Raw genomic sequence first — 114,878 nt, 5'->3', positions numbered from 1 at the left:
TGAGTTCATCGATGGCCATGCGGGCGCCGTATTCGTTGTCTTTACCCAGGTGTGCGATGGCGCCGGAGATCGGGCCGACGTGGCCGATCTTGACGACCTGTTCCTGTGCCGAAGCTGCGCCTGCGAAAGCAAAGGCGATTGCACCGGCCAATGGAATCATTTTTGTAGTGAACTGCATAAAATATCCTCCTAAGGATTGATAAAACACAGGGTAACTGCAACACTCACCTCTTGGCTTGCCGTGTGGCCACGTGGATCGCAAGGCCCCGGCACTCGTCCCCTTTGCCGGTTGGCGGCCATGTTTTCGTTGCCTGGCAGTAGCCTATTTCCATTCAGAAAACTGAACAGGCAGACGGTACAACAGAAAAAAGGGTTCGCAAAGAGTTTTTCTGCGGTTTTTTGCAAAATTCAACGATTTTTATATGCCTAAATTTCACGCGCTCGACAAGGTGGACCGCAAGCTTCTGAACCTCCTGCAGAAAGATAATCAGATGCCGACGCGGACCCTGGCAGAAAAGGTGCACATTTCCCAGCCAACTTGCCTTCGCCGCATCCGCGAACTGCGGGAAGCCGGAGTGATCAGCGCCGATGTCGCGCTGGTCGATCCGTTCGCACTCGGTTACGGCATGCTTGCCTTTCTGGAGGTGTCGCTCAACAATCAGTCGGACGAGCACATGCAGAATTTCGAAGCCCGGATGGCAAAGGAAACCGAGGTGATGCAGTGCTACTTCGTTTCGGGTGACTATGATTACTTTCTGGTCGTTCACGTGGTCGATATGGACGCGTACTACCAGTTTGTACGGCGGGTGATATCCGGCTCGGGAAACGTCAGGCATTTCCAGTCGCGCTTTCCGATGAAGCGGGCCAAGTTTGCGACGCGCATCGCGTTTGACGAGAAGCAGGCGGAAGTGCAGGTGCGGGTGGGGAAGTGATGATGGCCGGTTCATGCTGACCGAACAGTCTGGATGAACCGACTATCTTGAAGGCGTTCTCCTGATCGCATGCGCCGGCGATCGGAAGCTTCAGATTCAGTGCTCTGGATGGATGCATGATGAAGCAGCCGCAGCTGCTTCATCACCGGTTTCAATCAGGCGCGTGCAGGGTTGACGGAAGGGAAGCGGCTGGCCGGAGATTGCGGCATGCCGGTGAATGCGAAATCGACATCAGGCTGGCGCCCGGAGACGATGTCCGCTATCGCGCGGCCCGAACCGCAGCCCATGGTCCATCCGAGCGTACCATGTCCGGTGTTGAGAAACAGGTTGCTGATCTTCGACTTGCCGATGTAGGGAATATTGGACGGCGTCAGCGGACGCAGACCGGTCCAGTACACCGGATTCTCATAATCGCATGCGCCCGGAAACAGTTCCCGCGTACGGCGTGTGATTGCCTCGCAGCGGGCTGTATTGAGCTCACGCGTGTATCCGTTCAGCTCGCAGGTGCCGGCAACCCGCAGGCGGTCGCCGAATCGGGACACAACCAGCTTGTAGCCGTCATCGGTCAAAGACACCGTCGGTGCAGCCCCGGGGTCGGTAACCTGGTAGGTTGCCGAATAGCCCTTGCCCGGATAGATCATCAAATCGACACCAAGCGGCTTCAGCAGGGGAACGGAGAAGCTGCCCATCGCCATCACGAAGGCATCGGCGCGCAGCACCTGATGGCGTCCGTCGGGATTGATCACTTCCACAGCCGTCACCTTGGCCGAAGCTCCCGCGCCTTCGGCCAGCAGGCGCGTGATGGTGGTGTTGTAGCGGAAGTTCACGCCGGCTTGCTCGGCGCGACGGGCAAGCCCGGTGGTGAACTTGTAGACATCGCCCGATTCATCGGTGGCGGTGAAGTCGCCGCCGACGATCTTGTCGCGGATGCTGGCCAGCGCCGGCTCGATGCGGATGACTTCATCGGCGCCGATGGAATCGCGCGGGCAGCCGAGGTCGCGCATCAGCCTGGCGGCCGGCAGCGAATCTTCGAATTCCTTCCGGTCCGTATAAAAGTGGAGGATGCCCTTCGTCAGGTGGTCATAGTCAAGGCCGGTCTCGGCGCGCACGGCTTGAAGAGTCTGGCGGCTGTACTCGGAAATGGCGACGATCTGACGGATGTTCCGCGCAGTGCGGGCGGGGGTGCATTCACGGAGAAAATGCAGTCCCCAGTTCCATTGCAGCCATTCCGGGCGGAAGCGGTAGAGAAGGGGCGCATCCTCCTTGCCGAGCCACTTCAGGATCTTGAGCGGCGCCGAGGGATTGGCCCAGGGTTCGGCATGGGAAACCGAGATCTGGCCGCCATTCGCGAAGCTGGTTTCCTGCGCGGCGCCGGGCTGGCGCTCGATGACGGTAACTTCATGGCCGGCTTTGTTGAGAAACCAGGCGGAAGCGGTGCCGATGATGCCCGAGCCAAGTACGATAACTTTCATGACGCAGATTCTCCGTTGTCCATTGACATCCAATGACGACATTGTAAAAAGTTATCGTCTTCGTGAGTAATCAAGAGGGGCAGCCAAATTTCTGGTTTTGGAAGGAAAATTGAGTGCGATGTTCGAAAAACAAAGTAAGACAGGAAAAGATTTTATTTTTTCGAAACCTGCAGACTGGCAATTTCCTGCGTCACGGCGCGCGTTACCGCATCCTTGATGGAGTGATGCAAGCCTTCCCTGATTTCATTGGCAAGGCGTTCGACCGCGACTTGCAATACATCTGCAAGACTGTCCCGTACACGCTGTTCGAGCATCACATCGACTCGATCGAGAATCTGGCCAAGCACGCGTTCCTGCACCTGGCGTTCCAGTCTTTCCCACTCAGCCTCATTCCAGTTTGCCGTTGACAGCTGCAAGGGAGCGGGGAGGTTTGCCGCAAGCGGGACGATCTGGCCGGCCTCAGCGGATGGTGCGGCTACGCCTGCGGCGACAGCCGTGTCCGCGGGTGCATCGCCGTCACCGGTGTCGTCGGCATCGCCGATAGCCGGCGCCGGAATGATTTCCGTCAGGACCGGGATGCCGGCATCGAGAGTGTTGTTGCTCATGCCGGCTCCGCAACGAAATGGGTTAGGGGATATCCGCGCTGCTGGTAAAAACGGTAGCGTTCACGTCCCGCCGTTTTGTCCGCGTCATCGCCGGCGACGATTTCAAACATGCGTTCGAAACGGGCGAAATGCGTCGGCGTGGAGGAAGAAAGATTGATCAGGACATGATGATGCGGCAGCTCCGCATCATCGTTGTCGGTCAGGATGATCGGCGTGGCCGCGGCAAGCGGATCGCCGGCCGACACATGCGGCAGGAAATCGAGTCCGGAAAAAGTCCACAGGGCTTCATCCAGCAAGCTCAGGCTGTGGCTGTCTTCCACGCGCAGCACGATGCGGCATTGCGCAGCACGCGCCTTTCTGACGAGTCGGCATGCATAGAGCAGTTTATCCGGCACGTTGCTGTGAAAATCGATGCGTGTCATGGTGTCAGAAGCGGAAGCCGGGCGGCGCATTGCCGATGGCCGGAGGAAGTTCCGTCGCCGCCGACGGCTTGGCTGCCGGCTGCTCCTGGGTGCGGTTCTTTTCAGCGGCAACAGCCTGCGGCGCCGGCGCCGCAGCCACCGCCGCGGGATTGCGGTAGTTCCTGGGAAGCCTGCTGGTTTCAGGATAGCCCGCCGAGGTCAGCGCGCCGTTCCACGCGCCGGCTTCGAACCCGTTTTCCTTTTCGCGCCCGATGGTCAGCATGGGCAGGTTGCCGTCGCCTCCCGCCTGCTTGAACCGGGCAATGTCTTCGTTGCTGGTGACGGTCTTTTCCTGGAACGGGATGCCGCGCTCCGACAGCAGCTTCCGGCCGTCATCGCAGGCCGCGCAGTTGCGCGTGGTGTACAGCGTCACCGGATGGCTGCGCGTGACTTCGGCCAGTTCGTAAGGCAGATCGCCAAAAACCGATCCTCCGGCTGACAGCGCCCTGGTTTCCACCTTGGCGGCTGTCTTTGGAGGCGGGACATCGCTGTAAGTGACTTTGCCGTCGGGCCCCACCCATTTGTACAACTGTGCATGTGCTGTCGCAGCGCACAGCAGCATGAGCACTGAACAGGATTGCAGCAAGCGTTTCATTTCACTCCCTTGATACTTTTTATGCCGTCATGCCGTTGTGTCTTAACAACGCATCAATGCTCGGTTCCCTTCCGCGGAAGGCCTTGAAGGATTCCAGCGCGGAGCGCGCTCCGCCCATCGACAGGATTTCCTCCAGAAACTTGCGGCCGGTATCGGCCGAAAGGATGTTCCCGCCAACGGCACCGGCTTCCTCGAAGGCGCTGTAGGCATCCGCCGACAGCACTTCCGCCCACTTGTAGCTATAGTAGCCTGCCGCATAGCCGCCGGCAAAGATGTGGCTGAAGGAATTCTGGAAACGGTTGAAGGGCGGCGGGATCATCACCGCGAACCTGCCCCGCACATCATTGAGCACGTCCTGCGCGGTCCGGCTTCCATCAGGATCGTGATCGAAGTGCAGATGCATGTCGAACAGCGCGAATTCCACCTGGCGCAGCGTCTGCAATCCCGACTGGAAGTTCTTGGCGGCGATCATCTTGTCGAACAGGACGCGCGGCAGGTGCTCGCCGGTTTCCACGTGCGCGGTCATGTGCTGCAGCACATCCCACTCCCAGCAGAAGTTCTCCATGAACTGCGAGGGCAGTTCGACCGCATCCCATTCGACCCCGGAAATGCCGGATACGCCCAGTTCATCGACCTGGGTCAGCATGTGATGCAGGCCATGACCGAATTCATGGAACAGGGTGATGACTTCGTCATGCGTGAACAGCGCCGGACGCGGCTTGCCGTCGACGATGCCGGGTTCGGTGAAGTTGCAGGTCAGGTAAGCGACCGGCGTCTGCACCGAAGAACGCACCAGGCGGCGGCCGCGCGCATCATCCATCCATGCGCCGCCGCGCTTGCCCTGGCGCGCATACAGGTCTACATAGAACTGGCCGATCAGCTGGCCGTCCTTCTCGATGCGGAAGAACTTCACGTCCTTGTGCCAGGTGGCCGCCGTATCGGGCTTGACCTCGACGGAGAACAGGCTCTGGATCACCCGGAACAGGCCCTCGATCACCTTGGGCTCCTGGAAGTACTGCTTCACCTCCTGCTCCGAAAATGCATAGCGCTGCTCGCGCAGCTTTTCGGATGCATAGGTCACGTCCCAGGCCTGCAGCTCATCAATGCCCAGTTCCTGCTTTGCGAAGGCGCGCAGCTCGGCAAGATCGTTTTCCGCGAAGGGACGGGCGCGCTTGGCCAGGTCTTCCAGGAAACCGATGACCTGCTGCGGCGTTTCCGCCATCTTCGGCACCAGTGACACTTCGGCGAAGTTATTGAAGCCCAGCAGCTTGGCTTCCTCATCCCGCAGCCTGAGAATTTCCGCGATGTTGCTAGTGTTGTCCCATTCCGCCTTGGCACCTAGTTCGGAAGCCTTGGTCACGTTCGCGCGATAGATGGTTTCACGCAATTCACGCTTGTCGGCGTATTGCAGGATCGGAAAGTAGGAAGGGAAATGCAGCGTGAACTTGTAGCCGCTCTTGCCGTCGCGCTCGGCCGCGGCACGCGCGGCCTGCTTCGCATCGTCGGGCAGGCCGGCGAGGTCGGTCTCGTTGTCGACGAAGAGCGCGTAATCATTGGTCGCATCGAGTACGTTCTCGGAGAACTTGGTCGACAGCGCCGCCTGCTTCTCCTGGATTTCCGCGAAGCGCGCTTTCTTGTCGTCGGGCAGTTCGGCGCCGCCCAGGCGGAAGTCGCGCAAGGCGTTTTCGATGATCTTCTTGCGTGCCGGCGTCAGGGCGGCATAGTCTGCGCTCTCCTTGAGCGCCTTGTATTTCTTGAACAAGGCGAGATTCTGGCCGAGGCCGGTCCAGAACTCGGTGATCTTCGGCAGGTTCTCGTTATAGGCGGCGCGCAGCTCCGGCGTGTCCATCACCGAGTTCAGATGGCCGACGATGCCCCAAGCCCTTCCAAGTCTTTCCGTCACGTTTTCCAGCGGTTCGACGAAGCTTTCCCAGCTCGCGCTGTCCGCGGGTGCTTCCAGCTTCGCCACGACGGCGCGGCCTTCATCGAGCAGCGCGGTGATGGCAGGCGTGACATGTTCGGGCCTGACGGCGTCAAAACGCGGCAGATCGGAGAAGTCGAGGAGAGGATTGGTTGCGCTATTCATAGGGGTTCAGGTTCTTTCTGCGGCTTCAATGGTGTTAACGAGCAGCATCGTAATCGTCATCGGGCCGACGCCGCCCGGGACCGGGGTGATGTAGCCGGCGACTTCCTTGGCGTTGCCGAAATCGACATCGCCGCACAGCTTTCCGGCGTCGTCGCGGTTCATGCCGACGTCGATCACGACCGCGCCCGGCTTGATCATGTCGGCCGTGACGATATTACGCTTGCCTGTGGCGACCACGAGAATATCGGCGGCACGGGTGTGCAGGCCGAGATCCCGGGTCTTGGAATTGCAGATGGTGACAGTCGCGCCAGCCTGCAAGAGCAGCATGGCTTGCGGTTTGCCAACGATGTTCGAGGCACCGACCACGACGGCATGGGCGCCACGCACGGGGTAATCGATGGATTCCAGCATCTTCATCACGCCGTATGGGGTGCAGGGACGGAACAGCGGCTGTCCGGTCATCAGCAGGCCTGCATTGCTGATATGGAAACCGTCGACATCCTTCTCCGGCGCGATTGCCTCGATCACCTTATGGGCATTGATGTGCTGCGGCAAGGGAAGTTGCACCAGGATGCCGTTAATTTTGGGATCCTTATTGAGTGCGTCGATGCGCGCCAGCAGCGCTTCTTCGCTCATGTCGGCATCGTATTTTTCCATGACGGAATAAATGCCGTTGTCTTCGCAGGCCTTCACCTTGTTGCGCACGTAGACCTGCGATGCGGGATTGTCGCCGACCAAGACGACCGCCAGGCCGGGTTGCTTGCCCTTGGCGGTCAGCGCGGCGGCGCGCCTGGCGACATCGGTGCGAAGTTGTTGGGAGAGCAGGGTGCCATTGATGAGCTGTGCGGTCATGATGAAAGTGGAAAGTAGGGAAAGAAGCGATTAAAACGGAATTATAAGTCGGGGCGGCTCAACCCCAGCGTTCGTCGGCGCTCCAACGGAGGCAGGGATCGACAGCGGCGAGCCGTGATTGCTGCGATGCCGCATAGAATTTCGCATTATGAAAAGTGATATCGCAATTTGAAAAGTTGAAAAACTGCTGTTAGAATCTTTTCACCGCGCACCATTCAGGCATTTTCTTGTCAAAAAATCCCGACCGCATCCCGGTTGGATAGCCCCACAACCCAGGAGACACCACATGTCCGCCCAGCTCGATCAAGTACTGGCGCAAGCCGCCAACGACCCCGATGTAATGGAAACGCAGGAGTGGCTTGATGCACTCGAAGCCGTCATCGAAACCGAAGGCCCGGAGCGCGCGCATTACCTGATGGAGCGCATGGTCGACCTGGCCCGCCGCCGCGGCGCCCATATCCCGTTCTCCAGCAATACCGCCTATGTCAACACCATCCCCGCCCATCTCGGCGAACACTGTCCCGGAAACCTCGAATATGAAGAGCGCCTGCGCTCCTGGATGCGCTGGAACGCGATGGCGATGGTGGTCAAGACCAACCGCGCCGACGGCGATCTCGGCGGCCACATCTCCAGCTTCGCGTCGCTGGCCAACATGCTCGGCATCGGCTTCAACCATTTCTGGCATGCACCGACCGAGGACCACGGCGGCGACCTGCTGTATATCCAGGGCCATTCCTCTCCCGGCATTTACGCGCGTTCCTTCCTCGAAGGACGCCTGACCGAGGACCAGTTGCTCAACTTCCGCCGCGAAGTCGACGGCAAGGGCCTTTCCTCCTATCCGCATCCGAAGCTGATGCCCGACTACTGGCAGTTCCCGACCGTGTCGATGGGCCTCGGCCCGCTGATGGCGATCTACCAGGCGCGCTTCCTCAAGTACCTGCATGCGCGCGACATCGCCAAGACCGACAACCGCAAGGTCTGGGCCTTCTGCGGCGACGGCGAAATGGACGAGCCGGAATCGATGGGTGCGATCGGCGTGGCCGGACGGGAGCACCTCGACAACCTGGTGATCGTCGTCAACTGCAACCTGCAGCGTCTCGACGGTCCGGTGCGCGGCAACGGCAAGATCATCCAGGAACTGGAAGCCGACTTCCGCGGCGCCGGCTGGAACGTCATCAAGGTCATCTGGGGCGGCTACTGGGATGAACTCCTGTCGCGCGACAAGGATGGCATCCTGCAGCGCGTGATGATGGAAACCGTCGACGGCGAATACCAGAATTACAAGGCCAAGGACGGCGCTTATGTGCGCAAGCACTTCTTCGGCAAGCATCCCAAGCTGCTGGAAATGGTCAGCAAGATGTCCGACGACGACATCTGGCGCCTCAACCGCGGCGGCCACGACCCGCACAAGATCTACGCCGCGTTCAAGCAGGCGCAGGAGCACAAGGGCCAGCCGACCGTGCTGCTGGTCAAGACCATCAAGGGCTTCGGCATGGGCAAGTCGGGCGAAGCGCGCAACACCGCGCACCAGACCAAGAAGCTCGATGACCAGGCCGTGCGCGAAATGCGCGACCGCTTCAACATTCCGATTCCTGACGACAAGCTGGCCGAAGTGCCGTTCTTCAAGCCGTCCGACGATGCGCCGGAAATGAAATACCTGCATGAGCGCCGCAAGGCACTCGGCGGTTATCTGCCGCAGCGCCGCAAGCAGGCCGACGAGACCTTGCCTGTGCCCGATCTGTCGGCATTCCAGGCAGTGCTGGAACCGACTGCCGAAGGCCGCGAGATTTCGACGACCCAGGCTTACGTCCGCATCATCACCACGCTGCTGCGCGACGCCAACCTCGGCAAGCGCGTCGTGCCGATCCTGGTTGACGAGGCCCGTACCTTCGGCATGGAAGGCCTGTTCCGCCAGATCGGCATCTTCAACCAGCAAGGTCAGCTGTACGAGCCGGTCGACAAGGACCAGGTGATGTACTACCGCGAGGACAAGGCCGGCCAGATCCTGCAGGAAGGCATCAATGAAGCCGGTGCGATGAGTTCCTGGATCGCCGCCGCGACTTCGTACTCGACCAACAACCGGGTGATGATTCCGTTCTACATCTTCTACTCGATGTTCGGCCTGCAGCGCGTCGGCGACCTGGCCTGGGCGGCCGGCGACATGCGCGCCCGCGGCTTCCTGCTCGGCGGCACCGCGGGACGCACGACGCTCAACGGCGAAGGCTTGCAGCACGAGGACGGCCACAGCCACATCCTGGCATCGACCATCCCGAACTGCATTCCCTACGATCCGACCTTCGCCCATGAAGTGGCGGTCATCATCCATGACGGCTTGAAGCGCATGGTGGAAAACCAGGAAGACGTGTTCTATTACATCACCTTGATGAACGAGAACTATAGCCATCCCGGCCTCAAGCCTGGCACGGAACAGGACCTGCTCAAGGGCATGTACCTGCTGCAGCAGGGCGGCACCGGCGGCAAGCAGCGCGTGCAGCTGATGGGCTCCGGCACCATCCTGCGCGAAGTCATCGCCGCGGCCGACCTGCTGAAGAACGACTGGGGCATCGACTCCGATATCTGGTCCGCGCCGTCGTTCACATTGCTGGCCCGTGATGGCCAGGATGTCGAGCGCTGGAATCTGCTGCACCCGACAGAAGCGCCGCGCCAGTCGCATGTGGCGAAGCTGCTGCAGGGCAGCACCGGCCCGATCGTCGCATCGACCGACTACATGCGCGCTTTCGCCGAGCAGATCCGTCCGCACATGCCGAAGGGCCGCAATTACAAGGTGCTGGGCACGGACGGCTTCGGCCGCTCCGACAGCCGCGCGAAACTGCGCGAGTTCTTTGAAGTCAACCGTTACTATGTCACCGTGGCTGCATTGAAGGCGCTGGCAGAAGACGGCGCGATCACGCCGGCAGTGGTGGCGGAAGCGATCGCGAAATACGGCATCGATCCGAACAAGCCGAATCCTGTCACGCTGTAACTCTCAATTAACAAGACTAACAACTCCCTCCCTTGCAAGGGAGGGTTGGGGCGAGATGAGAGTCGGCAATGGATGCTGAACTTCGTCCGCCTCGGCCCTGCTTGCTGAAGCAGAGGGTGAGAACGGAGCTAACACAATGAGTACAACGGTCAAAGTCCCGGATATCGGCGATTTCAAGGAAGTCGAAGTCATCGAACTGCTGGTCAAGGTCGGCGACACCGTGAAGGTGGAGCAGTCGCTGATCACGGTGGAATCCGACAAGGCGAGCATGGAGATTCCCTCCAGCCATGCCGGCGTCATCAAGGAAATCAGCGTCAAGGTGGGCGACAAGGTATCCGAAGGCAGCGTGCTGCTGGTCCTGGAGGAGGGCGCAGCGTCCGCCGCGCCTGCACCTGCGGCCGCAGCGCCGGCCCCGGCAGCTTCCGCAGCGGCGGCACCAGCGGCCGCTGCTGCCGCTACTCCGGCTCCGGCTTCCGCTTCCGGCGGCTCGTCGACGGTCAACGTGGAAGTGCCGGACATCGGCGACTTCAAGGACGTTGAAGTCATCGAACTGATGGTCAAGCCGGGCGATACGGTGAAGGTTGATCAGTCGCTGCTGACGGTCGAATCGGACAAGGCCAGCATGGAGATTCCGTCCAGCCACGCGGGCGTGGTCAAGGAAATGAAGGTCAAGGTCGGCGACAAGGTGTCCAAGGGTTCCCTGATCCTGACGCTGGCTGCCGAAGGCGGCGCAGCGGCGGCAGCCCCTGCACAAGCGGCCCAGGCAAGCGCGCCCGCACCGGCTGCGGCTACAGCTGCGGCTTCCACGCCTGCTCCCGCTCCGGAAGCCAGGACACTGCCCACCGCTGCTCTCGATCCGGCACCTGCCAACGGCGCCAAGGCGCACGCGTCGCCGTCGGTACGCAAGTTCGCCCGCGAACTCGGCGTGGACCTCGGCCGCGTGGCGGGCAGCGGACCCAAGGGCCGCATCCTGCACGAAGATATCCAGAATTTCGTCAAGTCGGTCATGTCGGGCGCCGCCGCCGCACCGTCTGCGTCTGCCGCCAAGGCTGGCAGCGGCGTGGGACTGGATTTGCTACCATGGCCGTCCCTGGACTTCTCCAAGTTCGGCGCCACCGAACTGCTACCGCTTTCCCGCATCAAGAAGATCAGCGGCCCGAACCTGCACCGCAACTGGGTCATGATTCCGCATGTCACCCAGTTCGACGAAGCCGATGTGACCGACCTCGAGGAATTCCGCAAGGATTCCAATGCGGCGATGGCCAAGTCCGGCGTCAAGCTCACGATGCTGGCTTTCGTGATCAAGGCCAGCGTATCGGCGCTGAGGAAATTCCCCGCGTTCAATTCCTCGCTCGACGAGAAGGGCGAAAACCTGATCCTGAAGAAGTTCTACAACATCGGATTCGCCGCCGACACGCCGAATGGCCTGGTGGTCCCGGTGATCAAGAATGCCGACACCAAGAGCATCTCCCAGATTGCGCAGGAAATGGGCGACCTGTCGGCGCAGGCGCGCGACGGCAAGCTCAAGCCGGCCGACATGCAGGGTGCGACCTTCACCATCTCGTCGCTTGGCGGTATTGGCGGCACGGCATTCACACCGATCATCAATGCGCCGGAAGTCGCGATCCTCGGCCTGTCCAAGTCGGCGATCAAGCCGGTATGGGACGGCAAGCAGTTCGCGCCGCGCCTGATGCTGCCGCTGTCGCTGTCATACGACCACCGCGTCATCGATGGTGCCATGGGCGCGCGCTTTGCCGCCTATCTGGCGGAAGTTCTCGGGGACATGCGCAAGACCTTGCTGTAATCCAATAGTGAAGGGTGAGCGCCTACTGCAGCGGAAAGTGAGAGAATCCTTCTCTTTCCCTGAAGACCTGGCGCTTCATTCCTTGCTTACGGAGTTTCACAATGACCACTTGCGTCGTCGTCAAGAAGAACAACCAGATTGCCATCGCATCGGATTCGCTCGTTACCTTCGGTGATACGCGGCTGTCGCATGCGTATGAAGTCAACGAAAAGATTTTCCCGGTCGGCGATTCCTATGTCACGCTGGCCGGTACCGCTGCCCATTTCCCGGTCATGCGCAAGCTGCTGACCGGCATGGAAGACGAGTGCAAGCTTGGCAGCCGCGAGGAAGTGTTCGAGACGTTTTCCCGCGTCCATGAAATCTTGAAGGAGAAGTACTTCCTGAATACCAAGGAGGATGAGGACGATCCCTACGAGTCTTCGCAGATCACCGCGCTGATCGCGAATCCCCACGGGATCTTCGGCGTGTACTCCTACCGGGAAGTGTTCAGCTTCGATCGTTTCTGGGGCATAGGCAGTGGCCGCAACTTCGCGCTCGGCGCGATGTATGCGGTGTATGACAAGGCAACCAGCGCGCGGGAAATCGCCGAGATCGGCGTGCACGCGGGAGCAGAGTTCGACAAGAGCACATCGGGGCCGTTCCGGATTTACAGCGTCCCGATGAGAGACTAAAAAATGATGCCCTTCCGGGTGCCGTCCGGCCGGGAAGCGTGACAACGGAGCTAAAGCTATGAGCATGATCGAAGTAAAGGTCCCCGATATCGGCGACTTCAAGGAAGTGGAAGTCATCGAACTGCTGGTCAAGGCCGGCGACACCATCAAGGTAGACCAGTCGTTGATCACGGTCGAGTCCGACAAGGCCAGCATGGAGATTCCATCCAGCCATGCCGGCGTGATCAAGGAACTCAAGGTCAAGGTGGGCGACAAGGTGTCGGAAGGATCGCTGCTTCTCATGCTTGAGGCGGAAGCCGGTGCTGCGTCTGCCCAGGCATCGAGCCAAGCTGCTGCGTCGGCCCCGGCCTCGGGCCAGGCCGCGGCGCATGCATCGGCCGGTTATGGCACATCCACGCCGGCGGCTTCGGCAGCCTCCGCCTCTTCCGCCTCCGGCACTGCAGCGGCATCCTCGCCCGCACCGGTCGCTGCGGCATTCACCGGTGCCGCCGACATCCAGTGCGACATGCTGGTGCTCGGTGCCGGTCCGGGCGGCTATTCAGCTGCTTTCCGCGCTGCCGATCTTGGCATGAACACCGTGCTGGTCGAGCGATTCGCCACGCTTGGCGGCGTCTGCCTCAATGTAGGCTGCATACCATCAAAGGCATTGCTGCATGTGGCCGCCGTCATTGATGAAACCGCCGCGATGGCGGCGCACGGCGTCACCTTCGCCAAGCCCGAGATTGACATCGACAAGCTGCGTGAATACAAGGACAAGGTCATCAAGAAGATGACAGGCGGCCTGGCCGGCATGGCCAAGGCACGCAAGGTCAATGTGGTGCAGGGCGTGGGCCAGTTTGTCGGCGCCAACCATCTCGAAGTGGCCGCGGCTGACGGCAGCAAGAAGACGGTGCAGTTCAAGCAGGCCATCATCGCCGCCGGCTCGTCCGTTGTGAATCTGCCTTTCGTGCCGCAGGACCCGCGCATCGTCGATTCCACCGGCGCGCTGGAACTGCGCCAGGTGCCGAAGCGCATGCTGGTGATCGGCGGCGGCATCATCGGCCTGGAAATGGCGACCGTCTATTCAACACTCGGAGCACGTATCGACGTGGTCGAGATGATGGACGGCTTGATGCAGGGCGCGGACCGCGACATGGTCAAAGTCTGGCAGAAGTTCAACGAGAAGCGCTTCGACCGCATCATGACCAAGACCAAGACGGTCGGCGTGGAAGCGCTCGCCGAAGGCATCAAGGTCACTTTCGAAAGCGCAGACCCTGCGGTCGCCGCACCGGAGCCGCAGATGTACGACATGGTGCTGATGGCGGTGGGCCGCAGCCCGAACGGCAAGAAGATCGCCGCAGACAAGGCCGGCGTGGCAGTCACCGATCGCGGCTTCATCAATGTGGATTCGCAGATGCGCACCAACGTGCCGCATATCTTCGCCATCGGCGACATCGTCGGCCAGCCCATGCTGGCGCACAAGGCCGTGCATGAAGCCCATGTGGCGGCAGAAGCGGCCGCCGGCCAGAAGTCGCATTTCGATGCAAGGGTGATTCCGTCCGTGGCTTACACCGATCCGGAAGTGGCCTGGGTCGGCATTACTGAAGATGAAGCCAAGGCCAAGGGCATCAAGCTGGAGAAGGGCTTGTTCCCATGGGCCGCAAGCGGCCGCGCGGTGGCCAATGGGCGCGAGGAGGGCTTCACCAAGCTGCTGTTCGATGCGGAAACGCATCGCATCGTCGGCGGCGGCATCGTCGGCACGCATGCGGGCGACATGATCGGCGAGATCGCGCTGGCGATTGAAATGGGCGCTGACGCGGTTGATATCGGCAAGACCATCCATCCGCATCCGACCCTTGGAGAGTCGATCGGCATGGCGGCGGAAGTGTTCGAAGGCGTCTGTACCGACCTGCCGCCGATGCGGAAGAAATAACGCTGTCAGGCCGCCATGGCAATAGCATAGCCGCTCAGGCTATTCAGGCTATTCGGTCTCACCAGGCTGGCCGGGCGCAGAAAAAGGCAAAGGAAGAAGGCAAAAGGCAGTTGCGGAAGCAACTGCCTTTTTCTTTTACTGCCGCCTCTCAATGTAAGGCGATGCATGCCGCCGCATCATTTAGAGAGGCGGCATGAGCGGCACTATCCTTTGCCTGTCACCGATACGTCGGGTCTACGTCAATGATCAATGACCGAGCTTGGTCAGAATATCGGACAGCATGGAAATCATCTGATCGATTTCTTCCTTGCTGACATTCAGGGATGGCATGAAGCGCAGCAGGTCGGGGCGCGGCGAGTTCAGCAGCAGGCCAACCGGTTCCATGTCGCGTGCGGTTTCCACGATTTTCGGCCCGATGTCCTTGCCCAGTTTCAGCGCGCGCAGCAGACCTTCGCCACGCTCACCCTCCAGGCCATGCTTCTCGCACAGCTTGAGCAATTCGGCGCGCATGTAAGCGCCCTTGTCCTTGACCGATTGCAGGAAACCGGGCTTGAGCAATTCATTCAGCACGGCGATGCCCACCGCAGTCATGACCGGATTGCCGTTGTAGGTGCCGCCTTGCTCGCCGGGTTCAAATACGGCGACATCCTCGCGCGCAAGCAGGGCAGCCAGCGGAACGCCTCCGCCGATGCCTTTGCCCAAGGTCATGATGTCCGGCTCGATGTTTGACAACTGGTATGCAAACAATTCACCCGTGCGGCCCATGCCCGCCTGTACCTCATCGACGATCAGCAGCAGATTGCGCTGCTTGGTCAGTGCGCGCAATGCCTGCATGAATTCACGCGTCGCGGGAATCACGCCGCTTTCGCCTTGCACCGGCTCAAGCATCACGGCAACCGTCTTGTCGGTGATCAGCTGCTCGACACTGGCGATGTCGTTCAGCTCGGCTTTCGGAAAGCCCGGCACCTGCGGCGCGAACATGGTGTCCCAGCCCGTCTTGCCGCTGGCCGACATGGTGGCCAGGGTGCGGCCGTGAAAGCCATGGTTGAAGGTGATGATTTCGTAGCGGTTCTCACCGGCGGCATTCTTGTTGACCTTGCCCCACTTGCGCGCCAGCTTGATCGCGCCTTCATTGGCTTCGGCGCCGCTGTTGGCGAAGAAGACGCGGTCGAAGGCGGAATGTTTTGTCAGCAGCGAGGCCAGCACGATGGAGGGTTCGTTGTAGAAGGCGGGTGAGGGATTGAGCAGCTTGCCGGCCTGGGCGTTGATCGCTTCGACGATGCATTGCGGCGAGTGACCGAGGCAGTTGACGGCCCAACCCTGCAGATAGTCGAGATAGCGCTTGCCGTTATTGTCCGTCAGCCACATGCCGCGGCCTTCTGTAAAAACAATGGATGGCCGATTGGTGATCTGCATGAGTGCGTTGACGTCGTACTGGCTGAATTCCATCTCGATAGCTCCTGAGGAAAAATGGCTGTAATGCAATAAAAGAGAAAGGCGAACAAGAAACGGCTACGGGCTCAAAAAAAAAGCCACAGGGTGGACCTGTGGCTTAGTGAGCAGCAAACACTTACGCGCACGGTTTCCCTGGCTGGGGAAGCAGGGGACGGCGTCGCAAGAAATTGGCAGTCATATTCATAAAGTCAATGTTAAGGCGTTTTGCCGGGTGCGTCAAAAACTATTTCGGGGTCAAAACCGCATCCGCGCCATCGGCTTCCGATGTGAACGCATCTGCGTAGAATTCTTCTTCCGGCAGCTTGCATTGCGCCACGAAATCCCGCTTGGCCGAATCCACCATGACCGGGGCGCCGCAGGCATAGATCTGGTAACCGGACAGGTCGGGCAGATCCTGCATGACAGCCTGGTGGACGAAGCCGGTACGACCGGTCCAGTTGTCTTCCGGCTCTGCATTGGAAATAACCGGCACATACTTGAAGTTGGGCAAGGTCCTCGCCCATTCCTCGCAAAGCGACTGCATGTAAAGATCCCCCGGACGGCGTCCGCCCCAATACAGGATCATCGGGCGCTTGGTCCTGTTATGAATGGCCTGTTCGACGATGGCCTTGATCGGCGCGAAACCGGTACCCGACGCCAGCAGCACCATCGGCTTTTCGGAATCCTCGCGCAGGAAGAATGTGCCGAGCGGCCCTTCGAAGCGCAGGATGTCGCGCTCCTTCATGGTGTTGAACACATGATCGGTGAAGACGCCGCCGCGCATGTGGCGGATATGCAGTGTCAGGTGCTCGTCGAGATGCGGCGCGTTCGCCATGCTGTAGCTGCGCCGCTTGCCATCCTTCAACATGAATTCGATGTACTGGCCGGCCTTGTATTGCAGGCGTTCGTTCGCCGGCAACTGCAGGGAAATGATGGCGACATCATCGGTCACCTTGTCGATCTTGGCGACGCGGGTAGGCAGCTTCTTGATGGGAATCTCGCCGATGCCGGCGACTTCGCGCGCTTCGATCACAATGTCGGAATGCGGAGTCGCACAGCAGAAGAGGGCAAAACCCTTTTCCTCCTCGGCGACCGACAGTGCCTTCTCCTGGTGGGCGCGATGCGTGACGGAGCCGCCGAGCAGCTTGCCCTTGCAACTGCCGCAAGCGCCGTTCTTGCAGCCGTACGGCAGACCAATGCCAGCCCGGATCGCTGCCGTGAGGACGGTTTCGCCTTCCTCGCAAGTGAACTGCCGACCGCTCGGCTGTACTGTTACATCGAAAGTCATACAATCCTGATGATGAAAAACAATGAAATAAAATCCGCACGCAAACTGCGCCGCCCGCGTTTGCTGATTCTTGGCTGCGGCGACGTCGGCATGCGTCTGCTGCCCCTGGTACGCCGTCAATTCCGCGTGTTCGCGGTGACCAGCCAGTCTTCGCGCTGCGCGGAATTGCGCGATGCCGGCGCCGTTCCCATTGTGGCGAATCTTGATCAGCCTGCCGCCATCGCACGCCTTGCAGGGCTGGCGCCGTACGTGGTGCACCTGGCGCCGCCGCCATCGGAAGGGCCGAGGGACCGGCGCACCCGCAATCTGACCGCCATTTTACCCCACGGCGGCACGCTCGTTTATATCAGCACAACCGGTGTGTACGGCGATTGCGGCGGCGCCTGGGTCGATGAGACGCGGCCGGTCAATCCTCGCAATGCGAGAGCTGCGCGGCGTGTCGATGCGGAGCAGGTATTGCGCCGCTGGGCGCGACGGTCGGGATCCCGTCTTTCGATTCTGCGTGTGCCGGGAATCTATGCGCGGGACCGTCTGCCGGTCGAACGCCTGAACAAGGGGACGCCGGCATTGCGGGACGAGGATGATGTCTACACCAATCACATTCATGCGGACGACCTCGCACGCATTGCAGCCCTGGCCCTGTTTCGCGCCAAGGCCTGCCGCATCTATCATGCGGTCGATGATTCGGAGCTCAAGATGGGGCAGTACTTCGATGCCGTGGCGGATGCATTCGGCCTGTCGCGTGCGCCGCGCCTGCCGCGCGATGAGCTCGCCCAGGCAGTTTCTCCGATGCTGCTGTCATTCATGTCCGAGTCGCGCCGGTTGAGAAACAACCGCATCAAGGAAGAATTGGGCGTGCGGCTGCGCTATCTGCATGTCAATCAAGCCTTGGCGCGAATGACGCAGCCGACCGAGGCCTCATGAGGTGCTTGTCCTGAGCACCGGATAGCCGGCTTCCTCTACGGCGGACTTGATTCTTTGAAGGTCCGCGCCCGACGCAATGGAAACTTTCTGTTCGGCGAGCACGATTTCGACCTTGGCGCCGGCGTCAACTTCCTGCACTGCCTTGGTAACAGCATTGATGCAATGATTGCAGCTCATTCCTTCGACTTGCAATTCGTACATGATGATGACTCCTTTGGTTAACTGGAGTCCTCACTATAGGACTTCCCATGATGGTAAGGTCAAGCGCATTGGCGAAAGTTCAGATGCCTACAACGGATCGCGGGTGAGTGTATGAACGAATCGGTTGGCCGCGGGTACGCAGGGCAGAAGGAGTGCCGGGTGGCGGGCCGCACAATCGATGAGCAGCCCCCTCCGAGCGTCCAAGGCAGCCCGAGGCGACCGTCATTCACCTGCAATTCGTTCTATGTTGTATAGGGTTCACTCAGGAGAGGGCTGGCTGAACGAGGAAAAGAGCAGAAGAGGAGACCCGAGAAGCCTGAGTGCAAAAGCGGCAATGCCGCATGGCGTCGCTCATTTTGGAAAGTGGCATTGAAAACAGAAAAGGGTCTAAGTTTTCACTTAGACCCTTCGTATTCTGGTAGGCCGTGCGGGACTCGAACCTGCGACCAACGGATTAAAAGTCCGCTGCTCTACCAACTGAGCTAACGACCCGAAAGACCAAGATTATAAGGAATTGTTATGCAGGCTGTCAATGAATCGCATTCACATTTCTTCATTGACATGCCTGCCCTCATCACCATCATCTTGCCAACGCGTATCGCGGTCCATGCAGACTGCGATACATTGACTTGAATCACTTGAGCGCAGCAAGCCTTTCGCGGGCAGTTTGCGCCGAGGGTGAATCAGGATACTGGGCAACCAGTGTTTCCAGGCTCTTCTTTGCCGCGGCACGATCCTTGAGCTCGAGGTGGCAGCTTGCGATATTTAGCAAGGCATCTGCGGCCTTGGGACTGTCTGGATAATTCTTGACCACGACCTGCTGCGCGGTAATCGCATTGCGATAGTCGCGCTGCGCGTAATAGGTGTTGCCGAGCCAGTACTGCGCCGAGGGGGCGAGTGCGGATTGCGGGTAGCGCCGCGTGAATTCGAAGAACGATGCGCCCGCATTCCGGTAGTCGCCCGATTTGAAGAAGGCAAGGGCAGCATCGTATGCGCGCTGCTCCCCCTGTTCAACCGTGACTTCCTTCCCATCGACCGTCACCTGCTGCGGTTCAAGCTTGCGGATGCGGTTGTCGAGATCGACGTAGAAGTCCTTCTGCCGTTTTTGGGCATTGGCCAGTTCATTGGTCAATATCTCGATCTGTCCGCGCAAGCGCGATATCTCCTGCTTGAGCTGCTCGTTCTGATTGTTCAGATCGAGATTGTTGGTCTTGTCAGCCTTGGCATTGATTTCACTCTGCATGTTCGCCAGGCGGCTGCGGATGTCGAGAATGGCCCGGCGGGCTTCTTCATCCTCGAACAGCGCGGCAGTGGCCTGCATGGGCGTCAGCGTGAAGGCGGCCATCGCGGCCGCAGCGAGTGTGGATCGAATGAAGTTGTTCATGGATTATTGATAGACGAGATCGGCGCGGCGGTTCTCAGCCCATGCGGCTTCGTCGCTGCCTGTTGCCTTCGGTTTTTCCTTGCCGAGAGAAACGGCTTCCATCTGCGCGTCTGCAACTCCGAGCAGGCCCAGGGCACGGCGCACCGCTTCAGCGCGCTTCTGACCCAGCGCCAGATTGTACTCGCGTCCGCCGCGGTCATCGGTATTGCCCTGGATGATGATCTTGCGGCCCTTGTTGGCAGCCAGATACTTTGCATGTGCTTCGACGACCGGCTTGAACTCGTCCTTGACGGTGTAGCTGTCATAGTCGAAATACACGCTGCGCTTGGCGAGGATGCCCTTCGGGTCGTTCAGCGGATCGGTCGAGCCGGTGGTCAGCGGAGCGATGGTGCGTGCATCGGCAGTCGAGGGTGCGGTTGTGCCGGTACGTTCTTCAACTTTGGCCTTGTCATCCAGCTTGACGTTGGAGCCGCATGCCGTAAGAGCCAGCGCGCTCGTGAGGATAAGGGCTAAAGTGGTGGTATTGCGCATTCAAATTTCTCCTGAGTGAGTGTTGCCTTAAACCTATATTATTTCATGAACGGACCCCAGGTAGGCTCCCTGATGTCGCCTGCCTGGGTGACCAGCCGATGCCGGACGCGGCCGTCCACCGACACGACCGCCAGCGATCCGCGGCCTGTCGCATACATGATGTACTTGCCATTGGGCGAGAAGCTGGGCGATTCATCGCTAGTGGTATCCGAAAGTCGCAATTCCTGGCCGCTTGCGAGGTCGAGCGCATACAGCTGGAAACGGCCTTCGCGGCGCGAGATGTAGGCAAGCGTCTTGCCGTCCGGCGCAACCCGCGGGCTGATGTTGTAGCTGCCGTTGAAGGTCACGCGCTGCGCTTCGCCGCCGTTCGCGCTCATGCGGTAGATCTGCGGACCTCCGCTGCGATCGCTGGTGAAATAAATGGTCTTTCCGTCGGCCGAGAATTGCGGTTCGGTCTCGATGCCGTTCGAGTTGGTCAGCTGGCGCAGATTGCTGCCATCGGAATTGACCACATAGATTTGGGTATAGCCGCTGCGGGAGAGGGCGAGCGCCAGCTTCGAGCCGTCAGGCGACCAGGACGGAGCGGAGTTGCTGCCGCGGTGGTTCGCAATTACCGTACGCTGCCGCGTCGTCAGGTCCTGGACATAAACCACGGGCTTCTTCGCTTCGAAGGAAACGTAAGCGACCTTGGTGCCGTCTGGCGACCAGGCGGGCGAGATGATCGGTTCATTGGAGCGCAATGCCGCTTGCGTGCCTTCTCCGTCAGCATCGGCGACTTCCAGGCGATATTCATTGCCGACTTTGGTCACATAGGCAATGCGGGTCGAGAAGGCGCCTTTCACGCCGATCAGCTTTTCGTAAATGTCGTCCGCGATCTTGTGGCCCGCGACGCGCAGGCGATCGGGGCCCGCAACCTGACCGAAGCCGGACAGGCTGGATGACTTGACGGTATCGAGCAAGCGATAGCGGATATCGTAGCGGCCGTCGGCCAGCCGCTGAACGCTGCCGACCACGAGCGCATCTGCGCCCTTGGCTTTCCATTCGCCGTAATTGACGGGCACGGTTTCCGACATCGTATTGCCGGTGTCGATGATCTTGAAGTAGCCGCTGCGCGCCAGATCCGCCTTGATGATGGCGGTGATCTGCTGAGGCGCGATGGTTTCATCGGCAAAGCCTGCAATGGCAACGGGAATCTGCGTCGCACCCACGCCCGAGGTTTCAACACGCAGCTGCGCCTGTGCCAGCGTTGCGGCGAAGCCGAGGGTGAATATGACGAAAGTGCGCGAAAAGAGATTTTTTATCATGGTCGCTTACTGATCTTTCGGTTTATGAATGCCAAGGAAGCTTGACGGTACGCTGCCCGAGCTGTCTTTCGGATAGGGTTGCGATCGCTCGATGGCACGCGCCACGGCTTCATCGAATCCGGGTACGCCGGAGGAACGCAGCTTGCGCAGGCCTGCGATCGAGCCGTCAGGCAACAGTCGAACTTCGTATTCTACCGGGGGGTTGCCCGACAAGCCTTCCGGAACGATAAATGCAATGTTGGAACGGATTTTTGCTGCTATGCGTTGACTATATGCGCCGTCAGCGCGTCCGCCCTGGGCCTTCGGCGCATCGCCGCTGCCACCGGCACCGGTGATGCGCCGCATGTCTTCATCGCGCATCTTGGCCGCCAGCTTGGCGTCGGCTTCTTCTTCCTGCTTGCGCTTCTTCTCGGCGGCTTCCTTCTTCGCCTTGTCGGCTTTTTCCTTCTCGAGCTTCTTCGCGTCTTCTTGCTGTTTCAACTTGGCAAGTTTCTCCTCTTCCTGGCGTTTCTTTTCCTTCACCAGTTTCTCTTCAGCTTCGCGGCGTTCCTTTTCCTTGGCGAGCTTTTCCTTCTCTTCCTCCTCGCGGCGCTTCTTTTCTTTCGCGAGTTTTTCTTTCTCTTCCTGCTCCTGGCGCCGCTTCTCTTCCGCCTTGCGCTTCTTCTCCTGCTCGAGCGCGATATCGGGCTTGGCGACCGGCGGTTCCTCGACCTTCGGTTTCGGCGCTTCCCTGACTACCGGCGGCGGTTCAGGTTTGGGTTCCGGTTTCGGTTCGGGCTTTGCTTCTTCCGTTCTTACCGGCTCCGGCTGAGGCGCGGCTTCACGCGGTTGCGGACTCCATACCTCGGCTTCGATGGTCGTCGGCACTTCGTTCTGCCAGCGGATGCCGATCCAGAAAAATGCCAGCAGCGCAAGGTGCACCAGTGCCGCGAACGTCAGGGCGCGCCAGCGCCCCGGTTCCTTCGGAACGGTGTAGGGAGTCGAGTCATTCATGGCACTCATTGCTTTGTCGCCAACCCCACGCGGTTGATGCCGAGCTTCTTGGCTTCGGAAATGACCTGGATGACTTCGTCGTACTTGATTTCCTTGTCGGCCGAAATCATGACTGGCAGTTCCGGATCCGCTTCATGCAGTGCGCGCAGTTTCTGCATCAAGGCGCTGCGGCCTCCCACTTTTTGCGCCTCGCCGCTGCCGTCCTTCTTGCCGCTGACGCCGATGGTGGCGCTGGTATCGGGCTTGAGCGAAATCTGGATGTACTCGGTCGGCGGCAGCGCCGATTTGGCCGCCGTCGGCAGGTTGATCACGCCGGGGTTCGTCAATGGCGCCGCCACCATGAAGATGATCAGCAGGACCAGCATCACGTCGATATAAGGAACGACGTTGATCTCGGACTTGAACTTGCGGCTGCGGCCGCCGCGCATAGAACTGTTGCCTGCCATTAGCGGACCTGACGTTGCAAGATATTGGAGAACTCTTCGATGAAGCTTTCGAAGCGGATCGCGAGACGATCGATGTCATGCGAGTAGCGATTGTACGCAACCACCGCCGGGATGGCGGCGAAAAGACCGATGGCGGTGGCTACCAGCGCTTCGGCAATGCCCGGCGCGACCGATGCCAGGGTCGCCTGCTGCACATTGGCCAGTCCGCGGAAGGCATTCATGATGCCCCAGACAGTACCGAACAGGCCGACATAAGGTGACACGGAACCGACCGAGGCAAGAAAGGCGAGATGGGATTCCAGCGCATCCATTTCACGCTGATAGGCTGCGCGCATGGCGCGGCGCGCGCCGTCGATCATCGCGCTTTGATCCACTTGTCCCTTGCCTGCGAAGATGGCCTTGCCCTTGATGAATTCACCCATTCCGGACTCGAAAATGCGTTCGAGCGCGCCGGTGTGATTGCCGCTCCGGCGACGGTTGGAGGTTGCTTCCTCGTAGAGCGCATTCAGGTTGCCTCCGGACCAGAACGCGCGCTCGAATTCCTCGGTCTGCGTCTGCGCGCTGCGGATGGCGAACATCTTGCGGAAAATATAAGTCCAGCTCATGATCGAAACCAGCAGAAGCAAGGCCATGACCAGTTGCACAAGCAGCGAGGCATTGCTGATCAGCGAGATAAACGAAAGATCTTGTGTGACGCTCATGTTTTATTAATGTAGTTGCAAGTGATGGCCGCATACCGCCAACGCACCCGACTGCATGGGTAACATGGCGCTTTGCAGGAAATTCAAGCTATGCCGCTCTGATGCGGTCTAATACGTTGTCCGGTATCGGACTCGGGCGGAAGGTTTCAGTATGGACGCAGCCGACGCGGATTCTTCCGCTGGTCAGCAATGTTTTTTCTGCTCCCTGTTCGCGCCAGGCTTCCTGAACGAACTCCACCGAAGCGCGACCGAGCTTTTGGACAACGACGGTAAGTTTCAGTTCATCATCTAATTTCGCGGGAGCATGATAATCCACGGACGTACTTTTGACGACGAACATGACGCGATGCGATTCCGCCAACAACTGCTGCCCGATGCCATGTGCCCGCAGCCATTCCGTGCGGGCACGCTCGAAGAACTTCAGGTAATTGGCATAAAAGACCACGCCGCCGGTATCGGTGTCTTCATAATAAACACGCACGTTCCAGCTGAACTCGTTATTCATGGCGCGGGCGCGGGTCGAACTGTCTTGATATTGGCAAGCATGAAAAAGCCGTTTCTTCCTAGACGTTGCGCTTGATGTTGAAAGGCGAGAAACCCTGGCAGGTCGGCATCATCTCGATATAGTTGATATTCACGTGCGGTGGCAGGGTGGCGATCCAGTAGGCGGACTCCGCGATGTCGCGCGCAGTCAGGGGTACGGTGCCTTCATAGACCTTGGCCGCGGCGGCATCATCCTTGAGCCGCACGTTGGAAAATTCGGTGCCGCCGCACAGGCCGGGCGCAATATTGGTTGCGCGTACGCCGGTGCCGACCAGATCGGCGCGAAGGTTCAGTGTGAACTGGTCGACAAAGGCCTTGGTGGCGCCGTACACATTGCCCCCGGGGTAGGGATAGGCACCCGCGGTCGAGCCGATATTGATGATCGTCCCGCGACCCCTTGCCACCATGCCGGGCAGGATGGCATGGGTCATGGTCACCAGTCCCTTGCAATTGGTGTCGATCATGGTTTCCCACTCGTCCAGCGAGGATCTCTGCGCGGGCTCGATGCCCAATGCCAGGCCGGCGTTGTTGATCAGTACATCAATCTCGCTCCACTCGGCCGGCAGGCCTGCGAGCGCAGCCGCGATCGATTGCTTGTCGCGGACATCCATTTCCACCGGAAGAAGCGATGTGCTCAATTCGGCAGCCAGCTTGTCCAGCCTGTCCTTGCGCCGGCCGGTCGCAATAACCTTGTGCCCATTCTGAGCAAACGTGCGCGCCATTTCCTCGCCAAAACCGGAACTTGCACCTGTAATCAGGACGATCATTGCGATTTCCTTTCGTACATGAATTTGAATTGGGCAAAATTGTAGCCGAAAGGCGTTATGTTGATCCGAAATGCGGCCTGATCCGGTTTGTTCAGCCTGGGCCGGACGTCAAAGGGCTTCTAGCTCTTCTTGCTCAATTGTTTGTCCTACCTTACAATCTAGGTCCATTTCGTCCCACGTAACTGGCGAATGCCGGATTCCTGTCCGGCGACAAGGTGGACATCCACCGGGGAACGTGGGATACGAGAGCCGCCATGCGCTCTCACGCCGTTCGCCTGGGCAGCCCAAATGGAATGCACGACTGAGGCTGCCTGTCCGTTTCCATCGGCCCTCATTCGATTTCGGCAAACCCACTTTGCATCCCTAATCGATTGGAGTTTTCATGTTCACAAAAGACCATACCATCGCTAATGTCGATCCCGAGCTTTGGAGCGCCATCCAGCAGGAGAATACCCGTCAGCAGGACCACATCGAGCTGATCGCATCCGAGAACTATACGTCGCCGGCCGTCATGGAAGCGCAAGGCTCCCAGCTGACCAACAAATATGCGGAGGGCTATCCGGGCAAGCGTTACTACGGCGGATGCGAATTCGTGGATATCGCCGAGACGCTGGCAATCAACCGCCTGAAGGAACTGTTCGGCGCGGAAGCGGCCAACGTGCAGCCCAATTCCGGCTCGCAGGCCAACCAGGGTGTTTTCTTCGCCATGCTCAAGCCGGGCGATACCATCATGGGCATGTCGCTCGCGGAAGGCGGTCACCTCACGCATGGCATGGCACTGAACATGTCGGGCAAATGGTTCAACGTCATCTCCTACGGCCTCGATGAAAAAGAGGAAATCGACTATGAAGCAATGGAGCGTCTTGCACGCGAAAAGCGTCCGAAGATGATCATCGCCGGCGCCTCGGCGTATGCGCTGCGCATCGACTTCGAGCGCTTTGCGAAGATTGCCAAGGAGGTCGGCGCCTACTTCATGGTCGATATGGCGCACTATGCCGGATTGATCGCCGCCGGCGTGTATCCCAATCCCGTGCCGCATGCGGACTTCGTCACCTCCACCACGCACAAGTCGTTGCGCGGTCCTCGCGGCGGCGTGATCCTGATGAAGGCCGAGCATGAGAAGGCGATCAACTCCGCCATCTTCCCGGGTATCCAGGGCGGCCCCCTGATGCATGTCATCGCCGGCAAGGCAGTCGCATTCAAGGAAGCCCTGTCGCCCGAATTCAAGGCCTATCAGCAGCAGGTCGTCAAGAACGCGGACGCGCTGGCCAAGGCGCTGATCGAACGCGGCCTGCGCATCGTTTCCGGTCGTACCGAATCGCATGTCATGCTGGTTGATCTGCGCGCGAAGAAAATTACCGGCAAGGAAGCGGAGGCCATTCTCGGATCCGCCCATATGACCTGCAACAAGAACGCCATTCCGAACGATCCGGAAAAGCCGTTCGTCACATCCGGTATTCGCCTCGGCAGCCCGGCAATGACCACACGCGGTTTCAAGGAAGCGGAAGCCACCAAAGTCGGCCATCTGATTGCGGATGTTCTCGACAATCCCCATGACGCGGCAACCATCGAGCGCGTCAAGGCGGAAGTCAAGAAATTGACGGAAGCCTTCCCGGTCTACGGCTGATTCGTCGCGACGGCAGACAAGCCTGTGCGCGTCTCTCTCGAGTACACATGCGCAGCCGGTTCGGGTTCATCCTGCCGGCTGTGCATTGTGTCGGGGCAAAGGGCTTGTCGAGCGTGACCGATTTTCTTTTTCGGATTGTTCTATGCGATACTGGCAACCATGCCAATGATCGTCCGCCGTTGCCGGACTTGTAGCCTTTAATGCTATGAAATGCCCTTTCTGCCACCACGAAGATACCCAGGTTATCGACACGCGTGCGTCGGATGAGGGCGATGCAATCCGCCGCCGCCGCCGCTGCGCGCATTGCGACAAGCGTTTTACCACCTATGAGCGTATCGAACTGCTCATGCCGGTCATCGTCAAGAAAAATGGCAGCCGCACCGATTTCGATCCCGCAAAGCTGCGCGCCAGCCTGATGCTTGCCTTGCGCAAGCGCCCCGTTTCCGCGGAAGCGGTGGACGCAGCCATTCATCGCATTGAAGAGAAACTGCTCTCCAGCGGGTCCCGCGAGGTCCTCAGCGGCCACATCGGCGAACTCGTCATGCGAGAGCTAAAGCGTCTGGACAAGATCGCTTACATCCGCTTTGCGTCCGTGTACAAGAGTTTCGAAGACGTCGCCGAATTCCAGGATGCCATCGCCGAAGTCGGCCCCGAGCGCAAGAATCCCTAGAGTGGATCGCAGGTAAATGGTCAATCGCCTCGACTAGTCCCGGGCACATGGCGGCGTCGCTCGTCGCTTGTGTGGCCCGCCGCACAGCACTCCTCCCGCCTTGCCCTGCATCCTAGGGCAAACCGATTCTTCCATGCACCCACCTGCATTTCGCCCTAAGTAGTTTCAGCTTGCACAAGTTTCGACCGGCATACTTGCTTCGGTCGCGGACGCCATGCCGCATTCTGTGATGCGGTTTCCGTACAACATTTACAGCCCTTAAAGTTGCAATAGTAATAATTATAAAATATATAATGTTGCCTATCTGATAAATTCGCTGATAGGAGTTGTGCATGCCTGATACCGCAGCCAAGGGGTTTTCCTTGATCGAGGTATTGGTCGCCATTTTCGTTCTCGCACTTGGTGTCATTGGTGCGGCCGGCATGCAGCTCGCCGCATTGCGCTCGACCACCCAGTCCGCTTTTCAGTCCGTGGCGGTACAGCTTGCCGGTGAACTTGCAGACAAGATGCGCGCAAATGCTGCAAGCGCGAAACTCAAGACTGCCGACAACCTTTATCTCGGCATTGATTTTCAAAACGTCTCGGAGTCTGATTCTTCCCTCTCGAAATTCTGCTACGCGGATACATGCAACAGCCAGGAGTTGGCCCAGTTCGACATTCACCTCTGGCAACGCAAGCTTGCCGCGGTGCTGCCTGGTGCGAGGGCGCTCGTCTGCCGGGATGCCGAGCCATGGAGTGCGTCCGCGCAGGCATTCACATGGGACTGTGACAGCAGGGGCGGTACGTCTTCGCTGGTCATCAAGATCGGCTGGCAGGGGAAGAATATGGACGGCACTCTGATCCGGGATGATGCAAAACGATCTCCCCCTGGTGTGGCCCTTGTCGTGGAACCGACCGCGCCATGAACCCCGATTCAGCGTTGTGTACTTTGCGCCCCTTGTGCCTGCGGGCGTCATCCAAATACCGGCTTGCCGTCAGCCAGCGGGGAGTCACCCTGATCGAGCTGATGATCTCGCTCGCGCTTGGCTTGCTCATCGTTCTCGCCTCCACCTCGCTGTTCCTGTCGACAAAGAATGCCTATACGGCAGCTGATGATGCCACCCACGTTGATGACACGGGCCGCTTTGCCCTGGAAATTGTTTCCCGGTCGGTAAGGCAGGCTGCCTATGTGAACTGGGATCGCAACGATGCGCCGGCAGTCGTCATGCCAGGAATGAGTCCCAGCATTGAAGGTCTCGATGCGCATAGCCTGAAAGCAAGCACCGGCGGCATGACATCGCCCCAGGCGCAGGCGGTCAATGGCAGCGACGTGCTGTCCGTCCAGTTTTTCGGTGCGGCGGATGGAACCATGTTGAACTGCGCCGGCTTTCCAATCGCTCAGGGACAGCGTGGCGCAAGCGTTTTCTATGTCGGCACCGATGCGACCGGCGAGCCTCAGCTTTACTGCAAATATCCTGGAGAGACAAGTTGGGGAGCAGATGCGGTGGCGCGCGGTGTCGAGGCGTTTCAGATCCTGTATGGCCTTGATACTGATAATGACGGCATGCCGGACCGCTTGCTCAATGCGTCGGCGATCAAGACGCTTGATGACGCAAGCATCGGAACCGCCGAGTCCTCCGCACGCAACGCCAAAACCCATTGGAAGAAGGTCGTCGCGCTGAATATTGCGTTTCTCGTCCGTGGATCCGCCAACGCCGGCACGGGCGACGTTGCGGCCGCCGATGCGTATGACTTGTTCGGCAAGGAGTATTCGGAGCAGCACGGCGCGGATGATCAGGGGGTGCGTTTGCGCAAGGAAGACTTGCCGGCTTCGGCCAGGAACCGTTACCGAAAGGTCTTCTCGACCACGATTCAATTGCGTAATACCGTAGACGGAGCTGACTGATGCACGTCTGCAAGTGGCATAGGGCTTGTTCGGCAAGCGCCGCCAGCGGTTCGGCGTTGAGCGCAAAGGCGCGTGCATGCGGCGGGACGAGGAGCGACGTGGCTGCAGATTCCGGGTATCCGGACTGCCCAGGTTACCTGGACTGCGAAGCGGCGTGTCGAACACATTGCGGTGTCTTTCCGTTCTCCTTGGACCGATGTCCGGCGACGAAAGCCGGAAGCACCAGGCGCCGCCTACACGGGCAGAGACAAGCGGGCATGTCGCTTGTCGTCTCCCTGCTTATGCTCATTGTCATTCTTCTGCTTGGCACATCGGCCGCGCAAATTGCCTTGCAGGCGGAGAAAAGCTCCAGGAATGATCGTGACCGCCAGGTCGCGTTTCAAGCAGCGGAAGCCGCATTGATGGATGCGGAGATGGATATCGAACACTCTCCGGATCCCGCCCGGTCGCGCAGCGACATCTTCAGTTCCGAAGACATGCAGAGCTTTCCGGAGTCGGGCTGCAACGCCGGTATATCCAGCGTCAAGCTGGGTCTGTGCGCTCCCTCCCGTCCGGATGCAAAGCCGGCCTGGGCCGAGGTTGACTTCCTGGATAAATCCGCAAACGCGAGCACGGTCCCCTACGGCCAATTTACGGGCGCCTCCTTTCAAACCGGAGCCGGCCCGCTCCCAGACAGGTCGCCGAGATACATCATCGAACCCATGATGTTCAACTACAAGGGACATAGCGCCGAGAAGCCATCCGTGTTCTACCGGATTACTGCCATTGGCTTCGGCATGCGCGAAGAAACACAGGTGGTGCTGCAGACGTATTATCGAAAAGGAGCGAAATAACATGCGGTCCAAACGACATTCGGCGATGACTCCGGTGCTCGCCATGCTCCTTGCAAGCAGTCATGTGCATGGCATTGCTGCAAGTCCTCCGGTCAACATTGCCGATGTCCCGCTGTTCGACGGGCGCATGAACGTGCATTCCAATCTGCTGCTAAGTCTTTCGGTGGAATTTCCGACGGTCGGCGTCGCGTACCGTGGCGATGGCGGAACCTATAACCGGACAGTCGAATATGTCGGCTACTTCAACTCCGCAAAATGCTATCGATACAATGGTAGCGAGCGCAATCCGGGCAACGATCCGGATGCATTCCATGCGGGTCTTTATTTTCAAATCGAAAAGGACGCCGACGCGCTGCGCGAATGTGACGGCACCACCTTCAGCGGCAACTTCATGAACTGGGCGGCGTCCTCCGCCATCGACATGCTTCGCCTGTCACTTACCGGCGGTGATCGCATACTGGACAAGCCGGGCGAAACAATTCTCCAGCGCGCGGTATTGTCGGATACCCCGGATGCCAACTTCTACGCCCATGCGACCTACTTTCCGCGGCGGGAAGTGCGGGAGGGCGGCAATGTCAGCGCACCCAATCGCGTCACGCCATTCAATGTCAAGAAGCTGTATGTCGTGTCATGCAGGAACAGGATTCTGTTCAGCGACGTGAGCAGCGGTTCGATAAGCGGCAGCGAGGCAAGTCAGTATTGCACCTCCCAATGGAATGGCAGCGGCAAGATGCCGGTGCATGCCACCGATAAAAAACTTGGCGACTATCTTGTTCGGGTCGCCGTCTGCGATGCGAACGAAGGACCGGTTCGCAAGGAACTTTGCCTGAAATACGGCAACGGCTACAAACCGGTCGGGCAGATTCAGCGCAACGCCGACCGGCTCAGAATCGGCGCAATGGGATACCTGCTTGACGACGCCGCGCAGCGTTACGGGGGCGTACTGCGCGCGCCCATCAGATATGTCGGAGCAAGGCAGCGCAAGCCGCCGTCATTTGCGGAGGCGGCCAACGAGCGTCCGGAATGGGATGAGGCGACTGGCGTCTTCCATCACAACCCGGAAAATTCAGTCACGACAGGCGGGGCTCCCAACAGTGGGGTTGTGAATTACCTGAACAAGTTCGGAAGGAAGGGACGATACAAACAATACGATCCTGTCGGCGAACTGTTTTACGAAGGCATTCGCTATTTTCAGGGCAAGGCACCGACCGAGGCGGCGATCAGCGGTGCGACGGAAAGTATGAAAGACGGATTTCCCTTGTTCGGGAAATGGGAAGATCCTGTCGTCGCATCATGCCAGCGCAATTACATTCTGAGCATTGCCGATGTCAACACCCATTGGGACCGCCATGTGCCGGGAAATACCCGAACCAAATTCGGACCGGCCGGAAATCAGGCCGATGCGTATGACGCCGCTCGTCCGGCTGATACGGAGGTCGCCGGCAAGACGCCTGCATTCGACGTCACCACCTGGACGAGATTGATTGGCGACATGGAGACGGACGTATCGGGAAGCTTCGGCAACCCGGCGAAGAACGGCAATCTTGCCGGACTGGATACACGTGATTCCGGCGCTTCCGGGCATGGCACATACTACATGGCAGGCTTGGCATACTGGGCCAATACCAGCGACATCCGCCTGGACAAGCCGGTCAGGGTGAAAACCTTTGCCATTGACGTTGATGAGGGCGGCAATGGTCTGATCGATGGAAGCAACCGCATCCTGAAGCCGAGGGACAGCCAGCTCTATCTGGCCGCCAAATACGGCGGCTTCGATGCAAGGACTTCACAGAACAATCCTTTCATCAGCTTGTCCCCAACGGGCACGCCGGTAGCTGGCAGCTATGCCGAATGGAGTGATGGAACAGGGCCATCCGCCATTCCGCGCAATTACTTTCTTGCCGGCCAGCCGGCAGAGATGATGAAATCCATCGGCAAGGTCTTCGCATCGATTGCGGATGGCAGCGGGACGATTGCAGGCGTCTCCGCGTCCACCACAAAGATTTCCAGCGACGGGGCCTTTGTGTACCAGCCGGGTTTCGAATCCGACAGCTGGGGCGGCAGCCTGAAGAAACTGAAGATCACGCTCGACGCCGAGGAAAACGTCAATATCGCGAAATCACCGGAATGGGATGCCGGCCAGATACTGACCGGCACGGATCAACATGGACCGAAGCCCGCACATGCCGACCGGCGCATATTTACCAGTCAGTTCGGCCCCAATGGCGCCATGTCAACAGTCGAATTCAAATGGGACCTGCTGAATGCGACGCAGCAGGCGCTGCTCGATGTATCGCCGGTCGATGGAAAACAGGATGGCAAGGGAGCCGCAAGGGTCAACTACCTGCGAGGGGACCGGACACGGGAATCCGATCGGCCGGATGGCTTCTTCCGCACCCGCAGAAGAGTGCTTGGAGACATCCTGAACAGCAATCCGGTCTTCGTCGGAGCGCCATCGCCATCACATTACGGAAATGGCTACGAGGCGTTTGCAAAGAATCATCAGCAACGTGCGAAGGCTGTCTATGTCGGCGCAAACGACGGCATGCTGCATGCCTTCGCAGCAAGCGACGGCACGGAATTATTTGCCTTCGTGCCGAATGCCATCCTGATGCATCTGAACCGCCTTGCATCTCCCGATTACAAGCATCGGCCCTATGTCGACGGCGGCATCACGGTAGCCGAGGCGCAACTAGGCGGTTCCTGGAAGACCGTGCTGGCGAGCGGCATGGGCGGAGGTGCGCAGGGCATCTTTGCGCTCGATGTAACCGACCCTGCCAATTTCGCAGCCGGCGGCAAAGCCTTGCTGGAATTTTCCGATGCGGACGATCCGGACATGGGCAACATTCTGGGAGCGCCGGTGATCGCGAAGTTCAACACGGGAATGCAGTCCGGTTCGCCGCAGTTCAAGTATTTCGTCGTGGTTTCCAGCGGCGTCAACAATTACCGGGAGGACGGCGCCAACCGCTTCAATACCGATGGCGCGAATGCCTTGTTTCTGCTTTCGCTTGATAAACCGGCGTCGGCCAAGTGGCAATCCGGCATCAATTATTTCAAGTTCCGCATGCCAAGCAAGGCACCGTCACTGCAGAACGGCCTTTCCACCCCGGCTCTCGTGACGGGTACCGACGGCTCCGTACGTTATGCCTATGCCGGCGACTTGCAGGGCAACCTGTGGCGCTTCAACTTCACCGGCGCTGCGCCGTGGGGCGATGCGCTTTCCGGCGGAGAGCCGATATTCAGTGCGACGGATGAGGCGGGAGTGCCGCAGCCGATCACAGTTCAGCCCCGCGTCGTCTTCGCGCCAGGCGGCGGTTTCATTGTCCTGTTCGGCACGGGAAAATTCATGGAACAGGACGATGCCGTCAGCGGAACATATTCCGTCCAGTCATTCTATGGCGTGCTGGATCCCGGCTCCCCGCAGTCATCGACATTCCGCCGCAACGATCTTTCGGTGCGCACACTGAGCAAGGCGAGTCATGGAGGGTTCAAGATCGCGGGGCCGGAAATCAACTACGGCACCGGAACCGATCAGAAAAAAGGCTGGTATTTCGATTTCGCGGATTCCGACACATCCGGCGAACGCAACATTACCAATCCGCTTGTCATCAACGGCTTTGTTTTCTTCAATACGCTCATTCCCGGCACCGATCCCTGTCAGACCGGCGGTGGCCGCAGTTATGTGCTGGACACGCTTTCAGGGACGGCCGCAGGTGGTGAGACAGGGCGGCTTTCTGCAATAGGCATGCTCAGTCCGCCCGTGCCTTTTGAAACCGGTGTCGAAGTCGGCGATCGCAACCCGGTTGGACGGCGAACCGTGAAGAAGCGATACGGTGTGGTCAATTTCGGCACGGGTGGAACGAGTCCGGGCAGTGGCGGCATGTTCAAGGGTGGTGATGCCGCTGTCGGCGACAAGGTCGATACCTTGCTTCCCGCCGGCCGCTTCAGCTGGAGGGAAATCATCAATTGGGAAGAGGTTCGCAATGCCATGTTCAAGAAATAGACGGAGGTGGCGAGGCATGCGCCCCTGTGGGCGTAGCAGCGGCGGGTTCACATTGATAGAACTACTTGTGGCGGTTGCCATCGTCGGTATCCTGGCGTCGATTGCCTATCCTTCCTATGTCGAATCGGTGCGGCGAGGGAAGCGGGCGGAGGGAACGGCCGCACTGCTGCAGGTCCTGCTGTCGCAGGAGCAGCATTACTCCCGCCAGAACAGCTATATGGCCTATTCGCTTTCCGCACCCAAGGGATTCAAGACGCATTCCGGCGACAGCACCGCCGCCAGCTCCTACGATTTGTCGGCGGATGCATGTGCCGGCGAACTCATCCGGGATTGTGTGACAGTGACTGCCAAACCCAGGTTTGATGATCCGGTGTGCGGTACTCTTGCGCAATCGAGCAATGGGCTGCGCTCTCCTGCAGACCCTGTCTGCTGGAGATAGCACGGTGCCTGCGAAGCATCATGTTCATGACCGGCGCCGCGCCGGCTTTTCCCTGATTGAGCTAATGACTGTGGTATTGATTGCGGCCGTGCTGGCAGGTATGGCGGTTCCGGCATTCGGTCGGCTGATAGACAGCCAGCGTTTGACGAGTACAGTCAATGATTTTCTTGCCTCTATCCAGCTCGCACGTGCCGAAGCGATCAAGCGCGGCCATCGGGTCGATCTCGTGCCGGCAGGGGCAGGCTGGACCGACGGCTGGATGGTTCTGGTCGACGAAAACGGCAATCAGGCGCCTGATGCCGGCGATACGATCATTCATCGACGTCCGCCGGTTACCAAAGGAATATCAGTCACATCCAAGCTTACCGATAACTCTCAGCCCTACCTGGCCTATAACGGTACCGGACGAACACGGACAAATGTCGCAGGCGGCCAGCAGCCGCAATTCGGTTCTATCCTGTTTGAACTGGGCGACGAGAAGCGGAAAATCATTCTGAATTCGCTAGGGCGCCCGCGTGTTTGCAAGCCCAAGGATGGGGAAACCAGCTGCTGATGCTGTTTGGCGGGCCGTGTCAGGATGATGCCGAAGAGCATCCAGGTGGCAGCCAGGTCAATGCGTACACAAGATAAAATGCCGGAAACGCGGATGCGGGTCAGCTTACCTTTTGTCCGCCTGGCAGCTAATCTCAATAGCAAATACCTTTGGAAAAGATTTTCGTGGAAATAGTCAACGACACGCAAGGCATGGCGCTGGCACTGGAATGGGCGGCAAAGTCGATGTTCATCACGACGCCCAACCCGCGTGTCGGCTGTGTCATTGTCAAGAACGGGCAAGTCATCGGGGCGGGCGCCACCCAGCCTCCCGGCCAGGCCCATGCGGAAGTGCAGGCGCTGCAGGATGCCGCCCGTCGCGGCGCCGATGTGCGCGGCGCCACTGTCTACGTCACGCTGGAGCCTTGCAGTCATTACGGCCGAACGCCGCCTTGCGCGGACGCGCTCATCAAGGCAGGAGTCGGACGCGTCGTCGCGGCATTGGGAGATCCGAATCCTCTGGTGGGGGGACAAGGCGTCGCCAAGCTTCGCGCCGCCGGCATTGACGTCGTGACGGATGTCGGTGCGGAAGCGGCGCGCGAAATGAATATCGGCTTCCTTTCCCGCATGCAGCGCGGACGCCCATGGGTGCGCATGAAGGCGGCCGCCAGCCTGGATGGCAGGACAGCCCTGCACAACGGCCAAAGCCAGTGGATTACCTCTTCCGCGGCGAGAGACGACGGGCACTGGTGGCGCGCCCGTGCCTGCGCCATCCTCACCGGGATTGGCACGGTGCAGGAAGATGATCCCCAACTCAATGTCCGCGCAGTAGAAACTCCGCGGCAACCACAGCGTATCGTCATTGACAGTCGCCTGCAGATCGATCCGTCGGCACGGGTGCTGACCGGTGGCGGAACATGGATTGCTGCGGCCATGCCCAATCCCGGGAAGGAAGCGCAACTACGCGCAGCGGGGGCGGAGATCATCATGCTGCCGAATGCGCATGGCAAAGTCGACTTGCCGGCGCTGATGCAGGAACTCGGCCGGCGCCAGATCAATGAACTTCATGTCGAAGCCGGCTCAAAGCTCAACGGCTCGCTGATCCGGGAGGGGTGTGTCGACGAACTCCTGCTATATCTCGCCCCGTCCATCCTCGGCGATGCGCAAGGCCTGTTCGAACTGCGTGCACTGGATAACCTCGATCAGAAAACGCAGCTTTCCTTCCATGAAATCAAGCAGATCGGAGCCGATTTGCGTATCCTTGCTCGTTTCACTTGAATTCATCTGAACGGATTTCGATCATGTTTACCGGAATTGTCGCTGCTGTCGGAAAGATTTCCTCGATTACTCCGCTGGGCAACCAGCCTGACGCCGGTGTGCGTCTCACCGTTGATGCGGGTGGACTGCCCATGGCCGATGTTGCACTCGGCGACTCCATCGCTTTGAACGGGGCATGCATGACAGTGGTGAGCAAGACCGACAACGGGTTTGCTGTCGACGTTTCCCGTGAAAGCCTCAATCGGACCGCAGGCCTGGACGCAATCGGTGAGGTCAATCTGGAGAAGGCGCTGACGCTGGCCGACCGGCTCGGCGGACACCTTGTATCCGGTCATGTCGATGGCCTCGGAACCGTGTTGCGGTTTCAGCCGGTCGGCGAATCGATGGAACTGGTGGTCGACGCGCCGAAAGACATGGCGAAGTACCTGGCGTACAAGGGCTCCGTTGTCGTCAATGGCGTATCGCTGACAGTCAACCAAGTAAGGGATACGGAAAAGGGATGCGAGTTTTCCATCAACCTGATCCCGCATACCGTGCAAGTCACTACGCTTAAGCATCTGCAGCCCGGAACGCGCGTCAACCTTGAAATTGATCTGATTGCGCGTTATGTCGAACGTATGCTCAGCCTGAAAGAGTAGGAATCGGATTCGGTAAGGGGATGCGCGGAAGAGCCGGCGGCATGGCCGCACTTTGTTTCGAACTTGAAAGTTCAGCCCCATCCAAATCCTTTAAAATAGCGGGCTACATAGGATTTCAGTCATGGCTATTTCAACAACTCAAGAAATCGTTGCCGAGCTGCGCGCCGGCCGCATGGTCATCCTCGTCGACGAGGAAGATCGGGAAAATGAAGGTGATCTCGTACTGGCGGCCGAATTCGTGACGCCGGAGGCAATCAATTTCATGGCGAAATACGGGCGCGGCCTGATCTGCCTGACCCTGACCGAAGAGCGCTGCAACTTGTTGAACCTGCCGATGATGACGACCCGCAACGGTACGTCCTACGGCACCAATTTCACGGTTTCCATTGAAGCTGCGGAAGGCGTGACGACGGGTATATCGGCGGCAGACCGCGCCCGGACGATACAGGTTGCCGTTGCAAAAAATGCCAAGGCGGCCGACATTGTGCAGCCCGGCCATATCTTTCCGCTGAAGGCCCAGAAGGGCGGCGTACTGATGCGTGCCGGCCATACCGAAGCCGGCTGCGACTTTGCGGAACTGGCGGGGCTGACTCCGGCCGCGGTGATTTGCGAAATCATGAAGGATGACGGGACGATGGCACGCTTGCCCGATCTCATCGAGTTCGCAAAGGAACACAATCTGAAGATCGGCACGATTGCCGATCTGATTCATTACCGTAACGAGAACGAAAGCATCATCGAGCGCGTGGCCGAACGCATCATGCACACCGCCCACGGTCCGTTCCGCACCATTGCCTACCGCGACAAGCCGAGCGGCGGCGCGCACCTGGCGCTGGTCCATGGCGATATCTCGCCGGAGCAGGAAACCATGGTGCGGGTACACCAGCCTGTCTCCATCATCGACCTGCTCGAAACCGAGGTAACGACGCACTCCTGGAATGCGGCATCCGCGATGGCTGCGATCAAGGCCGGCGAACGCGGCGCGATGATTTTGCTCAATTGCGAAGAGTCTGCGGAACAGATGTTCGCCCAATTCGAAGCGCTCAACAATCCCGGGTCTGTCCCTCAGCCGCGCGGCTCGCGCCTTGACCTGCGCACCTATGGCATTGGTGCGCAGATATTGAAGGATATCGGCGTCGGCAAGATGAAACTGCTCGCCAGCCCGCGCAAGATGCCCTCGATGACAGGCTTCGGCCTGGAAGTCGTCGGCTATCAGGCCAAGCCCGAAACTGAACATCACTGAGCTGAACAAAACTGAACGGCGGCCCTGGAGCCGCCGGCATCCGACAATCAACAACAACCACGCACCATGCCGCAACGTGCCTTACCAGCTTCAACAGCGACAGTGCATGCGGCATGGTGTCAGTTTCATTAAGCGCAGCTGCGCATGAAGGATTTACCATGACTGTAGGAACATATGCAACGAATCTGAACGGTGAGGGTGTCCGCGTCGGCATTGTGCAGGCCCGTTTCAACGAAGACGTTTGCCATGGCCTGCTGTCTGCCTGCCTGGCAGAACTCAAGCATCTCGGCGTTGCCGATGAGGATGTTTTGCATGTCACCGTACCGGGCGCGCTGGAAATCCCGCTCGCATTGCAAAAGATGGCGGAAACGCAGCAGTTCGATGCGCTGATCGCCATCGGTGCCGTCATCCGCGGTGAAACCTACCACTTCGAACTGGTATCCAACGAATCCGGCGCGGGCATTACCCGTGTCGGTCTGGATTTCGGCATTCCCATCGCCAATGCCGTGCTGACAACGGATACGGACGAACAGGCAGAAGCCCGTATGGCGGAAAAGGGTACCGATGCAGCCCGTGTGGCCATCGAAATGGCCAATTTGTCGATTGCTCTGGATGAACTCGCCGAAGCTACTGAAGAAGAGTAAGCCATGAATCAAAAGAACGTTCACGCCAACCCGAACAAGAATCGGACGCCGCGCCACCGGGCGCGCGAATTCGCATTGCAAGGCCTCTATCAATGGCTGCTCGCAGGTGAAGACGCCGGTGCCATCGATGCGCATATTCGTGAAGCGCATGGTTTTGACAAGGCCGACGCCGAGCACTTCAATACGCTGCTGCATGGCACCATCAAGCGGGCTTCCTCGCTGCGCGCGAACCTGGCGCCGCTGATCGATCGTCCCATCGACCAGTTGTCCCCGGTAGAGCATGCCGCGCTGCTGATCGGCGCCTATGAACTTGAAAACCATATCGAGATTCCGTACAAGGTCGTCATCAATGAAGCTGTCGAACTGACGAAATCCTTCGGCGGCATCGACGGGCACAAGTATGTGAATGGCGTACTCGACAAGTTTGCCGCCAAGGCACGCAATGTCGAGGTCGATGATGCCAAGAAGCGCTGAGCGGCCAAACAGCCTTTCCGATTTATCTCCCGTCCAATAGTCCGCGGCCGGACCTGCTTCAAGCTCCGGCCGAACATCTTGACTTCATGAATCCGACACTTGCGTCCCGCCTCGTCAATATTGCGCCGTTCCATGTCATGGAGCTGGCAAAAATGGCGACAGAACTTGAACGTGCCGGGCGTTCGATTATCCATATGGGAATCGGAGAACCCGATTTCACAGCGCCGCCCCCGGTCATTGAAGCGGCAACCCGCGCCATGGCGGACGGACGCATGCAATATACGGCCGCCGTCGGCATTCCGGCATTGCGCGAGGCAATCTCTGCGCATTATCGGCAAGTGTATGGTCTCGAGGTCGCGCCGTCGCGCATCATCGTGACGGCCGGAGCCTCGGCGGCGCTGTTGCTGGCCTGCGCAGCGCTTGTGGAAAAGGATGCCGAAGTGCTGATGCCGGATCCTTCGTATCCCTGCAACCGGCATTTTGTCGCGGCATTCGAGGGCAGGGCGAAAATGATCCCGAGCGGTCCCGAGCAGCGTTTCCAGTTATCCGACGACATGGTCAGGCAACATTGGAATGCCAGTACGCGGGGCGTATTGCTGGCATCGCCGTCGAACCCGACCGGGACATCGATACCGCATGAGGAACTTGGAAAAATCGTATCAACCGTACGCGAGAAGGGCGGTTTTACGATTGTGGATGAAATCTACCAGGGCCTGACCTATGACGAGGCGCCATATTCCGCGCTGTCCCTGGGCGAAGATGTCATTGTCATCAACAGTTTCTCCAAGTATTTCAACATGACCGGCTGGCGGCTCGGATGGCTAGTCGTGCCGCCTTCGATGGTGGCCCAGATTGAGAAGCTTGCCCAGAACCTGTTCATTTGCGCATCCAGCATTGCTCAGCATGCCGGAGTCGCCTGCTTCGCGCCCGAGTCGATCGCCATCTATGAGCAGCGCAAGGCGGAGTTCAAGCGCCGCCGCGACTATATCGTTCCGGCACTGCGCGAACTCGGTTTCGAGGTGCCGGTGACGCCGGATGGCGCATTCTATGTCTATGCCGATTGTTCCGGGCTGTCCGATGATGCGGACCGCCTGACGATCGACATGCTGCACCAGGCAGGGGTCGTGCTGGTGCCGGGGCTGGATTTCGGCCCCGCTACGGCGCGCCGGTATATCCGGCTTTCCTATGCCACTTCGATGGACAATCTGAGGGAAGCGGTGAGTCGTCTCGGACGGTTTTTCGCGGAGTATCACCACCGCAGCTGAGCTTCCGAAGCGTAATCCCGTTCAATAAAAAAGGAGCCCAAGGCTCCTTTTTTATTACAGGTAATCGCACGGAGGTTCAGTGCCGGCGTTACAGGGCAGGTGCATGCTGATCGTCGTTTTGCGCCAGCGGGCGGGTTTCCTTCATCGCAGCCGAGGCATCCTCTGGAACTGGCTGGGTCTTTGCCCCGGCGGGCGCAGCCTTGGGTGCGGAAGAATTGACTGAAGAAGAGCTTGCGGTTGCAATCGGGGTGATCACGGGGACTTTCTTGCCCATGGCCACTTCCTTGAGACGTCGATATTCGGCCAGCACCTTGGCGCCATAACCGAAGTCGGTTTCAAGCGCTCCGGCACCGACATACATCTTCAGGCCGGCTTCCACCGAGCCGCCACGCTCCACATAATCCTTGAGGATCTGGGATCCGACGCGGATGTTGGCGACGGGATTCAATGCCGCCTTGACGCCGCCGAGCTCGGCAAACTTGTCGTGATGGACCTTGGACATGACCTGCATCAGGCCTTGCGCACCTACCGGGCTTTCGGCAAAAGGATTGAAGCCGGATTCGATCGCCATGACCGACAGAATGAGCAAGGGATCAAGCTTGATTTCCTTTGCCGTCAGATAAGCGGCGGACACGAGCATATTGGTCGCATCGGCAGCCACGCGGTAGCGTTTCGAGAGCCACTCGGTGACCCATTGCTGCTGCTTGGAATTGCCGGCCTGGGCGGCATCCGCCGGTGCCGCCACCATCACTGCCTGGCTACGTGCCGAGGCGGAAAGCTGGACTGCGGATGCAGCGGGAGATTGCGTGGGCGCGGGTTCAGCCACCACATTCTTTTCTTCGGCGGCAATACTATTTGCTGCGGCAAACGGCGACAATGCTTTCAAACGGTCCGCGGTTTCCGGTTTCACGAACATGGTGCCCAGCAAAACCATGGCAACAAGTCCGGACAAGGTTAGCGCATGGCGGGCGGTAGTCATGAAACCGCTGATCGTGTCGCGGGCAAAAACGGCCCATGCGGCCGACTGCGTGGCCTGATGACGGGTAAAGTCGTACGCCGCCCTTGTATATCGATTTATCATTGAACCTCCTGAATCCTCACGGCAAACGAAGAGCCACAACAAGCTGCTGTAGGCATCTGGTTTCAACGTGAATCAGTCACTGTCTGCAGCTGCGCGCGGCGCAAAACGGCAGACATCGCGATTGCTTGCCACGGAGTGTCGGCGCACGGCCGGCAGGGCAAGCAACTTTTTCGGGGGGAAGGCGGACGCCTTTTGAAAACACTCCTTAAAATGTCATGTGGGACCCCGATCCCGTGGATACTGAGCGGAATGCCATGCCGATCCCTGGATATGGGGAAAGGACCGCTCATCAAGCTGGCCGAATTTTAGGTGCGTGTTTATATCGAGTCAATACTAACAAATCTATATTTTATTACTTTGAGATATAAGAAATCGCTGCAATGCAATAAAAGATAAATAAAATCAACTACTTGGGCTTGCATTCTACAAACACAAACAAGTCTCAAACTTTGTGAAAAATCATGAAATATTCGGATTTGCGGGATTTTATTGCCCAATTGCAAGAAATTGGTGAACTTAAGCAGGTATCGACCCCTGTCTCAACCCATCTGGAGATGACGGAAATCTGCGATCGGGTATTGCGCAGCGGCGGTCCTGCCTTGCTCTTCCAGCGCCCGGAAGGGCATCGCATTCCTGTGTTGGGCAACCTGTTCGGCACGCCGCGCCGGGTCGCTTTGGGCATGGGGGCGGAGGATGTGGGCGAATTGCGCAAGATCGGGCATCTGCTCTCCACGCTGAAGGAACCGGAACCGCCCAAAGGCCTGAAGGATGTTCTCGGCCTTGGCAGCATGGTGAAGGCACTTTGGGATATGGCGCCCAAGGAGCATCGTTCGGCCCCTTGCCAGGAGGTGGTTTGGGAAGGGCAGGATGTCGACCTCGCAAAGCTGCCGATCCAGCATTGCTGGCCCGGCGATGTGGCACCGCTCATCACCTGGGGGCTGGTCATCACCAAGGGGCCGCACAAGAAGCGCCAAAACCTCGGCATCTACCGCCAGCAGGTGATCGGTCATAACAAGGTCATCATGCGCTGGCTGGCGCACCGCGGCGGCGCCCTGGATTTTCGCGAGCATGGCATCGTCCATCGCGGCAAGCCCTATCCGGTCGCGGTGGCGCTGGGCGCCGATCCGGCAACGATACTCGGCGCGGTCACGCCGGTGCCGGACAGCCTGTCGGAGTATCAGTTCGCCGGCCTGCTGCGCGGAAGCCGCACAGAACTGGTCAAGGCGATCGGCAGTGAATTGCGGGTGCCGGCCTCCGCGGAAATCGTGCTGGAAGGCCATATCTATCCTGACGAATCCCACCCGAGCGGCTATGAGCATGCACTGGAGGGGCCGTACGGCGACCACACAGGCTATTACAACGAGCAGGACTGGTTCCCGGTGTTCACCATCGACAGGATCACCATGCGGCGCGATCCCATTTACCACTCGACCTATACCGGAAAGCCACCGGACGAACCGGCGGTGCTCGGCGTGGCGCTCAATGAAGTCTTCGTTCCGCTGCTGCAGAAGCAGTTTTCCGAAATCACCGATTTCTATCTGCCGCCGGAAGGCTGCAGCTACAGGATGGCGGTGGTGCAGATCAGGAAGGCTTATCCGGGACATGCGAAGCGGGTGATGTTCGGTGTCTGGAGTTTCCTGCGGCAATTCATGTACACCAAGTTCATCGTGGTGGTGGACGAAGACGTGAACATCCGAGACTGGAAGGAAGTCATCTGGGCCATCACCACCCGCGTCGACCCCTCGCGGGATACGACCCTGGTCGACAATACGCCGATCGATTACCTGGATTTCGCTTCGCCGGTCAGCGGGCTGGGAAGCAAGATGGGAATCGATGCCACCAACAAGTGGTCGGGGGAGACGAACCGCGAATGGGGGACGACCATTGCGATGACGCAGGAGGTCAAGGAAAAAATCGACCGGATCTGGGGCGAACTCGGCATCTGAAACCATCGTCCCGAACCTTCCGGCTTCGCCTTGCGCTGGTTGCCGGAAATAGGGAGGCGCTTCCGCCGCTTTGCTGTTAAAATGCAGGTCGGCGGGCCCCTGCGCATTGTGGCATGGCCAACCTGGTCAGGTCGGGAACGAAGCAGCCACAGCCATTTCCTGCAAGTGCCGTAGACAAGGCTCGCCCCTCTTTTCAAGCTTTTCTCATATTCCCTTTATTCTCTTTGGGCATCGTCATTCCGGCCAGGCCCGATCCAGGATGTTTTCCTGCAGTGCCGACGCCGACAGCGTGCCGTACACGCGTCCCGCTTCCGCATCGATCCGGCTGGCAATGAAGGCGTCGGCGATCGGTGCCGGCGAAGCTTGAAGCATCAGGGATGCCTGGGCGGCCAGCACCAGCTTTTGCGCGAAGCGGCGGGCCAGCAGTTCGCGCTGTTCGGGCGGCGTGGCAAGATCCCTGCGCAAACCGCTGATCAGACCCTGCAATACGTCATGGCCGTTCGCTGCATCGTCCAACTGGCCGAGCAGCATGAGGAAGCCTTCGATTTCCCGTTCCACGGCGCGCAGGACGTCCAGGCACATCACATTGCCTGAACCTTCCCAGATGGAATTCACCGGCGCCTCGCGATAGAGGCGCGCCATCGGTCCTGTCTCGACGTAGCCGTTGCCGCCCCAGACTTCCATGCATTCGCCGCTGAACTCCAGCGCGCGCTTGCAGATCCAGAATTTGGCGGCGGGCGTGACGATGCGCCGCCACGCCCGCTCCAGCGGGTCTTGGGGCGACTCGGACGCCTGCGCCAGCCGCAGCATCAGCAAGGTTGCCGCTTCGCTTTCCAGCGCCAGGTCCGACAGCACATTGCGCATGAGCGGCTGGTCGGCCAGATGGCGGCCGAAGGCGGTACGATGCCGCGCATGGTGGGCCGCCTGCACGAACGCCTGGCGCATCAGTCCGGCGCTGCCGATCACGCAATCGAGGCGGGTATGGTTGGCCATCTCAATAATGGTGGGAATGCCGCGGCCTTCCTCGCCCACCATGATGCCGAAGGCGTCCTGGAATTCGACTTCGCTGCTGGAATTGGAGCGGTTGCCCAGCTTGTCCTTGAGCCGCTGGACCAGGACCGCGTTCTTGCCGCCGTCCGGCCGCCAGCGCGGCACGAAAAAGCAGGAGAGGCCGCCGTCGGTGCGGGCCAGCACCAGGTGCGCATCGCACATCGGCGCCGAAAAGAACCACTTGTGTCCGGTCAGTGCGTAGGCGGCACCGCGTCCCTCCCCGTTGAGAGGGCGCGCGGTCGTGGTATTGGTGCGCACGTCGGAGCCGCCCTGTTTTTCGGTCATGCCCATGCCGATCAGGATCGAGGTCTTCTGTTCCAGCGGCAGGTCGCGCGGGTCATGCTCCGTCGAGAACAGCTTTGGTCCAAGGTCGGCGAACAGCCCCGGTTCGTTCCGCAGTACCGGTATCGAGGCGAAGGTCATGGTGGTCGGGCATAGCGAGCCGGCTTCGACCTGCGAATGCAGGTAATAGCCCGCGGCGCGCGCGACATGGGAGCCGGCGCGCGCGTCCATCCAGGGCAGGGCATGCAGCGCCTCGCTGCGCAGGGACGCCAGCAGCGCATGCCAGGCGGGATGGAATTCCACCGCATCAATGCGCCGGCCGAAGCGGTCATGGGTTTCCAGCTCGGGCGGATGCCGGTTGGCGAGGTCGCCAAGATACAACACTTCTTTCGTGCCCAGCCTGGCGCCGAGTCCCTGCAGTTTTTCCCCGTGCCAGCCGGCCCCGGAGCGGCGGATGCCGTCCACCAGCGCGATGTCGGTGGAAAAAAGATTGTAATCTGCCAGTTCCGGCACCTGGTTGGTCACTTCGTGCGTCGGCCATTGCATGTCGGTATCCTTTTTTCAACAACTGAATCCGCAATCTATAACTTGCATCAGGTCAGGTAAAATGCGTGCTACAACCAACAGCCAGCGCAACCATGTCTTATCAAGTTCTCGCCCGTAAGTATCGCCCAAAGAGCTTTGAAACGCTCGTCGGGCAGGAGCACGTCGTGCGGGCGCTCACGCATGCGCTGGATCAGCAGCGGCTGCACCATGCCTACCTGTTTACCGGGACTCGCGGCGTGGGCAAGACCACGCTGTCGCGCATTCTCGCGAAATCGCTGAATTGCCAGGGGCCGGACGGCAACGGCGGCATCACCGCGAAACCCTGCGGCGTCTGTGAAGCCTGCACCGCCATCGATGCGGGCCGCTTCGTTGATTACATCGAAATGGATGCCGCCTCCAATCGCGGCGTCGATGAAATGGCGCAACTGCTGGAACAGGCGGTCTATGCGCCGTCGAATGCGCGCTTCAAGGTCTACATGATCGACGAAGTGCACATGCTGACCAATCATGCGTTCAATTCCATGCTGAAGACGCTGGAAGAACCGCCCGAACATGTGAAATTCATCCTCGCGACGACCGATCCGCAGAAGATTCCGGTGACGGTGCTGTCGCGCTGCCTGCAGTTCAATCTCAAGCAGATGCCGCCGGGACATATCGTTGGCCATCTGGAAAACATCCTCGGCCAGGAAGAGATCGCATTCGAGCCGCAGGCGCTGCGCCTGCTGGCGCAGGGTGCGCACGGTTCCATGCGGGATGCGCTGTCCCTGACCGATCAGGCGATTGCCTATGCCGCCGGCAAGGTGACGCTCGAAGCGGTGCAGGGCATGCTGGGAGCCCTCGACCAGTCTTACCTGATACGGGTCCTGGATGCGCTGGCAGCCAAGGACGGCCCGGGGTTGCTTGCCGTCGCCGATGAAATGGCGACGCGCAGCCTTTCCTATAATGCCGCCCTGCAGGATCTGGGCACCGTGCTGCACAGAATCGCGCTGGCGCAGACAGTGCCCGCCGCGGTTCCTGGCGATGTGCCGGAAAGGGAAGACATCCTGCGCCTCGCGGGTCTGTTCGACGCGGAGGAAATCCAGCTGTTCTACCAGATCGCCGTGCACGGGCGCAATGACCTGAGCCTGGCTCCCGACGAGTACGCCGGCTTTACCATGACGCTGCTGCGCATGCTGGCATTCCGCCCCGGAATGGGCGGTGCCGAGGGTGTGGCCAAGGTCCAGCCGCCGGCGGCTTCCATGCCTCACATGCCACGCCCGAATGCGCCTGCGGCGAAGCCGATGGCCGCGCCGGCAGTGTCGCCGGCGGCATCTTCCGCGCCGTCTGCCTCGGTGTCTTCCGCTGCTCCGGCCGGGGCACGTCCCGCCGGCATGAGTCCTGCCCGCGCCGCGCTGGAAGCGGCGCGCAACGGCGGCAAGCTGCCCGCTGCTGCTGCATCTGCTGCGGCCTCCACCGCCGCTGCCCCTGTCCGGACTGCGCCGCCCGTTCCTCTTGGGGCCGCCCCATGGGACGATGCGCCTGCGCACATGCATGAACCGATCCCTTTCGATTCGACGCCTGTCGCCGCTCAAAAAAAAACTGAATCGCGTATCGCCGAACTGGTGCTAGCCGACACGGCGGTCCTGGAAGCGCCAGGCATGCGCGTGCCGGCATCCGTGCCCGTGCCGGAACCGGAGCCGCAGGTGTCCATCGTCAAGCCGGAAGCCTTGCCTGCGCTGCCTCCGACACCGATACCTTCGCTTGGCTGGGACGGCAACTGGCCGGTACTCGCCGCGGCACTTCCCCTGCGCGGCGTGGTCCAGCAGCTGGCGCAGCAGAGCGAGCTGCTTCAGTGCGAAGCCAATGGCGACGGCGTGCTGATGCACCTGCGCATTCCGCTGGAGACACTGAGGTCGGCAGGCGCGGTGGACAAGCTGATGACGGCGCTGAGCGAGCATTTCGGCAAGACGGTGCGCGTCACCACCGAAATCGGCGCAGTTCGCCAGACCGCCAATGCCGTCGCGGTGGCCGAGCGTGAAGCCCGCCAGCGCCAGGCGGAAGAAAGCATGCAACGCGATCCCTTCGTGCAGACGATGATGCGCGAGTTCGGCGCGACCATCGTGCCGGGATCGATCAAACCCCTCTAACCAACATTCGGGAGTACGACCATGATGAAGGGCCAACTCGCAGGACTGATGAAGCAGGCGCAGCAAATGCAGGACAACATGAAGAAGATGCAGGAACAGCTTGCATTGATCGAGGTCGAGGGCCAGTCCGGCGCCGGCCTGGTGAAGGTGGTCATGACCTGCAAGAACGACGTCAAGCGCGTTTCCATCGATCCTTCGCTGCTTGCCGACGACAAGGACATGCTAGAGGACCTGGTCGCCGCGGCCTTCAACGATGCGGTGCGCAAGGCAGAAGCCACCTCGCAGGAAAAGATGTCCGGCATGACAGCGGGCCTGCCGCTGCCGCCCGGCTTCAAGCTGCCGTTCTAACTTGCGATTTCCGACGGCGGATGCAGGTCCGTGCGGCGTGGGGCTCGCAGACGCGGGACGGACCTTCCAACACTCTGGCGATAGAGAACCGAATTGAAATCTCCTTCCAGTCTCGATTTTCTTACCGAAGCCTTGCGCAGGCTGCCGGGCATCGGCCCCAAGTCGGCGCAGCGCATGGCCTATCACCTGATGCAGCACGACCGCGACGGCGCCGGCCTGCTCGGCCGCGCGCTGCTGCAGGCGGTGGAGCGCATCCATCACTGCGCCAGCTGCAATACCTTCACCGAAAACGAGCTGTGCGAAATGTGCATGGATCCCGAGCGGGATGCCACGCTGCTGTGCGTGGTGGAAACGCCGGCCGACCAGCTGATGATAGAGCAGACCCTGACTTACAAGGGCCTGTACTTCGTGCTGATGGGAAGGCTGTCACCGCTCGACGGCATCGGCCCGAAGGATATCCATCTCGAGAAACTGATCGGGCGCGCCACCGACGGCATAGTCAAGGAAGTGGTGCTTGCCACCAATTTCACCAATGAAGGCGAAGCGACCGCGCACTACATCAGCGAGACGCTGAAGGCGCGCGGCATCAAGGTCAGCCGGCTGGCGCGCGGCGTTCCTGTCGGCGGCGAGCTGGAATACGTGGACGCGGGCACCATCGCCCGCGCGATGCTGGACCGCCGCACTACCTGAGCCTGTTGATCGGCCATGTCGCGCCTTGCGGAATCATCGGATGATCTGGTAGCGGGCGCACAGGAGCTTTCCTGGCTGGCGATGCGCTGGCAGACATTCTGCGCCTTGCTGACCTGCCCGCAGCAGGCCGCCGCCGACGTGTGGCAGCTTCTCGAGCGGCATTACTGCGAGCCCCACCGGCATTATCACAACTTCGCGCATGTCGCCGCCTTGCTGCGGCATGCGGACGCCCATCGCGCATGCGGCGAAGCCCTGGCCCAACCCCATGCGGTGGAGCTGGCAATCTGGTTTCACGACATCATCCATGACACGCGTTCCGGCGGCAATGAAGTGGCCAGCGCCGCTCTCGCAAAGGCCGCCATGCAGGCGTTGCTGATCGATGCCGGCACCGCCTCCCAAGTCGAGCGCTGCATTCTCGCTACCATCAGCCATACCATCCCCGATGCAAGCGTACCGGATCTCGCAGTGTTCCTGGACTTCGATCTGGCGATACTCGGCGCGCCCCGCGACATGTATCGGCGCTACCGCGCAGCGATCCGCCGGGAATATGAATGGGTGAGCGAAGAGGACTATCGGGCCGGACGGGCAAGGGTGCTGCGGCGCTTCCTCGAACGCCCGGCGCTGTACTTCACGCCATCGATGGCGTCGCGCTTCGAATCGTCCGCCAGGGACAACATCCAATCCGAACTGCTCCTTCTGGAGCCGGAATCCATTTCAGGGAATCACTAGCACATGCAGGCAACTCCATCCTCAGGCCCGCTCGCCGGGATCAAGGTACTTGAACTCGGCACACTGATCGCCGGCCCGTTCTGTTCGCGCATGCTGGCCGAATTCGGCGCCGACGTCATCAAGATCGAATCGCCCGACGGCGGCGATCCGATCCGGCAATGGCGCGTGCTCAAGGACGGCACATCGCTCTGGTGGACGGTGCAGTCGCGCAACAAGAAGAGCGTCACGCTCAACATGAAGGATGCGCGCGGCCAGGACATCGCCCGGCGCCTGGCGCTGGAGGCCGACATCATCATCGAGAACTACCGTCCCGGCGTGCTGGAGAAATGGGGCATCGGCTACGAAGCGCTGAAGGCGATCAACCCGGCCACCATCATGGTGCGACTGTCGGGCTATGGCCAGACCGGGCCGATGAAGGACTTGCCCGGCTTCGGCGCCATCGGTGAATCGATGGGCGGCCTGCGCTATGTCTCCGGCCATCCGGACCGGCCGCCGGTACGCGTCGGCATTTCCATTGGAGATTCGGTCGCGGCGCTGCATGGAGTCATCGGCGCAATGATGGCCTTGCGCCACCGCGATGCCACCGGCGGCCGCTGGAACGGCAGGCAAGGCGGAGACTGCGTGGCGGGGCAGGGCCAGATGGTGGATGTGGCGCTGTATGAATCCGTCTTCAACATGATGGAGTCGCTGGTGCCGGAATACGACCATGCCGGCGTGGTGCGCGAGCGCACCGGCGGCGCGCTGCCGGGCATCGTGCCGTCGAACACCTATACCACCGGCGACGGCGAAAACATCGTCATTGCCGGCAATGGCGATGCGATCTTCAAGCGCCTGATGCTGGCCATCGGCCGCGACGACATGGCCAACGATCTGGAACTGGCCCGCAATGACGGCCGGGTGCCGCGCACGGCGGAAATCGACGAGGCGATACAGTCCTGGTGCGCTGCCAGGACCATCGACGAAGCACTGGCCGTGCTGAAGGCGGCCGACGTGCCGGTCGGGAAAATCTATTCGGTGCGCGACATGATGAGCGATCCGCAATTCCTCGCCCGCCGCATGTTCGAGCAGCACAGCTTCGCCGACGGTACGCCGATCAAGCTGCCGGCGATCACGCCCAAGCTGTCGGAGACGCCCGGCGAGACGAAATGGCTTGGCCCGCAACTCGGCGAGCACAATGCTGAAGTCTTGCGGACACTGGGTTATGATGATGAGCACATCACACAACTCAAGCGAGATGGCGTGATCTAGTCAGACGAGAATGAGACGTCATCCGTACTGACGGCATTTAAAAAAACAAGTTTGGAGACAGAGCATGAACAAAAACTTCTGGAAGCAGTTCGCCATCGCACTGGCGCTTTTCCTGGCCGGCTACCTGACCTTCAACAGCAACCTGTTTGCACAGACGCTGGAAAAACCGAAGGTGTCGATCGCCGTCGGCGGCAAGAACCTGTTTTACTATCTGCCGCTGACGGTCGCCGAACAGCTCGGCTATTTCAAGGACGAAGGCCTGCAGGTTGAAATCAGCGATTTCGCCGGCGGCGCAAAGGCCCTGCAGGCGCTGGTCGGCGGCAGCGCCGACGTGGTTTCCGGCGCCTACGAGCACACCATCAACATGCAGGCCAAGGGGCAGCCGATCACCGCCTTCGTGCTGCAGGGCAGGGCGCCGCAGATCGTGCTGGCCGTGTCCAACAAGACCATGCCCAACTACAAGTCGGTCGCCGACCTCAAGGGCAAGAAGATCGGCGTGACCGCTCCCGGTTCCTCGACCAACATGATGGCCAATTTCGTGCTCGCCAAGGCCGGCCTGAAGCCGACCGACGTCTCCTTCATCGGTGTCGGCACCTCCGCCGGCGCGATCTCGGCGCTGCGTTCCGGGCAGATCGACGCGATCGCCAATCTCGATCCGGTGGTCACCATGCTGCAGCAGAAAAATGAAGTGAAGGTGATTGCCGATACCCGTACCCTGAAGGACACCAACGAGGTGTTCGGCGGCCCGATGCCGGCTGCCACCCTCTACACCACCGAAGCCTTCCTCAAGAAAAATCCGAACACCGCGCAGGCCATGACCAATGCCATGGTGCGTGCCCTGAAGTGGCTGCAGAAGGCCGGCCCTTCCGACATCATCAAGGTGGTGCCGGAAAATTACCTGCTGGGAGACAGGGCGCTGTACATCGAAGCCTTCATGAAGGTGCGCGAAGCGATTTCTCCCGACGGCATGTTTCCCGAAGCCGGTCCGCAGACCGCGCTCAAGACCCTGCAGGCATTCGAACCCGAACTCGCCAGCAAGACCATCGACCTCTCAAAGACCTTCACCAACGAAATGGTGCAGAAGGCGAACGCAAAGTACAAGTAAGCCTGCGGCCGGCACGGCGAATGCGGGCGGCAAGAACTTCCCGCCTGCATTCGCGTTTGTTTTCCCGATGTTTTTCCTTCCGGTGGCATGACGCGCCAGGTCTTCGGACAAGGCGATGGACTGCCGATGAACATCCGCTGCGGCGGCGCGACACAGACGACAGATGACACCTGCGCTTGCACTCGACAACATCACCTGCACCTTCATTTCCAAGGACGACCGCTCGCAGCGCTACACCGCGGTCGCCGAATCGACTCTCCATATCGCTCCCGGCGAATTCGTTTCCGTGGTCGGCCCGACCGGCTGCGGCAAGTCGACCCTGCTCAATGTCGGCGCCGGCCTGCTGGAACCTTCGGCGGGCGAAGTCCGCGTCTTCGGCGAGCCGTTGAACGGCGTCAACCGGCGCGCCGGCTACATGTTCCAGGCGGATGCGCTGATGCCCTGGCGCAGCGCCCTGCAGAACGTGATCGCCGGACTGCAGTTCCGGGGAGTCGGCGAGGCCGCGGCCCGCGCGCAGGGCGAGGAGTGGCTGGCCCGCGTCGGCCTGCAGGGCTTCGGCGACCGCTATCCCCACCAGCTGTCCGGTGGCATGCGCAAGCGCGTTGCGCTGGCGCAGACGCTGATTCTCGATCCCGACATCATCCTGATGGATGAGCCGTTTTCCGCGCTCGACATCCAGACGCGCCAGCTGATGGAAAACGAAGTACTCGACCTGTGGAGCGCCAAGAAGAAAGCCGTGCTCTTCATCACCCATGATCTGGATGAAGCGATCGCCATGTCGGATCGCGTGGTGGTGCTCTCGGCGGGACCGGCGACAAGGCCGATCGGCGAATTCCGGATCGACCTGCCGCGTCCGCGCGATGTGGCCGAGATCCGCATGCATCCGCGCTTCGTCGAGCTGCATGCGCAGATCTGGAATGTCTTGCGCGAAGAAGTCTTGAAGGGTTATCAGCAGCAAAAGATAAAGGCCTGAAGTCGACCATGTGGAATTTCATCAAACCCCAACCACGCACACTGCGTTTCTGGCAGATCCTGGTCCTGGTCGTGGTGTTCCTGACCTGGCATCTCGCCACGCGCGACCCGAAGGTGGCGTTTTTCTTCGGCGAGCCGCTGAAGGTGATGGTCCGTATCTGGCAGTGGTTTACCGTCGGCAGCGGCTCGCTGGAGGTCGGCATGTTCGACACCACCTGGTTCACCCTCGATTTTCCGGCGGAGATCTATCCCCACCTGCTGGTGACGCTGACCGAAACGCTGCTGGCCTTCGCCATCGGCACGCTGCTCGGACTGGTGCTCGGCTTGTGGCTGGCGCTGTCGCCGATGACCTCGGCAATCTTCGATCCCTACATCAAGGCGGCCAATTCGATGCCGCGCGTGATCCTCGCGCCCATCTTCGCGATGTGGTTCGGCCTCGGCATCTGGTCCAAGGTGGCGCTGTCGGTCACGCTGGTGTTCTTCATCGTCTTCTTCAATGTCTACCAGGGCGTGCGCGAAGTCAGTCCGGTGGTGCTGGCCAACGCCCGCATGCTGGGCGCGAACCAGCGCCAGCTGCTGCGGCAGGTATATCTGCCGTCAGCCACCTCCTGGGTCTTTTCCAGCCTGCATACCTCGGTCGGCCTGGCCTTTGTCGGCGCGATCGTCGGCGAATACCTCGGTTCGGCGCGCGGCGTCGGCTACCTGATCCTGCAGGCGGAGGGCACCTTCGATATCAATACCGTATTCGCCGGCATCCTCGTGCTCACCGCCTTTGCGCTGGTGCTCGACATGCTGGTCGGCGTCATCGAGCGGAGGCTGATGAAGTGGCAGCCGAAATCGGGAGAGACGGAAAAAATGTGATGCCGTCAGGCAGGCTCGGGTCTTGCTAATTGGAGGTCGAGTCCGGCAATTGCACCTGGATAGTGCCGGCACCGTGATGCGGCTCCGGGATGGAACGGAGCTGCGCAAACATGGTGCGCATGCGCACCATGGTGGAGCCGGCGTACCAATTCAATGAATTCATGGAGGATCACCAATGCAAGCAGCATCCGCGCCGCGCCATTCAGTCGCCGCAATCACCATCGCCCTGAGCGCCGCACCGGCGTTTGCCCACCCCGGCGAACATCATGCCGCCGCCAGTTTTGCGCTCGGCTTCCTGCATCCGGTCGTCGGCTGGGATCATCTGCTGGCCATGCTGGCCGTCGGCCTGTGGGCGGCGCAGCAGCCGCGCCGCATTGCATGGCTCATGCCTCTCGCCTTTCCGGCCATGATGGCGCTGGGCGCCGCCGCAGGCGTGCATGGCGCCGTCTTGCCATGGATGGAAATCGGCATCGCCGCATCGGTTGCCGTGCTGGGCCTGCTGATCGCTTTCGCCGTGCGCATGCCGATGGCGGCGGGCGCCGCCATCATCGGGCTATTCGGCCTGATGCATGGATATGCCCACGGCATCGAAGCGCCCGCGGGCGGCGCCATGCTCGGCTACGGCGCCGGCTTCATTGCGGCAACCGCCATCCTGCATCTGATCGGCCTGCTGGCCGGTTCCTGGGCAACGCGCCAGGCCGAGGGACGCATGCTGCGCGGATCCGGTGCGCTGCTTGCTTCCGCCGGAGTCTCCCTGCTTGCCTTCATCTGACGGGCGGCCGGAATACGTGATGCGGCCGTTGGGGCTGCATCGCCGCATCACCCGATCGCCGCACCACCACGGAAGGCATCCATGCATGCCTTCGCTTGGTTCCCCTTGTATTTTCCCTTGCTGTCCGCATGGAATTCATCCAGCAGCGTCTCCAATGCGGCCGCGCCGCGCCTGATGTCCTCGGGCGGGATGGCGGCAAAACCCAGCAGCATGCCGCATGCCCTCGGCTGCGGGATGTCCGCCGGGGCCGCATTATAGAAATGCGACAGGGCACGTATTTCCAGGCCATGCTCCAGCGCGTTGCGGGCAACGGCTTCATCGTTGCACTGCTGGCGGAACATGACCGGCAGATGAAGCCCGGTATCGGTGATGCCTATGCTTAACCGGTCGGCCAGCCGGGCATCAATTGCCTGCATCAGCGCCGATCGCCGTTCGGCATAGACTTCGCGGGTGCGCTTGATATGGCGGCCGAAATGGCCTTCCATGATGAAATCGGCCAACACCGCCTGCGGCACCAGCGGCGCATGGCGGTCGATGATGGCCTTGCCCTGCGCGAAGGCTTCCGCCAGCGCCGGCGGCGCGACGATATAGCCGAGGCGCAGGCCGGGAAACAGCACCTTCGACAAGGTGCCGACGTAGATCACGCAGCCGGTCTTGTCGAGGCTTTGCAGTGATGCCAGCGGCGGGCCGGTATAGCGGTATTCGCTGTCGTAATCGTCTTCGATCACCCAGGACTTGCTGGCGGCAGCCCAGGCCAGCAGTTCCAGCCGGCGCGGCAGGCTCATGGTCATGCCGAGCGGCAGCTGATGGGTTGGCGTGACATAGACCAGCCTGGCCTGCGGATACGCGCTCATGCCGTGCGACACGACCATCCCCTCGGCATCGACGGCCACCGGGCAGACCGTCGCCTCGGCGGCATGCAGCGAAGCATTGATGCCGCGGTAACCCGGCTCTTCCACCCACGCCTGGTCGCCCGCTGCCAGCAGCATCGAGGCAATCAGGTAAACCGCCTGCTGCGAACCGGACGTGATGATGATCTGTTCCGCCGAACACTGCACGCCCCGGGCGGCGCGAAGGTAACCCGCCAGTGCTTCGCGCAGGGGACGGTAGCCGGCGGGATCGCCATATCCGAGTTCATGCGGCGGCTTGCGCCAGCGGCGCGCTTCCAGTCTTCCCCATACATCAAAGGGAAAAACATCGAGGCCCGGCATGCCGATGCGGAAAGCCCGCGGCGGACCCTGGTGAAAGGGAAGCTGCGCCTGCATGCCGGTGAAGCGCTGTCCGCGCGCCGATAGCGGACGCATCGCCTGCAGGCTGCTCGCAGCCACATGCTTCTGCGCCTGCAGCGGCAGGCTGGCGCTGACGAAGGTGCCCCTGCCTACCGTTCCCGACAAGTAGCCTTCGGCCATCAGCTGCGAATAGGCATTGAGCACGGTTTGCCTGGATACCCCGCACAGCAATGCCAATTCGCGCGTGGGCGGCAATTGCGTGCCGGAACCCAGCTTGCCGGCGAGGATGGATTGCTTGATCCCATCGTATAGCTGGCGGAACAGGGGAGTTGCAGATTGTGCATCGAGTTGCAGCGCGGCGAGCGATTGAGCGAAGTGCATGGCGCGAGTCCGGAAATTGGTATTTCGAAATTACCATTTATTGGTACTTTAAGAAAGCCAAGTTTGGCCATAAGCTATGCGGACATTTTGTACAAGGACACAGGAACACAAGGAGCCAAGCATGCATACCTATGAAGCAACCATCGCCTGGGAACGGGGGCAGGAAAAATTCACGGACAACCGCTATAGCCGGGGCCACCGCTGGAGCTTCGACGGCGGCGTGGAAGTGCCTGCATCTTCTTCTCCTTCCGTGGTGCCCGAGCCGATGTCGGTGGCAGCCGCGGTCGATCCGGAAGAGGCTTTCGTCGCCGCCATATCCAGCTGCCACATGCTGACTTTCCTGTGGATCGCGGGCAAGGCCGGTTTCGTGGTGGACCGCTATGTCGACCAGGCGGTCGGCGTGATGCAGAAAAATGCCGAAGGCCGCGTCGCGGTGACCCGCGTGGCGCTGCGTCCGCGCATCGATTTCGGCGGAGAACGCCGGCCAAGCGCCGAGGAAGTCGACGGCATGCATCACCGCGCGCATGAAGACTGCTTTATCGCCAATTCCGTGAAAACCGAGATCGTCATCGAGGCGCCGCTGAACGCGGCGGCCTGAAAGGAAACCGTCATGTACGTCCCTGCGCAGTTCGCCGAAACCCGTACCGAAGTCATGCATCAGCTGGTGCATCAACATCCGCTCGGCACGCTGGTCATGCTTGGCGAGGACGGTTTGCAGGCCGACCATATTCCCTTCGACATCGTTGCCGGCGGCTCTCCGTTCGGGACGCTGCAGGCCCACGTGGCGCGCAGCAATCCGGTCTGGCGCCGGGATGCGCATACCGAGTCGCTGATCGTGTTCCAGGGAGCGCAGGCCTATATCAGTCCATCGCTCTACGCGACCAAGAAAGAGCATGGCAAGGTGGTGCCGACATACAACTACATGGTTGTGCATGCCTACGGGCACTTGCGTGCCATCGATGATCCTCAATGGGTCCGTGCATGCCTCGAAAGACTGAGTGCAAAACATGAGGCGGGCAGGGAAGCGCCATGGGCCATTGGCGACGCCCCCGCCGACTTCATCGATACGCTGCTGAAACAGATCGTCGGCATCGAAATCGTGATCACCCGGCTGCAGGGAAAATGGAAAGTCAGCCAGAACCAGCCGCAGCGCAATCGTGCCAGCGTGGAGGCCGGCTTGCAGGAGCAGGGTGGAGAGTCATCCCTGGCGATGGCGGAGGCGGTCGCGCTGCGCGGTGCTTGATACCAATCCCAAGTCATTCCATGCCATGAGACCGCGTCTTTTTCCGTCTGGCTGCGTTGCACTCGTCATCCATGGCCCGCTATGGATTCCTGGTCTGCAACCTCGGCCTCGCCAGGCGAAAAAATCCATCGATCTCATTTGTCATGTTATGACTTGGGATTGGTACAAGTGTGCAATTGAGCGGGCGACCGAGCAAGGGGATAACTGCCGATAAATCAATACGCACCTGGCAAGAAAAAGGCAGCCATGTGGCTGCCTTTTTCTCAGGACTGGGAGCTTGTCGGGACTGGCTTGTTCAGCGCAGGGCCTCGACCATCTTTTCCAGCTTGACCGCGTCGGCGCAGAACTGGCGGATGCCTTCGGCCAGCTTTTCCGTGCCCATCGCATCTTCATTGAGCATGAAGCGGAATGCTTTTTCATCCAGCGTCAGTTTTTGCAGGTCGGCGCCGCTTGCCTCTTCCGGGCTGAGCTTGCGGGCCACCGGCGCATCGCTGTCGGCCAGTTTCTGCAGCAGTTCCGGGCTGATGGTCAGCAGGTCGCAGCCGGCCAGTTCGGTGATCTGCGAGGTGTTGCGGAAGCTGGCGCCCATGACCTCGGTCTTGTAGCCGAACTTGCGGTAGTAGTTGTAGATGCGCTTGACCGATTGCACGCCCGGATCGTCGGCGCCGGTGTATTCCTGGCCGGTCGATTTCTTGTACCAGTCGTAGATGCGGCCGACGAACGGTGAAATCAGCTGGACTTGCGCATCGGCGCAGGCAATCGCCTGGGGCAGCGCGAACAGCAGCGTCATGTTGCAGCGGATGCCTTCCTTTTCCAGCACTTCCGCGGCGCGGATGCCTTCCCAGGTGGAGGCGATCTTGATCAGGATGCGCTCGCGCGCAATGCCTGCCGCTTCGTAGAGCGCGATCAGCGCGCGGCCCTTGGCCACGGTGCCCTCGGTATCGAAGGACAGACGGGCATCGGTTTCGGTGGAAACACGGCCGGGAATGATCTTCAGGATCTCGGTGCCGAACGCGACCAGCATATTGTCGATGATGTCGCCGGTGGTCTTGCTGCCGTGATCACGGACCGCCTTTTCCAGCAGGTGCCGGTACTCTTCCTTCTGCACCGCCTTCAGGATCAGCGAAGGATTGGTGGTGGCGTCGCGCGGCGCAAAGGCCTGGATCGACTGGAAATCGCCGGTGTCGGCAACGATGGTGGTGTGCTGCTTCAGTTGTTCAAGCTGGTTCATGGCAATCCGGTAAAAGACAGGCGGAAAAGCTGCATGATAACCGTATCGGGCGACAGCGGTTAGACATGCGTCAGGACAATATTGCGAGCAAGACTGCCGGGATCAGAGTTTGGGCGGATGGCGCAGGAAGGAATCGAACTGCATGTCCAGTTTTTGCAGCGCCTTTTGCGCGTTTTGCATCTTTTTGCGGAATTCCGGCCCGCCCTTGAGCGCCAGGCCGACCGCAAGGATATCGATGACGACCAGATGCGCCAGGCGTGCCGAAATCGGCGTATAGGGATCGATGTTGAAACTCAGGTCGATCGGCACCAGCACGGTCGCCAGATCCGACAGCGGCGTGCCGCTGGGCGTGAGCGCCACCACGTCGGCGCCGACGCGGCGCGCCAGTTGCACGCTGTGCAGCAGCGCGGTGCTGTTGCCGCGCTGGGAAATGGCCACCACCGTGTCGCCTTTCTTGAGCAGGGCGGCGGAAATCGCGTGGATGTGCGGGTCGGCATAAGCGACCGTCGGCACGCCGGAGCGGAAGAACTTGTGCTGGGCGTCCGAGGCGACGATGCCCGACGTGCCCTGGCCCCAGAATTCGATCTTGTTGGAGCGCGACAGCAGATCGAGCGCCTTTTCGATGGCGGCAGGCTGCAGGTTGTTGCGCAGGTCGAGCAGGGTATTGATCGAGCGGCTGCAGATCTTGTTGACCAGGTCCGCGGCAAGATCGTCCTGCAGCATGGATTCATCGGCATTCGGCAGCGCCAGCGCCAGCGTCTGCGCCAGCTTGAGCTTGAACTCGTGCCAGCCGTCGTAACCCAGCGCCCGGCAGAAGCGCACCACCGTCGGTTCCGACACCTGCGCATTCTTGGCCAGCGCGGTGATGTTGCCCGAAACCGCCAGGTCGGGATTCTTCAGGACCGCGACCGCGACCTTCTTTTCCGACTTGGACAGGGCGTCAAGCTGGGTTCTGATGGAGTCGAGCAGCATGGTTGGTCAGTGTGTCATTCAGGTATCGATTCTTCGCGCCATTGCAGGCCGTCGCGGGCTACCAGCGCGCTTGCCGCGGCCGGGCCCCAGGTTCCTGCAGTATAGGGCACGGGCTCGTCCCCTTCATGTTCCCAGTAATCCAGTATCGGTTCAACCCATTCCCATGCGGCTTCCAGTTCGTCGCTGCGCATGAACAGCGTCAGCTGGCCGCGCAGCACGTCGAGCAGCAGGCGTTCGTAGGCATCCATGCGCGGCATCTTGAAGGTTTCCCGGAAATCCATTTCCAGTTCCACCGGTCGCAGGCGCATGCCGTCGCCCGGTGTCTTTGCCATCAGCTGCAATTGCAGTTCCTCTTCCGGCTGCAGTCGGATCAGCAGGCTGTTGGGCTGGAAACTGCTGTTGGGCCGCGCGAAGATCGACGCCGGAATCTTCTTGAAACGCACCACGATTTCCGCCAGCTGGTCGGCCATGCGCTTGCCGGTGCGCAGATAGAAGGGCACGCCGGCCCAGCGCCAGGTATCGATCTCGGCCTTGAGCGCCACGAAGGTTTCGGTGCGGGATTCCGGATTGGCATTGGGCTCCTTGCGGTAGCCGGGCACGGCGACGCCGTTGACGTGGCCGGAGCGGTACTGGCCGCGCACCACGTCCTGCGCCAGCGTGTAGGGCGTAAAACGCTTGAGCGAGCGCAGCACCTTCAGCTTTTCGTCGCGCACCGCGTCCGCCGAGGCCGACACCGGCGGTTCCATGGCTACGATGCACAGCAGCTGCAGCAAATGGTTCTGCAGCATGTCGCGCAGCGCGCCTGCCGTATCGTAATAATCAAGGCGATTGCCGACGCCGAGTTCTTCGGCGATGGTGATCTGCACATCCGAAATCCATTCACGCCGCCAGAGCGGCTCGAACAGCACATTGCCGAAGCGCAGCGCCAGCAGATTCTGCACGGTTTCCTTGCCGAGGTAGTGATCGATGCGGTAGATCTGCGATTCGGAGAAGACCTGTCCCACTTCGCGGTTGATCTGGCGGGCGCTGGCGAGGTCGCGTCCCAGCGGTTTTTCCAGCACCACGCGGGAATTGGCGCTGGCCAGGCCCGCTTCCTTGAGATTCCGGCAGATGGTTGCGAACAGGCTGGGCGGCATGGCAAGGTAGAACACCCGCACGATCCCGCCATCATCGGGGCCATCGCGCAAGGCCGACTTCAGCGCCGCGTAAGTGGCGGCATCGGCGGCGTCGAGCGACACGTAACTGATGCGGTTGCGGAAACGTTCCCATACGGCCTGATCGGGATTGCCCGAGGCGACGTGCGGCCGGGCGTTCTGCTCCATGGCGTCGAGGAATTCCTCCCGGCTCCATGGATTCCTGCCGACGCAGATGATGCGCGCGGTCGGCGGCAGGCTGTTGGCGCAGTCGCGGTTGTAGAGCGCCGGCAGGAGCTTGCGCATGGAAAGGTCGCCGCTGCCGCCGAACAGGACCAGATCAAAATCGGAAAGTGCCATGATGGGAACCAGGGTCGCCGGCGCAAGCCGGCTGGACCGTTATCGAAAGAAGTGAGAATAAGGTGAGTATGGCTGGCTTGTCCCGCATTCGCTTGATTTGCCGATGCGCCGACATGCGCCTTGCCGCCGTCAGGGCGCCATCATGATGACAAGGGCGACAATGCCGCCCGCGCGCGCGCGATCAGGCCGTTGGTCGAGCTGTCATGCGCCTCCGGCCGCGGAGCGCCGTTGATTTCCGGTTCGATATTCTTGGCCAGCACCTTGCCGAGCTCCACGCCCCACTGGTCAAAACTGTTGATGTCCCAGATCACGCCCTGGACGAACACCTTGTGTTCGTAGAGTGCGATCAGCGCGCCGAGCGTGGCCGGCGTCAGCGATTCCATCAGGATGGTATTGCTCGGGCGGTTGCCGGGGAAGACCTTGTGCGGCAGCAGCGCGGCAATCTGTTCTTCGGGCAGGTTCTGCGCCTTCAGTTCGGCGCGCACTTCGTCGGCATTCTTGCCGAGCATGAAGGCTTCCGACTGGGCGAAGCAGTTGGCGAGCAGCACCGCATGATGGCCGGGAAGGGCGTGCGTCGGCTTCAATGCGGCAATGAAATCAACCGGGACGATGTCGGTGCCCTGGTGCAGCAGCTGGAAATAGGCATGCTGGCCGTTGGTGCCGACATCGCCCCAGACCACCGGGCCGGTCTCCTCCTGCAGCGCCTGGCCGGAACGGGAAACGCGCTTGCCGTTGCTCTCCATGTCGAGCTGCTGGAGGTAGGCGGCGAACTGGCCGAGATCCTGGTGGTAGGGCGCGATCGAGATGGAGCCGCTATGGAAGACATTGCGATACCAGATGCCTATCATCGCCAGCAGTACCGGCATGTTGCTTTCCAGCGGCGCGCTCTGGAAATGCCGGTCCATCGCATGGGCGCCGTCGAGGAACTGGCGGAAATTGTCGAAGCCGACCGCCAGCGCGACCGGCAGACCGATCGCCGACCAGACGGAGTAGCGGCCGCCGACCCAGTCCCAGAAAGGAAACATGTTGTCGGGGTCAATGCCGAAACCGCGGACCGCATCCGTATTGGTCGATACCGCGACGAAATGTTTCGCCAGCTCGGCCTCGCTGCCGGTTTTCAGGAACCATGCGCGGGCGGACTGCGCATTCATCATGGTTTCCCGCGTGGTGAAGGTCTTCGATGCAACAATGAACAGCGTTGTCTCGGGATTGAGCTTCGACAACACGGCATCGAGGTCATGGCCGTCGACATTGGCAACGAAATGAAAGGACAGACCAGGGTGCGCGAAGGAGCGCAGCGCGCGGCACACCATCTCCGGGCCGAGATCGGAACCGCCGATGCCGATATTGACCACATCGGTCATGGTCTTGCCGCTGCGTCCGCGCCATTGCCCGGAACGCACCCGTTCGACGAATGCCGCCATGCGATCGAGCACCGCATGAACCTCCGCAACAGCATCTTGTCCATTGACGATCAGCCGGCTGCTGCGCGGCGCCCGCAGTGCGGTGTGCAGCACGGAGCGGTTTTCCGTATTGTTGATTCTTTCCCCGCTGAACATCGCGTCGCGGCGCGCTTCGACGCCTCGCTCCCTGGCGAGATCCATCAGCAGCGACAGCGTGGTGTCGTCGATGCGGTTCTTCGAGTAGTCGAGGAAAAGGCCCGCCGCTTCGACGGAGTAGCGGGAAAAGCGGTCTTGCTGGCGTGAGAAGAGGTCGCGCAGCTGCCATTGGCCGGCTTCGGCCTGATGGCGGATCAATGCTTGAAATGCGGGAGTTTCCGTAAGTGCGTTCTGATGCATGGGCGGTCCGAGGCAAACAAAGAGCTGAAGGAATCGTGGCGTCCAACTATACAATACTTTTTGGTAAATTCACTACAGAATTGCCAAGTACTCAACTGGCCCTTGAGTTTTCTCAGTGACGTCCTTCGAAAGTGCGTGTTGGTCGCCTGCAGTGGTTTTCCAGGGGAGGGGCGGGCCTTCGATCGAACCGGCAGCGCGGCAAGAAATTTTGTAGTAAAATTTCAAAAACACAGTGGAATTCGAATATGTCACTTCAATCCGTACATCCCGTACTTGACGCGGTCACCCGCCGCATCATCCAGCGCAGCGCGCCGTATCGCGCATCATACCTCGCCAGAATCGAAGCGGCCCGCCAGAAGGGCGTGCATCGCGGCGCATTGGCCTGTACCAACCTCGCGCATGGTTTCGCGGCGTTTCCCGCCAACGACAAGCTCATGCTGAAGCAGGTGAAGGCGCCGTCCGTGGCCATCGTTTCAGCGTATAACGACATGCTCTCGGCGCACCAGCCCTTCGAGCATTTCCCTCACATCATCAAGGAGGCCGTGCGCGCCGCCGGCGCGGTTGCGCAATTCGCGGGCGGCACGCCGGCGATGTGCGACGGCGTCACCCAGGGCCAGCCCGGCATGGAATTGTCGCTGTTTTCGCGCGACGCCATTGCAATGGCCACCGCGATCGCCCTGTCGCACAATATGTTCGACGCGGCGGTCTATCTTGGCGTATGCGACAAGATCGTGCCCGGCCTGCTGATCGGCGCGCTGCACTTCGGCCACCTGCCGGCGGTCTTCATTCCGGCCGGCCCGATGACCACCGGCATCTCCAATGCCGAAAAGGCCAAGACGCGCCAGCTGTATGCGCAAGGCAAGGTGGGGCGCGAAGCGCTGCTCGAATCGGAATCGCAGTCCTATCACAGCGCCGGCACCTGTACCTTCTACGGCACCGCCAACAGCAACCAGATGCTGATGGAAGTCATGGGACTGCACCTTCCGGGTACCGCCTTCATCACTCCCGGCACGCCGCTGCGCGATGCCCTGACCGCGGCTGCGGCACGCCGGGCGGTGGAAATCAGCGAGCAGGGCGGGACCTATATCCCGGTCGGCCGCGTGGTCGATGAAAAGTCCATCGCCAATGCGATCGTGGCCCTGCTGGCCACCGGCGGCTCCACCAACCATACGCTGCACCTGGTGGCGATGGCACGCGCCGCCGGCATCGTCATCGACTGGAACGACTTCGACGAACTGTCCGGCGTGGTGCCGCTGCTGGCACGCATCTATCCCAACGGCGATGCGGACGTCAACCATTTCCATGCGGCCGGCGGCACCGGTTTCGTGATCCGCGAACTGCTCGACGCCGGCCTGCTGCACGACGACGTGACCACCATCCTCGGACAAGGCTTGCGCGCCCACTGCACCGAACCCTTCCTCGAAGGCGATTCGGTAGTCTGGCGTCCTGCCGCTGAAAAGAGCGGCGATGACAAGGTGCTGCGCACGGCCAGCGAGCCATTTTCTCCCGACGGAGGCCTGCGCCTGATGTCGGGCAATCTCGGGCGCGCGGTGATCAAGGTGTCCGCGGTCAAGCCGCAGCATCGCATCGTTGAAGCGCCTGCCATCGTTTTCAATTCGCAGGAAGAGTTGATGGAGGCCTACAAGGCGGGCCAGCTTGATCGCGACTTCGTTGCCGTCGTTCGCTACCAGGGGCCGCGTGCCAACGGCATGCCGGAACTGCATGCGATGACGCCGGCGCTGGCCAACCTGCAGGATGCCGGGCGCCGCGTCGCACTCGTGACGGACGGCCGCATGTCCGGTGCGTCGGGCAAGGTTCCGGCCGCCATCCATGTATCGCCGGAGGTGCTTGCCGGCGGACCGCTGGGCAAGGTGCGTACCGGCGACGTCATCCGTCTCGACGCCGAAACCGGCACGCTGCAGGCGCTGGTTCCGCAAGAGGAATGGGATCGCCGCGACATCGAAGCCGCCGACCTGTCGGCCAGCCAGGTTGGCATGGGGCGTGAACTGTTCGCCCTGTTCCGCAATGGCGTCAGCGCCGCGGAAGAGGGTGCGGCCACCTTCGGCCTGCCGCCGGCGCTGCATCTTCCCGAAGAGCAGCACAACACCCTGGCCACACCGCAAGCCGTCAATTATTCCGACGAAGACTCACTCATCACACGCCAATAATCATGACTCTGCTCGACATCATGCGCACCTCGCCGGTCATTCCGGTCATTGCCATCGACAATCTCGACCACGCCGTACCGCTGGCCAAGGCACTCGTTGCCGGCGGTATCCGGGTACTGGAAGTCACCCTGCGGACCGAACACGGCTTGCCCGCCATTCGCGCCATGGCAGAGCAGGTACCCGGTGCGATCGTCGGGGTCGGAACCCTGACCCAGCCGGAAGAATTTCGCGCCGCTCGGGAGGCGGGTGCGGTATTCGGCGTCTCGCCCGGACTGACGCCCAGCCTGATTGAAGCCGCGAAAACAAGCGGCTTGCCGCTGCTGCCCGGCGTCATGTCGCCGTCCGAAGTGATGGCGGCGCGCGAAGCCGGATTCCGCCAGCTCAAGCTGTTTCCCGCGGTTCCGGCGGGCGGTGTCGGCATGCTCAACGCGATTGCCGGTCCGCTGCCCGATGTGACCTTCTGCCCGACCGGCGGCATTTCGCAGGAAACCGCCGCGAAGTTCCTGGAGTGCAAGAACGTCGCTTGCGTCGGCGGTTCCTGGCTGACGCCGAAGGAAGCGCTGAAGAATGGCGACTGGCAGATGATTACCGAACTGGCGGCTGCGGCCAGCGGTTTGCGGAAGTAGCAATCCGGCGAAGGCGGGTTTCAGGATGTCGTGCAGGTGCTCGCTTTGTCCGCCTTGGAGCATGCAGGCTGCGGGAGTGTAGGGAAGCCGGCGCGCGTATTGGCGTGTATTGAGAGCGTTGCGCTTCCGTGACCTGATGGCCGCGTCGCGCAGCGGAGCGGCTTCAACGGAATCAGAGGAAACCCATCCCCGCCTGGCGGCCCCCGTGAAGAGGGGCGGATGTCCTTCATGTCTGTGCCACCAAGCCTCGCAGAGGCAATGGGCGCAGCGAGTTTCCTCTGTCTCCCCGGCTGAATACAAAGGGGAGTATCCAGACTGGCGTATCGCTACCGTAAAAGTAAAAAAGCGAAATCAAGTCATCGAGCCCAGCTAAGCCAGCTAGCCGGTTAACTCAGCTTGCTGTCCAGGTAGACGGCAACGCGGTTCCTGCCGGCCCGCTTGGCCTGATAGAGCGCCCGGTCGGCGGCATGGATCAGGCTCCCCGTCGTGGTCGATAGCTCCGGCACCAGCGTGCTGACGCCGAGGCTGATCGTGACGTGGCGCGAGACGCCGGAAAAGGCATGTTCGACCGCCAGCGCCTCGACCTCGGCACGCATCGCTTCCGCTACCTGCAGCGCGCCATCTTTGTCGGTATCGGGAAGCACCACGGTGAATTCCTCGCCGCCGTAGCGCGCCACCAGATCGCGCGCGCGGTTGAGCACGCGGGTCAGTGCGCCGGCAATCTGCACCAGGCAGTCATCGCCGCGCTGGTGGCCGTAGTTGTCGTTGTAATCCTTGAAGGAGTCGACGTCGATCATGAGCAGGGAGATCGGTGCGACATTGCGCTTGGCGCGTCGGAATTCATCTTCAAGGTGCAGGTCGAAACGGCGGCGGTTGGCGATGCCGGTCAAGCCGTCAACCAGGGTTTGCGATTCGAGTTCCACCGCCATTTCACGCAGCTTGCGCTCGCGCGCCACCGCCGTGCTGACATCGGTGATCTGCACCAGGCAGTGTCGTCCCGGCGGCACCTGCAGCGGCATCACATGAACCGCCTGCTGCATGCGCGCGCCGCTTGCCGCATCCGCCGGATTGGCGAACAGCGGGAAGGGCGCCTTGTTCAGTGTCTGGGAAAGCAGCGATGCAAGGTTGTTCCGCAGTGCCGCTTCGATTGCGACATGGGTGCGCCCCCTAACCATGTCGGGCAGCGCTTCGCTGAAGGTCTTGCCGAGGACAAGCTGCGACGGCAGGCGGGAATGCTGCTCCACCCACTCGTTCCAGAGGACGATACGCTCCTCTGCATCGAGCACGATGATGCCGGTCCGTACCGCCTTCAGCACTCCTTCAAGCAAGCTTTGCATGGATGATGTCGCCACGTTTGCCTTCAACAGAATTCCAACTCGCACCGCTAGCCGGTCAGGCTGGCCAGGTAACTGTCGATGTATTGCGTGAGGTCCTGCAGTGCCGGCAGATCGAGCAGGAAGGCGACGTAGCCGTAGATATGGTGCCGCTCGATGTTGAAATCGATCTTCAAGGTCATGACCACGCCGTCCCATTGCTTGCCTGACTGGCCGAGGATGTCGTCGCCGGTGCCGACATGGTACATCGGCAGCGATCCCTGCAATTCCCGTCCGGAGGCATTGGCCAGCGTCGCCATGCAGGAATTGAGGATGATATTGCCGATCTCGCTCATCGCTTCCTGTTCCATTTCGCTCAATTCTTCGAGCGAAAGGCTCTGGCCCACCATCAGGCGCACGATCTCCAGGCTCTTCTCTTCGGGGAACATGAGAAAGGCTTCGGTGTTGAAGGCGCCGCTGAATTGCTGGGCAATCGCGCAGATCCGGCGTCCTTCCCGGCTGCCAAGCGTATGCGCCACCTCGGAGCGGCTCTGGAAGCTGATCAGCGGCACCGACATCGTGACTTCCTCATTCACGATGCGGCTCATTGCCGCCGCCGCCTGGCCGACACCAATGTTGAAGATCTCGACGAGAGCGTCGTGCTGAAGCTCGGTGAGCTGGAACATGCTATTTCCCGAATTCGGCGATGATCTGCTCGATGCGATCCTCGGTGATCGGCTTGGCTGCAAAACCGATTCCCAGGGATTCGGCCTTTTCGCGGATTGCGTCCTGCACATTGGCCGTCAGCAGGGTAATGCGCGCGCTCGGGCACTTCGCCTGTATCTGGCCGACCGCCGCCAGGCCGCCCATGCCGGGCATGTTCAGGTCGAGCAGCACCAGGTCAGGCGTCACGTTATCGAGCCTCGCGATCGCCTCTTCACCGCTTGCGGCCTCGGCAATGGTCCAGGTCGGCTGTTTCTGGAGAAGAAACTGCCTTGAGAGCATGCGGGAGATGCGGCTGTCGTCCACCACGAGTACGGTTGTCATGTTTGCATCACTTTAAAACGGTCTGACGTCAAATTAGTGCTCTATAGCAAGTTTAACATCTGAAACCCCTACGCCACTCATGGTTTAGTAGAAAAAACCTAAAGTGCGGGACCGGAGCGCTTAAAATACGTCCTCCGATTTTTCATGCAATGCACCATGACCCAAGACGAACTCAAGCAAGCAGTCGCGCGCGCTGCCATCGACTATGTCCCCACCGGCGAAATCATCGGCGTCGGCACCGGTTCCACGGCCAATTTCTTCATCGATGAACTCGGCAAGATCAAGGATCGCGTCAAGGGTGCGGTGGCCTCTTCCGAAGCGACCGCGGATCGCCTGCGTTCGCACGGCATCCCGGTGCTCGACCTGAACGACGTCGACGCCATGTCGATCTACATCGACGGCGCCGACGAAATCACGGCTTCGGGTGCGATGATCAAGGGCGGCGGCGCAGCGCTGACGCGCGAAAAGATTGTCGCTTCGGTCGCGAAGCAGTTCATCTGCATCGCCGACGGCTCCAAGCTGGTGGATGTGCTGGGCGCCTTTCCGCTGCCGATCGAAGTCATTCCCATGGCGCAGGCCGCCGTGGCGCGCAAGCTCAAGACCTTGGGTGGCGAGCCGCGTCTGCGGGTCAAGGATGGCAAGCCGGTGATGACCGATAACGGCTGCGTGATCATCGACCTGGTCGGGCTGCGGATTACCGATCCAAGCAAGCTGGAAGCGGAAATCAACAACATCGTCGGTGTGGTCACCGTCGGCCTGTTTGCACAGCGCGGCGCCGATGTGGCGCTGCTCGGCACGGCCGAAGGCGTGAAGACGCTGAGTTTCTGATGCAAGCTTCCCGTGCCGGATAGCTGGCCTCCGCCACCGGGAAGATGGAAAAAAGCCGCTGAATTGCTCCAGCGGCTTTTTTATCTGCATCGCAAGCGCTCGTGCGGCGGCTGCCTTGAAAGCCGATGCCGCAAGCCTTATTCGGAAGGCGGCACGTAGCCGGCCGCGGCATCGGCGCCGGAACCGAAGAAATGGTTTTCCATCTGGGTGGCCAGGTATTTCCGGGCGCGCGCGTCCGCCAGGTTCAGCCGGTTTTCATTGACCAGCATGGTCTGGTGCTTGAGCCAGCCGGCCCAGGCTTCCTTGGAAACATTTTCATAAATTTTCTTGCCGAGTTCGCCGGGATACGGCGGAAAATCCAGACCTTCGGCTTCCTTGTTCAGCTTGACGCAGTGGACCGTGCGGGCCATGTTCTACTCCTTGTTGATTCAAAACGTGTGAAACGCGCCTCCGGCTGGAGGACGCGCGGTTTTCAAAGTTGCTTGATCAGTACCACCGACTTGCGCTGCCAGTTATACATGTGCTGCCGGTCTTTCGGCAGATCGTCGACCGTTGCCGGGACGAAGCCGCGTTTCATGAACCAGTGCGCGGTGCGGGTCGTGAGTACGAACAGTCTCGTGAACCCGGCGGCGCGCGCCCGGTTTTCCATGTGCTTGAGGATGCGCTCGCCGTCGCCCTGGCTCTGCACTTCCGGATTGACGGTCAGGCAAGCCATTTCGGCCATCTTTTCCGCCGGGAACGGGTAGAGCGCCGCGCAGCCGAAGATGACGCCGTCGTGCTCGATCACGGAGAAATAGTCGATTTCCCGTTCGATCAGCTCGCGGCCCCGCTTGACCAGGGTGCCGTCGGCTTCCAGCGGTTCGATCAATTTGAGGATGCCGCCCACATCTTCAATGGTCGCCTCGCGCAGGGTTTCCAGGTTCTCGGTGCTGACCATGGTGCCGACGCCGTCATGGGTAAAGATTTCCAGCATGGCCGAGCCGTCGAGTTCGAAGGGCACGATATGCGAACGCGGCACGCCACTGCGCGATGCCTTGACGCAATGGCGCAGGTAGAAAGCCGTGTCCGGCGGCAAGACGCTGGCCTTGAGCAGGACGTCGGCCTGCGCCGCCGTCAGCTCGCGGATGTCGCGGCCTTCGGCATCGGTCATCATCGGCGTTTCGGTGATGAAAATCAGCTTGTCGGCGCGCAGCGCGGTCGCAGCCGATACGGCCACGTCTTCCATGGTCAGGTTGAAGGCTTCGCCGGTCGGGGAAAAGCCCAGCGGCGACAGCAATACCAGGCCGCCGGCACTTAATATCGGATGGATGGTCTCATAGGCAATCTTGCGCGCCACCCCGGTGAATTCCAGGTCGACGCCATCGATGACGCCGATCGGCCGGGCGGTCACGAAGTTGCCGGAAATGATGCGGATCGCCGCATGCGCCATCGGCGTGTTCGGCAGGCCCTGGCTGAAAGCGGCCTCGATATCGAGGCGCAGCTCGCCGGCGGCTTCCTTCACGCATTCCATCGCCGGCGCGTCGGTGATGCGCAGGCCGTTGTGGTAGCGGGCGGTCAGGTTGCGCAAGGCGAGCTGTTCCTCGACCTGCGGGCGGGAACCATGCACGATCACGACCTTGATGCCGAGCGCATGCAGCAGGGACAGGTCCTGCGCCAGCACGGGCAGGGCGCCGGCCATCACCAGTTCGCCGGGAAACGCCACGACGAAGGTCTTGCCGCGGAACGCGTGAATATACGGCGCCACCGAGCGCAACCATTGCACAAACTGTATTGGATTTTCCATGATGCGCATTATATACAGAGCTTCCCCGCAGCCGGTCCGGCAGAGCCGGCCTTCCTTGAGGTCCGGTAAGGCCGCCTCTGTATAATTCCCCCGATATGTCAGCTCCAGAACAATTACAGAAACCCGCGCCCGATGCGGGCACCGCGCAACAGGCGGAAAAGACGGAAAAAACCCCAAGGCCAACGCAAAAGCCGGTGCAGCCGGAGAGGCCGCATAGGCCACAGACGCCGCAGACGCCGCAGACGCCGCAGGATTCGCAAAGACAGCAGAATCCGCGCGACAACGGCAGGCCGAGGCAACAGCAGCCCAAGGCTGCGCCCGAGCCGGTCGTCCGCAATCCATTGCCGCCGATTATCTTTCCCGAAGAGCTGCCGGTTTCCGGCCGGCGCCAGGAAATCGCGGATGCCTTGCGCGCCAACCAGGTCATCATCGTTTCCGGCGAGACCGGTTCCGGCAAGACCACGCAGCTCCCCAAGATCTGCCTTGAACTCGGCCGCGGCCAGGCCGGACTGATCGGCCACACCCAGCCGCGCCGGATCGCGGCGTCATCCACCGCCAAGCGCATCGCCCAGGAACTGGGTTCGCCGCTGGGCGAGCATGTCGGCTTCAAGGTGCGTTTCACCGATACCCTGTCGAGGGGCGCGTCGGTCAAGCTGATGACCGACGGCATCCTGCTGGCCGAGACGCAGACCGATCCGCTGCTGCGGCAGTACGACACCATCATCATCGACGAGGCGCATGAGCGCAGCCTGAACATCGACTTTCTGCTCGGCTACCTCAAGCAGCTGCTGCCGCGCCGCCCCGATCTCAAGCTCATCATTACCTCCGCGACCATCGATGCCGAGCGCTTCGCCCGTCATTTCGCGCGCGGCGACAAGCTGGCGCCGGTGATCGAGGTGTCGGGCCGCCTGTATCCGGTGGAAATCCGTTACCGGCCGGTGGAGCCCGCGGAAAAGCCCGACCGCCCGGATGGCCGTTCGTCGGCACAGAAGGAGCAGCGCGACCTGATGGATGCCGTGGTCGATGCGGTCGACGAGCTGGCGCGTCTCGGGCCCGGCGATGTGCTGGTGTTCCTGCCCGGCGAACGGGAAATCCGCGATGCCGCCGAGGCGCTGCGCAAGCATCATCCGCCGCATGTGGAAATCCTGCCGCTGTTTGCCCGCCTGTCGGTGCAGGAACAGGAGCGGGTGTTCAAGACTTCGAATGCGCGGCGCATCGTGCTGGCGACCAACGTCGCCGAGACTTCGCTGACCGTGCCCGGCATCCGCTATGTGGTCGATGCCGGCCTGGCGCGGGTCAAGCGCTACAGCTATCGCAACAAGGTCGAGCAGCTGCAGATCGAGCCGGTCGCGCAATCCGCCGCCAACCAGCGCGCCGGCCGCTGCGGCCGCGTGGCGGCAGGCGTCTGCATCCGCCTTTATGAGGAACAGGACTTCCTGCAGCGGCCGAAATTCACCGATCCGGAAATCCTGCGTTCCTCGCTGGCGGCGGTCATCCTGCGCATGAAGGCGCTGCGGCTGACCGATGTCGAAACCTTTCCCTTCATCGAACCGCCGCTCGGCCGCGCGATCGCCGACGGCTACCAGCTGCTGCAGGAGCTGGGCGCGGTCGACGACAACAACCAGCTCACCCCGCTTGGCCGCCAGCTGGCCAAGTTGCCGCTCGATCCCCGCGTCGGCCGCATGATCCTCGCCGCGCGCGACAATGCCGCGCTCTCCGAAGTGCTGATCATCGCCGCCGCGCTGTCGGTGCAGGACCCGCGCGACCGCCCGATGGAGGCGCAGGATGCGGCCGACAACGCGCACAAGAAATTCGCCGACGACAAGTCCGAGTTCCTCAGCTATCTCAAGATCTGGAAGTGGTTCGACGAAGCCATCGAGCACAAGAAATCCAACCGGCAGCTGATGGACAACTGCCGCGCCAATTTCCTGTCGCAGATTCGGCTGCGCGAATGGCGCGACGTCCACTCCCAGCTGCTGACGCTGGTCAAGGAGCAGGGCTGGCGCATGAATGAATCGCCGGCGACCTATGAGCAGCTGCATACCGCGCTGCTGACCGGCCTCTTGGGCAACGTCGGCTATAAGGCCGACGACGAGCCGCATTATCTCGGCGCGCGCGGCATCAGGTTCCATATCTGGCCCGGCTCCAGCCTGGCCAGGAAAGCGGGGCGCTGGATCATGGGCGCCGAACTGGTGGAAACCACGCGGCTGTATGCGCGCTGCATCGCCCAGATACAGCCCGAATGGCTGGAGCGTATCGGCGGCCACCTGCTCAAGAAATCCTACGGCGATCCGCGCTGGGAAAAGCGCACCGCGCAGGTGTCCGCCTTCGAGCGCGCTACGCTGTATGGCCTGGTGGTGTACAGCCAGCGGCGCATCGACTACGGGCAGATCAATCCGAAGGAAGCGCGCGAGATATTCATCCGCAGCGCGCTGGTGGCCGGCGAATACGAGACCCGTTTCCCTTTCCTCGCGCATAACCAGAAGCTGGTGCGCGAGATCGAGAACCTGGAACACAAGTCGCGCCGCCTCGACGTGCTGGTCGACGAGGAATTGATTGCGGCCTTCTACGACAAGCTGATTCCGCAGGAAATCCATGCCGGCATCAGCTTCGAGAAGTGGCTCAAGGACGCGACGGCGAAGAATCCCAAGCTGCTGCACCTGAACCGCGACGACCTGATGCGCCATGAAGCGGCGGGCGTCACCACCGACCTGTTCCCGAAGACCATGCAGGTGGCCGGCGTGCCGATGACGCTGAGCTATCACTTCGAGCCGGGCAGCCCGCGCGACGGCGTGACGCTGGCCGTGCCGCTGTATGCATTGAACCAGGTGTCGGCCGACCGCTGCGACTGGCTGGTGCCCGGCATGCTCAAGGAAAAGGTGCATCTGCTGCTCAAGTCCCTGCCGCAGAAGCTGCGCCGGCATTGCGTGCCGCTGCCCGATTATGCGGCAGGGTTCTGCGAGCGGGCCGAGTTCGGCAGGGGCAACCTGATCGATGCGGTGATCGCCGACGTGCGCGAGCAGACCGGCGTCACCGTCAAGACCACCGACTTCAAGCTGGAGACCCTGCCCGCGCATCACTTCATGAATTTCAAGATCATCGACGAGCATGGCAGGCAGCTCGAGATGGGCCGCAACCTGGCGAACCTGCAGGCGGAATTCGGCGGGCAGGCGAGGGAAAGTTTCCAGCGCATCGCCGAAAGGAATGCCGTGGCCGCGATGGAAGCGGGTACGGCCGACAAGCCGCAGCTGCAGGCGGTGGCCGCTCCTGACACGGGCAAGACCGCAGGCAAGCCAACCGGCGACACCCGGAAAACCGCTGCGGCGGAGCACCAGAACCTGAGCGCATGGACTTTCGGCGAGTTGCCCGAACTGCTGGAAATCCAGCAGGGCAGGCAAAGCCTGATCGGTTTCCCGGCGCTGGTCGACAAGGGCACGCATTGCGATCTTGAAGTCTTCGACGATCCGGCCGAAGCGGCGCGCGTGCACCATGTCGGGCTGCGCAAGCTGTTTGCGCTGCAGTTGCGGGAACAGATCAAGTTCCTCGAAAAGAACGTGCCCGGCCTGCAGCAGATGGGCATGCAGTACATGTCACTCGGCTCGCAGGAAGAATTGCGCGACCAGATCATCCAGGCGGCGCTGGACCGCGCCTGCATGCAGGACCCGCTGCCGAAGAACGCCGAGGAGTTCAACCGCCGCAAGGAGGAAGGCAAGTCGCGCATCGGCCTTCTGGTCAACGAGATCGCGCGGCTGGCGGCGCAGGTCCTTGCCGAGTACTACACCCTGCCCAAGAAGCTGCAGGGCGCCAAGGCCCATGCGCAGAGCGCGGCCGACATGCAGTCGCAATTGCAGTCGCTGGTCGGCAAGCGCTTCATTGCGGACAATGATTACGTGCAGCTTGCCCATTTCCCGCGCTACCTGAAGGCCATCAACATCCGGCTGGAAAAACTGCGGGCCGATGCGGCGCGCGATGCGCGGCTCATGGCGGAGTGGGCGCAGGTCGCGGCGCCGTGGCTGCGCGCCCAGAAGGACAGGCAGAAGAACACCGATCCGCGCATGCTGGAATTCCGCTGGCTGCTGGAGGAACTGCGTGTCTCGCTGTTCGCCCAGGAACTGCGCACGCCGATGCCGGTGTCGGTCAAGCGCCTGCAGAAGGTATGGGAATCGATGCAGCGTTAGCGCCTCACGGCTCATGGCTCATGGCCCACGGCTTAGGGCTCACAGCAGTTCGATGTCCTTCAGGTTCAGGTAGCAGCTTTCCCGGGTGGAGCCGACGAAGTCGGTCAGGTAGGGCTTGGCCGACAGCTCCGGCAGGCAGGCGGCATACAGCTTGCCGGTCAGGCCGTTGGCGGTGATGCGCTTGGCCAGCACATAGTTGCGGTTGAGGTAGTTTTGCGCCGCCCATACCGGAAGCGTCGCGATGCCGCGCCGGCTGGCCACCAGCTGCAGCATCGCCACCGTCAGCTCGGTGGTGCGGCGCTCGGTATCGATGCCGGCGGGTTTGAGCACCTGCCTCACCACATCCAGCATGTCGTCCGATACCGGATAAGTGATCAGCGTATCGCTGGCGAAATCTTCCGCCGTCAGGTAATCGCGCTGTGCCAGCGGGTGGTCTTTCGCCACCAGCGCGACGATTTCGAAGCGGAACAGCGGATGGTAGTCCACGGTTTCGTCGGGATCGATCTCGGCGACGATCGCCACGTCGGCGCGGTGGCTGTACAGCAGTCCGACCGGATCGGCCTGGAATCCCGAAACAATGTCGAGCTCGACCTCCGGCCAGCGATGGCGGAAGGCATCCATCGCCGGCATCAGCCAATCGAAGCAGGTATGGCATTCCACCGCGATCCGCAATTGCCCGGCCGCGCCCTGCACCAGCCGCACGATATCGCGCTCGGCGTTCGCCACCCGCGGCAAGACTTCATCGGCCAGCTTCAGCAGCCGCTCGCCCGCGGGGGTAAAGCGGATCGGCACCGACTTGCGCTCGAACAGGGAAATGCCGTGATGGTCTTCCAGCTGCTTGAGCTGGTGCGACAGCGCCGACTGGGTGAGGTTGAGCAGCGTGGCCGCCCGCAGCAGGTTGCCGGCCTCCCGCAGCGCTACCAGGGTCTTGAGATGGCGGAATTCGAGTATCGACTGCATTATGAATGAAATTCAAGTTGATTCTGAAAACGTATCGTTTGAATCATAAACGAGGATGGCCGACCATGATGCTCTTTCCACCGAATATTGAGAAAAGCACATGGCACAAGCACACATCCCCGGTTTTTCCCGCATTGGCGCGCAGCGCGAACTGAAATTCGCCCTGGAAGGCTTCTGGCGCGGAAGCATCGATGAAGCCACATTGCGCGACACCGGCCGCCTGCTGCGGACGCGCCACTGGACGCTGCAGGCGCAAGCGGGCCTCGACTGGGTCACGGTGGGCGACTTCGCCTGGTACGACCAGATCCTCGGCATGCTGGCGCTGCTCGGCGCGGCGCCTTCGCGCTTCGGCTTCGATCCCGTCCATCTCTCGCTGACGGACTACTTCACCCTCGCGCGTGGCGGCAAGGACCACTTCGCCATGGAAATGACGAAATGGTTCGATACCAATTACCACTACCTCGTCCCGGAGTGGACCGCCGATCTGCGCTTCGACGGCGGCGTCGACTGGCTGTTCGATGAAGTGCGGGAGGCGGCCATGCTGGGTCATCGGGTCAAGGTCGCGCTGCCCGGCCCCTTGACCCTGCTTTATCTCGGCAAGATCAAATCCGGCCTGTCGCACAAGCTCGATCTTCTTCCCCGCGTGATGGAGGGCTATCGCAAGGTGCTGGCCCGCCTCAAGTCCATGGGCGTGGAATGGGTGCAGATCGATGAGCCTATCCTGGCGCTGGAACTCGATGCGCGGTGGCGCGAAGCCTTCCTGCCGACGTATGCGTCGCTTGCGGGCGTGGCGCCGTCGCTGCTGCTGACAAGCTATTTCGACGGGGTCGCCGATTGCGCCGCGCTGCTGCGCGAATTGCCGGTTGCCGGCATCCATCTGGACCTGGTGCGGTGCCCCGGACAGCTGGAAGCCTTTGCCGCCGACTGGCCGCAGGATCGCGTGCTGTCGCTTGGCGTGGTGGACGGACGCAATATCTGGCGCACCGACCTGGATGCTGTGCTGAACATCGTGACGCCCCTGCACAGCCAGCGTGGAGACGGCCTGTGGCTGGCCTCCAGCTGTTCGCTGCTGCATGTGCCGGTCGACCTGGCGCAGGAGAAGGAAAAGGAAAAGGAAAAGGAGAGCGGACTCGATGCCGAGCTGAAAAGCTGGTTCGCGTTCGGCGTGCAAAAGCTCGAAGAACTCGGCGCCCTCAAGACGGCGCTGAACCAGGGGCCGGATGCGGTGCGCGCAGCGCTGGATCGCTCGCGCGCCGCCGCCGGCAGCCGCAAGGTTTCCGCGCGCATTCACAATTCCCTGGTGAAGAAACGCAGCGCAGCCCTCACCGACGGCGATGCACAGCGCCTGTCGCCTTTCGCCGTCCGCATTGCCGCGCAGCATGCGCGCTGGAATCTTCCGGCCTTCCCGACCACGACCATCGGCTCTTTCCCGCAGACGGCGGAGATCCGGCAGGCGCGGGCGGCTTACCGGCGGGGCGATCTCGGCCACCTGGATTATCTGCAGAAAATGCGCGAGGAAATCCGCTTTGCTGTTGCCAAACAGGAAGAGATCGCGCTTGACGTACTGGTGCACGGCGAGCCGGAGCGCAACGACATGGTCGAGTATTTCGGCGAGCAGCTGTGGGGCTATGCGATCAGCGCGAACGGCTGGGTGCAGAGCTATGGCTCGCGCTGCGTCAAGCCGCCCGTCATCTACGGCGACGTGTACCGGCCGGAAGCCATGACCGTGGAGTGGAGCCGCTTCGCGCAGAGCCTGACGTCGCGGCCCATGAAAGGCATGCTCACCGGGCCCGTCACCATGCTGCAATGGTCGTTCGTTCGGGACGACCAGCCGCGCGAGACGACCGCGCTGCAGATCGCGCTGGCGCTGCGGGACGAAGTGGCCGATCTGGAAAAGGCGGGCATCGGCATGATCCAGATCGATGAACCGGCATTCCGCGAAGGACTGCCGCTCAAGCAGCGCGACTGGCCCGCCTATCTGGAATGGGCGGTGCGCGCATTCCGGATCAGCGCCGCCGCCGCGGCTGACGAGACCCAGATCCATACCCACATGTGCTACTCGGAGTTCAACGACATCCTGCCCTGGATTGCGGCGATGGATGCCGATGTCATTACGATCGAGACTTCGCGTTCCGACATGGAGCTGCTGGAAGGCTTCGGGCAGTTCGCCTATCCGAACGATATCGGCCCCGGCGTCTATGACATCCATTCTCCGCGCGTGCCGAAGATCGAAGAGATGCAGCGCCTGCTGCGCAAGGCGATGGAAGTGATTCCGCCGGAGCGTCTGTGGATCAATCCCGATTGCGGACTGAAGACGCGTGGATGGACGGAAACACTCGAAGCCCTGTCGAACATGGTGAGGGCAGCCTGCCTGCTGCGGGAAGAGCTGCCCGGTTCCATGCAGTCGCCCGCGCGGGAATTTGCCTGAGGCAATGATTGGCGCCCGAACCTGCTGCACTCTCCCGAGCCTTTGTTTTAGCTCATGCCTTCCGGTTGAGCTTGTTCAACGGAGGCGACAGGTACGGCCAATATAGTGAGACCTAAAGAAGTCCTATCCAACAGGAGAAGGAAATGCGGTTCATCACCATATCGGCCAATCGCCTGCATGCATGCAGCAAAGGCAGGGTGGCTCCATGAGACATGTGATTCTCGGCAACGGCCCGGCGGGCGTGATCGCCGCCGAAACGCTGCGCAAGAATGCGCCGGCCGATGACATCATCCTTGTCGGCGACGAGGTGGAGATGCCTTATTCGCGCACGGCGCTGCCCAGCCTGATCGCGGGACAGATCAGCGAAGCCAGCATGCGTCTGCGGCGCGACAAGGATTATTTCTCACGGCTCCGGGTGCAGCAGGTATTCGGCCGCGCGGCGCATGTCAGCGCCCGTACCCGCACCGTCAAGATGGAAGACGGCAGCGCCATCGAATTCGACAAGCTGCTGATCTGCACCGGTTCCAAGCCCCGCGTCCCCACCATTCCCGGCATCGATTTCCCCGGCGTGCATGCCTGCTGGACCCTGCAGGATGCGCGCCAGATCGCGGCGCTTGCCCAGCCAGGCACCCGCGTGGTGCTGGTCGGCGCCGGATTCATCGGCTGCCTGGTCATGGAAGCCCTGGCCAAGCGCGGCGTCGATCTTACCGTGGTGGAGAAACGCGACCGCATGATGGCCGGCGCGCTGTGCCGCGGTGCGGGCGACATGGTGATGCGCTGGTGCGAGAGGAAGGGCATCAAGGTCCACACCTCGACGCGCGTCGTCGCGATCGGCACCAGCACCCTGCAGACGCTCGGCGCGCCGCACATCGCGCGCCTTTCCAATGGCGCCCAGTTGCAGGCCGACCTCATCGTCTATTGCGCCGGCAGCACGCCGAACATCGATTTCCTGCGCGGCAGCAGCATCAAGTTCCTGCAGGGCGTGGTGGTCGACGACACCATGCAGACCAATGTGCCGGGAATCTATGCCGCCGGCGATTGCGCCGAAACCTTCGACGAGGCCGCCGGCCGCAGCATCATCGCCGGCGTGCAGCCGAATGCCGGCGACCAGGCCTACTGTGCGGCGCTCAACATGGCCGACAAGCATGCGGTGCAGCGCTCGGTACGCCAGATCGACGTGTTCGATACCATGGGGCTGATTTCCGCCTCCTTCGGCCACTGGCAGGGCATACGCGGCGGCGAGTGGGTGGAATTCGCCGATCCGGCCAATTTCAAGTACATGCGGCTCGAATTCAGCCGGGACATCCTGGTCGGCAGCAATACCGTCGGCCTGACCGAGTACTCCGGCGTGCTGCGCGGACTGATCCAGCATCAGGTCCGGCTCGGCGACTGGAAGGAGCGGCTGCTCAAGGATCCGATGGTGCTCAAGGATGCCTATACGGAGTGCGTGCAGCAGCATTACGTGCACCAGGCGTCGATCTTCCACAATCCGCCGGGACTGCAGCCCGAGCCGGCCAGGCAGGCGGTGTAGGGCGGCGGCCCGGCATCCGCCATGAATGCTGGTTCGGGCCTTGTTTTCGCGTAAAATCGCGGGAATTCGCGCATCGCGGGAAGTGCGCCGGTTGCTGACCGGCCCGGCCCGGTTGTGCTTCGTTCCCGTTCCCCCAATATCCCGCGAAAACAATGAGCATCAAATCCGACAAGTGGATCCGCCGCATGGCACAGGACCACGGCATGATCGAACCGTTCGAAGCCGGCCAGGTGCGCCATGTCGACGGCCACAAGATCGTCAGCTACGGCACTTCCTCCTATGGCTACGATATCCGCTGCGCCGACGAATTCAAGATCTTCACCAACATCAACAGCACGATTGTCGATCCGAAGAATTTCGACGAAAAATCCTTCGTCGACTTCAAGGGCGATGTCTGCATCATCCCGCCCAACTCCTTCGCGCTGGCGCGCACCGTCGAATACTTCCGCATTCCGCGCAGCGTGCTGACCATCTGCCTAGGCAAGTCGACTTATGCCCGCTGCGGCATCATCGTCAACGTCACGCCGTTTGAACCGGAATGGGAAGGCTATGTGACGCTGGAGTTTTCCAACACCACGCCGCTGCCGGCGAAGATCTATGCCGGCGAGGGCTGCGCGCAGGTCCTGTTCTTCGAGAGCGATGAAGTGTGCGAAACCTCGTACAAGGACCGTGGCGGCAAGTACCAGGGACAGCGGGGCGTGACACTGCCCAAGACCTGATTGAGGATGCGGGACATCCGTCATCATAGTAGTGCAGGCCTCCGTGCCTGCACAAAGACCTGTGTCCGAAGCATGCGCAGGCACGCAAGCCCGCACTGCTGATGTCTGTTCCGCCTTTTCCTCCTTCCGTTGCGCCTTCCGTCCAAAAAAAAACCTTCCCCCAAAACGGAGGAAGGTCAGGGTTGGGCGAGGTTACATGCGATACCACGTACTTCACGCAGTCGCGCCCGCACCCGAAACTTCCCCGCACGGGGAAGCAGCCCTTCAGGAGAGACCGGTACCGGGCCCGCGCCCCGGGGTCATGCCATGAACCCCAGGTTGCGAACCGAAAAATTGCCGATGTTCGGAAACACATCGGCGATCTGCCCATCGCTCAGTCCGAACCACTTCGCCAGCGTGGCCGCATACTGATCGACTGAAATCGCCGGCAGCAGGCTGCCGGAGCCAACATCCTCGGCATGGTTGAGTCCCGTCACCGGGAAGCTGCCGTAGATATCCTTGCCCTTGACCGCGCCGCCCATCACGAAATGGTGCGCACCCCAGCCATGGTCGGTGCCGTCGCCGTTGCTGGTGAAGGTGCGCCCGAAATCGGACGCGGTGAACAGCGTCACTTGCCGGCGCAGGTCGGCGCCGCCCAGCGTGGCCAGGGTCGTATCGAAATACGACATCGCATGGGCCAGCTTGGCCATCAGGTCGGCATGATTGGCCTTCTCGAAATCATGCGTGTCGAAACCGCCCATGCTCACGAAAAAGATCTGGCGCTGCGCCCCGAGACCGCTGCGGCCGGCGATGACCCTCGCCACCGTCTGCAGCTGGACGGCGAGCGGATTGCTGGCCAGCGCACCGGTGTTGGGATTGGTGTACTGCGTGGGATTCGGCACGCCACCGGCGCCGGCCGGCGCCATCGCCGTGCTCAGCACGCCTTGCGCATCGATGGACCGCTTCACGATGGCGGCATGGTCCTGCTCGAACACATTGCTGCGGTTGCCGGTCAGGATGGCCTGCAGGGCATTCGATCCGGCCGGCGCGCCGAACAGCGAGCCGTTGACACCCCCGATCGGCACCGCGCCGGACGCATTCACCTGGTACTGGTTGATGCGCTGGCCGGCCAGGAACACCGCATTGCCGGCCGCCGATATCGAAGTGAAGGTGGCATTGCCATTCATCGAGGCCAGCAGATCGCCCATGCGTCCGCCCCAGCCGAACTTGGCGCCTTCCGGGCGGGACGACTGCCACAGCGACTGCTGGTCGTTATGCGAGAACAGCTTCGGCGGCAGCGGCACGCTCTGCGCCTTGTACTGCGCCCTGGTCGTGGGCATCACCAGCGGGCCGACATTGGCCACCACGGCGGCGCGTCCATTGTCGAACAGTTCCTTCAGCGGCCCAAGGCCGGGATGCAGCGCGAACTCGCGCCCCGGCTGTGCGGTATCGGGCGCGATCGGCAGCACCCCGCCCGGCAGGCCGGCGGCGGGCAGGGCGATGGAGCCGGCGTCGCTGGTGGTGCGTACCGAGGCGTACGATGCCCAGGAACCCGGATCGGTGGCGAGCACCGTGTTCGCCTGATCGTTGCCGCCGGCAAGGAACAGGCAGACGACGGCCTTGTAATCGCCGGCGGTCTGGGCGGCGGCCGCGCCCATGGTCAGCAGGTTCAGCGCGAACGGCGCGCCGGAAGCGCCGACCATGGACATCAGCGAGGCGGCTCGCAGGAAGTGCCGGCGGGAGGCATTGGGTTTGTCAGTCATGTCGAATCCTATTTCTGCACCAGGTATTCCGGCGACGCCATGGCAAGGAACACCGCCAGGCAGACGCGGTTCCTGCGGGCCGTTGCGGCGCTGGTCGCATTGGTCGAGGAAATGCTGACCGAGTTGACGGCGTTGATGATTCTTCCGCGCAGCGTGGCCGGCATCTGGTTTGCCATCAGCAGCAGGTTGACGCGATCGACCAGCTTGTCGGGCGTGTCGGCGAGCGACAGTTCGATGCCGTAATCCGGCTTGACGTCGCGCGTGTTGCCGGTGCCGTTGGCAATCACGTCGCGCATGAAATTCAGATAGCCGACCACCGAGGTCTCGCCGGTGATCTGCATCTCCGGTGAAACCAGACCGGCAGCGGCGATCGCGGTGTTCGGCGGCACATAACCCGGGCGGTAGAAATTGAAGACCGACGGGCTGCGCATCGGCGTCTGCCCGAGCGAGGCGAGCGGATCGTCGAAACTGCTCGACATCAGGAAGCGCCCCGAAGTCGATCTGGCGCCAAAGGCCCGCATCCAGTTGGCCAGCCGCAGCACCGGTTCGCGCAGCTTGCCGCTGCGCGGGTCGGCGAGCACCGTATCGCCGCGCGCCTCCGGGTCGAGCAGGATGGCGCGGATCACCGCTTTCATGTCGCCGCGCACGCCTTGCCCGTTGTTGGCGAAGGCACCAGCCACCCGGCCGATGTACTGGGGGCTGGGATTGCTGGTGACGAGGCGCTGTATCAGTTGCCGGCCGATGAAGGGGCCGACGTTGGGATGGTTGAACAGGGTATCGAGCGCCATCTTCAGGCTGGTTTCGGGCGTTGCGCCAGCGGGTACGGTCACGCCAAGGAACCGCTTCTCGGATGGAGAATGGAATTTCGGATAAGCCTGCATCGGCAGCCAGTCCCGGTTGGGATCGGCATTGCCGCCGTAGAAGCGGCTGTCGCCCTTGTCGGCGCCGGCCCAGCTCCAGCCGGTGAAGACCTTGGCCAGCCCGCTGATGTCGGCGCTGGTATAGGTTTCGACCGGCTGGTTGTCGATCAGCTTGAGCGAGCCGTCGGGATTGAGTTCATTCAAGCCGATAGTCAGCAGCTGCATCACTTCGCGGGCGAAATTTTCATCCGGCACGCGCGTGCCCGATTCCTTCTGGTTGCGCATCGAGGTGAGATAAATGCCCATCATCGGATGCAGGGCGACGGCTTCGAGCAGGTTGCGGAAGTTGCCGAAGGCATGGGCGGCCAGCGTGTCGTAATAGGAGGCGACGCCGCGCGGATAGCTGTTGACGGTACTGTCCAGCACGGAAACGACAAAGATCTGCGAGAGAGCGAAGGCCATGCGCTGGCGCAGCTAGTCCTCGCCGGTGACAGCCTGCTGCCAGAACGATTCCTGGACGTGGTATTGGGTTGCCCGCACAGCAAGCGTGGCAGTGATGCTGTCGATGTAGGCCCGATGCAGCGCCTGCGGTTTTGCGAACTGCTCTTCGATCCAGGCGGTATAGCCGCTCGCGGTCAGGCGGTCGATATCCGCCGTGGTCGCGCCGAAGCTCGCCTGCGCCAGCATGCGCGATGCCTGCGCAGGGGAAGGCATGTCGGCTGTCGTGCCGGCGATGCTTCCAATGCCGGTGCCAATCCCGGAGCCGCCGGCGCCGATGCCGCCGACGTTTCCATTAACGAGAGTGCTGCCGCCAGCGCCTGAATCATGGCCGGCACCGGCATTGGAAGCATCGCCGCCTTCACTGCCCACACCCATACCGGCGACGCTTCCTCCACCTCCGCCGCAGGATGCAAGAAGCACCAATGCGACTGCCGAAAGCGCCTTTCGAAATCTAGGGGACTGCATGTTGTTCTCCGTTCGACAAGGCCCGCAAAATGTTGCCTTGGAGCATTGGATGGATGATGAACGGAAAGGTTCGGAGACGATGTTTCTTAAATGCGACAAATGTTTCTGGATGTAATTTTTACTCTGCGCTAACGAGCTGTCTTGCAGCAGAAACGTATTCGAGCAGATCACTCGGGGGCTTGCTGTCTGCAAAAAAGCACTTCCTAAGGAAAACGGGTTGTCATAGTGGTGGAACTACTCAACGCCGTTTGCCACTCAGGGAGCCTAATCCTGCGGCTGAACCATTGCGCAAGCAAATAGGCCGCATCAACCTCAATTGAAAGCTTGATATGTTCCCTGTAATTCCTTCTTCTGCTTCCCAAGCTGTTGCACCAAATTATCTCGCACCAATTCATGAGGTTCGTCCGCCTCTGCAGAACGAAGCTCCTTACTTGATTCTCGACCCCCGCATAGAGCTTAACCCTGCACATGTCGTTTCGACCGGAGAGCAAGGTATCAGGCGTGCATCGTGGCCCGGAAGGGACACCTTGGATATGGGCAAAGTCGTTGAAAATGTTCGTGGCGTCAGGCTTTCGGACCTACACACCTTCGAGAGCAGCGTGCTTGACGCCGCGTATGCGGCACAACAGCGCAATCCACACTTGAATCTCTATCTTGGCATTCCCCCAGAAAATCCTCAGAAATACGTGCTCGTAGAAAGGAAGGGCCAGGAATATGTTCAAACATCGGGAAACATAACCTTACCAAGTACAAGCTCGCAGCCGCATGGCTTCCGGAGCTCGGGTATCGTAACTTCACTCGATGAAAGGCCGCAACCGCATGACGTCCGACGCTCCGAAAGCGTAACTTCGCTAAATGGAGAGCTGTCGCAGGCTGGGCTCTCAAGTCATGAGGTGAATAGAAGGAATCAAGATAAAAAAAACGCCAAATACTATGTACTACGATTGCTCAACAAGATTACTTGCGGGGTCGTTGGTGACGGCTCACCTTCCAGCAATCCAGGCGTATCGAGAGTTCAGCATTCTGGCAGGGCGCACGAGGAGCCGGCCTCCCCATCCTTTCCAACGATGAGCTCTCCTGAGTCTTTCCCACGCCGAGATAGAACGTTAAATGCAGGCAGAACGCCGATGCACCAGCCGACTGACTTGACGGGGCAGTCCGATTCTGCGCGTTCACCCGCAACGCGAGGCAGTGAAACTATCAAAGCCGTTCATGACCAAGGCGGGAAATATTTTCGTACCCAAGGTTCGTCGGGTCGTCCTACGGCACACAGGGGCGACCGCTCTAAAAGTGGAACAGTTACACGAGCGGAAGCAATAGAACTGAAGCCCATGCCGTCAAGTACCTCGAAGAGTGTTCCGCACCGGCCCGGCTTCATGCCCTCTCCGACAGACGATGCTCGATATGGAGCACCTGCTGTGCGGCCTGAAGCATCGTCATCACGCCCGTATCGCCATACCGAATCCCCTTACACTGAGCAAAGTTCCGAACCAACTCCGCTTGGCAGCCCAATAGATTGGAAGGAGACGAAAGGGGCGCTGGAAATGCGTAGATTGACGGAATTTGAAAGGAGAAAACGTGCAGCAACGAGAGCAACAATGCGCGCGCAGCTTGGTCTCGATCCGCGTGCTGATGACCCAACTCCGCCTCAAGCAACGGCATCATCCTCTCCGCAACCTTATCAGGATAACTTGCCAATTCTTCTTTCAATTACTGGGAAAAATAAGCATGCCATTGCCACGCAAGCGCTCCAGCGTGCGATAGGAACGCGTCCCGGGTTTGCCAATGAGATACAGCAGCGAGGGTGGGTGGGCCTGCTTGGTCGCACATTGCAGGCGTACGACGATGTCGAAATGGCACGTAAAAATCAGGAGCCGGAGGAAGCTGTACAGAGATTGGAGGATGAAATGCGCAACTCTCTGCGTGAATTGCTGCATGTGTCCAGCAGGACAAATGTCTTCAACTTTGAAATATATGCGTCTCCTGAATTAGACGAAGATCTGGATGCTTTTATCAGTCGGCCTGAATTCCGGACGTTAGTTGAGACGGTCACGGAGGTCCATCAGCAGTTGGAACAGCAGAGGCATCAGTTGGGAAATCGTGTGGCGTTTGCAAGTTCGTCGGGAGACACCTATGCGGACCAAGGGGGAACTTCAAGTCGCCAGTCCTGATTAGTCTCGATAAACCTCTATCCGGGCAATTTCCGGATAGAGCGGTACATGCCTTTATGCTCCGGACATATCTGGACGTGGAAGATCGGTTTTCACTACCAAAGGTATTCAAGTGACCGAGTGGCTAGAGCGTTTTCGCCCTGACCGGCCTAGTCGAGGCCGAGGCAGATTGCTGCTGGAACAAGGCGTGACGACGCGACATGGCCAAGCCATGGCAAGGAGTCACAACGCAGTGCCAGGGGCAATCTGTCCGGGATCGGCAGGCAGGTCAGGGTGAAACCGCTCTAAACCATACCGGCAGATGTGGTAGCGTCATAATTGCTCCCGCCGATTCTTCAATCGGACCAAGATATTGCAGAAATGCTTTTGCAATCACGAGGCTTGCGAGCGCCTATCGTCGTGAAGAGACAGTATGCAAGATCAAAATGGGATGAATGCATGGAGTGAATATCAGTTTCAATCCATGCATAAGCGACTGGGTACAGTTACTTGACCATACTGCCTACCCCGGCACCGAATCAAAAAACTCCACCTCGCCCGTCTCCAGCGAATATTCCGCCCCCACCACCAGCAGTCCCTCATTCTGGATCAGGTTCTCCAGAATCTCCGAGCCATGGCGCAGCTGGTTGGCCGAAGCCAGGATGTTGGCGCGCACCGCCTGTTGCATCAGCGCGCAGTGGTCATGCCGCAGGTCGGTATTGAGCAGCGTCTGCACCGAAGGCCGTACGCGGTCAACGATGGAACGCAGGTTGCGCGACTGGTTGGCAGAAGGCCGCTGCAGTTCGTCGAGCGTGGCCTTGATGGCACCGCAGCCGGTGTGGCCGAGGACGACGACGAGGCGGGTGCCGAACTGGCCGGCGGCGAATTCCACGCTGCCGATCTGCGAGGGGGCGACGATGTTGCCGGCGACGCGGATCACGAACAGGTCGCCGAGGCCCTGGTCAAAGACCAGCTCCGCCGGCACGCGCGAGTCCGAGCAGCCGAGGATGATGGCGAACGGCTCCTGGCCGGCGGCCAGTTCCAGCCGGCGCGACTGGCTCGGCATGGAGTTGAGGTTCTTGATGTCGGAAACGAAACGGCGATTACCCTCGCGCAGGCGTTCAAGGGCTTCCTGGGCTGAAATCATGTGGACCTCCTTTTATTGCGATGGGCGAATTCTATAGTGCCGATGCAATTAATGCATCAGAACTTGTCCCTTGCCGGGCCGTGTCCGGTAACCTGGTTGGGAGGCCTTCATGGCCGCACGTTCTTCAAATAACGGACGAATGTGCAGGCGCAAAGGCCTGCACTACCTTGGCGAAAGGCCCTCTCCGATCTCCGGTCCGTATGGCTTGCGGTCCGCAGTTCATCGGGACAAAAAAGGCACCGTGAAGGTGCCTTTTTCTTGCCGTCAAATGCCGGGCGCCAATCAGCTGTCCTGCTTCACGCAGTCCACATAGTAGCCTCGCCGCCCAGCGATTTCCTGCGTCACCAGCCCGTGCACGTCGGTCTCGAAGCCCGGAAACTTCTCGTTGAAGTCGCGCGCGAACTTGAGGTAATCGACGATGGTCTTGTTGAAGCGCTCGCCCGGGATCAGCAGCGGGATGCCCGGCGGGTAGGGCGTCAGCAGGATCGCGGTGACGCGGCCTTCGAGCTCGTCGATGTTGACGCGCTCGATCTCGCGGTGCGCCATCTTCGCGAACGCGTCCGACGGCTTCATCGCCGGCTGCATGTCCGACAGATACATCTCGGTGGTCAGGCGCGCCACGTCGTAGGACTTGTACATGTCGTGGATCTGCTGGCACAGGTCGCGCAGGCCGATGCGCTCGTAGCGCGGGTTGGCCGCCGAGAACTCCGGCAGGATGCGCCACATCGGCTGGTTCTTGTCGTAATCATCCTTGAACTGCTGCAGCGCGGTCAGCAGCGTGTTCCAGCGGCCCTTGGTGATGCCGATGGTGAACATGATGAAGAACGAGTACAGGCCAGCCTTTTCCACGATGACGCCATGCTCGGCGAGGTAGCGCGTCACGATCGAGGCGGGAATGCCCGACTCGCCGAACTTGCCGTCGATGGACAGGCCGGGCGTGACGATGGTCGCCTTGATCGGGTCCAGCATGTTGAAGCCGGTGGCGATGTTGCCGAAGCCGTGCCAGTTGTCCTCGGCGCGGATCATCCAGTCCTCGCGCGAGCCGATGCCGTTCTCGGAAAATTCGTCCGGCCCCCAGACCTGGAACCACCAGTCCTCGCCGAATTCCTGGTCGACTTTCTTCATCGCCCGGCGGAAGTCCAGCGCTTCAAAAATGCTTTCCTCCACCAGCGCGGTGCCGCCCGGCGGCTCCATCATCGCGGCGGCCACGTCGCAGGACGCGATGATCGCGTACTGCGGCGAGGTCGAGGTATGCATCAGATAGGCTTCATTGAACATGTCCTGGTCGAGCTTGACCGTCTGCGAATCGCGCACCAGGATCTGCGACGCCTGCGACAGGCCGGCCAGCAGCTTGTGGGTGGACTGCGTGGAAAAGATCAGCGATTCCTTGGCGCGCGGGCGGTCCTTGCCGATCGCATGCATGTTCTTGTAGAAGTCGTGGAAGGTCGCATGCGGCAGCCAGGCTTCGTCGAAGTGCAGGGTGTCGATCTCGCCGTCGAGCATGTCCTTGATGGTCTCGACGTTGTACAGCACGCCGTCGTAGGTCGACTGCGTGATGGTGAGGATGCGCGGCTTCTTGTTCTTCGCTTCGCGGGCGAAGGGGTTGGCCTCGATCTTCTTCATGATGTTTTCGATCTTGAACTCTTCGAGCGGGATCGGGCCGATGATGCCGAGATGGTTGCGGGTCGGCATCAGGAACACCGGGATCGCGCCGGTCATGATGATCGAGTGCAGGATGGATTTGTGGCAGTTGCGGTCGACCACGACGATGTCGCCGGGGCCCACGGTCGAATGCCAGACCATCTTGTTCGAGGTCGAGGTGCCGTTGGTGACGAAGTAGCAATGATCGGCATTGAAGATGCGCGCCGCATTGCGCTCGGAAGCGGCCACCGGGCCGGTATGGTCGAGCAGCTGGCCGAGTTCCTCCACCGCGTTGCAGACGTCGGCGCGCAGCATGTTCTCGCCGAAGAACTGGTGGAACATCTGTCCCACCGGAGACTTCAGGAAGGCCACGCCGCCGGAATGGCCGGGGCAGTGCCAGGAGTAGGAGCCGTCCTGCGCATAATGCACCAGCGCCCGGAAGAAGGGCGGCGCCAGGCTGTCGAGGTAGGACTTCGCCTCGCGGATGATGTGGCGCGCAACGAATTCCGGGGTGTCCTCGAACATGTGGATGAAGCCGTGCAGCTCGCGCAGGATGTCGTTCGGAATATGGCGCGACGTGCGGGTTTCGCCATACAGGTAGATCGGAATGTCGGCATTCTTGTGGCGGATCTCTTCGACGAAGGCGCGCAGCGACTTGAGCGCGAAATCGGTTTCTTCCGACGAGCCGGCGCCGAATTCCTCGTCGTCGATCGACAGGATGAAGGCGGAAGCGCGCGACTGCTGCTGGGCGAACTGGGACAGGTCGCCGTAGCTGGTCACGCCCAGCACTTCCATGCCTTCCTTCTCCATGGCTTCGGCGAGTGCGCGAATGCCCAGGCCGGAGGTGTTCTCGGAGCGGAAGTCTTCGTCGATGATGACGATGGGAAAGCGGAATTTCATGAGGTCTCCAGGTAGAGATGACAAGGGAGACGCCTGGGCGGGTGAGCTTGCGCGCCGAAATTTGCGAAAACCGGGATTTTCGCAGATATGAGTGAAATGTGTGTGAAAAGTGCCGGGTTACCGGCAATGCAAGTCCGAATGGAGGACTGACGCCGCGGGAAAGGTGCCCGCGGCGGTCAGGCAGGAGGCAGGGAGACAGGCGGCAGGCCGGTGCGCCAGGGACGCGGGGCGGGTCAGAAATGCAGCCAGGCCGCGATGCCAAGCACGATGCCGACACCGGCCACGCCGTAGGAAATGTATTCCAGCCACTTCTTGCGGGTCAGCAGCGTGATCGCGGCCAGCGAAATCGCGATCTGCTCGGCGGTCATGGCCTGCGCCCAGCGGTGGTGCTGGTGCATCTGCTCCTCGGACTTCCTGTCCCAGTCGAGGGATGCGGCTTCGAGTTTCTCGGCGTCCGTCTTGATATCGCCCTTTTCCTTCTTGTAGCGTTCGACCTCGGTCTTGTATTTTTCAACATCCACGGCAGGCAGCGTCATGGCGAGTTCGGCAAGATTCTGCTTGTTCGACTTGGCCTGGTAATAATTCCACTGATTCGACGCCTCGGTCTTCTTGATGGCGGAATTGTTCTTGTAGAGCGCCGCATTGTTCTGCGTGTCGCCGGCCTGGTAGCCGAACAGGGCGCCGATCGTGGCCAGCACAGCGGTGGTCACCGCGATCTTGCTGGAAAAGCCATCGCTGCCATGGGCCGCATGCTCGACTTCATGATCGTGCGGTCCATGCACATGAAAACCGTGTCCCGACATTGATACTCCTGCTGCTGATTGATTTCCCGTCCGCATGCGGGCGAGGGATTCGGCATGCGCGCTTGTGATGCCTCGCTCATGCAAGGGTTGTGAACTGATGCCGTCTCAAGCGACCTTGTCGTAGGTCACGAATGCGTAGTCGAATCCATTCTCCGCCGAATGATGCTGCTCCCGGCTGATTTCCTTCCAGGTGCCGGCGTCGATCGGCGGGAAAAATGCATCGCACTGAAAAGTCCTGCCGATCTCGGTCACGATCAGCCTGTCGGTTCGCGGCAGGACTTCGGCATAGATCTGCGCGCCGCCGATGACATGGGCGGGCAGGTTGGCCACCAGCGCCAGCGCGGCATCGACCGAGGTGACGGCTTCCACGCCTTCGTGTCGCCATTGCGGGTTGCGGGTGATGACGATATTGCGGCGGTTCGGCAGCGGCTTGCCGATGGAATCGAAGGTCTTGCGCCCCATGATCACCGGATGGCCGGTGGTGGTGCGCTTGAAGTGCGCCATGTCTTCCTTCAGGCGCCAGGGCAGGGTGTTGTCGATGCCGATGCCGCGCTCGGCATCCATCGCGACGACGATGGAGATCAGGCCTTTGTTGTCCATGGTTTCTTTCGACGCGCTCAGACCGCCACCGGCGCCTTGATATGCGGATGCGATTCATAGCCGGTGATTTCGAAATCCTCGAACTTGTAATCGAACAGCGAATCCGGCTTGCGCTTGATGACCAGCCTGGGCGGCGCATACGGTGTGCGCGACAGCTGCTCGCGCACCTGGTCCATGTGGTTGGAGTACAGGTGGCAGTCGCCGCCGGTCCAGATGAATTCGCCGACCTGCAGCCCGGTCTGCTCGGCCACCATGTGGGTGAGCAGCGCGTACGACGCGATGTTGAAGGGCACGCCGAGGAAGATGTCGGCGCTGCGCTGGTAGAGCTGGCAGGACAGCTTGCCGTCGGCCACGTAGAACTGGAAAAAGGCGTGGCAGGGCGGCAGCTTCATCTGCGGAATGTCGGCCACGTTCCAGGCCGAGACGATCAGGCGGCGCGAGTCCGGGTTGTTTCTGATCTGGTCCAGCAGCTGGGAGATCTGGTCGATGTGCTTGCCGTCCGGCGCCGGCCAGGAGCGCCACTGGTAGCCGTAGATCGGGCCGAGGTTGCCTTCGGCATCCGCCCATTCGTCCCAGATGGAGACGCCGTTGTCTTTCAGGTACTTGGTGTTGGTGGAGCCGGCCAGGAACCAGATCAGTTCATGGATGATGGATTTCAGGTGCAATTTCTTCGTGGTCAGCAGCGGAAAACCCTGCTGCAGGTCGAAGCGCATCTGGTAACCGAACACCGAGCGGGTGCCGGTGCCGGTGCGGTCGGTTTTTTCGGTGCCATGTTCATAGACATGGCGCATGAAATCGAGGTATTGGCGCATGGTCGTTGGTTTCCTGGAGACACGGTATTTTAATGTATTCGTTCAGGCACGCTTCAAGTAAACATTGAAACATTGCGCCCCGCATGTCGCGCAATCAAGCTGCAGGATCTTGCGAAAACTGCAACGCCGCCAGGCTGGCATACAGCCCGCCGCGCGCCACCAGTTCCGAATGCGATCCCATCTCCACGATGCGGCCGTGCTCCATCACGATGATGCGGTCGGCCCGCTGCACGGTGGCGAGCCGATGGGCGATCACCAGCGTTGTCCGTCCCACCATCGCGGCTTCCAGCGCGCGCTGCACCAGCCGTTCGGATTCCGCATCCAGCGCGCTGGTGGCTTCGTCGAGCAGCAGCAGGGGCGGGTTCTTCAGCAGCGCGCGGGCGATCGTGATGCGCTGTCGCTGGCCGCCCGACAGCCGCACGCCGCGTTCTCCGAGAAAGGATTGGTATCCCTGCGGCAGGCGTTCGATGAATTCATGGGCGGCGGCCAGCTTCGCGGCGGCAATGACTTCGTCGTCGCCGGCATCGGCCCGGCCATAACGGATGTTTTCCATCGCGTTTTCCGAGAAGATCACGGTGTCCTGCGGCACGATGCCGATGGCGCCGCGCAGCGCCGCAAGATCGAGCTGGCGGATGTCGGCGCCGTCGAGCAGGATGCGACCCTGCTGCGGATCGTAGAAGCGCAGCAGCAGCTGGAACAGGGTGGTCTTGCCGGCGCCGGAAGGACCGACGACGGCGACCGTTTCGCCGGGCCGGATCTCGAGGTTGAGGTCGTGCAGCGCCGCCGCATTCGGCCGCGACGGATAGTGAAAGCCGAGGTGCTGCAGGCTCAGCGACGCGCCGTTGGCGGTGCGTGCGGCAAGTGTCAGCGGCTGCGCCGGCGACTGGATGGGCGAGCGCACCGACAGTAGTTCCAGCAGGCGCTCGGCGGCGCCGGCGGCGCGCTGGGCTTCCCCCAGCACTTCGGAAAGCGCGCCGATGGCGCCGGCCACGATCGATGCATACAGGATGAACTGGCCGAGCTCGCCCGCCGTCATGCGGCCCTGGATCACCGCATGCGCACCCAGCCACAGCACGAACACGATCGCGCCGAACACCAGCAGGATGGCCATCACGGTCAGCAGGGAACGGGCGCGGATGCGCTGCATCGCGGTCTTGAAGGCGCGCTCCACCGAGGCGCCGAAGCGTCCCGCTTCCTGCTGTTCATGGGTGAAGGCCTGCACCGTGGGCATGGCGTTGAGGATTTCGCCCGCCAGCGCGGAAGCGTCGGCGACGCGGTCCTGCGAGTCGCGCGACAGCTTCCTCACCTTGCGCCCGAACAGCACGATGGGCAGCACCACCGCCGCCAGCATGACGAGGATGATGGCCGACAGCTTGATGCTGGTGACGAACAGCATGGCCAGCCCGCCGATGAACAACAGCGTATTGCGCAATGCCATCGAGATGCTGGTGCCGACCAGGGCCTGGATCAGGGTGGTGTCGGTGGTCAGGCGCGACAGCACTTCGCCGGTCTGCGTGGTTTCGAAGAATTCCGGGCTCTGCGTCACCACATGCCGGTAGACCGCGCTGCGCAGATCGGCGGTGACGCGTTCGCCCAGCCAGGAGACCATGTAGAAGCGGGCCGCCGTGGCAATCGCCAGCACGCAGGCGACGCCGAACAGACCCATGAACACCAGGTCGATCTGCGCGCTGTCGCGCACGCCGGCGGGGCCGAAGCCGGCATCGATCATCTGCTTGAAGGCATAGGGAATGGCGAGCGTGGCGCCGGCGGCGATGAGCAGCGCGATGCCGGCAAGGATGAACTGCTTCCTGTACGGAGCGAGGAAAGGCAGCAGGCCCTTCAAGGTGGCAAGGCTGCTCTTGGGACGATCCTTTGCGTGCGTGCTCATCGGTCCTTCATGTCGGAGATCATAGCTTCATGGGTTTCACATAGCCGGTCATTTCGAGATAGCCGCGCCCGGCACGCCGTCCGTCGCGGGTCAGCGTCACGGCGCCTTCCCAGTAGACGGCGCCGGTCGATTGCCGCGAGTCGAGTTCCTGGTCGTCCTGCAGCGGCGTCAGCTCGAAGACCTGGTTGCCGGCCTCGATGCGGGTGGCGACCGGATAGCTGGCGCCGGTGCGCGGCGAGCGCCAGCTGCGCGTTGGCGTGAAGCTTACCTGTTCCGGCGGGAATTGGGTGATGCGGCCGTCGGGCGCGCGCAGCGCCGCATGGGCCCACAGGCGGGAGCCGTCCTTGTTGCGGATCTGGAAGGCCATCAATGCGCTGCCGTCATCCAGGTTGGCGCCGACCCAGTCCCAGCCGGTGGCATTCTCGTCGAGTACGCTGGTCGACCATTCATGATCGAGCCAGGCGCTGCCGCTGACTTCGACCGGCTTGCCGTGCAGGCTGACCGTGCCGGTGACCTTGAGCTGCGGTTCGCTGTAGTAGTAGCTGGCCTGTTCCGGCCGCGGTCCCTTGCGGGAGTATCCTTGCGCGCCCTGCAGCATCACCGGCTGCGTCGGATCCAGCTGCAGGCGGAACTCGAACTCGCCGGCGGGAACGACGGTTTCGTAGCGGCCCTGCGCGGTCCGCACGAAGGTCCATGCGCCGAGACGGACATCGGTATTGCCTTCCTTGGCATGCGCAATGCCGAAGCCTTCGCGCGCGCTTTTCTGGTCGTGCAGCAGCTTGCCTTGCGCCGGATCGGACAGCGCGGCATGGGCGATGATGAGCTGCCTGGGCGCGAAGCGGCTGGGATTGGCGGGGTCGTGGTCGGTCGCCGACCGGAAGAAGGTGACCTGGAAGCCGAGCGGCTTCCTGTCGGGCGTCTCGACCCAGCCCGTCACATACCACCATTCGGTGCGGTAGCCGGGATGGGCGCCGAAGTCTTGCGGGAAGACCAGTTGCCGGCCCGGTTCGACCGCTGCCAGGCGGGGCGGTGCCGCCGATGCGGAAATGCCGCAGCATAGCGCCAGCATGCTGAGCGCCATGCGCAGCAGCCATGCGCCGAGAGATGAGCCTGCCTGTGTCGAGCCGTGCATTACCAGTCCTCCCTGACCGCGCTGATCGCCTGTGCCGATACCGCATGCCTTCCCGCAATGAGCGCGGTAGCCGCCGCCGATGCCAGCAGCAGCGCGGCCACCGCGGCAAGCAGCGTCCACGGCATGTGCAGCTGCATGGTCCAGTGGAAGGATTGCGGATTGACGATGAAAATGAGAATCAGGCTGATCGCGCCGCCGAGCAGGAAGCCGGTGAGAATGCCGAGCAGGGTAAGCAGGCCGCCTTCGAGCGCCAGCATGGACAGGATTTCCCGGCGCAGCACGCCGATATGCCGCAGCATGCCGAATTCCTTGGCCCGCGCCAGCGTCTGCGCCGAGAAGGTGGCGGCAATGCCGAACAGGCCGATCAGGATGGCGACGCCTTCGAGCAGGTAGGTGACCGCGAAGCTGCGGTCGAAAATCTGCAGGCTGAGCGCGCGTATCTGTCCCGGTTCCGCAAGTTCGAGCGCCTCGCCGAAGGGCAGCTCCTTCAGCGCGTCGGCAACCTGCCTCGGCGATGCATCCTTGTCCAGCCAGAGCGCCACATCATTGACTTCGCGGTCGCCGCTGATGCGGCGGTAGTCGTCGAGCTGCATCTGGATCGCCCCGGACTGGCGGGCGTAGTCGCGCCATACGCCCGCCACGATGAATTGCCGTGCCTGCCCGCCGAGCGGCAGCGCGACTTCCTTGCCGGGCTGGTATCCGTACAGGTCGACCATGGCTTCCGAGACCCAGATCGGCGGCGGCCCTGCTTCGGGGGGCAACGGCGCGGATTCGCCGATAAGCGGCAATGATCTGCCCGGATCGGCACGGTCGATCGGCTTCGCGATCACCGTCACCGACGGCCGGGCCGGATCGATGGACAGCTGGGAAACACGCTGGAAATCGGCCCTCCTGACGCCCGGAACGGCGGCAATGGCGCGCTGCTCGTCGGCCGACAGCTTGCCGCTGCTTCCGCCGCCGGCCGCGCGCACATACAGATCCGCCGACAGCACCTGGCCCAGCCAGTCGTCGACCGACACGCGGAAACTCGACACCATGATGGCCATTGCCACCATCAGGCTGAAGCTCGACAGCACGCCGCCCAGCGCAATCGACGCCTGGTTCGGCGCATTGGCGAGCCGGGCGAGGGACAGTGTGGCGACCGATCCGCGCAGGCCGGGCGACGCCTTGTCGCCCATGCGAGCCAGCACCGAAAACACCAGGGCCGCCAGCCGCGGCATCAGGCCGATGCCGCCGATCAGCAGCAGGGCGATCGCCAGGTAGCCGAAGACAGGGAGTTCGGCGACCGGCGGCAGGCGCGTCATGCCGGCGCCGAGGAGGAGGAGTCCGATCGCGGGCCAGGGCGGCGACAGCCGCGACAGCGCCGTATCCTCGCTGCCCGACTTGATCGCATGGGCCGGCTTTGCGCGCGCCGCTTCCCATGCCGGGGCGGCGCAGCCGAGCATGGCCGCCGCCGTCCCCAGCAGGAAGAATACGCAGGCGGCAACCGGCGTGAACTGCACGCTTGGCTGCACGCCCGGGAAATAGCCGCCGCCCAGGTCGCCGCCGAACAGGCGCAGGGCCGCCGCCGCCATTCCGTAACCGGCCGCCAGGCCGATCAGCGAGCCGACGATGCCCAGTCCGGCGCCTTCAAGCAGGATCTGCGAAAGCACCTGGCCGCGCGTCATGCCGAGCACGCGCAGCAGCGCCAGCTGGCTGCGCCGGCGTATCACCGACAGCGCCTGCGTCGAGAACACCAGGAAGGCGCCGGTAAACAGCGCCACCAGCGCCAGCACATTGAGATTGACGCGGTAGGCGCGCGACATGTTGGCGGTGCGCGCTTCCTGGTCTTCCGGTTCGGTGACGAGCACATCCGGCGGCAGCTCGCGCGCAAGCTGCGCGGCAAAGGCGGCCCGGTCCACGCCGGAAGTCAGCTTCAGGTCGATGCGCGACAGCTGCCCCAGCCGCTGCAAGCGCCATTGCGCGGCGCCGATATCCATCACGGCCAGCCTTTGCCCGGCCCGCGCCCGCACCAGTCCGCCGGCCACGCGCAGCTCCAGCATCTGCGTGCCGACCTGCAGGCGCAGCATGTCGCCCTGGCGCGCATTCAGCCATTCCATCGCGGCCGGCGACAGGAACAGGGCGTCATCCGCCAGCGTGTCGAATGGCTTGTCCTCGGCCGGCAGTCCGATCAGGTCGGGCGCGATGGCACCGGCCTGGAATACATCGATGCCGATCACCTTGAGCGCTTCGCGCCGCGCCGGCACCGCCGCGTCGACTTCCAGCACCGGGCTGGCAAGCGCCACTTCCGGCCGCTGCGCCAGGCGGCCGTACAGGCTCTCATCGATGAAAGCCTGGGTGCCGCGCACCTGCAGCTCCGCCTGGCCGGACAGGCTTCTGACGGCGGCGGAGAATTCGTTATAGGCGGCGGCATTGATCAGGTGTATCGCGAAACCCAGGGCGACGCCGATGGCAATGGCCGCCATCGCGACCAGGGTGCGCACCGGATGCGCGCGCCATTCTCCCGCCAGCAGCCAGCGGCGCAGCGAAGGGATCGCCTGCGGCCTCATCCGGGCCGTCCCGCCGCCATGGGATGCAAGCCGTGCTTGGTCAGTTCCAGCACCCGGTCCGCGCTGGCGGCGGCGGCATGCGAATGGGTGACGATGATGGCCGACGAGCCGTTCTGCTTGATCTCGTCCCGCAGCAGTTCCAGGACGTCCGCCGCCGTATCCGGATCCAGGTTGCCGGTAGGCTCGTCGGCAAGGATCAGCTTGGGACGGTGGATCAGTGCGCGCGCGATCGCCACGCGCTGCAGTTCGCCGCCGGACAGCTGGCGCGGAAAATCCCTGCCGCGTCCGGCGAGGCCGACGGCGGCCAGCATGTCCTCGGCGCTGCGGGCGGCCGAGTTGTTGAGCAGCAGGGGCAGGCCGACGTTCTGCGCGATGGTCAGATGCGGAAGGATATGGAAAGCCTGGAACACGAAACCGAACTTTTCCCGGCGCAGCCGCGTTGCCGCGTCATCCTGCATCGACGAAATATCCGTGCCGTCGATCTCGATGCGGCCCGAATCCGGCGTATCGAGCCCCGCGATGAGGTTAAGCAGGGTAGACTTGCCGACACCCGATTCGCCCATGATGGCCACGTATTCCCCCGCTTCCAGGGTGTAGCTCAAGCGGCTCAGCACCTGCCTGCCGCTGGCGTAGGATTTGGTGACATCATGCAGATTCAGCATCGATTCATCTGGTTTGTTATGTAACTGTCAAGAAAGCGGGCGAGCCGTTGAATGGCTGCAAGATTTCGCCCGAAGCGCATATCGATACTCGAAAACTCTTGTGTCGCCTCAAGGATGTACTTAAGGTCTTTACTATGATAGCCACAAACCTTGTCATCCTCCCTCAATCGCCTAAGCTGCAGTAAGGCAAACTTGCTCACTTACATTCATGGCGCCTTCCCTCGTCCCGGATTCGACCCACAGCGGTTTCCTACAAATTTTCCGGAGGGATGACGCCGCGATGCGGACCGAACTCACTGCCGGCCTGCTCGCCGCGCAGGCGAGCACTTCACCCAAGTTCCTGTACGACGCGCTCGGCTCGAAATTGTTCGAAGCCATCTGCGAATTGCCCGAGTATTACCCGACGCGCACCGAAGCCGCCATCTTCGACACCCATCTCTATGACATGGCGCGCGCCATCGGCAAGGGCAGCACGCTGATCGATCTCGGGGCCGGCAATTGCGCGAAGGCGGCGCGCATGTTCCCGCTGCTCCAGCCTCTGCAATATGTGCCGGTGGATATCTCCGTGGACTTTCTCAGGAGCGCGGTCGACGGCCTGCGCCAGCAATTCCCGCAGATCAGGATGACGGGCATCGGCATGGACTTCTCGGCGGAGATGGCATTGCCCGCCGCGGTGCGGCGCGACAAGCGGCTGTTCTTCTACCCCGGATCCTCGATCGGCAATTTCACGCCCGAGGCGGCCGCCGATATGCTCGACAGGATGCGCGCGGCCTGCCAGGGCGACGGCGGCCTGCTGATCGGCGTCGACCTGGTGAAGGACAAGGCCGTGCTCGACGCCGCCTATGACGACGGACTGGGCGTGACCGCCGCATTCAATCTCAATCTGCTGCGGCACCTCAATGCATTGCTGGGCGCCGACTTCGATGTCCGGGACTGGCGCCACGTGGCCTTTTACAACGAGGCCGCTTCCCGCATCGAAATGCATCTCGAAGCGCGCAGCGATGTGACGGTGCGCTGGACGGATGGCGAACGCCGGTTCGGCAGGGGCGAGCGCATCCATACCGAAAACAGCTACAAGTACACGCGCCAGGGCTTCCTCCAGTTGCTTGAACGCGCCGGTTTCGGCGCGATACGCACCTGGACGGACGAGAAGGGCTGGTTCCTGGTCTGCCACGCGCGCGCAATGTAAAGGCCTGCACCATGCCCGATGACCTGAACCTGTCAGCCACCCTGCTTGATCGATTCCGCGCCGTGCGCCGGCGCAGCCGCGAGATCGCCGAACCGCTGTCCGACGAGGATTGCTGCGCGCAGTCGATGCCGGATGCCAGCCCGATCAAATGGCACCTGGCGCATACCACCTGGTTCTTCGAAACCTTCATTCTTGAACCGCATGAAAAGGACTTCAAGCCGTTTCATCCCGCATTCCGGGTGCTGTTCAATTCCTATTACAACGGCGTCGGCGACAAGCATCCGCGCCCGCAGCGCGGACTGCTGACGCGCCCGCCGCTGGCCGATGTGCTGGCCTACCGGCGCCATGTCGACGAGCGGATGAACATGCTGCTGGCCGCCGGGGGCACGGATGGCCGGATCGCCGCATTGCTGGAAGTCGGCCTGCATCATGAACAGCAGCACCAGGAACTGATGCTGACCGATGTGAAGCACATGCTGTCGATGAATCCCCTCGAACCCGCCTATCTTCAGACGCCATGGATGCCCGGACGTGTCGCGCCCGACATGCATTGGCGGCGTTTCGAGGCCGGCGTGGTGGAGATTGGCTGCAAGGGCGACGACTTCTGCTTCGACAATGAATTGCCGCGGCACCGGCAGTTCGTCGAAGGCTTCGCAATGGCTTCGCGTCTCGTCACCAATGGCGAGTATCTGGCATTCATCGACAGCAGCGGCTATGCGACGCCCTCGCTGTGGTTGTCGGAGGGATGGGACTGGATACGCGCCGGCAACCTGTCGCAGCCGATCTACTGGCGGCGCGACGGCGATGCCTGGCAGGAGTTCACGCTGCAGGGATTGCAGGCGCTCGACCCGCACCGCCCGGTCACGCACCTGTCCTTCTTCGAGGCCGATGCCTATGCCCGCTGGGCCGGTGCGCGGCTGCCGACCGAGGCGGAGTGGGAGCATGCGGCACGGGGCTGCACCGACTTCGGACGGCCCGCCTTGCATCCCGCGGCATGCGGCTCGGATCACGGCGGCGGCAAAGACAGCAATGACAGCAATGACAGCCAGGACAGCCTGATGCAACTGTTCGGCAGCGCCTGGCAATGGACGCTCAGCAGCTATGCGCCGTATCCCGGCTACCGCGCCGCCGACGGTGCCATCGGCGAGTACAACGGCAAGTTCATGTCCAACCAGTATGTGCTGCGCGGATCGTCCTGCGCGACGCCGGAGGGGCATGCGCGTGCCAGCTATCGCAATTTCTTTCCCGCTACCGCCCGCTGGCAGTTCACGGGCATACGGCTGGCGAGATCTTCCTGAGAGCGTCGGAGCGCCGAATGAAAAACGCCTGCCGCATGGTTGATGCGGCAGGCGTTTTCTTTTCAGGCGACGAATACGCTCAGGCAGCCAGTGCGTCCTGCGACTGTCCCGAACCGAGTTCGCGGTTGACCGCGGACAGCACCGCCTTGAAGGAGGCGGTGACGATGTTGCTGTCCACGCCGACGCCGAACAGGGTAGGGCCGTTGTTGACGCGCAGCTCCACATAGCAGGCAGCGCGCGCATCGGCGCCGGCGCCAATCGCATGCTCGTGATAATCCATCACGTTGATGTCGATGCCGAGCGCCTGCACGAAGGCATCGATCGGGCCATTGCCATGACCATGCAGGATGGCCTTCTTTCCGTCCTTTTCGATCTCGGCCTTCACTTCCACGCGCTGCGCCGCGCCGGCTTCCTGCAGCATCTGGTGAGCATGATAGGCATAGGGCGCATTGCGCTCCAGGTATTCACTGCGGAAGATGTCGTAAATGTCGCCGGCGCCGACTTCCTTGCCGGTGGCATCGGTGACATGCTGGATGGCGCGGCTGAGCTCGATCTGCAGGCGGCGCGGCAGCTTGAAGCCGTACTCCTGTTCGAGCAGGTAGGACATGCCGCCCTTGCCGGACTGGCTGTTGACGCGGATGACCGCATCGTAGCTGCGGCCGACATCCGCCGGGTCGATCGGCAGATACGGCACTTCCCAGATGCCGTCGGCCTGCTGCTGGGCGAAGCCCTTCTTGATCGCGTCCTGGTGGGAGCCGGAGAAGGCGGTGAATACCAGGTCGCCGACATAAGGATGGCGCGGATGCACAGGCAGCTGGTTGCATTCCTCGACGCATTTGCGCACGGCATCGATGTCGGAAAAATCCAGGCCGGGGTTCACGCCCTGGGTGTAAAGATTCAGGGCAAGCGTCACGAGGTCGACATTGCCGGTGCGCTCGCCATTGCCGAACAGGCAGCCCTCGACACGGTCGGCGCCCGCCATCACCGCCATCTCCGCGGCGGCCACGCCGGTGCCGCGGTCATTATGCGGATGGACGCTGATGAGGATGGAATCGCGGCGCGCGAGGTTGCGATGCATCCATTCCACCTGGTCGGCATAAATGTTCGGCGTTGCGCATTCCACGGTGGCCGGGAGATTGATGATCATCTTGCGCTCCGGCGTCGGCTGCCAGACTTCCGACACCGCATCGCAGACCTCCTTGGCGACGTCGAGCTCCGCCATGCTGAAGGTTTCCGGCGAATACTGGAATACCCATTCGGTTTCCGGATGCGCCGAGGTCAGTTCCTTGATCAGGCGCGTGCCGGCGACGGCGATCTGCTTGACCTCTTCGCGCGACATGCCGAACACGATGCGGCGGAACGAAGGGCTGACCGCGTTATACAGATGCACGATCGCGCGCTTGGCGCCGACGGCGGATTCCACGGTGCGGCGGATCAGGTCTTCGCGCGACTGGGTCAGCACTTCGATCGTCACATCGTCCGGAATGCGTTTCTCGTCGATGAGCTTGCGCACGAAATCGAAGTCGGTCTGTGACGCGGAGGGAAACGCGACTTCGATTTCCTTGAGCCCGATCTTGACCAGCATCTCGAAGAAGCGCAGCTTGCGCTCCGGGTTCATCGGCTCGATCAGCGACTGGTTGCCGTCGCGCAGGTCGGTGCTCATCCAGATCGGCGGCCTCGAAATCACCTGGTCGGGCCAGGTGCGATCGGTGAGGCGGATGGGAGGGAAGGGGCGATATTTCGCAGCGGGATTTTGCAACATCATGTGAGTAACCTTTTAGTCCGGACAATGGAATGGCGATGTGGCGGATCGGCTGCCTGACTGCCACTAGCGCATGGCCAGGCAACCGATCGGTAGAGGTAGCAGCGATAGCGCACGCGCAAAGATCACCGGGGCGACCAGATCGCCGGAGATGAACGTTACGGGAAGACGCTTGAAATACATGATTTGCTGACCTGTGGAAATATCGACCTTCGTCTCCGATGCCCTGGAGTGCGGATACTGCTTGCAACGTGATAACAGACTACGGGAGGGGTAACAGTATCAGCGCGCTAGGCGTAGTAGTGCGGCTGCCGATAGCAGGGTGCCTGCGGGCAGTAGGTGAAGGGCGAGTTGTGCGTGAGCGGTCAACATTCGGTTAATGTAGGTGACTGGCAAATGAACTGTCAAGCAAAAACTTCCTTCAATGCCATTGAATCAAGTTCCAGCATATTTCGGCGGGGCCCGGATTGTGGGATTGTGGGACTGTGGGTCAGTGCTACGGCACGCCGGCGGCATTGCGCATCAGGCGGCAGCGGCCTGCGCGGGACCGGTCCCAGGCCGCCGCTGGCAAATGCATCTTGTCCGGCCAATAATAGAGGCTGGATTATCCTTTCACCTTCCGTCCAGATGAATGTTTCCTTTCGAACCGCTTCCGCTCCTGACTTGATGACTGCGTTGCAGGATGCCCGCCGGGATACCCTGACGTTGATCGAGGCCTTCCTCGCAGCCGGCTTCGGCGCCGGAGTCCAGCTTGCCGCCCGGCCGGAATTCAATCCGCCGTTGTGGGAACTCGGACATATTGCCTGGTTTGCGGAATGGTATGTACTGCGTGAAGCGCAGTCGAGCGAGCCGACGGCGGCCCATCGGACCTCCATGCTGACCAAGGGCGACGACTGGTTCGATCCGAATACGGTATCCCATCGGATGCGGTGGAAGCTGGAGCTGCCCAGCGCCGGCGCGCTGAAGACGTATTGCCACGAAGTGCTCGATCGCGTGCTCGACAAGCTCTCGCGCGCCGGCGGCAATGATGACGCGCTCTATCCCTATCGGCTCGTGCTCGCTTATGAAGACATGCGGCGGGAGCTGATGCTGGAGCAATTGCAGACGCTGGGCATCGCATTCCCGCCGGAGCTGCCGGTTCGTGCGGCGCCGAACTGGGCGCAGGGCGAAATAAGCTTTCCGGGCGGGACCATACAGCTGGGCAGTGCGCCGGGCAACGGTTTTGTCTTCGATAACGAAAAATGGGCGCATGCCTGCCGCGTGCCGGCCTTTACCATGGATTCCACCCTGGTATCGAATGCGCAGTTTGCGGAATTCGTAGCCGACGGCGGCTATCAGAATCCGCAGTTCTGGAGTGTCGGCGGCCGTGCCTGGCTGATGTTGCAGGACCGTTCCGCGCCGCGCGACTGGGTGCGCGACGGGCGGCACTGGCTGTGCGACCGTTTCGGCCAGCATATCGTCCTGCCGGGCCATGAGCCGGTGCGGCACCTGAGCCTGTACGAGGCGCAGGCCTATTGCGTCTGGGCCGACTGCCGGCTGCCGTCGGAAGCGGAATGGGAATATGCGGCCATGTCAGGCCATCCTGCGCTGCGATGGGGCGATCTGTGGGAGTGGACCTGCTCGCCGTTCGAGCCGTATCCCGGCTTTGCGCCGGATGCCTATCGCGAATATTCCGAGCCCCATTTCATCTCGCACCAGTCGGTGCGGGGCGCATCCGTCATGACGCAGCAGCGCATGCACTCGCTCAAGTTCCGCCGCTTCTGCCTGCCCGAGCGCGACACCATGTTCATCGGCTTTCGGACCTGCGTGCTGTAGACCATATCGACCATATCGCCGATACCGACGGCGAAAAAAAACCGCCCGGTTTTCCGGGCGGTTCTGATGCGAGACCAGGCTGCAGCGCTTCGTTGTTCCGAAAGAGCGCCTGCCGGCGATGCTTAGAGCGGTTCACCTTGACCAGGCCGGTCAGGGCGAAAACGCTCTAGCGGTCGCCGAAGGAGCGGCGGTTGCCGTCGCCTGCAAAGCGCGAGGCCGACGACGAGGACTTGCCGAAGCCGCCGCCTTCCTTGCGCGGTGCGCCCGGCTTGCTGAAGCTGCGCTGTCCCGGCTTGCCGTTGCGGCCTTCGCCCGGCTTCCAGCCATTCGGCTTGCGTGCCGAACGGGGTGCCGGTGCGGTTTTCTTCGGCTCGTAACCTTCGATGATATCAACCGGAATCAGCTGCTTGGTGAAGCGTTCGATGCGCTTGATGTTCATGTTTTCGGCATGGTTGACCAGCGAAATCGCCAGACCGTTGCGGCCGGCGCGGCCGGTACGGCCGATGCGGTGCACGTAGTCTTCCGGAAACTTCGGCAGGTCATAGTTCACCACGTGGGTGATGCCCGGCACGTCGATGCCGCGCGCAGCCACGTCGGTTGCCACCAGCACGCGCACCTGGCCGCGGCGCAGCGCGTCGAGCGTGCGGTTGCGGGCACCCTGGTGCATGTCGCCATGCAGGGCGGCTGCGGCGAAGCCGGCGATGTTCAGGCGATCGGCGATGGTATCGGCATCGCGCTTGGTCGCGGTGAAGACGACAGCCTGGTCGAGCGTCGTATCGCGCAGCAGATGATCGAGCAGGCGGTTCTTGTGCGACAGGTCGTCGACGAAGTGCACGCGCTGCTGGATGTTCTCATGCTTGTTGCCCAGGCTGGCGATCTGGATGACCATCGGGTCGCGGGTAATGCGCTTGGCCATGTTGCCGACCACGCCGTCGAGCGTTGCCGAGAACAGCATGGTCTGGCGAGTTTCCGGCGTTGCCGCGACAATCTTCTCGATGTCTTCGATGAAGCCCATGTCCAGCATGCGATCCGCTTCGTCCAGCACCAGGATTTCCAGTTGCGAGAAGTTGATCTTGCCCGATTCCATGTGATCGATCAGACGGCCCGGTGTGGCGACCAGGATTTCAGGATTGCGCGACAGGAGCTGCATCTGCTTCGGATAGGGCATGCCGCCGAGGATCGACACGGCACGCACGCGGCGCAGGTTGGCGCCGTACTTGGTGGTGGCCGTTGTGACTTGCAGCGCGAGTTCGCGGGTCGGGGTCAGCACCAGCATCTTCGGCTGTGCAGGCTGGAAACGCGGACGCTCGCCGCGTGCGCGGGAAGCCTGGCGTTCCTGGTTGGGCGTCTTGGCGCCCGCTTGAATTTGTTGTTCTGCTTCGGCGAACTTGTGCAGTGCCGGCAGCATGAAGGCGGCGGTCTTGCCGGAGCCGGTCTGGGAAGAGACCAGCAAGTCACGGTTCGCCAATGCCGCAGGTACCGCCTGCTCCTGGACAGGAGTAGGTTTGGTATAGCCGGCTTCGGTCAGTGCTGTGAGAATGGACGAATGCAGGCCTAGTGCTTCAAAAGTCATTGTGTTTCTTTCTTAAAAATCAACGCCGCGACCACACTCGTAACGAGCTCGCGAACGATTTGAAAAGGCAACGCCAACCAACGAAACAGCTGAGAAATGGGTTCTGAGAAATTTCGGCACAAAAGCTTTGCGCCGGGACGGTGTCTAGATGGGCGACACCAGAGGCGGGAGGGCTTTATGGTTTATTGCTAAAGGGTTGCGGTGCTACGACGTGTCTGCCTGTTGCAAACACAGGGACGCATTATACAGAGGAATGCATTCCTGTGCCGGAGAAATTTCGGCGCTGCACAAAGAAGTCATGATGCTTTAATGCAAGACCGGCTCCAGCATTAGTTATATGAAGATGGAAGCGCTGATTTAAAGGTCAGCGCTTCAAATCCATCCGGTTTAATAAGGCCGGATGATGTCCGACATCAGCCTTCGCTCGGTTCGGCGATGCCGCCGACCACATGCGAGAAGCCGCCGTCGACGTAAGTGATTTCACCGGTAATGCCGCCGGCGAGATCGGACAGCAGGAAGGCGGCGGTATTGCCGACATCCTCGATCGTAACGTTGCGGCGCAGCGGCGCATGCGTTTTCACGAAGTTGAGGATCTTGCCGAAATCCTTGATGCCGCTGGCGGCGAGTGTCTTGATCGGGCCGGCCGAAATGCCGTTGACGCGCACGCCTTTCTGTCCGAGCGATTCGGCGAGATAGCGCACGCTGGCTTCGAGCGAAGCTTTCGCAAGGCCCATGGTGTTGTAGTTCGGCAGTGCCCGGATCGAGCCGAGATAGCTCAGCGTCAGCAGCGCGGAATTGCTGCTCAGCAAAGGAAGGGCGGCCTTGGCCATGGCCGGGAAGCTGTAAGCCGAAATGTCGTGCGCGATGCGGAAATTCTCGCGGCTCAGGCCGTCGAGGAAATCCCCCGCGATCGCTTCGCGCGGAGCGAAGCCGATGGCATGCACCAGGCCGTCCAGCTGGTTCCAGGATTTGCCGAGATCGGCAAACAGCGCATTGATCTGCTCGTCGCTGCCGACGTCGCAGTCGAAGATCAGCTCGCTGCCAAATTCCTTGGCGAAATCGGTAATGCGGTCCTTGAAGCGCTCGCCAACGTAGGTGAAAGCGAGTTCGGCGCCTTCGCGCTTGCAGGCCTGTGCGATGCCGTAAGCAATCGAACGGTTGGACAGCAGGCCGGTGATCAGAATTTTCTTGCCTTGCAGGAATGCCATAGGAGACTCCAGTTGAATTTGTCGTATTTTACGCCGCCCGGCCTGGCAAACCTGTGCAAAGCCCGTCGGAATGGGATCATGTCCCTTTTTTGAACTGGCAAGATTGTAGGGAGACTTGGAGCGGGGAGCAACTTTTGGCGAACTATCCTCGAGGCGAAAGAGTCTGGTGGAAATCAAGCTGCAGCTCCATTTCCCATGCTACAACCGTAAAATTCAATTAACGTAAGGCAAGTTGCTTCGATTGGCGGTGAAAACCGTTCCCCGGAAAATTCCTTTCGGTACAATACCCCGGTCTTGTGGACGCTAAACCGACCTCTCTAACCAGGCGAATGCGCAAATTACTCCTCTCTATCCTGCTGGGTATCACCATTCCCTACAGCTCCGGCAGCCATGCCGCCCATGCTTTTTCCCTCTATGACACGCCCAAGTATCCGGAGGGATTCAAGAATTTCGACTATGTGAATCCGGATGCGCCGCGCGGGGGGGAGCTCTATCTCGCCAATCCCGACCGGCGCACCAGCTTCGACAAGTTCAATCCGTATTCGATGAAGGGCGTCGCGGCGGCGGGCGTTTCCAACCTGATGTTCGAGACGCTGGCCACCAGTTCGGCGGACGAGATGGCCACCATGTACGGCTTGCTGGCCGAGGACATGCAGCTGGCCGAGGACCGCATGTCCATGACCTTCCGGCTGAATCCGAAGGCCAAGTTCAACAATGGCGACCCGGTGACCGCGGCCGACGTCAAGCATTCCTATGACACTCTTCTGGCCAAGGGGGCGCCGCAGTTCAAGTCGGTGTTCGCCGACGTCAAGGAATGCGTCGTGGTGGATGAGCGCACCGTGCGTTTCGATTTCAAGGCGCTCAACCGCGAGCTGCCATTGATCGTGGGCGGGGTGCCGGTGTTTTCCCGCAAGTGGGGCGCGAAGACCAGCTTCGACAAGATACAGCTGGAAGCGCCGATCGCCACCGGGCCCTACCTGATCGAGCGCTACGATGTCGGGCGTTCCATCATCTACAAGCGCGATCCCAACTACTGGGGCAATGACGTGCCTGCGCGCAGGGGCATGTTCAATTTCGGCCGCATCATCTACCGCTTCTACAAGGACGATGTCGCGCGGCTGGAAGCCTTCAAGGCAGGCGAATTCGACGTCGTGGTCGAGTACAGCGCAAAGAACTGGGCGCGCAGCTATATCGGCCCGAAATTCACGAGCGGCGAGATCGTCAAGCGCGAACTGCAGCATTCGAACGCGGCCGGCATGCAGGGCTTCGTGATGAACCTGCGGCGCGGACAGTTTTCCGACATCCGGGTGCGCCAGGCGCTCGGGCTCGCGCTCGACTACGAGTGGATGAACCGGCAGCTGTTCTACAACCAGTACAAGCGCATCTATTCCTACTTCAACAACAGCGAACTGGCGGCGTCCGGCATGCCCTCCGAGGACGAACTGAAGCTGCTGGAGCCCTTGCGCGACATGCTTGATCCAAAAGTGTTCGGTCCGGCGCCGGTGCAGCCGCGTACCGATCCGCCGGCCTCGCTGCGCGCCAACCTGCTGCAGGCGCGGGAACTGTTCAGACAGGCTGGCTGGGAATACCGCGACGGCGCGCTGCGCAATGCCAAGGGCGAGCCGTTCACCTTTGAAATCCTGGACGACCAGTCCGCGCTGTCGCGCATCATCAGCGTCTATATCCGCAACCTGCAGAAGCTCGGCATCCAGGTCAACCAGCGCACCGCCGACTATGCGCTGGTGCAGAAGCGGATGGAGGAATTCGACTTCGACATGACCAGTATCCGCTTTCCCGACACCACCAGCCCCGGCAATGAAATGTTCGATACCTTCGGCTCCAAGGCGGCCGACGAGAAGGGTTCGAACAATGCCTGGGGGCTGAAGGACCCGGCGGTGGACAAGCTGGTGGCCAACCTGGTGGCCGCGGGTTCGCGCACCGAACTGATCGCCGCGGCGCGCGCGCTCGACCGGGTGCTGCTGCACAAATATATCGTCGTGCCGCACTGGTTCTCGTCGACGCACAGGGTCGCCTATCGCAGCCGTTTCGGCATTCCCGCCAAGATGCCCCTGTACTATGCGGCCGATCCCTATGTGATATCGAGCTGGTGGCAGCAGAAGCCGAGGTAAGACATGAATATCTGGTCCTATATTGCAAAGCGCATCCTGCTGATGATTCCGACGCTGTTCGGCGTCATCGCCATCACGTTCGCGGTGATCCAGTTCGTGCCGGGAGGTCCGGTGGAACAGGCGCTGATGGAATTGAAGAAAGGGCAGGTCGGCGCCGGTGAAGTCGGCGGCGGAGGCGGCTCCGAGTACCGCGGCCGGCAAGGCGTCGATGCGGAGCGGGTCAAGGAGATCCAGGCGCTGTACGGATTCGACAAGCCGCCGCTGGAACGCTTCGCGCAGATGTTCAAGGGCTTTCTCACCTTCGATCTCGGGCAAAGCTTCTACCATCACATGGATGTCTGGAACCTGGTGAAATCCAAGCTGCCGGTATCGATCAGTCTGGGGTTGTGGACTTTCTTCCTCACGTATTTCATCTCGCTGCCATTGGGCATCGCCAAGGCGGTGCGCGAAGGCAGCCGGTTCGACGTCGCCACCAGCATCGCGGTGCTGATCGGCTATTCGATCCCCGGATTCGTGCTCGGCGTGTTCCTGCTGGTGATGTTCGGCGGCGGCAGTTTCGTGCAGTGGTTTCCGCTGCGCGGGCTGACTTCCGACAACTGGGAGCAGCTGTCGCTGACGGGCAAGGTGCTGGATTATCTGTGGCATATCACGCTGCCTGTCCTCGCATCGGTCGCGGGCTCGTTCGCGGTGATGACGCTGCTGACCAAGAACACCTTCCTCGAAGAGATCCGCAAGCAGTATGTGCTGACCGCGCGCGCCAAGGGCCTGAGCGAGAAGACCGTGCTGTACAAGCATGTGTTCCGCAATGCGCTCATTCCGCTCGTGACCGGATTCCCTGCGGCCTTCATCGGCGCCTTCTTCACCGGCAGCCTGCTGATCGAAACGCTGTTCTCGCTCGATGGCCTCGGCCTGCTGTCGTATGAGTCGGTGATTCGGCGCGATTATCCTGTCGTCATGGGAACGCTTTACCTGTTCACACTGATCGGCCTGGTCGTCAAGCTGATCGGCGATCTCCTTTATGTGTGGGCCGATCCGCGCGTGCAATTCGAAAGCCTGAGCCGATGACTCCAAACAAGCCGATCTCATCCGTCTCCCCGTGGAAGCGCGTCTGGCTGCGCTTCAAGCAGAACCGCCGGGGCTGTGTCAGCCTCATCATCTTCAGCATCCTGTTCGTCGTCAGCCTGCTGGCGGAGGCCATCTCGAACGACAAGCCGCTGATCGTGCGCTACAACGGCCAGACCATGTTTCCGATCCTGACCGACTATTCGGAAAAGGTCTTCGGCGGCGATTTCGATACGCCGGCGGATTTTCTCGATCCCTTCATCCAGGACCAGTTCCAGAAGGACGGCAACTGGGCGGTCTATCCCGTCAACCGCTATCGCTTCGACACGCTCAACTACTTCGCCAAGTCGCCCAATCCGGCGCCGCCCTCGGCCGATAACTGGCTCGGCACCGACGACCGCGGACGCGACGTCTTCGCCAGGCTGCTGTACGGTTTCCGGGTGTCGGTCCTGTTCGGACTGGCATTGACGATCACCGGCGTGATCCTCGGCCTGATCACCGGCGCGCTTCAGGGCTACTTCGCCGGCAAGACGGATCTGCTGTTCCAGCGCTTCATGGAAATCTGGGGCTCCATGCCCGAGCTTTACCTGCTGATCATTTTCGCTTCCATCTTCCAGCCCAGCCTGGGATTGCTGCTGGTCCTGCTTTCGCTGTTCGGCTGGATGGGCCTGTCGGACTATGTGCGCGCCGATTTCCTGCGCAACCGCAATCTCGAATATGTGCAGGCCGCCCGTGCGCTGGGGCTGTCGAACCGGCAGATCATCCTGCGCCATGTGCTGCCCAACAGCATGACGCCGGTGATCACCTTCCTGCCTTTCCGCATGAGCGCCGCGATTCTCGCCCTGACCAGCCTGGACTTCCTCGGACTCGGCGTGCCGCCATCCACGCCCAGCCTGGGCGAGTTGCTGGCGCAGGGCAAGAACAACCTGGACGCCTGGTGGATCGCAATGTCAACTTTCCTGGTGCTGACGATGACCCTTCTCCTGCTCACCAATATCGGCGATGCGCTGCGCAATGCCATGGACGTGCGGAGGAAGGCATGAGCCTGCTCGAAGTACAGAATCTGCGCGTCGGCTTCGGCTCATCGACCGTGGTCAACGATGTCAGCTTCAGCATCGCGCCGGGCGAAAAGTTTGCGCTGGTGGGTGAGTCGGGATCGGGCAAGACCGTCACCTCGCTGGCCATCCTGCGCTTGAATCATGACGCCGAATATGGCGGCCGCATCGTGTTCGCCGGCGAGGACTTGCTGCAAAAGCCCGAACGCGCGATGCGTGCGGTGCGCGGCAAGGATATCGCCATGATCTTCCAGGAACCGATGACCGCGCTCAATCCGCTGTTCACCATCGGCAACCAGATCGCGGAAGTGCTGATGCTGCACGAAGGCATCAATGCGAAGGAAGCCGCGCGGCGTACCGTCGACCTGCTCGACAAGACCGGCATTCCCGAACCGGCGCGCCGCGCCATGGCCTATCCTCACCAGCTGTCCGGCGGCCAGCGCCAGCGTGCGATGATCGCCATGGCGCTGGCCTGCAAGCCGAAGCTGCTGATTGCCGATGAGCCGACCACGGCGCTGGACGTGACCATCCAGGTACAGATACTGGAATTGCTCAACCAGCTGCAGCGGGAAGAGAACATGGCCGTGCTGATGATCACGCACGACCTCAACCTCGTGCGTCATTTCGCGGACCGCGTCGGTGTAATGGAAAAGGGCCGGCTGATCGAAACGGCGAGCACCCATGAATTGTTCGCCAATCCGCGCGAACCGTACACCCGCAAGCTGCTCGCAAGCCATCCGCAGCGCATGGTGGAGGAGGTTGGCGAAGACGCCATGCCGCTGCTGGCCACCGACCCGCTGCGCTGCACGTTCTCGATCAAGAAGGGCTTGTTCAGGAAGGAGCCTTTCGTCGCCGTCGATGGCGTCGATGTGCAGCTGAGGCCGCATGAAACCCTGGGCATCGTCGGCGAATCCGGTTCCGGCAAGTCGACGCTCGGCATGGCCTTGGTGCGGCTGTCATCCGCCGCCGTGAGCGGGCGCATTTCCTTTATCGGCCATCCGATCAGCGAAATGAAAAGCACGGCCTTGCGGCCCCTGCGGGCGAAGATGCAGGTCGTATTCCAGGACCCGTTCGCTTCGCTGTCGCCGCGCCGCACGATCGAGCAGATCGTCGGCGAGGGACTGGAGTTGCACCAGCCCGGGCTTGGCAGCCAGGGCCTGCGCGATGCGGTGGCCGCCGCCTTGCAGGAAGTCGGACTTGCCCCCGAAATGATGACGCGCTATCCGCATGAATTCTCCGGCGGCCAGCGCCAGCGCATTGCGATTGCGCGCGCGCTGGTGCTCAAGCCGGAGCTGATCCTGCTCGACGAGCCGACATCGTCGCTCGACGTATCGGTGCAGCAGCAGGTGCTGCAGTTGCTTGCGGAATTGCAGCGCAAGTACGGCATTGCCTATGTTTTCATCAGCCATGATCTCGCCGTCATCCGCGCGATGGCGCACCGGGTGATGGTGATGAAGGACGGCAAGATCGTCGAGCGTGGCACCACCGAGGAAGTGCTCAACCACCCGAAAGAGGCTTACACGAAGCGCCTGCTCGCGGCATCGACTTATTCCACGCTAAGTACGGCCGAAGGCACGCCGGTCAACGCCTGACGCGGAAATGCCCGGCGCGGAAATGAAAAGTGCAGGCGCCGGGGCCTGCACTCCAATCCTGCACAAGCTTGTTAACCGCTCAGCTCGACTTCTTTTTCGTATTGGTCGCCACGGTCTTGCGCGGCGGTGCGGGCGGCGCCTTGCGATAAGCCGGCGCCTGCTTGGCGACCTGGCGTACCGGGGCCTTCTGCGCGGCCTGCTTTGAAGGGGGCGAAGCCTGACGGGCCGGCGCTGCGGCTTGCCGGTTCGGTACTTCCAGCTGCAGCGAAGTCCCGGCCGCCACCTTGTCCTGCTTGAGATTGTTCCAATCCCTGATCTGGGAAACGCTCACGCGGTTGCGCTGTGCGATCGAAGTCAGGGTGTCCTTCTTGCCCACCTTGACCCAGATGCGCCGTGTTTCCGGGATGTCGGGTGCGGTGATCATCATTGCCGAATCCACCAGCTCCGGAGCGATATCCTTTTCCGGAGCATGCTCCGGCTTCGGCACCAGCAGGGTCGAACCCGCCTTGACCACCATCTTCGGCGGAATATTGTTGACTTCCCGAATCACCTCCGGGGTCGTGCCGAACTTGGACGCGATCGATTCGATGCGTTCGCGGGCGTTGGTCACCTTGTGCGCGGTCCAGGACGACAGCGCGCGTCCCCATTTGCCGAGATTGGCCTTGAACTTCTCGGCATTGCTCTGGGGCAGCAGGATCTGCGTGTCGGAGCTGCCGGCGATCACCGGTTTGTTGAATTGCGGGTTGAGCGCCTTGAATTCGTCAATAGACAGCTCGGCCAGCTGGGCGGCGACCTTGATATCGATATCGCGCGTCTTGCCGATGGTGACGAAATAGGGCTGGTTGTCCACTTTCGGCAAGGTGATGGCGTATTCGGCAGGCGCGGCGATGATGTTCTTGACCGCCTGCAGCTTGGGAACGTAGTTCTTCGTTTCCAGGGGCATGTACTGCGACAGGCTGTTGAAATCGATAGGCTGGTTGGCGGCGCGCGCCTTGTTGATGGCGCGCTGCACCGAGCCTTCGCCCCAGTTGTAGGCGGCCAGTGCCAGCTGCCAGTCGCCGAACATGCCGTAGAGTTTCTGCAGGTAGGTGAGCGCCGCTTCGGTCGAGGCCAGCACGTTGCGGCGTTCGTCCTTGAACGTGCTCTGCGTCAGGTTGAAGTCGCGGCCGGTCGAGGGGATGAACTGCCACATGCCCGCCGCATGCGCGGTGGAATACGCCTGCGGGTTGAATGAGGATTCGATGAAAGGCAGCAGCGCCAGCTCGGTGGGCATGTTGCGCTTCTCAAGTTCCTGAACCACATGGAACAGATAGCGCGACGCCCGGGTGGTGGTGCGCACGAAGTAATCCGGGCGCGAGCTGTAAAACTGGGTCTGGCTGACCACCAGCGGGTTGTCGAGGTCCGGAATGCCGAAACCCTTGCGGATGCGCGCCCAGACATCAACTTCTTCCATTGACAATATCTGTATCAATGGATCGTTCGGATCGTAGGGCCGCTCCATCGAGGAAACCTGCGACCAGTTGTAGAGCGGGAGGGAAAGATCTGCTGCCGAGGTGGCGACCGGGGCGCCGAGGAGGAGAAGCGCTGCAAAACGAGATGTTCTTTTTTTCAGCGGATGCATGAGTCCTCACTTGCTGTGGATGAAGGGCAGCCAGGGCGCCCGGTTGAATCGACGGAGTTTACGTAATGGTGTTTTCCTGCGTCAAGATTTATCGGCACTTGCATGCTGTTCGATATCACGATGACAACGGTTCCGCGTTGTTTTCAGCGGAAGGAATTTTTCCATTGCCTTAGGGCAGCAAATACGGCAATTGGTTCCCTTGAGGAAACATGTCCGGTTGTCATCAGCCGGTCTGCAATTGCTGGCTCGCGATATCGCAGAAAAGGATTGGTTTCCTTTTCGATCGCAATAGTCGACGGTATTGTCGGTTCGTCGCGATTGCGCTTTGCCTGTTCTCTGGCGAAACGTTCCTGCAATGCATCGTTGGCAGGGTCTACTTCAAGGGCAAAGCGCAAGTTTGAAAGGGTATATTCGTGCGCGCAGTACACCTTGACATCGCCGGGCAGGGCGGCAAGCTTTTCCAGCGAATTCACCATCTGTTCCGGCGTGCCTTCGAACAGACGGCCGCAGCCGCCTGCGAACAGGGTGTCGCCGCAGAAAAGCCAGGACTCCTTCGGTGCATGATAGGCAATGTGTCCACGGGTATGGCCCGGTACATCCAGCACCTTAAGTTCAAGC

The 114,878-nt window shown here is 61.3% G+C and carries 95 protein-coding genes, 1 tRNA gene, 1 other RNA gene, 1 pseudogene and 1 riboswitch (1 of these 99 cut by a window edge); of the genes and pseudogenes, 48 read left to right on the top strand and 50 right to left on the bottom strand.

The window, feature by feature from the left end:
* A pseudogene (locus tag FH061_RS18760) lies at positions 1 to 178 on the bottom strand (branched-chain amino acid ABC transporter substrate-binding protein); the annotation flags it as partial.
* A gap of 244 nt (positions 179 to 422) precedes the next feature.
* Between FH061_RS18760 and FH061_RS18755 the strand changes: the two are divergent.
* Positions 423 to 932, top strand: coding sequence for an Lrp/AsnC family transcriptional regulator (locus tag FH061_RS18755; RefSeq protein ID WP_151637359.1), 510 nt, complete (start codon positions 423 to 425; stop codon positions 930 to 932).
* Between the two features lie 155 nt (positions 933 to 1,087).
* Here the strand turns inward: FH061_RS18755 and FH061_RS18750 are convergent, their stop codons facing one another.
* The 6 genes from FH061_RS18750 to folD all read right to left on the bottom strand — a co-directional run bounded on the left by FH061_RS18750 (position 1,088) and on the right by folD (position 7,003).
* Positions 1,088 to 2,404 carry a D-amino acid dehydrogenase gene (locus FH061_RS18750; RefSeq protein ID WP_151637358.1) on the bottom strand — a complete coding sequence of 439 codons (1,317 nt, stop codon included), beginning with the start codon at positions 2,402 to 2,404 and terminating at the stop codon, positions 1,088 to 1,090.
* Between the two features lie 152 nt (positions 2,405 to 2,556).
* The gene (locus FH061_RS18745) at positions 2,557 to 3,009 is read right to left on the bottom strand and encodes a hypothetical protein (protein ID WP_151637357.1); all 453 of its coding nucleotides are present in this window, start codon (positions 3,007 to 3,009) and stop codon (positions 2,557 to 2,559) included.
* Positions 3,006 to 3,431 carry a DNA polymerase III subunit chi gene (locus FH061_RS18740; RefSeq protein ID WP_151637356.1) on the bottom strand — a complete coding sequence of 142 codons (426 nt, stop codon included), beginning with the start codon at positions 3,429 to 3,431 and terminating at the stop codon, positions 3,006 to 3,008. Before FH061_RS18740 ends, FH061_RS18745 begins: the two co-directional genes overlap by 4 nt.
* Before the next feature lie 4 nt (positions 3,432 to 3,435).
* Positions 3,436 to 4,065: a glutaredoxin family protein gene (locus FH061_RS18735; protein ID WP_151637355.1), complete on the bottom strand. Its 630-nt coding sequence runs from the start codon at positions 4,063 to 4,065 to the stop codon at positions 3,436 to 3,438.
* Positions 4,066 to 4,084: 19 nt separating this feature from the next.
* Entirely contained in the window at positions 4,085 to 6,151 is a 2,067-nt protein-coding gene (locus FH061_RS18730; RefSeq protein ID WP_151637354.1) for a M3 family metallopeptidase, read from the bottom strand.
* A gap of 6 nt (positions 6,152 to 6,157) precedes the next feature.
* Complete coding sequence (gene folD, locus FH061_RS18725; protein WP_151637353.1) at positions 6,158 to 7,003, bottom strand: bifunctional methylenetetrahydrofolate dehydrogenase/methenyltetrahydrofolate cyclohydrolase FolD; 846 nt, start codon at positions 7,001 to 7,003, stop codon at positions 6,158 to 6,160.
* A 286-nt stretch (positions 7,004 to 7,289) separates the two neighbouring features.
* Between folD and aceE the strand changes: the two genes are divergently transcribed.
* The 4 genes from aceE (at position 7,290) to lpdA (ending at position 14,373) form a co-directional block, all read left to right on the top strand.
* On the top strand, positions 7,290 to 9,986 hold the full coding sequence (aceE, locus tag FH061_RS18720; RefSeq protein ID WP_151637352.1) for a pyruvate dehydrogenase (acetyl-transferring), homodimeric type: 2,697 nt from the start codon (positions 7,290 to 7,292) through the stop codon (positions 9,984 to 9,986).
* Positions 9,987 to 10,122: 136 nt separating this feature from the next.
* Positions 10,123 to 11,790, top strand: coding sequence for a dihydrolipoyllysine-residue acetyltransferase (gene aceF / locus FH061_RS18715; protein WP_151637351.1), 1,668 nt, complete (start codon positions 10,123 to 10,125; stop codon positions 11,788 to 11,790).
* Positions 11,791 to 11,891: 101 nt separating this feature from the next.
* Positions 11,892 to 12,461: an Ntn hydrolase family protein gene (locus FH061_RS18710; protein ID WP_151637350.1), complete on the top strand. Its 570-nt coding sequence runs from the start codon at positions 11,892 to 11,894 to the stop codon at positions 12,459 to 12,461.
* Positions 12,462 to 12,519: 58 nt separating this feature from the next.
* The gene (lpdA, locus tag FH061_RS18705; protein WP_151637349.1) at positions 12,520 to 14,373 is read left to right on the top strand and encodes a dihydrolipoyl dehydrogenase; all 1,854 of its coding nucleotides are present in this window, start codon (positions 12,520 to 12,522) and stop codon (positions 14,371 to 14,373) included.
* Positions 14,374 to 14,619: 246 nt separating this feature from the next.
* Here the strand turns inward: lpdA and FH061_RS18700 are convergent, their stop codons facing one another.
* A complete protein-coding gene (locus FH061_RS18700) occupies positions 14,620 to 15,822 on the bottom strand; it encodes an acetylornithine transaminase (protein WP_151637348.1) in 1,203 nt (400 codons plus the stop codon).
* 229 nt (positions 15,823 to 16,051) lie between these two features.
* Positions 16,052 to 17,095 (bottom strand): CDP-6-deoxy-delta-3,4-glucoseen reductase, encoded by a 1,044-nt coding sequence (locus tag FH061_RS18695; protein WP_151637347.1) that lies wholly within the window; start codon positions 17,093 to 17,095, stop codon positions 16,052 to 16,054.
* Positions 17,096 to 17,107: 12 nt separating this feature from the next.
* Here FH061_RS18695 and FH061_RS18690 point away from each other — a divergent pair, with 12 nt between their 5' ends.
* A complete protein-coding gene (locus FH061_RS18690; RefSeq protein WP_151637370.1) occupies positions 17,108 to 18,019 on the top strand; it encodes an SDR family oxidoreductase in 912 nt (303 codons plus the stop codon).
* Here FH061_RS18690 and FH061_RS18685 read toward each other — a convergent pair.
* From FH061_RS18685 to FH061_RS18640, 10 genes are all read right to left on the bottom strand, one after another.
* Positions 18,014 to 18,220 carry a heavy-metal-associated domain-containing protein gene (locus tag FH061_RS18685; RefSeq protein ID WP_151637346.1) on the bottom strand — a complete coding sequence of 69 codons (207 nt, stop codon included), beginning with the start codon at positions 18,218 to 18,220 and terminating at the stop codon, positions 18,014 to 18,016. The two genes, FH061_RS18690 and FH061_RS18685, sit on opposite strands and share 6 nt — an antisense overlap.
* Before the next feature lie 416 nt (positions 18,221 to 18,636).
* Positions 18,637 to 18,712 (bottom strand) — tRNA-Lys (locus FH061_RS18680).
* A gap of 142 nt (positions 18,713 to 18,854) precedes the next feature.
* Positions 18,855 to 19,604: a tol-pal system protein YbgF gene (ybgF, locus tag FH061_RS18675; protein ID WP_151637345.1), complete on the bottom strand. Its 750-nt coding sequence runs from the start codon at positions 19,602 to 19,604 to the stop codon at positions 18,855 to 18,857.
* 3 nt (positions 19,605 to 19,607) lie between these two features.
* A complete protein-coding gene (gene pal, locus FH061_RS18670) occupies positions 19,608 to 20,135 on the bottom strand; it encodes a peptidoglycan-associated lipoprotein Pal (RefSeq protein WP_151637344.1) in 528 nt (175 codons plus the stop codon).
* A gap of 38 nt (positions 20,136 to 20,173) precedes the next feature.
* The gene (gene tolB, locus FH061_RS18665; RefSeq protein WP_151637343.1) at positions 20,174 to 21,439 is read right to left on the bottom strand and encodes a Tol-Pal system beta propeller repeat protein TolB; all 1,266 of its coding nucleotides are present in this window, start codon (positions 21,437 to 21,439) and stop codon (positions 20,174 to 20,176) included.
* Between the two features lie 6 nt (positions 21,440 to 21,445).
* Positions 21,446 to 22,432 (bottom strand): cell envelope integrity protein TolA, encoded by a 987-nt coding sequence (gene tolA, locus FH061_RS18660; protein WP_151637342.1) that lies wholly within the window; start codon positions 22,430 to 22,432, stop codon positions 21,446 to 21,448.
* A gap of 5 nt (positions 22,433 to 22,437) precedes the next feature.
* Positions 22,438 to 22,878 (bottom strand): ExbD/TolR family protein, encoded by a 441-nt coding sequence (locus tag FH061_RS18655; RefSeq protein WP_151637341.1) that lies wholly within the window; start codon positions 22,876 to 22,878, stop codon positions 22,438 to 22,440.
* Positions 22,878 to 23,579 carry a protein TolQ gene (gene tolQ, locus FH061_RS18650; protein WP_151637340.1) on the bottom strand — a complete coding sequence of 234 codons (702 nt, stop codon included), beginning with the start codon at positions 23,577 to 23,579 and terminating at the stop codon, positions 22,878 to 22,880. Before tolQ ends, FH061_RS18655 begins: the two co-directional genes overlap by 1 nt.
* A gap of 88 nt (positions 23,580 to 23,667) precedes the next feature.
* On the bottom strand, positions 23,668 to 24,084 hold the full coding sequence (ybgC, locus tag FH061_RS18645) for a tol-pal system-associated acyl-CoA thioesterase (protein ID WP_151637339.1): 417 nt from the start codon (positions 24,082 to 24,084) through the stop codon (positions 23,668 to 23,670).
* A 58-nt stretch (positions 24,085 to 24,142) separates the two neighbouring features.
* Positions 24,143 to 24,889 (bottom strand): SDR family NAD(P)-dependent oxidoreductase, encoded by a 747-nt coding sequence (locus FH061_RS18640; protein ID WP_151637338.1) that lies wholly within the window; start codon positions 24,887 to 24,889, stop codon positions 24,143 to 24,145.
* A 168-nt stretch (positions 24,890 to 25,057) separates the two neighbouring features.
* Positions 25,058 to 25,177, top strand: a riboswitch (ZMP/ZTP riboswitch).
* A 94-nt stretch (positions 25,178 to 25,271) separates the two neighbouring features.
* On the opposite strand from FH061_RS18640, the gene glyA reads away from it, so the two are divergent.
* From glyA to FH061_RS18570, 14 genes are all read left to right on the top strand, one after another.
* Positions 25,272 to 26,516 (top strand): serine hydroxymethyltransferase, encoded by a 1,245-nt coding sequence (gene glyA, locus FH061_RS18635; RefSeq protein ID WP_151637337.1) that lies wholly within the window; start codon positions 25,272 to 25,274, stop codon positions 26,514 to 26,516.
* Between the two features lie 205 nt (positions 26,517 to 26,721).
* Positions 26,722 to 27,186 (top strand): transcriptional regulator NrdR, encoded by a 465-nt coding sequence (gene nrdR, locus FH061_RS18630; RefSeq protein WP_151637336.1) that lies wholly within the window; start codon positions 26,722 to 26,724, stop codon positions 27,184 to 27,186.
* 332 nt (positions 27,187 to 27,518) lie between these two features.
* Complete coding sequence (gene pilV / locus FH061_RS18625) at positions 27,519 to 28,091, top strand: type IV pilus modification protein PilV (RefSeq protein WP_151637335.1); 573 nt, start codon at positions 27,519 to 27,521, stop codon at positions 28,089 to 28,091.
* Complete coding sequence (locus tag FH061_RS18620; RefSeq protein WP_151637334.1) at positions 28,088 to 29,071, top strand: PilW family protein; 984 nt, start codon at positions 28,088 to 28,090, stop codon at positions 29,069 to 29,071. The genes pilV and FH061_RS18620 overlap by 4 nt, the downstream gene beginning before the upstream one ends.
* Before the next feature lie 257 nt (positions 29,072 to 29,328).
* Positions 29,329 to 29,904, top strand: a complete 576-nt coding sequence (locus FH061_RS18615) for a pilus assembly PilX family protein (protein WP_151637369.1) — start codon at positions 29,329 to 29,331, stop codon at positions 29,902 to 29,904.
* 1 nt (position 29,905) lies between these two features.
* The gene (locus tag FH061_RS18610; protein ID WP_151637333.1) at positions 29,906 to 33,907 is read left to right on the top strand and encodes a pilus assembly protein; all 4,002 of its coding nucleotides are present in this window, start codon (positions 29,906 to 29,908) and stop codon (positions 33,905 to 33,907) included.
* A complete protein-coding gene (locus tag FH061_RS18605) occupies positions 33,888 to 34,346 on the top strand; it encodes a type IV pilin protein (protein WP_318841029.1) in 459 nt (152 codons plus the stop codon). The genes FH061_RS18610 and FH061_RS18605 overlap by 20 nt, the downstream gene beginning before the upstream one ends.
* 4 nt (positions 34,347 to 34,350) lie before the next feature.
* The gene (locus FH061_RS18600) at positions 34,351 to 34,899 is read left to right on the top strand and encodes a GspH/FimT family pseudopilin (RefSeq protein ID WP_225984725.1); all 549 of its coding nucleotides are present in this window, start codon (positions 34,351 to 34,353) and stop codon (positions 34,897 to 34,899) included.
* Positions 34,900 to 35,090: 191 nt separating this feature from the next.
* Positions 35,091 to 36,155, top strand: coding sequence for a bifunctional diaminohydroxyphosphoribosylaminopyrimidine deaminase/5-amino-6-(5-phosphoribosylamino)uracil reductase RibD (gene ribD / locus FH061_RS18595; protein WP_192805134.1), 1,065 nt, complete (start codon positions 35,091 to 35,093; stop codon positions 36,153 to 36,155).
* 23 nt (positions 36,156 to 36,178) lie between these two features.
* A complete protein-coding gene (locus FH061_RS18590) occupies positions 36,179 to 36,793 on the top strand; it encodes a riboflavin synthase (protein ID WP_151637330.1) in 615 nt (204 codons plus the stop codon).
* Positions 36,794 to 36,914: 121 nt separating this feature from the next.
* On the top strand, positions 36,915 to 38,036 hold the full coding sequence (gene ribBA / locus FH061_RS18585; protein WP_151637329.1) for a bifunctional 3,4-dihydroxy-2-butanone-4-phosphate synthase/GTP cyclohydrolase II: 1,122 nt from the start codon (positions 36,915 to 36,917) through the stop codon (positions 38,034 to 38,036).
* A 158-nt stretch (positions 38,037 to 38,194) separates the two neighbouring features.
* On the top strand, positions 38,195 to 38,680 hold the full coding sequence (gene ribH, locus FH061_RS18580; RefSeq protein ID WP_151637328.1) for a 6,7-dimethyl-8-ribityllumazine synthase: 486 nt from the start codon (positions 38,195 to 38,197) through the stop codon (positions 38,678 to 38,680).
* 3 nt (positions 38,681 to 38,683) lie between these two features.
* Positions 38,684 to 39,154 carry a transcription antitermination factor NusB gene (nusB, locus tag FH061_RS18575; RefSeq protein ID WP_151637327.1) on the top strand — a complete coding sequence of 157 codons (471 nt, stop codon included), beginning with the start codon at positions 38,684 to 38,686 and terminating at the stop codon, positions 39,152 to 39,154.
* An 86-nt stretch (positions 39,155 to 39,240) separates the two neighbouring features.
* Positions 39,241 to 40,419 (top strand): pyridoxal phosphate-dependent aminotransferase, encoded by a 1,179-nt coding sequence (locus FH061_RS18570; RefSeq protein WP_151637326.1) that lies wholly within the window; start codon positions 39,241 to 39,243, stop codon positions 40,417 to 40,419.
* An 88-nt stretch (positions 40,420 to 40,507) separates the two neighbouring features.
* Here FH061_RS18570 and FH061_RS18565 read toward each other — a convergent pair whose 3' ends face one another.
* Positions 40,508 to 41,500 carry a transglycosylase SLT domain-containing protein gene (locus tag FH061_RS18565; RefSeq protein ID WP_192805132.1) on the bottom strand — a complete coding sequence of 331 codons (993 nt, stop codon included), beginning with the start codon at positions 41,498 to 41,500 and terminating at the stop codon, positions 40,508 to 40,510.
* Positions 41,501 to 41,961: 461 nt separating this feature from the next.
* On the opposite strand from FH061_RS18565, the gene ubiD reads away from it, so the two are divergent.
* Both ubiD and ffs read left to right on the top strand, forming a co-directional pair.
* Complete coding sequence (gene ubiD, locus FH061_RS18560) at positions 41,962 to 43,446, top strand: 4-hydroxy-3-polyprenylbenzoate decarboxylase (RefSeq protein WP_151637325.1); 1,485 nt, start codon at positions 41,962 to 41,964, stop codon at positions 43,444 to 43,446.
* 90 nt (positions 43,447 to 43,536) lie between these two features.
* An RNA gene (gene ffs / locus FH061_RS18555) (signal recognition particle sRNA small type) lies at positions 43,537 to 43,635 on the top strand.
* Positions 43,636 to 43,680: 45 nt separating this feature from the next.
* On the opposite strand, the gene FH061_RS18550 is transcribed toward ffs, so the two are convergent.
* The gene (locus FH061_RS18550; RefSeq protein ID WP_151637324.1) at positions 43,681 to 45,324 is read right to left on the bottom strand and encodes an isovaleryl-CoA dehydrogenase; all 1,644 of its coding nucleotides are present in this window, start codon (positions 45,322 to 45,324) and stop codon (positions 43,681 to 43,683) included.
* Positions 45,325 to 45,416: 92 nt separating this feature from the next.
* Between FH061_RS18550 and dnaX the strand changes: the two genes are divergently transcribed.
* The 8 genes from dnaX (at position 45,417) to FH061_RS18510 (ending at position 53,403) form a co-directional block, all read left to right on the top strand.
* Entirely contained in the window at positions 45,417 to 47,450 is a 2,034-nt protein-coding gene (gene dnaX / locus FH061_RS18545; RefSeq protein WP_151637323.1) for a DNA polymerase III subunit gamma/tau, read from the top strand.
* A 21-nt stretch (positions 47,451 to 47,471) separates the two neighbouring features.
* Complete coding sequence (locus FH061_RS18540) at positions 47,472 to 47,798, top strand: YbaB/EbfC family nucleoid-associated protein (protein ID WP_151637322.1); 327 nt, start codon at positions 47,472 to 47,474, stop codon at positions 47,796 to 47,798.
* Between the two features lie 93 nt (positions 47,799 to 47,891).
* A complete protein-coding gene (recR, locus tag FH061_RS18535) occupies positions 47,892 to 48,488 on the top strand; it encodes a recombination mediator RecR (RefSeq protein WP_151637321.1) in 597 nt (198 codons plus the stop codon).
* A gap of 15 nt (positions 48,489 to 48,503) precedes the next feature.
* The gene (locus FH061_RS18530; protein WP_151637320.1) at positions 48,504 to 49,217 is read left to right on the top strand and encodes an HD domain-containing protein; all 714 of its coding nucleotides are present in this window, start codon (positions 48,504 to 48,506) and stop codon (positions 49,215 to 49,217) included.
* Between the two features lie 3 nt (positions 49,218 to 49,220).
* Positions 49,221 to 50,465, top strand: coding sequence for a CaiB/BaiF CoA transferase family protein (locus tag FH061_RS18525; RefSeq protein WP_151637319.1), 1,245 nt, complete (start codon positions 49,221 to 49,223; stop codon positions 50,463 to 50,465).
* Between the two features lie 64 nt (positions 50,466 to 50,529).
* Positions 50,530 to 51,570, top strand: a complete 1,041-nt coding sequence (locus tag FH061_RS18520; RefSeq protein ID WP_151637318.1) for an ABC transporter substrate-binding protein — start codon at positions 50,530 to 50,532, stop codon at positions 51,568 to 51,570.
* Between the two features lie 163 nt (positions 51,571 to 51,733).
* Positions 51,734 to 52,543: an ABC transporter ATP-binding protein gene (locus FH061_RS18515; protein ID WP_151637317.1), complete on the top strand. Its 810-nt coding sequence runs from the start codon at positions 51,734 to 51,736 to the stop codon at positions 52,541 to 52,543.
* Between the two features lie 8 nt (positions 52,544 to 52,551).
* Complete coding sequence (locus FH061_RS18510; protein ID WP_151637316.1) at positions 52,552 to 53,403, top strand: ABC transporter permease; 852 nt, start codon at positions 52,552 to 52,554, stop codon at positions 53,401 to 53,403.
* Between the two features lie 25 nt (positions 53,404 to 53,428).
* Here FH061_RS18510 and FH061_RS30555 read toward each other — a convergent pair whose 3' ends face one another.
* Positions 53,429 to 53,566 (bottom strand): hypothetical protein, encoded by a 138-nt coding sequence (locus FH061_RS30555; protein WP_192805131.1) that lies wholly within the window; start codon positions 53,564 to 53,566, stop codon positions 53,429 to 53,431.
* 12 nt (positions 53,567 to 53,578) lie between these two features.
* Here FH061_RS30555 and FH061_RS18505 point away from each other — a divergent pair, with 12 nt between their 5' ends.
* A complete protein-coding gene (locus tag FH061_RS18505; protein WP_151637315.1) occupies positions 53,579 to 54,175 on the top strand; it encodes a HupE/UreJ family protein in 597 nt (198 codons plus the stop codon).
* 47 nt (positions 54,176 to 54,222) lie between these two features.
* On the opposite strand, the gene pdxR is transcribed toward FH061_RS18505, so the two are convergent.
* A complete protein-coding gene (pdxR, locus tag FH061_RS18500) occupies positions 54,223 to 55,785 on the bottom strand; it encodes a MocR-like pyridoxine biosynthesis transcription factor PdxR (protein ID WP_151637314.1) in 1,563 nt (520 codons plus the stop codon).
* Between the two features lie 121 nt (positions 55,786 to 55,906).
* Between pdxR and FH061_RS18495 the strand changes: the two genes are divergently transcribed.
* Positions 55,907 to 56,383 (top strand): OsmC family protein, encoded by a 477-nt coding sequence (locus tag FH061_RS18495; protein WP_151637313.1) that lies wholly within the window; start codon positions 55,907 to 55,909, stop codon positions 56,381 to 56,383.
* A gap of 12 nt (positions 56,384 to 56,395) precedes the next feature.
* Positions 56,396 to 57,028, top strand: coding sequence for an FMN-binding negative transcriptional regulator (locus FH061_RS18490; protein ID WP_151637312.1), 633 nt, complete (start codon positions 56,396 to 56,398; stop codon positions 57,026 to 57,028).
* A 295-nt stretch (positions 57,029 to 57,323) separates the two neighbouring features.
* Here the strand turns inward: FH061_RS18490 and tal are convergent, their stop codons facing one another.
* From tal to pgi, 4 genes are all read right to left on the bottom strand, one after another.
* Positions 57,324 to 58,259, bottom strand: a complete 936-nt coding sequence (tal, locus tag FH061_RS18485; RefSeq protein ID WP_151637311.1) for a transaldolase — start codon at positions 58,257 to 58,259, stop codon at positions 57,324 to 57,326.
* A gap of 102 nt (positions 58,260 to 58,361) precedes the next feature.
* Positions 58,362 to 59,231: an SIS domain-containing protein gene (locus FH061_RS18480; RefSeq protein WP_151637310.1), complete on the bottom strand. Its 870-nt coding sequence runs from the start codon at positions 59,229 to 59,231 to the stop codon at positions 58,362 to 58,364.
* Between the two features lie 14 nt (positions 59,232 to 59,245).
* Positions 59,246 to 60,724, bottom strand: a complete 1,479-nt coding sequence (gene zwf / locus FH061_RS18475; protein WP_151637309.1) for a glucose-6-phosphate dehydrogenase — start codon at positions 60,722 to 60,724, stop codon at positions 59,246 to 59,248.
* Positions 60,725 to 60,864: 140 nt separating this feature from the next.
* Positions 60,865 to 62,523 carry a glucose-6-phosphate isomerase gene (gene pgi / locus FH061_RS18470; RefSeq protein WP_151637308.1) on the bottom strand — a complete coding sequence of 553 codons (1,659 nt, stop codon included), beginning with the start codon at positions 62,521 to 62,523 and terminating at the stop codon, positions 60,865 to 60,867.
* A gap of 245 nt (positions 62,524 to 62,768) precedes the next feature.
* Here pgi and edd point away from each other — a divergent pair, with 245 nt between their 5' ends.
* Both edd and FH061_RS18460 read left to right on the top strand, forming a co-directional pair.
* Positions 62,769 to 64,691: a phosphogluconate dehydratase gene (gene edd / locus FH061_RS18465; RefSeq protein ID WP_151637307.1), complete on the top strand. Its 1,923-nt coding sequence runs from the start codon at positions 62,769 to 62,771 to the stop codon at positions 64,689 to 64,691.
* A 2-nt stretch (positions 64,692 to 64,693) separates the two neighbouring features.
* Complete coding sequence (locus tag FH061_RS18460; RefSeq protein WP_192805130.1) at positions 64,694 to 65,317, top strand: bifunctional 4-hydroxy-2-oxoglutarate aldolase/2-dehydro-3-deoxy-phosphogluconate aldolase; 624 nt, start codon at positions 64,694 to 64,696, stop codon at positions 65,315 to 65,317.
* Between the two features lie 386 nt (positions 65,318 to 65,703).
* Here FH061_RS18460 and FH061_RS18455 read toward each other — a convergent pair whose 3' ends face one another.
* From FH061_RS18455 to FH061_RS18445, 3 genes are read right to left on the bottom strand one after another with little or no spacing between them, the layout of a single operon-like run.
* Positions 65,704 to 66,654, bottom strand: coding sequence for a diguanylate cyclase (locus FH061_RS18455; protein WP_151637305.1), 951 nt, complete (start codon positions 66,652 to 66,654; stop codon positions 65,704 to 65,706).
* Between the two features lie 47 nt (positions 66,655 to 66,701).
* Complete coding sequence (locus FH061_RS18450) at positions 66,702 to 67,316, bottom strand: chemotaxis protein CheX (protein WP_151637304.1); 615 nt, start codon at positions 67,314 to 67,316, stop codon at positions 66,702 to 66,704.
* 1 nt (position 67,317) lies between these two features.
* Positions 67,318 to 67,677, bottom strand: a complete 360-nt coding sequence (locus tag FH061_RS18445) for a response regulator (protein WP_151637303.1) — start codon at positions 67,675 to 67,677, stop codon at positions 67,318 to 67,320.
* Positions 67,678 to 67,833: 156 nt separating this feature from the next.
* Here FH061_RS18445 and rpiA point away from each other — a divergent pair, with 156 nt between their 5' ends.
* Entirely contained in the window at positions 67,834 to 68,505 is a 672-nt protein-coding gene (rpiA, locus tag FH061_RS18440; protein WP_151637302.1) for a ribose-5-phosphate isomerase RpiA, read from the top strand.
* Between the two features lie 137 nt (positions 68,506 to 68,642).
* Here rpiA and FH061_RS18435 read toward each other — a convergent pair whose 3' ends face one another.
* Entirely contained in the window at positions 68,643 to 68,915 is a 273-nt protein-coding gene (locus FH061_RS18435; RefSeq protein WP_151637301.1) for an oxidative damage protection protein, read from the bottom strand.
* Positions 68,916 to 68,977: 62 nt separating this feature from the next.
* Positions 68,978 to 70,288 carry an amino-acid N-acetyltransferase gene (gene argA / locus FH061_RS18430; protein ID WP_151637300.1) on the bottom strand — a complete coding sequence of 437 codons (1,311 nt, stop codon included), beginning with the start codon at positions 70,286 to 70,288 and terminating at the stop codon, positions 68,978 to 68,980.
* Positions 70,289 to 70,383: 95 nt separating this feature from the next.
* Here argA and hrpA point away from each other — a divergent pair, with 95 nt between their 5' ends.
* Positions 70,384 to 74,466 (top strand): ATP-dependent RNA helicase HrpA, encoded by a 4,083-nt coding sequence (hrpA, locus tag FH061_RS18425; protein WP_151637299.1) that lies wholly within the window; start codon positions 70,384 to 70,386, stop codon positions 74,464 to 74,466.
* Positions 74,467 to 74,505: 39 nt separating this feature from the next.
* Here hrpA and FH061_RS18420 read toward each other — a convergent pair whose 3' ends face one another.
* Entirely contained in the window at positions 74,506 to 75,429 is a 924-nt protein-coding gene (locus FH061_RS18420; RefSeq protein ID WP_192805133.1) for a LysR family transcriptional regulator, read from the bottom strand.
* 97 nt (positions 75,430 to 75,526) lie between these two features.
* Between FH061_RS18420 and metE the strand changes: the two genes are divergently transcribed.
* From metE to dcd, 3 genes are all read left to right on the top strand, one after another.
* Entirely contained in the window at positions 75,527 to 77,854 is a 2,328-nt protein-coding gene (metE, locus tag FH061_RS18415; RefSeq protein ID WP_151637297.1) for a 5-methyltetrahydropteroyltriglutamate--homocysteine S-methyltransferase, read from the top strand.
* 205 nt (positions 77,855 to 78,059) lie between these two features.
* Complete coding sequence (locus FH061_RS18410) at positions 78,060 to 79,385, top strand: NAD(P)/FAD-dependent oxidoreductase (RefSeq protein ID WP_151637296.1); 1,326 nt, start codon at positions 78,060 to 78,062, stop codon at positions 79,383 to 79,385.
* 152 nt (positions 79,386 to 79,537) lie between these two features.
* Complete coding sequence (gene dcd / locus FH061_RS18405) at positions 79,538 to 80,104, top strand: dCTP deaminase (RefSeq protein ID WP_151637295.1); 567 nt, start codon at positions 79,538 to 79,540, stop codon at positions 80,102 to 80,104.
* Between the two features lie 299 nt (positions 80,105 to 80,403).
* Here dcd and FH061_RS18400 read toward each other — a convergent pair whose 3' ends face one another.
* The 3 genes from FH061_RS18400 to FH061_RS31050 are packed head-to-tail and all read right to left on the bottom strand — an operon-like array spanning position 80,404 to position 83,672.
* Complete coding sequence (locus FH061_RS18400; RefSeq protein WP_151637294.1) at positions 80,404 to 81,846, bottom strand: DUF1501 domain-containing protein; 1,443 nt, start codon at positions 81,844 to 81,846, stop codon at positions 80,404 to 80,406.
* A gap of 8 nt (positions 81,847 to 81,854) precedes the next feature.
* Positions 81,855 to 83,168 (bottom strand): DUF1800 domain-containing protein, encoded by a 1,314-nt coding sequence (locus tag FH061_RS18395; protein WP_225984724.1) that lies wholly within the window; start codon positions 83,166 to 83,168, stop codon positions 81,855 to 81,857.
* 12 nt (positions 83,169 to 83,180) lie between these two features.
* Positions 83,181 to 83,672 (bottom strand): DUF1800 domain-containing protein, encoded by a 492-nt coding sequence (locus FH061_RS31050; protein ID WP_225984723.1) that lies wholly within the window; start codon positions 83,670 to 83,672, stop codon positions 83,181 to 83,183.
* 1,553 nt (positions 83,673 to 85,225) lie between these two features.
* Between FH061_RS31050 and FH061_RS18390 the strand changes: the two genes are divergently transcribed.
* Positions 85,226 to 85,843, top strand: coding sequence for a hypothetical protein (locus tag FH061_RS18390; protein ID WP_151637293.1), 618 nt, complete (start codon positions 85,226 to 85,228; stop codon positions 85,841 to 85,843).
* Positions 85,844 to 86,345: 502 nt separating this feature from the next.
* Here FH061_RS18390 and FH061_RS18385 read toward each other — a convergent pair.
* The 9 genes from FH061_RS18385 to FH061_RS18345 form a co-directional block, all read right to left on the bottom strand.
* Positions 86,346 to 86,969: a carbonic anhydrase gene (locus FH061_RS18385; protein WP_151637292.1), complete on the bottom strand. Its 624-nt coding sequence runs from the start codon at positions 86,967 to 86,969 to the stop codon at positions 86,346 to 86,348.
* 282 nt (positions 86,970 to 87,251) lie between these two features.
* Positions 87,252 to 89,510, bottom strand: a complete 2,259-nt coding sequence (locus FH061_RS18380; RefSeq protein ID WP_151637291.1) for an arginine/lysine/ornithine decarboxylase — start codon at positions 89,508 to 89,510, stop codon at positions 87,252 to 87,254.
* Between the two features lie 233 nt (positions 89,511 to 89,743).
* Positions 89,744 to 90,313 (bottom strand): DUF4337 domain-containing protein, encoded by a 570-nt coding sequence (locus FH061_RS18375; RefSeq protein WP_151637290.1) that lies wholly within the window; start codon positions 90,311 to 90,313, stop codon positions 89,744 to 89,746.
* Between the two features lie 105 nt (positions 90,314 to 90,418).
* Positions 90,419 to 90,913 (bottom strand): dihydrofolate reductase, encoded by a 495-nt coding sequence (locus FH061_RS18370; protein WP_151637289.1) that lies wholly within the window; start codon positions 90,911 to 90,913, stop codon positions 90,419 to 90,421.
* Positions 90,914 to 90,930: 17 nt separating this feature from the next.
* Positions 90,931 to 91,725, bottom strand: coding sequence for a thymidylate synthase (locus FH061_RS18365; protein ID WP_151637288.1), 795 nt, complete (start codon positions 91,723 to 91,725; stop codon positions 90,931 to 90,933).
* A 94-nt stretch (positions 91,726 to 91,819) separates the two neighbouring features.
* Complete coding sequence (locus FH061_RS18360) at positions 91,820 to 93,613, bottom strand: ABC transporter transmembrane domain-containing protein (protein WP_151637287.1); 1,794 nt, start codon at positions 93,611 to 93,613, stop codon at positions 91,820 to 91,822.
* A 19-nt stretch (positions 93,614 to 93,632) separates the two neighbouring features.
* The gene (locus tag FH061_RS18355) at positions 93,633 to 94,745 is read right to left on the bottom strand and encodes a lipocalin-like domain-containing protein (protein ID WP_225984722.1); all 1,113 of its coding nucleotides are present in this window, start codon (positions 94,743 to 94,745) and stop codon (positions 93,633 to 93,635) included.
* Positions 94,745 to 97,294, bottom strand: coding sequence for an FtsX-like permease family protein (locus tag FH061_RS18350; protein ID WP_151637286.1), 2,550 nt, complete (start codon positions 97,292 to 97,294; stop codon positions 94,745 to 94,747). The genes FH061_RS18355 and FH061_RS18350 overlap by 1 nt, the downstream gene beginning before the upstream one ends.
* Positions 97,291 to 97,956, bottom strand: a complete 666-nt coding sequence (locus tag FH061_RS18345; RefSeq protein WP_151637285.1) for an ABC transporter ATP-binding protein — start codon at positions 97,954 to 97,956, stop codon at positions 97,291 to 97,293. Before FH061_RS18345 ends, FH061_RS18350 begins: the two co-directional genes overlap by 4 nt.
* Before the next feature lie 280 nt (positions 97,957 to 98,236).
* Between FH061_RS18345 and egtD the strand changes: the two genes are divergently transcribed.
* Together egtD and egtB are read left to right on the top strand one after the other, a co-directional pair.
* A complete protein-coding gene (gene egtD / locus FH061_RS18340; RefSeq protein ID WP_151637284.1) occupies positions 98,237 to 99,145 on the top strand; it encodes an L-histidine N(alpha)-methyltransferase in 909 nt (302 codons plus the stop codon).
* A gap of 11 nt (positions 99,146 to 99,156) precedes the next feature.
* On the top strand, positions 99,157 to 100,443 hold the full coding sequence (gene egtB / locus FH061_RS18335; protein WP_151637283.1) for an ergothioneine biosynthesis protein EgtB: 1,287 nt from the start codon (positions 99,157 to 99,159) through the stop codon (positions 100,441 to 100,443).
* Positions 100,444 to 100,522: 79 nt separating this feature from the next.
* Here the strand turns inward: egtB and leuA are convergent, their stop codons facing one another.
* On the bottom strand, positions 100,523 to 102,208 hold the full coding sequence (gene leuA / locus FH061_RS18330; protein WP_151637282.1) for a 2-isopropylmalate synthase: 1,686 nt from the start codon (positions 102,206 to 102,208) through the stop codon (positions 100,523 to 100,525).
* Positions 102,209 to 102,832: 624 nt separating this feature from the next.
* Here leuA and senA point away from each other — a divergent pair.
* Positions 102,833 to 104,020, top strand: coding sequence for a selenoneine synthase SenA (gene senA / locus FH061_RS18325; RefSeq protein WP_192805129.1), 1,188 nt, complete (start codon positions 102,833 to 102,835; stop codon positions 104,018 to 104,020).
* A gap of 166 nt (positions 104,021 to 104,186) precedes the next feature.
* On the opposite strand, the gene FH061_RS18320 is transcribed toward senA, so the two are convergent.
* Both FH061_RS18320 and fabI read right to left on the bottom strand, forming a co-directional pair.
* Positions 104,187 to 105,593, bottom strand: coding sequence for a DEAD/DEAH box helicase (locus FH061_RS18320; protein ID WP_151637281.1), 1,407 nt, complete (start codon positions 105,591 to 105,593; stop codon positions 104,187 to 104,189).
* Between the two features lie 413 nt (positions 105,594 to 106,006).
* On the bottom strand, positions 106,007 to 106,801 hold the full coding sequence (gene fabI, locus FH061_RS18315; protein ID WP_151637280.1) for an enoyl-ACP reductase FabI: 795 nt from the start codon (positions 106,799 to 106,801) through the stop codon (positions 106,007 to 106,009).
* 329 nt (positions 106,802 to 107,130) lie between these two features.
* On the opposite strand from fabI, the gene FH061_RS18310 reads away from it, so the two are divergent.
* Genes FH061_RS18310 through FH061_RS18295 form a run of 4 tightly spaced genes read left to right on the top strand, consistent with a single transcriptional unit; the run spans position 107,131 to position 112,639 of the window.
* Positions 107,131 to 108,930 (top strand): extracellular solute-binding protein, encoded by a 1,800-nt coding sequence (locus FH061_RS18310; protein WP_151637279.1) that lies wholly within the window; start codon positions 107,131 to 107,133, stop codon positions 108,928 to 108,930.
* A gap of 3 nt (positions 108,931 to 108,933) precedes the next feature.
* Positions 108,934 to 109,995: a microcin C ABC transporter permease YejB gene (locus FH061_RS18305; RefSeq protein ID WP_151637278.1), complete on the top strand. Its 1,062-nt coding sequence runs from the start codon at positions 108,934 to 108,936 to the stop codon at positions 109,993 to 109,995.
* On the top strand, positions 109,992 to 111,035 hold the full coding sequence (locus FH061_RS18300) for an ABC transporter permease (RefSeq protein ID WP_151637277.1): 1,044 nt from the start codon (positions 109,992 to 109,994) through the stop codon (positions 111,033 to 111,035). Before FH061_RS18305 ends, FH061_RS18300 begins: the two co-directional genes overlap by 4 nt.
* Positions 111,032 to 112,639, top strand: a complete 1,608-nt coding sequence (locus FH061_RS18295) for an ABC transporter ATP-binding protein (protein ID WP_151637276.1) — start codon at positions 111,032 to 111,034, stop codon at positions 112,637 to 112,639. Before FH061_RS18300 ends, FH061_RS18295 begins: the two co-directional genes overlap by 4 nt.
* Before the next feature lie 79 nt (positions 112,640 to 112,718).
* On the opposite strand, the gene FH061_RS18290 is transcribed toward FH061_RS18295, so the two are convergent.
* Together FH061_RS18290 and gloB are read right to left on the bottom strand one after the other, a co-directional pair.
* Positions 112,719 to 114,260 carry a transglycosylase SLT domain-containing protein gene (locus FH061_RS18290; RefSeq protein WP_192805128.1) on the bottom strand — a complete coding sequence of 514 codons (1,542 nt, stop codon included), beginning with the start codon at positions 114,258 to 114,260 and terminating at the stop codon, positions 112,719 to 112,721.
* 143 nt (positions 114,261 to 114,403) lie between these two features.
* A protein-coding gene (gene gloB, locus FH061_RS18285; protein ID WP_151637275.1) for a hydroxyacylglutathione hydrolase crosses the window boundary here: on the bottom strand, positions 114,404 to 114,878 show its 3' portion. Its footprint extends 299 nt past the window's final position; 475 of the gene's 774 nt are visible here — the last part of the coding sequence; the start codon falls outside the window, past its right edge — the gene reads right to left on this strand; it ends in the stop codon at positions 114,404 to 114,406.

Source organism: Noviherbaspirillum aerium, from assembly GCF_008929045.1.
GTDB lineage: Bacteria > Pseudomonadota > Gammaproteobacteria > Burkholderiales > Burkholderiaceae_D > Noviherbaspirillum > Noviherbaspirillum aerium.
Note: the sequence above shows the minus strand (reverse complement) of the source record. Positions and strands in the feature narration are given on the sequence as shown.

What these genes read in the sequence shown, in the direction of transcription:
- FH061_RS31050 (WP_225984723.1), bottom strand. Translation starts at nt 83,672, where the DNA reads ATGCAGTCCCCTAGATTTCGAAAGGCGCTTTCGGCAGTCGCATTGGTG.
- edd (WP_151637307.1), top strand. Translation starts at nt 62,769, where the DNA reads ATGTCACTTCAATCCGTACATCCCGTACTTGACGCGGTCACCCGCCGC.
- fabI (WP_151637280.1), bottom strand. Translation starts at nt 106,801, where the DNA reads ATGGCATTCCTGCAAGGCAAGAAAATTCTGATCACCGGCCTGCTGTCC.
- tolQ (WP_151637340.1), bottom strand. Translation starts at nt 23,579, where the DNA reads ATGAGCGTCACACAAGATCTTTCGTTTATCTCGCTGATCAGCAATGCC.
- FH061_RS18385 (WP_151637292.1), bottom strand. Translation starts at nt 86,969, where the DNA reads ATGATTTCAGCCCAGGAAGCCCTTGAACGCCTGCGCGAGGGTAATCGC.
- FH061_RS18605 (WP_318841029.1), top strand. Translation starts at nt 33,888, where the DNA reads ATGCCATGTTCAAGAAATAGACGGAGGTGGCGAGGCATGCGCCCCTGT.
- aceF (WP_151637351.1), top strand. Translation starts at nt 10,123, where the DNA reads ATGAGTACAACGGTCAAAGTCCCGGATATCGGCGATTTCAAGGAAGTC.
- FH061_RS18655 (WP_151637341.1), bottom strand. Translation starts at nt 22,878, where the DNA reads ATGGCAGGCAACAGTTCTATGCGCGGCGGCCGCAGCCGCAAGTTCAAG.
- FH061_RS18350 (WP_151637286.1), bottom strand. Translation starts at nt 97,294, where the DNA reads ATGAGGCCGCAGGCGATCCCTTCGCTGCGCCGCTGGCTGCTGGCGGGA.
- FH061_RS18490 (WP_151637312.1), top strand. Translation starts at nt 56,396, where the DNA reads ATGTACGTCCCTGCGCAGTTCGCCGAAACCCGTACCGAAGTCATGCAT.
- FH061_RS18590 (WP_151637330.1), top strand. Translation starts at nt 36,179, where the DNA reads ATGTTTACCGGAATTGTCGCTGCTGTCGGAAAGATTTCCTCGATTACT.
- senA (WP_192805129.1), top strand. Translation starts at nt 102,833, where the DNA reads ATGAATGTTTCCTTTCGAACCGCTTCCGCTCCTGACTTGATGACTGCG.
- folD (WP_151637353.1), bottom strand. Translation starts at nt 7,003, where the DNA reads ATGACCGCACAGCTCATCAATGGCACCCTGCTCTCCCAACAACTTCGC.
- FH061_RS18750 (WP_151637358.1), bottom strand. Translation starts at nt 2,404, where the DNA reads ATGAAAGTTATCGTACTTGGCTCGGGCATCATCGGCACCGCTTCCGCC.
- ribD (WP_192805134.1), top strand. Translation starts at nt 35,091, where the DNA reads ATGGCGCTGGCACTGGAATGGGCGGCAAAGTCGATGTTCATCACGACG.
- FH061_RS18695 (WP_151637347.1), bottom strand. Translation starts at nt 17,095, where the DNA reads ATGACTTTCGATGTAACAGTACAGCCGAGCGGTCGGCAGTTCACTTGC.
- FH061_RS18370 (WP_151637289.1), bottom strand. Translation starts at nt 90,913, where the DNA reads ATGGACAACAAAGGCCTGATCTCCATCGTCGTCGCGATGGATGCCGAG.
- FH061_RS18710 (WP_151637350.1), top strand. Translation starts at nt 11,892, where the DNA reads ATGACCACTTGCGTCGTCGTCAAGAAGAACAACCAGATTGCCATCGCA.
- FH061_RS18455 (WP_151637305.1), bottom strand. Translation starts at nt 66,654, where the DNA reads ATGCAAAGCTTGCTTGAAGGAGTGCTGAAGGCGGTACGGACCGGCATC.
- dnaX (WP_151637323.1), top strand. Translation starts at nt 45,417, where the DNA reads ATGTCTTATCAAGTTCTCGCCCGTAAGTATCGCCCAAAGAGCTTTGAA.
- ribBA (WP_151637329.1), top strand. Translation starts at nt 36,915, where the DNA reads ATGGCTATTTCAACAACTCAAGAAATCGTTGCCGAGCTGCGCGCCGGC.
- FH061_RS18480 (WP_151637310.1), bottom strand. Translation starts at nt 59,231, where the DNA reads ATGCTGCTCGACTCCATCAGAACCCAGCTTGACGCCCTGTCCAAGTCG.
- pal (WP_151637344.1), bottom strand. Translation starts at nt 20,135, where the DNA reads ATGCGCAATACCACCACTTTAGCCCTTATCCTCACGAGCGCGCTGGCT.
- FH061_RS18400 (WP_151637294.1), bottom strand. Translation starts at nt 81,846, where the DNA reads ATGACTGACAAACCCAATGCCTCCCGCCGGCACTTCCTGCGAGCCGCC.
- FH061_RS18460 (WP_192805130.1), top strand. Translation starts at nt 64,694, where the DNA reads ATGACTCTGCTCGACATCATGCGCACCTCGCCGGTCATTCCGGTCATT.
- egtB (WP_151637283.1), top strand. Translation starts at nt 99,157, where the DNA reads ATGCCCGATGACCTGAACCTGTCAGCCACCCTGCTTGATCGATTCCGC.
- glyA (WP_151637337.1), top strand. Translation starts at nt 25,272, where the DNA reads ATGTTCACAAAAGACCATACCATCGCTAATGTCGATCCCGAGCTTTGG.
- metE (WP_151637297.1), top strand. Translation starts at nt 75,527, where the DNA reads ATGGCACAAGCACACATCCCCGGTTTTTCCCGCATTGGCGCGCAGCGC.
- pilV (WP_151637335.1), top strand. Translation starts at nt 27,519, where the DNA reads ATGCCTGATACCGCAGCCAAGGGGTTTTCCTTGATCGAGGTATTGGTC.
- tal (WP_151637311.1), bottom strand. Translation starts at nt 58,259, where the DNA reads ATGAACCAGCTTGAACAACTGAAGCAGCACACCACCATCGTTGCCGAC.
- FH061_RS18365 (WP_151637288.1), bottom strand. Translation starts at nt 91,725, where the DNA reads ATGCGCCAATACCTCGATTTCATGCGCCATGTCTATGAACATGGCACC.
- FH061_RS18745 (WP_151637357.1), bottom strand. Translation starts at nt 3,009, where the DNA reads ATGAGCAACAACACTCTCGATGCCGGCATCCCGGTCCTGACGGAAATC.
- FH061_RS30555 (WP_192805131.1), bottom strand. Translation starts at nt 53,566, where the DNA reads ATGAATTCATTGAATTGGTACGCCGGCTCCACCATGGTGCGCATGCGC.
- FH061_RS18530 (WP_151637320.1), top strand. Translation starts at nt 48,504, where the DNA reads ATGTCGCGCCTTGCGGAATCATCGGATGATCTGGTAGCGGGCGCACAG.
- FH061_RS18310 (WP_151637279.1), top strand. Translation starts at nt 107,131, where the DNA reads ATGCGCAAATTACTCCTCTCTATCCTGCTGGGTATCACCATTCCCTAC.
- FH061_RS18540 (WP_151637322.1), top strand. Translation starts at nt 47,472, where the DNA reads ATGATGAAGGGCCAACTCGCAGGACTGATGAAGCAGGCGCAGCAAATG.
- dcd (WP_151637295.1), top strand. Translation starts at nt 79,538, where the DNA reads ATGAGCATCAAATCCGACAAGTGGATCCGCCGCATGGCACAGGACCAC.
- ybgC (WP_151637339.1), bottom strand. Translation starts at nt 24,084, where the DNA reads ATGAATAACGAGTTCAGCTGGAACGTGCGTGTTTATTATGAAGACACC.
- FH061_RS18570 (WP_151637326.1), top strand. Translation starts at nt 39,241, where the DNA reads ATGAATCCGACACTTGCGTCCCGCCTCGTCAATATTGCGCCGTTCCAT.
- FH061_RS18615 (WP_151637369.1), top strand. Translation starts at nt 29,329, where the DNA reads ATGTCGCTTGTCGTCTCCCTGCTTATGCTCATTGTCATTCTTCTGCTT.
- FH061_RS18565 (WP_192805132.1), bottom strand. Translation starts at nt 41,500, where the DNA reads ATGATAAATCGATATACAAGGGCGGCGTACGACTTTACCCGTCATCAG.
- FH061_RS18375 (WP_151637290.1), bottom strand. Translation starts at nt 90,313, where the DNA reads ATGTCGGGACACGGTTTTCATGTGCATGGACCGCACGATCATGAAGTC.
- FH061_RS18495 (WP_151637313.1), top strand. Translation starts at nt 55,907, where the DNA reads ATGCATACCTATGAAGCAACCATCGCCTGGGAACGGGGGCAGGAAAAA.
- argA (WP_151637300.1), bottom strand. Translation starts at nt 70,288, where the DNA reads ATGGAAAATCCAATACAGTTTGTGCAATGGTTGCGCTCGGTGGCGCCG.
- pgi (WP_151637308.1), bottom strand. Translation starts at nt 62,523, where the DNA reads ATGCATCAGAACGCACTTACGGAAACTCCCGCATTTCAAGCATTGATC.
- FH061_RS18445 (WP_151637303.1), bottom strand. Translation starts at nt 67,677, where the DNA reads ATGACAACCGTACTCGTGGTGGACGACAGCCGCATCTCCCGCATGCTC.
- FH061_RS18355 (WP_225984722.1), bottom strand. Translation starts at nt 94,745, where the DNA reads ATGCACGGCTCGACACAGGCAGGCTCATCTCTCGGCGCATGGCTGCTG.
- ubiD (WP_151637325.1), top strand. Translation starts at nt 41,962, where the DNA reads ATGAAATATTCGGATTTGCGGGATTTTATTGCCCAATTGCAAGAAATT.
- lpdA (WP_151637349.1), top strand. Translation starts at nt 12,520, where the DNA reads ATGAGCATGATCGAAGTAAAGGTCCCCGATATCGGCGACTTCAAGGAA.
- FH061_RS18290 (WP_192805128.1), bottom strand. Translation starts at nt 114,260, where the DNA reads ATGCATCCGCTGAAAAAAAGAACATCTCGTTTTGCAGCGCTTCTCCTC.
- FH061_RS18505 (WP_151637315.1), top strand. Translation starts at nt 53,579, where the DNA reads ATGCAAGCAGCATCCGCGCCGCGCCATTCAGTCGCCGCAATCACCATC.
- pdxR (WP_151637314.1), bottom strand. Translation starts at nt 55,785, where the DNA reads ATGCACTTCGCTCAATCGCTCGCCGCGCTGCAACTCGATGCACAATCT.
- FH061_RS18510 (WP_151637316.1), top strand. Translation starts at nt 52,552, where the DNA reads ATGTGGAATTTCATCAAACCCCAACCACGCACACTGCGTTTCTGGCAG.
- ribH (WP_151637328.1), top strand. Translation starts at nt 38,195, where the DNA reads ATGACTGTAGGAACATATGCAACGAATCTGAACGGTGAGGGTGTCCGC.
- FH061_RS18305 (WP_151637278.1), top strand. Translation starts at nt 108,934, where the DNA reads ATGAATATCTGGTCCTATATTGCAAAGCGCATCCTGCTGATGATTCCG.
- FH061_RS18640 (WP_151637338.1), bottom strand. Translation starts at nt 24,889, where the DNA reads ATGATCGTCCTGATTACAGGTGCAAGTTCCGGTTTTGGCGAGGAAATG.
- FH061_RS18620 (WP_151637334.1), top strand. Translation starts at nt 28,088, where the DNA reads ATGAACCCCGATTCAGCGTTGTGTACTTTGCGCCCCTTGTGCCTGCGG.
- FH061_RS18515 (WP_151637317.1), top strand. Translation starts at nt 51,734, where the DNA reads ATGACACCTGCGCTTGCACTCGACAACATCACCTGCACCTTCATTTCC.
- FH061_RS18735 (WP_151637355.1), bottom strand. Translation starts at nt 4,065, where the DNA reads ATGAAACGCTTGCTGCAATCCTGTTCAGTGCTCATGCTGCTGTGCGCT.
- FH061_RS18610 (WP_151637333.1), top strand. Translation starts at nt 29,906, where the DNA reads ATGCGGTCCAAACGACATTCGGCGATGACTCCGGTGCTCGCCATGCTC.
- FH061_RS18410 (WP_151637296.1), top strand. Translation starts at nt 78,060, where the DNA reads ATGAGACATGTGATTCTCGGCAACGGCCCGGCGGGCGTGATCGCCGCC.
- egtD (WP_151637284.1), top strand. Translation starts at nt 98,237, where the DNA reads ATGCGGACCGAACTCACTGCCGGCCTGCTCGCCGCGCAGGCGAGCACT.
- ybgF (WP_151637345.1), bottom strand. Translation starts at nt 19,604, where the DNA reads ATGAACAACTTCATTCGATCCACACTCGCTGCGGCCGCGATGGCCGCC.
- FH061_RS18360 (WP_151637287.1), bottom strand. Translation starts at nt 93,613, where the DNA reads ATGAGCACGCACGCAAAGGATCGTCCCAAGAGCAGCCTTGCCACCTTG.
- FH061_RS18435 (WP_151637301.1), bottom strand. Translation starts at nt 68,915, where the DNA reads ATGGCCCGCACGGTCCACTGCGTCAAGCTGAACAAGGAAGCCGAAGGT.
- tolA (WP_151637342.1), bottom strand. Translation starts at nt 22,432, where the DNA reads ATGAATGACTCGACTCCCTACACCGTTCCGAAGGAACCGGGGCGCTGG.
- nrdR (WP_151637336.1), top strand. Translation starts at nt 26,722, where the DNA reads ATGAAATGCCCTTTCTGCCACCACGAAGATACCCAGGTTATCGACACG.
- hrpA (WP_151637299.1), top strand. Translation starts at nt 70,384, where the DNA reads ATGTCAGCTCCAGAACAATTACAGAAACCCGCGCCCGATGCGGGCACC.
- FH061_RS18690 (WP_151637370.1), top strand. Translation starts at nt 17,108, where the DNA reads ATGAAAAACAATGAAATAAAATCCGCACGCAAACTGCGCCGCCCGCGT.
- FH061_RS18740 (WP_151637356.1), bottom strand. Translation starts at nt 3,431, where the DNA reads ATGACACGCATCGATTTTCACAGCAACGTGCCGGATAAACTGCTCTAT.
- FH061_RS18525 (WP_151637319.1), top strand. Translation starts at nt 49,221, where the DNA reads ATGCAGGCAACTCCATCCTCAGGCCCGCTCGCCGGGATCAAGGTACTT.
- FH061_RS18395 (WP_225984724.1), bottom strand. Translation starts at nt 83,168, where the DNA reads ATGGCCTTCGCTCTCTCGCAGATCTTTGTCGTTTCCGTGCTGGACAGT.
- nusB (WP_151637327.1), top strand. Translation starts at nt 38,684, where the DNA reads ATGAATCAAAAGAACGTTCACGCCAACCCGAACAAGAATCGGACGCCG.
- FH061_RS18380 (WP_151637291.1), bottom strand. Translation starts at nt 89,510, where the DNA reads ATGAAATTCCGCTTTCCCATCGTCATCATCGACGAAGACTTCCGCTCC.
- FH061_RS18345 (WP_151637285.1), bottom strand. Translation starts at nt 97,956, where the DNA reads ATGCTGAATCTGCATGATGTCACCAAATCCTACGCCAGCGGCAGGCAG.
- FH061_RS18685 (WP_151637346.1), bottom strand. Translation starts at nt 18,220, where the DNA reads ATGTACGAATTGCAAGTCGAAGGAATGAGCTGCAATCATTGCATCAAT.
- FH061_RS18755 (WP_151637359.1), top strand. Translation starts at nt 423, where the DNA reads ATGCCTAAATTTCACGCGCTCGACAAGGTGGACCGCAAGCTTCTGAAC.
- FH061_RS18300 (WP_151637277.1), top strand. Translation starts at nt 109,992, where the DNA reads ATGACTCCAAACAAGCCGATCTCATCCGTCTCCCCGTGGAAGCGCGTC.
- FH061_RS18520 (WP_151637318.1), top strand. Translation starts at nt 50,530, where the DNA reads ATGAACAAAAACTTCTGGAAGCAGTTCGCCATCGCACTGGCGCTTTTC.
- leuA (WP_151637282.1), bottom strand. Translation starts at nt 102,208, where the DNA reads ATGATGTTGCAAAATCCCGCTGCGAAATATCGCCCCTTCCCTCCCATC.
- zwf (WP_151637309.1), bottom strand. Translation starts at nt 60,724, where the DNA reads ATGGCACTTTCCGATTTTGATCTGGTCCTGTTCGGCGGCAGCGGCGAC.
- aceE (WP_151637352.1), top strand. Translation starts at nt 7,290, where the DNA reads ATGTCCGCCCAGCTCGATCAAGTACTGGCGCAAGCCGCCAACGACCCC.
- rpiA (WP_151637302.1), top strand. Translation starts at nt 67,834, where the DNA reads ATGACCCAAGACGAACTCAAGCAAGCAGTCGCGCGCGCTGCCATCGAC.
- FH061_RS18700 (WP_151637348.1), bottom strand. Translation starts at nt 15,822, where the DNA reads ATGGAATTCAGCCAGTACGACGTCAACGCACTCATGCAGATCACCAAT.
- FH061_RS18730 (WP_151637354.1), bottom strand. Translation starts at nt 6,151, where the DNA reads ATGAATAGCGCAACCAATCCTCTCCTCGACTTCTCCGATCTGCCGCGT.
- FH061_RS18450 (WP_151637304.1), bottom strand. Translation starts at nt 67,316, where the DNA reads ATGTTCCAGCTCACCGAGCTTCAGCACGACGCTCTCGTCGAGATCTTC.
- tolB (WP_151637343.1), bottom strand. Translation starts at nt 21,439, where the DNA reads ATGATAAAAAATCTCTTTTCGCGCACTTTCGTCATATTCACCCTCGGC.
- FH061_RS18320 (WP_151637281.1), bottom strand. Translation starts at nt 105,593, where the DNA reads ATGACTTTTGAAGCACTAGGCCTGCATTCGTCCATTCTCACAGCACTG.
- FH061_RS18550 (WP_151637324.1), bottom strand. Translation starts at nt 45,324, where the DNA reads ATGCAATGGCCGACGCACGAAGTGACCAACCAGGTGCCGGAACTGGCA.
- FH061_RS18295 (WP_151637276.1), top strand. Translation starts at nt 111,032, where the DNA reads ATGAGCCTGCTCGAAGTACAGAATCTGCGCGTCGGCTTCGGCTCATCG.